Source organism: Streptomyces sp. NPDC041068, from assembly GCF_040647455.1.
In the GTDB taxonomy this organism is placed as follows: Bacteria; Actinomycetota; Actinomycetes; order Streptomycetales; family Streptomycetaceae; genus Streptomyces.
This window is the reverse complement of sequence record NZ_JBEZCG010000004.1, coordinates 115529-230871: the sequence shown is the minus strand read 5'-3', so window position 1 is coordinate 230871 and position 115343 is coordinate 115529. Positions and strand designations below refer to the sequence as shown.

98 protein-coding genes, 2 tRNA genes, 1 pseudogene and 1 riboswitch (1 of these 102 cut by a window edge) are annotated in these 115343 nt (G+C 70.8%); of the genes and pseudogenes, 42 read left to right on the top strand and 59 right to left on the bottom strand.

The window, feature by feature from the left end; genetic code table 11:
- Positions 1–80, bottom strand: the 5' portion of a protein-coding gene (locus tag AB0B50_RS10960; RefSeq protein WP_362328614.1) for a hypothetical protein. Its footprint begins 379 nt before the window's first position; the window shows 80 of its 459 coding nt (coding positions 1–80); the start codon lies at positions 78–80; the stop codon falls past the left edge of the window.
- An 80-nt stretch (positions 81–160) separates the two neighbouring features.
- Here AB0B50_RS10960 and AB0B50_RS10955 point away from each other — a divergent pair, with 80 nt between their 5' ends.
- Together AB0B50_RS10955 and AB0B50_RS10950 are read left to right on the top strand one after the other, a co-directional pair.
- Positions 161–1129 (top strand): diacylglycerol kinase family protein, encoded by a 969-nt coding sequence (locus tag AB0B50_RS10955; protein ID WP_362328612.1) that lies wholly within the window; start codon positions 161–163, stop codon positions 1127–1129.
- Positions 1130–1446: 317 nt separating this feature from the next.
- The gene (locus AB0B50_RS10950) at positions 1447–1704 is read left to right on the top strand and encodes a WhiB family transcriptional regulator (RefSeq protein WP_016639615.1); all 258 of its coding nucleotides are present in this window, start codon (positions 1447–1449) and stop codon (positions 1702–1704) included.
- A 207-nt stretch (positions 1705–1911) separates the two neighbouring features.
- On the opposite strand, the gene AB0B50_RS10945 is transcribed toward AB0B50_RS10950, so the two are convergent.
- Positions 1912–3378: a PAS domain-containing sensor histidine kinase gene (locus tag AB0B50_RS10945; RefSeq protein ID WP_362329162.1), complete on the bottom strand. Its 1467-nt coding sequence runs from the start codon at positions 3376–3378 to the stop codon at positions 1912–1914.
- Positions 3379–3733: 355 nt separating this feature from the next.
- A complete protein-coding gene (locus AB0B50_RS10940; RefSeq protein WP_362328610.1) occupies positions 3734–4351 on the bottom strand; it encodes a TetR/AcrR family transcriptional regulator in 618 nt (205 codons plus the stop codon).
- Between the two features lie 93 nt (positions 4352–4444).
- On the opposite strand from AB0B50_RS10940, the gene AB0B50_RS10935 reads away from it, so the two are divergent.
- A complete protein-coding gene (locus tag AB0B50_RS10935) occupies positions 4445–5227 on the top strand; it encodes an SDR family oxidoreductase (protein WP_362328608.1) in 783 nt (260 codons plus the stop codon).
- Positions 5228–5301: 74 nt separating this feature from the next.
- Here AB0B50_RS10935 and AB0B50_RS10930 read toward each other — a convergent pair whose 3' ends face one another.
- Positions 5302–6411, bottom strand: coding sequence for an SIS domain-containing protein (locus tag AB0B50_RS10930; RefSeq protein WP_362329160.1), 1110 nt, complete (start codon positions 6409–6411; stop codon positions 5302–5304).
- Positions 6412–6750: 339 nt separating this feature from the next.
- Between AB0B50_RS10930 and nagB the strand changes: the two genes are divergently transcribed.
- Positions 6751–7536: a glucosamine-6-phosphate deaminase gene (gene nagB, locus AB0B50_RS10925; RefSeq protein ID WP_362328606.1), complete on the top strand. Its 786-nt coding sequence runs from the start codon at positions 6751–6753 to the stop codon at positions 7534–7536.
- A 117-nt stretch (positions 7537–7653) separates the two neighbouring features.
- On the opposite strand, the gene AB0B50_RS10920 is transcribed toward nagB, so the two are convergent.
- The 4 genes from AB0B50_RS10920 to AB0B50_RS10905 all read right to left on the bottom strand — a co-directional run bounded on the left by AB0B50_RS10920 (position 7654) and on the right by AB0B50_RS10905 (position 12432).
- Positions 7654–9168, bottom strand: coding sequence for a glycoside hydrolase family 3 protein (locus tag AB0B50_RS10920; RefSeq protein WP_362328604.1), 1515 nt, complete (start codon positions 9166–9168; stop codon positions 7654–7656).
- A 6-nt stretch (positions 9169–9174) separates the two neighbouring features.
- Positions 9175–10005: a carbohydrate ABC transporter permease gene (locus AB0B50_RS10915; RefSeq protein ID WP_362328602.1), complete on the bottom strand. Its 831-nt coding sequence runs from the start codon at positions 10003–10005 to the stop codon at positions 9175–9177.
- Positions 10002–10991 (bottom strand): sugar ABC transporter permease, encoded by a 990-nt coding sequence (locus tag AB0B50_RS10910; protein ID WP_362328600.1) that lies wholly within the window; start codon positions 10989–10991, stop codon positions 10002–10004. The genes AB0B50_RS10915 and AB0B50_RS10910 overlap by 4 nt, the downstream gene beginning before the upstream one ends.
- A gap of 169 nt (positions 10992–11160) precedes the next feature.
- On the bottom strand, positions 11161–12432 hold the full coding sequence (locus AB0B50_RS10905) for an extracellular solute-binding protein (RefSeq protein WP_362328598.1): 1272 nt from the start codon (positions 12430–12432) through the stop codon (positions 11161–11163).
- A gap of 286 nt (positions 12433–12718) precedes the next feature.
- Between AB0B50_RS10905 and AB0B50_RS10900 the strand changes: the two genes are divergently transcribed.
- From AB0B50_RS10900 to AB0B50_RS10870, 7 genes are all read left to right on the top strand, one after another.
- Positions 12719–13501, top strand: a complete 783-nt coding sequence (locus tag AB0B50_RS10900) for a GntR family transcriptional regulator (RefSeq protein ID WP_362328596.1) — start codon at positions 12719–12721, stop codon at positions 13499–13501.
- Positions 13502–13603: 102 nt separating this feature from the next.
- A complete protein-coding gene (locus AB0B50_RS10895; RefSeq protein ID WP_362328594.1) occupies positions 13604–15736 on the top strand; it encodes a carbon starvation CstA family protein in 2133 nt (710 codons plus the stop codon).
- A complete protein-coding gene (locus tag AB0B50_RS10890; RefSeq protein ID WP_362328592.1) occupies positions 15733–15930 on the top strand; it encodes a YbdD/YjiX family protein in 198 nt (65 codons plus the stop codon). The genes AB0B50_RS10895 and AB0B50_RS10890 overlap by 4 nt, the downstream gene beginning before the upstream one ends.
- Positions 15931–16040: 110 nt before the next feature.
- Positions 16041–16295 carry a DUF3311 domain-containing protein gene (locus AB0B50_RS10885; protein WP_362328590.1) on the top strand — a complete coding sequence of 85 codons (255 nt, stop codon included), beginning with the start codon at positions 16041–16043 and terminating at the stop codon, positions 16293–16295.
- A complete protein-coding gene (mctP, locus tag AB0B50_RS10880) occupies positions 16292–17920 on the top strand; it encodes a monocarboxylate uptake permease MctP (RefSeq protein WP_362328588.1) in 1629 nt (542 codons plus the stop codon). Before AB0B50_RS10885 ends, mctP begins: the two co-directional genes overlap by 4 nt.
- Before the next feature lie 141 nt (positions 17921–18061).
- Positions 18062–18203: riboswitch (cobalamin riboswitch) on the top strand.
- 129 nt (positions 18204–18332) lie between these two features.
- Positions 18333–20723 (top strand): ribonucleoside-diphosphate reductase subunit alpha, encoded by a 2391-nt coding sequence (locus AB0B50_RS10875; protein WP_362328586.1) that lies wholly within the window; start codon positions 18333–18335, stop codon positions 20721–20723.
- Positions 20723–21778 (top strand): ribonucleotide-diphosphate reductase subunit beta, encoded by a 1056-nt coding sequence (locus AB0B50_RS10870; RefSeq protein ID WP_362328584.1) that lies wholly within the window; start codon positions 20723–20725, stop codon positions 21776–21778. Before AB0B50_RS10875 ends, AB0B50_RS10870 begins: the two co-directional genes overlap by 1 nt.
- Positions 21779–21845: 67 nt before the next feature.
- On the opposite strand, the gene AB0B50_RS10865 is transcribed toward AB0B50_RS10870, so the two are convergent.
- The 10 genes from AB0B50_RS10865 to AB0B50_RS10820 all read right to left on the bottom strand — a co-directional run bounded on the left by AB0B50_RS10865 (position 21846) and on the right by AB0B50_RS10820 (position 32052).
- Positions 21846–23222, bottom strand: coding sequence for a cytochrome P450 (locus AB0B50_RS10865; RefSeq protein WP_362328582.1), 1377 nt, complete (start codon positions 23220–23222; stop codon positions 21846–21848).
- Positions 23219–24349: an epi-isozizaene synthase gene (gene cyc1, locus AB0B50_RS10860; protein WP_362329158.1), complete on the bottom strand. Its 1131-nt coding sequence runs from the start codon at positions 24347–24349 to the stop codon at positions 23219–23221. The genes AB0B50_RS10865 and cyc1 overlap by 4 nt, the downstream gene beginning before the upstream one ends.
- Positions 24350–24645: 296 nt before the next feature.
- Positions 24646–25296: a peptide deformylase gene (gene def, locus AB0B50_RS10855; protein WP_362328580.1), complete on the bottom strand. Its 651-nt coding sequence runs from the start codon at positions 25294–25296 to the stop codon at positions 24646–24648.
- Positions 25297–25359: 63 nt separating this feature from the next.
- The gene (locus AB0B50_RS10850; RefSeq protein WP_362328578.1) at positions 25360–26340 is read right to left on the bottom strand and encodes a hypothetical protein; all 981 of its coding nucleotides are present in this window, start codon (positions 26338–26340) and stop codon (positions 25360–25362) included.
- Between the two features lie 147 nt (positions 26341–26487).
- Complete coding sequence (locus AB0B50_RS10845; protein ID WP_362329156.1) at positions 26488–27723, bottom strand: HD domain-containing protein; 1236 nt, start codon at positions 27721–27723, stop codon at positions 26488–26490.
- A gap of 53 nt (positions 27724–27776) precedes the next feature.
- A complete protein-coding gene (locus AB0B50_RS10840) occupies positions 27777–29120 on the bottom strand; it encodes an HD domain-containing phosphohydrolase (protein ID WP_362328576.1) in 1344 nt (447 codons plus the stop codon).
- Between the two features lie 222 nt (positions 29121–29342).
- Positions 29343–29651, bottom strand: a complete 309-nt coding sequence (gene rsrA / locus AB0B50_RS10835) for a mycothiol system anti-sigma-R factor (protein WP_055700424.1) — start codon at positions 29649–29651, stop codon at positions 29343–29345.
- The gene (locus AB0B50_RS10830; RefSeq protein WP_361167726.1) at positions 29648–30331 is read right to left on the bottom strand and encodes a sigma-70 family RNA polymerase sigma factor; all 684 of its coding nucleotides are present in this window, start codon (positions 30329–30331) and stop codon (positions 29648–29650) included. Before AB0B50_RS10830 ends, rsrA begins: the two co-directional genes overlap by 4 nt.
- Before the next feature lie 231 nt (positions 30332–30562).
- Positions 30563–31198, bottom strand: coding sequence for an alpha/beta family hydrolase (locus tag AB0B50_RS10825; protein ID WP_362328574.1), 636 nt, complete (start codon positions 31196–31198; stop codon positions 30563–30565).
- Between the two features lie 38 nt (positions 31199–31236).
- Positions 31237–32052: an SOS response-associated peptidase gene (locus AB0B50_RS10820; protein WP_362328572.1), complete on the bottom strand. Its 816-nt coding sequence runs from the start codon at positions 32050–32052 to the stop codon at positions 31237–31239.
- A 114-nt stretch (positions 32053–32166) separates the two neighbouring features.
- Here AB0B50_RS10820 and AB0B50_RS10815 point away from each other — a divergent pair, with 114 nt between their 5' ends.
- The 4 genes from AB0B50_RS10815 (at position 32167) to AB0B50_RS10800 (ending at position 35799) form a co-directional block, all read left to right on the top strand.
- The gene (locus AB0B50_RS10815; protein WP_362328570.1) at positions 32167–32889 is read left to right on the top strand and encodes a M50 family metallopeptidase; all 723 of its coding nucleotides are present in this window, start codon (positions 32167–32169) and stop codon (positions 32887–32889) included.
- Between the two features lie 92 nt (positions 32890–32981).
- The gene (aroA, locus tag AB0B50_RS10810; protein ID WP_362328568.1) at positions 32982–34307 is read left to right on the top strand and encodes a 3-phosphoshikimate 1-carboxyvinyltransferase; all 1326 of its coding nucleotides are present in this window, start codon (positions 32982–32984) and stop codon (positions 34305–34307) included.
- A gap of 17 nt (positions 34308–34324) precedes the next feature.
- Complete coding sequence (rsgA, locus tag AB0B50_RS10805; RefSeq protein WP_362328566.1) at positions 34325–35335, top strand: ribosome small subunit-dependent GTPase A; 1011 nt, start codon at positions 34325–34327, stop codon at positions 35333–35335.
- Positions 35336–35475: 140 nt separating this feature from the next.
- A complete protein-coding gene (locus tag AB0B50_RS10800; protein ID WP_055700431.1) occupies positions 35476–35799 on the top strand; it encodes a multidrug efflux SMR transporter in 324 nt (107 codons plus the stop codon).
- A gap of 27 nt (positions 35800–35826) precedes the next feature.
- Here AB0B50_RS10800 and AB0B50_RS10795 read toward each other — a convergent pair.
- Positions 35827–36718: pseudogene (locus AB0B50_RS10795) on the bottom strand (oligopeptide/dipeptide ABC transporter ATP-binding protein); the annotation flags it as partial.
- Between AB0B50_RS10795 and AB0B50_RS10790 the strand changes: the two are divergent.
- A complete protein-coding gene (locus AB0B50_RS10790; protein ID WP_362329206.1) occupies positions 36663–37097 on the top strand; it encodes a hypothetical protein in 435 nt (144 codons plus the stop codon). The pseudogene AB0B50_RS10795 and the gene AB0B50_RS10790 sit on opposite strands and share 56 nt — an antisense overlap.
- Positions 37098–37110: 13 nt before the next feature.
- Here AB0B50_RS10790 and AB0B50_RS10785 read toward each other — a convergent pair whose 3' ends face one another.
- Positions 37111–37716, bottom strand: a complete 606-nt coding sequence (locus AB0B50_RS10785) for a TetR/AcrR family transcriptional regulator (RefSeq protein WP_362328564.1) — start codon at positions 37714–37716, stop codon at positions 37111–37113.
- A gap of 143 nt (positions 37717–37859) precedes the next feature.
- Here AB0B50_RS10785 and hisN point away from each other — a divergent pair, with 143 nt between their 5' ends.
- Together hisN and AB0B50_RS10775 are read left to right on the top strand one after the other, a co-directional pair.
- Entirely contained in the window at positions 37860–38660 is an 801-nt protein-coding gene (gene hisN / locus AB0B50_RS10780; RefSeq protein WP_362328562.1) for a histidinol-phosphatase, read from the top strand.
- A gap of 237 nt (positions 38661–38897) precedes the next feature.
- Complete coding sequence (locus AB0B50_RS10775; RefSeq protein ID WP_362328560.1) at positions 38898–39305, top strand: CBS domain-containing protein; 408 nt, start codon at positions 38898–38900, stop codon at positions 39303–39305.
- 64 nt (positions 39306–39369) lie between these two features.
- On the opposite strand, the gene AB0B50_RS10770 is transcribed toward AB0B50_RS10775, so the two are convergent.
- Entirely contained in the window at positions 39370–40839 is a 1470-nt protein-coding gene (locus AB0B50_RS10770; RefSeq protein WP_362329155.1) for a catalase, read from the bottom strand.
- 127 nt (positions 40840–40966) lie between these two features.
- Between AB0B50_RS10770 and AB0B50_RS10765 the strand changes: the two genes are divergently transcribed.
- The 4 genes from AB0B50_RS10765 (at position 40967) to AB0B50_RS10750 (ending at position 44406) form a co-directional block, all read left to right on the top strand.
- Positions 40967–41383, top strand: coding sequence for a Fur family transcriptional regulator (locus AB0B50_RS10765; RefSeq protein WP_362328558.1), 417 nt, complete (start codon positions 40967–40969; stop codon positions 41381–41383).
- 175 nt (positions 41384–41558) lie between these two features.
- A complete protein-coding gene (locus tag AB0B50_RS10760; RefSeq protein ID WP_362328556.1) occupies positions 41559–42344 on the top strand; it encodes an ABC transporter ATP-binding protein in 786 nt (261 codons plus the stop codon).
- Positions 42341–43213 (top strand): ABC transporter permease, encoded by an 873-nt coding sequence (locus AB0B50_RS10755; protein WP_362328554.1) that lies wholly within the window; start codon positions 42341–42343, stop codon positions 43211–43213. The genes AB0B50_RS10760 and AB0B50_RS10755 overlap by 4 nt, the downstream gene beginning before the upstream one ends.
- 56 nt (positions 43214–43269) lie before the next feature.
- Positions 43270–44406, top strand: coding sequence for an ABC transporter substrate-binding protein (locus AB0B50_RS10750; protein ID WP_362328552.1), 1137 nt, complete (start codon positions 43270–43272; stop codon positions 44404–44406).
- A 49-nt stretch (positions 44407–44455) separates the two neighbouring features.
- On the opposite strand, the gene AB0B50_RS10745 is transcribed toward AB0B50_RS10750, so the two are convergent.
- The 4 genes from AB0B50_RS10745 to AB0B50_RS10730 all read right to left on the bottom strand — a co-directional run bounded on the left by AB0B50_RS10745 (position 44456) and on the right by AB0B50_RS10730 (position 49806).
- Positions 44456–44529: transfer RNA gene (locus AB0B50_RS10745), tRNA-Met, on the bottom strand.
- Positions 44530–44703: 174 nt separating this feature from the next.
- Positions 44704–46527, bottom strand: a complete 1824-nt coding sequence (locus AB0B50_RS10740; protein WP_362328550.1) for a sel1 repeat family protein — start codon at positions 46525–46527, stop codon at positions 44704–44706.
- Between the two features lie 226 nt (positions 46528–46753).
- A tRNA-Met gene (locus AB0B50_RS10735) sits at positions 46754–46827 on the bottom strand.
- A 51-nt stretch (positions 46828–46878) separates the two neighbouring features.
- Positions 46879–49806 (bottom strand): UPF0182 family protein, encoded by a 2928-nt coding sequence (locus tag AB0B50_RS10730; RefSeq protein WP_362329153.1) that lies wholly within the window; start codon positions 49804–49806, stop codon positions 46879–46881.
- Positions 49807–49954: 148 nt separating this feature from the next.
- Here AB0B50_RS10730 and AB0B50_RS10725 point away from each other — a divergent pair, with 148 nt between their 5' ends.
- Positions 49955–50494, top strand: a complete 540-nt coding sequence (locus tag AB0B50_RS10725; RefSeq protein WP_362328548.1) for a PPA1309 family protein — start codon at positions 49955–49957, stop codon at positions 50492–50494.
- A gap of 80 nt (positions 50495–50574) precedes the next feature.
- On the opposite strand, the gene AB0B50_RS10720 is transcribed toward AB0B50_RS10725, so the two are convergent.
- From AB0B50_RS10720 to AB0B50_RS10705, 4 genes are all read right to left on the bottom strand, one after another.
- Positions 50575–51666, bottom strand: coding sequence for a PDZ domain-containing protein (locus AB0B50_RS10720; RefSeq protein ID WP_362328546.1), 1092 nt, complete (start codon positions 51664–51666; stop codon positions 50575–50577).
- Positions 51667–51726: 60 nt separating this feature from the next.
- The gene (locus AB0B50_RS10715; RefSeq protein WP_362328544.1) at positions 51727–51933 is read right to left on the bottom strand and encodes a hypothetical protein; all 207 of its coding nucleotides are present in this window, start codon (positions 51931–51933) and stop codon (positions 51727–51729) included.
- Positions 51934–52073: 140 nt separating this feature from the next.
- Entirely contained in the window at positions 52074–52538 is a 465-nt protein-coding gene (locus tag AB0B50_RS10710) for a molybdenum cofactor biosynthesis protein MoaE (protein WP_362328542.1), read from the bottom strand.
- Between the two features lie 129 nt (positions 52539–52667).
- On the bottom strand, positions 52668–53780 hold the full coding sequence (locus tag AB0B50_RS10705; protein ID WP_362328540.1) for an SDR family oxidoreductase: 1113 nt from the start codon (positions 53778–53780) through the stop codon (positions 52668–52670).
- 188 nt (positions 53781–53968) lie between these two features.
- Here AB0B50_RS10705 and AB0B50_RS10700 point away from each other — a divergent pair, with 188 nt between their 5' ends.
- Positions 53969–55435 carry a zinc-dependent metalloprotease gene (locus AB0B50_RS10700; protein ID WP_362328538.1) on the top strand — a complete coding sequence of 489 codons (1467 nt, stop codon included), beginning with the start codon at positions 53969–53971 and terminating at the stop codon, positions 55433–55435.
- A complete protein-coding gene (locus tag AB0B50_RS10695; RefSeq protein ID WP_362328536.1) occupies positions 55432–55956 on the top strand; it encodes an NUDIX hydrolase in 525 nt (174 codons plus the stop codon). The genes AB0B50_RS10700 and AB0B50_RS10695 overlap by 4 nt, the downstream gene beginning before the upstream one ends.
- Before the next feature lie 110 nt (positions 55957–56066).
- On the opposite strand, the gene AB0B50_RS10690 is transcribed toward AB0B50_RS10695, so the two are convergent.
- From AB0B50_RS10690 to AB0B50_RS10675, 4 genes are all read right to left on the bottom strand, one after another.
- Complete coding sequence (locus AB0B50_RS10690; protein ID WP_362328534.1) at positions 56067–56822, bottom strand: AIM24 family protein; 756 nt, start codon at positions 56820–56822, stop codon at positions 56067–56069.
- Between the two features lie 16 nt (positions 56823–56838).
- Complete coding sequence (locus AB0B50_RS10685) at positions 56839–57519, bottom strand: AIM24 family protein (RefSeq protein ID WP_362328532.1); 681 nt, start codon at positions 57517–57519, stop codon at positions 56839–56841.
- An 11-nt stretch (positions 57520–57530) separates the two neighbouring features.
- Positions 57531–59240 (bottom strand): TerD family protein, encoded by a 1710-nt coding sequence (locus AB0B50_RS10680; RefSeq protein WP_362328530.1) that lies wholly within the window; start codon positions 59238–59240, stop codon positions 57531–57533.
- A 117-nt stretch (positions 59241–59357) separates the two neighbouring features.
- Positions 59358–59981 (bottom strand): M48 family metallopeptidase, encoded by a 624-nt coding sequence (locus AB0B50_RS10675; protein ID WP_362328528.1) that lies wholly within the window; start codon positions 59979–59981, stop codon positions 59358–59360.
- A gap of 202 nt (positions 59982–60183) precedes the next feature.
- Here AB0B50_RS10675 and AB0B50_RS10670 point away from each other — a divergent pair, with 202 nt between their 5' ends.
- Both AB0B50_RS10670 and AB0B50_RS10665 read left to right on the top strand, forming a co-directional pair.
- Entirely contained in the window at positions 60184–61317 is a 1134-nt protein-coding gene (locus tag AB0B50_RS10670; protein WP_362328526.1) for a TOMM precursor leader peptide-binding protein, read from the top strand.
- 41 nt (positions 61318–61358) lie between these two features.
- On the top strand, positions 61359–62738 hold the full coding sequence (locus AB0B50_RS10665) for an AarF/ABC1/UbiB kinase family protein (RefSeq protein ID WP_362328524.1): 1380 nt from the start codon (positions 61359–61361) through the stop codon (positions 62736–62738).
- Between the two features lie 63 nt (positions 62739–62801).
- Here AB0B50_RS10665 and AB0B50_RS10660 read toward each other — a convergent pair whose 3' ends face one another.
- The 5 genes from AB0B50_RS10660 to AB0B50_RS10640 all read right to left on the bottom strand — a co-directional run bounded on the left by AB0B50_RS10660 (position 62802) and on the right by AB0B50_RS10640 (position 66680).
- Positions 62802–62993 carry a hypothetical protein gene (locus AB0B50_RS10660; RefSeq protein WP_362328522.1) on the bottom strand — a complete coding sequence of 64 codons (192 nt, stop codon included), beginning with the start codon at positions 62991–62993 and terminating at the stop codon, positions 62802–62804.
- A gap of 109 nt (positions 62994–63102) precedes the next feature.
- Positions 63103–63426, bottom strand: a complete 324-nt coding sequence (locus AB0B50_RS10655) for a hypothetical protein (RefSeq protein WP_362328520.1) — start codon at positions 63424–63426, stop codon at positions 63103–63105.
- Positions 63423–63791 carry a WhiB family transcriptional regulator gene (locus AB0B50_RS10650; RefSeq protein ID WP_055565619.1) on the bottom strand — a complete coding sequence of 123 codons (369 nt, stop codon included), beginning with the start codon at positions 63789–63791 and terminating at the stop codon, positions 63423–63425. The genes AB0B50_RS10655 and AB0B50_RS10650 overlap by 4 nt, the downstream gene beginning before the upstream one ends.
- 169 nt (positions 63792–63960) lie before the next feature.
- On the bottom strand, positions 63961–64302 hold the full coding sequence (locus AB0B50_RS10645) for a hypothetical protein (protein WP_362328518.1): 342 nt from the start codon (positions 64300–64302) through the stop codon (positions 63961–63963).
- A 164-nt stretch (positions 64303–64466) separates the two neighbouring features.
- Positions 64467–66680 carry an ATP-dependent DNA helicase UvrD2 gene (locus AB0B50_RS10640; protein WP_362328516.1) on the bottom strand — a complete coding sequence of 738 codons (2214 nt, stop codon included), beginning with the start codon at positions 66678–66680 and terminating at the stop codon, positions 64467–64469.
- A 150-nt stretch (positions 66681–66830) separates the two neighbouring features.
- Between AB0B50_RS10640 and AB0B50_RS10635 the strand changes: the two genes are divergently transcribed.
- The gene (locus AB0B50_RS10635) at positions 66831–67073 is read left to right on the top strand and encodes a mycoredoxin (RefSeq protein WP_362328514.1); all 243 of its coding nucleotides are present in this window, start codon (positions 66831–66833) and stop codon (positions 67071–67073) included.
- Between the two features lie 28 nt (positions 67074–67101).
- On the opposite strand, the gene nudC is transcribed toward AB0B50_RS10635, so the two are convergent.
- The 6 genes from nudC to AB0B50_RS10605 form a co-directional block, all read right to left on the bottom strand.
- Entirely contained in the window at positions 67102–68049 is a 948-nt protein-coding gene (gene nudC, locus AB0B50_RS10630; RefSeq protein WP_362328512.1) for an NAD(+) diphosphatase, read from the bottom strand.
- Positions 68050–68127: 78 nt separating this feature from the next.
- A complete protein-coding gene (locus tag AB0B50_RS10625) occupies positions 68128–69531 on the bottom strand; it encodes a dipeptidase (protein WP_362328510.1) in 1404 nt (467 codons plus the stop codon).
- A 10-nt stretch (positions 69532–69541) separates the two neighbouring features.
- Positions 69542–73195 (bottom strand): UvrD-helicase domain-containing protein, encoded by a 3654-nt coding sequence (locus AB0B50_RS10620; RefSeq protein WP_362328508.1) that lies wholly within the window; start codon positions 73193–73195, stop codon positions 69542–69544.
- An 83-nt stretch (positions 73196–73278) separates the two neighbouring features.
- The gene (locus AB0B50_RS10615; protein WP_362328506.1) at positions 73279–73980 is read right to left on the bottom strand and encodes a hypothetical protein; all 702 of its coding nucleotides are present in this window, start codon (positions 73978–73980) and stop codon (positions 73279–73281) included.
- 138 nt (positions 73981–74118) lie between these two features.
- Positions 74119–77658: an ATP-dependent DNA helicase gene (locus AB0B50_RS10610; protein WP_362328504.1), complete on the bottom strand. Its 3540-nt coding sequence runs from the start codon at positions 77656–77658 to the stop codon at positions 74119–74121.
- A gap of 167 nt (positions 77659–77825) precedes the next feature.
- A complete protein-coding gene (locus AB0B50_RS10605) occupies positions 77826–78284 on the bottom strand; it encodes an MGMT family protein (RefSeq protein WP_362328502.1) in 459 nt (152 codons plus the stop codon).
- A 215-nt stretch (positions 78285–78499) separates the two neighbouring features.
- Here AB0B50_RS10605 and AB0B50_RS10600 point away from each other — a divergent pair, with 215 nt between their 5' ends.
- A complete protein-coding gene (locus AB0B50_RS10600) occupies positions 78500–81382 on the top strand; it encodes a lysylphosphatidylglycerol synthase domain-containing protein (RefSeq protein WP_362328500.1) in 2883 nt (960 codons plus the stop codon).
- Positions 81383–81450: 68 nt separating this feature from the next.
- Here the strand turns inward: AB0B50_RS10600 and AB0B50_RS10595 are convergent, their stop codons facing one another.
- Positions 81451–82215 carry a YwiC-like family protein gene (locus AB0B50_RS10595; RefSeq protein WP_362328498.1) on the bottom strand — a complete coding sequence of 255 codons (765 nt, stop codon included), beginning with the start codon at positions 82213–82215 and terminating at the stop codon, positions 81451–81453.
- Positions 82216–82372: 157 nt separating this feature from the next.
- On the opposite strand from AB0B50_RS10595, the gene AB0B50_RS10590 reads away from it, so the two are divergent.
- From AB0B50_RS10590 to AB0B50_RS10555, 8 genes are all read left to right on the top strand, one after another.
- Positions 82373–86053, top strand: coding sequence for a nitrate reductase subunit alpha (locus AB0B50_RS10590; RefSeq protein ID WP_362328496.1), 3681 nt, complete (start codon positions 82373–82375; stop codon positions 86051–86053).
- A complete protein-coding gene (gene narH / locus AB0B50_RS10585) occupies positions 86053–87588 on the top strand; it encodes a nitrate reductase subunit beta (protein WP_362328494.1) in 1536 nt (511 codons plus the stop codon). The genes AB0B50_RS10590 and narH overlap by 1 nt, the downstream gene beginning before the upstream one ends.
- Positions 87585–88223 carry a nitrate reductase molybdenum cofactor assembly chaperone gene (narJ, locus tag AB0B50_RS10580; protein ID WP_362328492.1) on the top strand — a complete coding sequence of 213 codons (639 nt, stop codon included), beginning with the start codon at positions 87585–87587 and terminating at the stop codon, positions 88221–88223. The genes narH and narJ overlap by 4 nt, the downstream gene beginning before the upstream one ends.
- Positions 88223–88945 carry a respiratory nitrate reductase subunit gamma gene (gene narI / locus AB0B50_RS10575; protein ID WP_362328490.1) on the top strand — a complete coding sequence of 241 codons (723 nt, stop codon included), beginning with the start codon at positions 88223–88225 and terminating at the stop codon, positions 88943–88945. Before narJ ends, narI begins: the two co-directional genes overlap by 1 nt.
- Positions 88942–90231, top strand: coding sequence for a TIGR04053 family radical SAM/SPASM domain-containing protein (locus AB0B50_RS10570; RefSeq protein ID WP_362328488.1), 1290 nt, complete (start codon positions 88942–88944; stop codon positions 90229–90231). Before narI ends, AB0B50_RS10570 begins: the two co-directional genes overlap by 4 nt.
- Positions 90228–91646: a protoporphyrinogen oxidase gene (gene hemG, locus AB0B50_RS10565; RefSeq protein WP_362328486.1), complete on the top strand. Its 1419-nt coding sequence runs from the start codon at positions 90228–90230 to the stop codon at positions 91644–91646. Before AB0B50_RS10570 ends, hemG begins: the two co-directional genes overlap by 4 nt.
- A 69-nt stretch (positions 91647–91715) precedes the next feature.
- Positions 91716–93278, top strand: a complete 1563-nt coding sequence (locus AB0B50_RS10560; RefSeq protein WP_362328484.1) for an alpha/beta hydrolase — start codon at positions 91716–91718, stop codon at positions 93276–93278.
- A gap of 173 nt (positions 93279–93451) precedes the next feature.
- The gene (locus AB0B50_RS10555) at positions 93452–94978 is read left to right on the top strand and encodes an alpha/beta hydrolase (RefSeq protein WP_362328482.1); all 1527 of its coding nucleotides are present in this window, start codon (positions 93452–93454) and stop codon (positions 94976–94978) included.
- 45 nt (positions 94979–95023) lie between these two features.
- Here the strand turns inward: AB0B50_RS10555 and moeZ are convergent, their stop codons facing one another.
- From moeZ to AB0B50_RS10490, 13 genes are all read right to left on the bottom strand, one after another.
- Positions 95024–96202, bottom strand: a complete 1179-nt coding sequence (moeZ, locus tag AB0B50_RS10550) for an adenylyltransferase/sulfurtransferase MoeZ (protein WP_362328480.1) — start codon at positions 96200–96202, stop codon at positions 95024–95026.
- A 63-nt stretch (positions 96203–96265) separates the two neighbouring features.
- The gene (locus tag AB0B50_RS10545) at positions 96266–97015 is read right to left on the bottom strand and encodes a spherulation-specific family 4 protein (RefSeq protein ID WP_362328479.1); all 750 of its coding nucleotides are present in this window, start codon (positions 97013–97015) and stop codon (positions 96266–96268) included.
- Positions 97003–97956: an NAD-dependent epimerase/dehydratase family protein gene (locus AB0B50_RS10540; RefSeq protein ID WP_362328477.1), complete on the bottom strand. Its 954-nt coding sequence runs from the start codon at positions 97954–97956 to the stop codon at positions 97003–97005. Before AB0B50_RS10540 ends, AB0B50_RS10545 begins: the two co-directional genes overlap by 13 nt.
- A gap of 151 nt (positions 97957–98107) precedes the next feature.
- The gene (locus AB0B50_RS10535) at positions 98108–99295 is read right to left on the bottom strand and encodes a hypothetical protein (RefSeq protein WP_362328475.1); all 1188 of its coding nucleotides are present in this window, start codon (positions 99293–99295) and stop codon (positions 98108–98110) included.
- Positions 99292–99453, bottom strand: a complete 162-nt coding sequence (locus AB0B50_RS10530) for a hypothetical protein (protein ID WP_362328473.1) — start codon at positions 99451–99453, stop codon at positions 99292–99294. The genes AB0B50_RS10535 and AB0B50_RS10530 overlap by 4 nt, the downstream gene beginning before the upstream one ends.
- Positions 99454–99675: 222 nt before the next feature.
- Positions 99676–101538 carry a glycosyltransferase gene (locus AB0B50_RS10525; RefSeq protein ID WP_362328471.1) on the bottom strand — a complete coding sequence of 621 codons (1863 nt, stop codon included), beginning with the start codon at positions 101536–101538 and terminating at the stop codon, positions 99676–99678.
- A 201-nt stretch (positions 101539–101739) separates the two neighbouring features.
- The gene (locus AB0B50_RS10520; RefSeq protein WP_362328469.1) at positions 101740–103359 is read right to left on the bottom strand and encodes an ABC transporter ATP-binding protein; all 1620 of its coding nucleotides are present in this window, start codon (positions 103357–103359) and stop codon (positions 101740–101742) included.
- A gap of 68 nt (positions 103360–103427) precedes the next feature.
- On the bottom strand, positions 103428–104417 hold the full coding sequence (locus AB0B50_RS10515) for an ABC transporter permease (protein WP_362328467.1): 990 nt from the start codon (positions 104415–104417) through the stop codon (positions 103428–103430).
- Complete coding sequence (locus AB0B50_RS10510; protein WP_362328465.1) at positions 104414–105349, bottom strand: ABC transporter permease; 936 nt, start codon at positions 105347–105349, stop codon at positions 104414–104416. The genes AB0B50_RS10515 and AB0B50_RS10510 overlap by 4 nt, the downstream gene beginning before the upstream one ends.
- Positions 105346–107070: an ABC transporter substrate-binding protein gene (locus tag AB0B50_RS10505; RefSeq protein ID WP_362328463.1), complete on the bottom strand. Its 1725-nt coding sequence runs from the start codon at positions 107068–107070 to the stop codon at positions 105346–105348. Before AB0B50_RS10505 ends, AB0B50_RS10510 begins: the two co-directional genes overlap by 4 nt.
- Positions 107071–107208: 138 nt before the next feature.
- Positions 107209–107301: an Ms4533A family Cys-rich leader peptide gene (locus tag AB0B50_RS10500; protein ID WP_362328461.1), complete on the bottom strand. Its 93-nt coding sequence runs from the start codon at positions 107299–107301 to the stop codon at positions 107209–107211.
- A gap of 79 nt (positions 107302–107380) precedes the next feature.
- Positions 107381–108760, bottom strand: a complete 1380-nt coding sequence (locus AB0B50_RS10495; RefSeq protein ID WP_362328459.1) for a DUF3152 domain-containing protein — start codon at positions 108758–108760, stop codon at positions 107381–107383.
- Between the two features lie 8 nt (positions 108761–108768).
- Positions 108769–109815: an alpha/beta hydrolase gene (locus AB0B50_RS10490; protein ID WP_362328457.1), complete on the bottom strand. Its 1047-nt coding sequence runs from the start codon at positions 109813–109815 to the stop codon at positions 108769–108771.
- 136 nt (positions 109816–109951) lie between these two features.
- Between AB0B50_RS10490 and AB0B50_RS10485 the strand changes: the two genes are divergently transcribed.
- The 4 genes from AB0B50_RS10485 to AB0B50_RS10470 all read left to right on the top strand — a co-directional run bounded on the left by AB0B50_RS10485 (position 109952) and on the right by AB0B50_RS10470 (position 111807).
- Positions 109952–110170, top strand: coding sequence for a hypothetical protein (locus AB0B50_RS10485; RefSeq protein WP_362328455.1), 219 nt, complete (start codon positions 109952–109954; stop codon positions 110168–110170).
- A 186-nt stretch (positions 110171–110356) separates the two neighbouring features.
- Entirely contained in the window at positions 110357–110998 is a 642-nt protein-coding gene (locus AB0B50_RS10480; RefSeq protein WP_362328453.1) for a TetR/AcrR family transcriptional regulator, read from the top strand.
- A 139-nt stretch (positions 110999–111137) separates the two neighbouring features.
- Positions 111138–111365, top strand: a complete 228-nt coding sequence (locus AB0B50_RS10475; protein WP_362328451.1) for a DUF3107 domain-containing protein — start codon at positions 111138–111140, stop codon at positions 111363–111365.
- Positions 111366–111537: 172 nt separating this feature from the next.
- Positions 111538–111807, top strand: coding sequence for a hypothetical protein (locus AB0B50_RS10470; protein ID WP_362328449.1), 270 nt, complete (start codon positions 111538–111540; stop codon positions 111805–111807).
- Positions 111808–111905: 98 nt separating this feature from the next.
- Here the strand turns inward: AB0B50_RS10470 and AB0B50_RS10465 are convergent, their stop codons facing one another.
- Complete coding sequence (locus AB0B50_RS10465; RefSeq protein ID WP_362328447.1) at positions 111906–112643, bottom strand: ferritin-like fold-containing protein; 738 nt, start codon at positions 112641–112643, stop codon at positions 111906–111908.
- Between the two features lie 463 nt (positions 112644–113106).
- On the opposite strand from AB0B50_RS10465, the gene AB0B50_RS10460 reads away from it, so the two are divergent.
- Positions 113107–115343: DEAD/DEAH box helicase (locus AB0B50_RS10460; RefSeq protein ID WP_362328445.1), on the top strand; the 2237-nt coding region annotated here is incomplete at its 3' end.

The following is a 115343-nucleotide window of genomic DNA, read 5'->3' as shown; positions in this document are numbered from 1 at the left end:
GCGGCGGTCAGCCGTCCGGGACGCGGCCCCGTCTCGGGCGTCTCCGGGGCTTCGGGGGTGGATTTCCGCTCAGTGCTCACTCCAGCAGGGTAGCTCTGCGTATGCGCGGCCGGGCACCTCGGTCTAGGCCGGGTAAAGACCGCTAGGTAGTCTGCTGCGCATGCGTGCACTCCTCGTGGTCAACCCGGCGGCAACCACCACCAGTGCGCGTACGCGTGACGTCCTGGTCCACGCACTGGCGAGCGAGATGAAGCTCGAGGCGGTCACCACGGAGTACCGCGGGCACGCCAGGGACCTCGGCCGGCAGGCCGCGGAGAGCAAGGACATCGAGCTGGTCGTGGCCCTCGGCGGCGACGGCACCGTCAACGAAGTCGTCAACGGACTGCTGCACCACGGCCCCGATCCGGACCGACTCCCCCGCCTCGCCGTCGTCCCCGGCGGCTCCACCAATGTCTTCGCGCGCGCCCTCGGCCTGCCGAACGACGCCGTGGAGGCCACCGGCGCCCTGCTCGACGCCCTGCGCGAGGGCAGCGAGCGCACGGTGGGCCTGGGCATCGCGGGCGGCACCCCGGGCACGGAGGACGAGGCCGTGCCGTCGCGCTGGTTCACGTTCTGCGCCGGCCTCGGCTTCGACGGCGGCGTGGTCGGCAGGGTCGAACAGCAGCGGGAGCTCGGGCGGCGCTCGACGCACGCCCTCTATGTGCGCCAAGTGCTCCGTCAGTTCATCGACGAGCCCCACCGCAGGCACGGAATGATCACGCTGGAGCGGCCCGGCGAGGACCCGGTGACCGACCTGGTGATGTCGATAGTCTGCAACACCTCTCCGTACTCCTACCTGGGCAATCGCCCCCTGTACGCGTCCCCGCAGGCCTCCTTCGACACGGGCCTCGACGTGCTGGGCCTGAAGAAGCTCTCCACCGCCGCGGTGGCCAGGTACGGCACCCAGCTCCTGACGTCGACGCCGGAGCGGGGACCGCACGGTAAGCATGCGGTCACGCTCCACGACCTCACTGACTTCACCTTGCAATCGAAGGTGCCCTTGCCCCTCCAGATGGACGGTGACCACCTGGGGCTGCGGACGAGCGTGACGTTCACAGGCGTACGCCGTGCACTGCGTGTGATTGTGTGAGTGGAAGGGCCTAAAGTCCTTTCACTCGAACGTTTAGGCCAGGGTCCACCCCATGGAAGTACGGCTGTGACCCAGCCGACACTGAGGAATCAAAAAAAACTTTCCGGAAGGGGTTGTATCCGCCGCCGAGGTTTGCGAATCTCTACATGGCGATCGGGACGGCCCGCAACATCGGCCCCACAGAGAGCCAGAACCCCTCCTCCACCACAGGTCCACAACCAGGCAACTGGGCGTCGGCCCTTCCCGTGCGGGGGGATTCGTGAAAGCGTTCACATTCACAAGCAACCCGCATGTAATACCAAGGAGAGGTAGCAGCCATGGACTGGCGTCACAACGCCGTTTGCCGCGAGGAAGACCCCGAGCTCTTCTTCCCCATCGGCAACACCGGTCCTGCGCTGCTGCAGATCGAGGAAGCCAAGGCCGTCTGCCGCCGCTGCCCCGTCATGGAGCAGTGCCTGCAGTGGGCGCTCGAGTCCGGCCAGGACTCCGGCGTCTGGGGTGGCCTCAGCGAGGACGAGCGCCGTGCGATGAAGCGCCGCGCCGCTCGCAACCGTGCACGCCAGGCCAGCGCCTGACGCCCACGCCCCAAACGAGCCTGAGCCCGGCGGCGCGTACAGCGAGTACGCAACTCCCGCCCCCGAGCCGCAGCCGCGCAGTACCCCCGATGCGCATCGCAACGTGAGCAGTGAGCCCCGGACCATTCGGTCCGGGGCTCACTGCTTTGTCGTACGGGTCTGTCGTACGGGCCTGTCGTACGGGATTCGCCCGCTTGTTTGCCGGCGCTACTTCTCGCCGCGGACCGGGACGTCGAGGAGGACCTGCGTGCCGCGCTCGGGGGCGCGGACCATGTCGAAGGTGCCGCCCAACTCCCCCTCGACCAGGGTGCGGACGATCTGCAGGCCGAGGTTGCCCGAGCGGTGCGGGTCGAAGTCGTCGGGCAGACCGACGCCGTCGTCCTGGACGGTGATCAGCAAACGGGCGTCCTTGGTGGTGCCGCCACGCACCGCGGAGACCTCGACCGTGCCGGTGTCCCCGTCACGGAAGCCGTGCTCCAGGGCGTTCTGCAGGATCTCCGTGAGCACCATCGACAGCGGGGTGGCGACCTCCGCGTCGAGGATGCCGAAGCGTCCGGTGCGCCGGCCGGTCACCTTGCCGGGCGAGATCTCGGCGACCATCGCGAGGACCCGGTCGGCGATCTCGTCGAACTCCACGCGCTCGTCCAGGTTCTGGGAGAGCGTCTCGTGGACGATGGCGATGGAGCCCACGCGGCGCACGGCCTCCTCAAGCGCCTCGCGGCCCTTGGCGGAGTCGATGCGGCGGGCCTGCAGCCGCAGCAGCGCGGCGACCGTCTGGAGGTTGTTCTTCACCCGGTGATGGATCTCCCGGATGGTCGCGTCCTTGGTGATCAACTCCCGCTCGCGGCGGCGGAGTTCGGTGACGTCGCGCAGCAGTACGAGTGAACCGATGCGGGGGCCCTTGGGCTTGAGCGGGATCGCGCGCAGCTGGATCACGCCGTCGCCGCCCTCGATCTCGAACTCGCGCGGCGCCCAGCCGCTCGCGAGCTTGGCGAGCGCCTCGTCCACCGGGCCCCGGGACGGCGCGAGTTCGGCGGTCGCCGTGCCCAGATGATGGCCCACGAGGTCGGACGCGAGACCGAGACGGTGGTACGCGGACAGGGCGTTCGGCGACGCGTACTGCACGATGCCGTCGGCGTCGAGCCGCAGCAGACCGTCACCCACGCGCGGGGACGCGTCCATGTCGACCTGCTGCCCGGGGAAGGGGAACGATCCGGCGGCGATCATCTGCGCGAGGTCGGACGCCGACTGGAGGTAGGTCAGCTCAAGGCGCGAAGGAGTGCGCACGGTCAGCAGGTTGGTGTTGCGGGCGATGACACCGAGGACACGCCCTTCCCTGCGTACGGGGATGGACTCGACGCGCACCGGAACCTCTTCGCGCCACTCCGGGTCGCCCTCGCGCACGATGCGGCCCTCGTCCAGGGCGGCGTCGAGGAGGGGGCGGCGACCGCGCGGGACGAGGTGGCCGACCATGTCGTCCTGGTAGGAGGTGGGGCCGGTGTTGGGCCGCATCTGCGCCACGGAGACATAGCGGGTGCCGTCGCGCGTGGGGACCCAGAGCACCAGGTCGGCGAAGGAGAGGTCGGAGAGCAGCTGCCACTCCGAGACCAGCAGATGCAGCCACTCGAGGTCGGAGTCACCGAGAGCGGCGTGCTGGCGTACGAGGTCGTTCATGGAGGGCACGTGTGCGAGCGTACCTTTCGCGTCCGGCGGGCCCGCTTCCCGAGTTCTCCGCCGGGCCACCGGCGCCGCCCGTGGGGCTCCGGGGCTTCCCGACGAGCCGCGGCGCCAGGGCGGGACCCTCAACCCGCCCACGGCACCGCAGCCCTTCAGGTGCATCGGCCGCCAGAATGTGCGGTACTGGTCGGCCGATCGGGAGGATCCGACGCGGTCAGGGCAGAGAGCGCCGGGTCCTCGGTCCGCTCTCCTGTGCGGGAAGAGCGGAGGCTTTACCCACGCATTGTGGACTAGACCATTCTCCCATGTCTATGCGTCGGCAGATGTTTGTTGTTGTCACTTTCGCCGATGGTCAGGCGTCGTTCTCCACCCGTCGGCTCGGCGGCCACACCTGCATGGCGAGATCGGCCACCGCCTTCAGATCGTCCCTGGTGGCGCCGTCCCTGGCCTGTTGCGACATCCCCTGAAAGACCGCTCCCGTGTAACGGGCGAGGGCAGTGGGGTCCGTGCTCTCGGGCAGCTCCCCCGCCGCAACGGCCGCGCGGATGCGGTTCTCGACGTCCGCGACATTGGCGTTCCGCCGCTCCCGCAGGGCCTCTTCCACCTCCGGCGTCGTGCAGTTGGTGGCCGCCGAGACGACGAGGCAGCCGCGGGGGCGGGTGGGGTCGGTGAACTCGGTCGCGGCTTCGTGCAGCATCCGCGACACGGCGTCGCGCACCGACGGCCCCTCGTCGAAGGCGCGACCGCTGAAGGCTCCGTGGGTGACTCCATACCGCACGACGACCTCGTCGAAGAGCTTCTTCTTGTCGCCGAAGGCCGCGTACAGGCTGGGGGCGCCGATGCCCATGACGCGTGTGAGGTCGGAGACCGACGTCCCCTCGTACCCGTGCTCCCAGAAGGTTCGGATCGCCTGCTCCAACGCCGTGTCGCGGTCGAAGGAGCGGGGGCGGCCGCGCTGTTTCGTCGCCATGGAGTGAATTGTATAGCGAGCGCTAGCAAATGGGATGGGGATCGGGTACGGTCATTTCTGTAGCGACCACTAGAGAAAGAGGGGGCGCCTGACATGGGTGCATCGGCCGGGAATCAGCAGGGAAAGCTCGCGGGAAAGACCGCGCTGGTCACAGGCGGTAGCCGGGGCATCGGGCGCGGCATCGCCGAGCGGCTCGGGCGGGACGGGGCGCGGGTCGCCGTGCACTACGGCAGCAATGAGGCAGCGGCGAAGGAGACGGTCGCCGCGATCGAGACCGCCGGCGGCTCCGCCTTCGCGATCGGCACGGAGCTGGGCACCGAGGGGGACGCCCAGGCGCTGTGGTCGGCGTTCGACGCACATGCGGACGGCCTGGACATCCTGGTGAACAACGCCGGGGTCGGTACGTCGAGTTCGTTCACCGACACGGACGAGGCGGAGTTCGACCGCCTGTTCTCCGTGAACGTGAAGGCGCCGTACTTCATCACTCAGCTCGGCGCGGCGCGGCTGCGGGACGGCGGCCGGATCATCAACATCTCGTCCGGGCTCTCCCGTGCCGCGGCGATGCCGGAGATCATGGCGTATGCCATGACCAAGGGCGCCCTGGACGTGTTCACGCGGAACCTCTCCAAGGAGCTCGGCCCGCGCGGGATCACGGTCAACTCGGTGGCACCGGGAATCATCGACACCGACAACAACGCGGCCTGGCTGCGGGGCGAGGCGAACAAGGCCGCGTGGGAGAGCTCGGCCAAGCTGTCGGCGCTCGGCAGGGTCGGCGACCCGTCGGACATCGGCGCCGTGGTGTCCTTCCTCGCGTCGGACGACGGCCGGTGGGTGACAGGGGACTGGATAGACGCGACAGGCGGGTCGCTGATGTGACCCTCCGGAGCGACGGGCCCACTCCCCCGCTCCCTGCCCCGCACCACCCCGTCGCCACGTCACGTCGCCCCACCTCAGCGGGTCTCGGTGACCTTGGCGAGGGCCCTGGGGGCGTCCGGGTCCTGGCCGCGGGCGATCGTGACCTCGTAGGCGAGCAGCTGGAGGGGGATGATCTCCAGGATCGGCTGGAGCTCCTCGGCCACTCCGTCCGTGGGCAGGACGAAGCCGGCCGAGGCCTGCTCGACCTGGGCCCTGGGGCCGATGACCACCAGGTCGGCGCCGCGGCCACGCAGCCGGTCGAGGACGGGCTGGAGCGCCTCGCCGCCCCGGCCGTCCGTGACGACCGCGATGACCGGGGAGATGTTGTCGACCATCGCGAGGGGGCCGTGCAGCAGGTCGGCGCCGGAGTAGGCGAGCGCCGGGATGTAGCTGGTCTCCATGAGTTTCAGCGCTGCCTCCTTCGCGGTCGGGTAGCCGTAGCCACGAGAGGTGATCACCATGCGTTCCGCGAAGCGGTAGCGGGCGGCGAGGGTCTTGATCTCGTCCTGGCGGGCGAGGAGCCCTGCCGCGAGGTCGGGCAGCGGGGCGGCGGCCGCGACGGCGGAGTTGCCCGCATCGCCTGTGCCACCTGTGTCGCCCAGCGACTCGACGAAGAGATGGAGGGCGAGCAGCGAGGCCGTGTACGTCTTCGTCGCGGGGAGCGCCTTCTCCGGTCCCGCGAGGACGTCGATGTGGTGCTCGGAGACGGCGGCCAGCGCCGAGTCCGGGTTGTTGGTCACCGCGAGGGTGATCGCGCCGGCCTCGCGGGCGGCCTGGGTGGAGGCCACCAGGTCGGGCGAGCCACCGGACTGGCTCACGGTGACGGCGAGGACGTCCTTGAGGTCGGGCCTGGCGCCGTACGCCGTGATGGTGGACATGGAGGTGAGGCCGCAGGGCAGGCCGAGGCGTACTTCCAGGAGGTACTTGGCGTAGAGCGCGGCGTGGTCGGAGGTGCCGCGGGCGGTGAGGAGGACGAAGCGGGGCGCGCGCTCGGCGACCTTCCGGGCGGTCTCGCGGATCCGTGGAGCGCCCTCGTCGAGGATGCGGCGGAGGACCTCGGGCTGCTCGGCCATCTCGCGGGACATGATCCGGCCCGGCCGCTCGCTCTGCGGGTCCTCGGGGTCCTGCGCGCCCTGCGGAGTCATCGCGGTCATGCCTCCACTCTCCCCGCTCGGGGCGCCGGGCGCCTCTGCGGGCGGGGCGGGCCCTCGGGCCGCGGGGCCCTGCGGGGCGAGGCGAGGCGAGGCGGCTCGATGGGCGGGGAGCGGGCGGAGAGCCGAGCATGGACGGCAGGAACGAACAGCAGGTACGGACGGCAGGTACGGACGGCAGGAACGAACAGCAGGAACGGACGACAGGTACGGACGGCAGGAACGGACGACAGGAACGGGCGGTGGGAATCGACTGTTCTGGCGGCGCAGCTCTGCTAGATTGGTCTATACCACCAGTCCTCTTGAGCCCCTCTCCAGATCGGCAGGCCCAGCGTGGAAGTTGTCATCGTCCCGGACGCCAAGGCAGGCGGCGAGCTCATCGCGGAGGCCATGGCCGCCCTGGTGCGCCGTAAGCCTGACGCCCTGCTCGGTGTCGCCACCGGCTCCACCCCGCTGCCCATCTACGAGGCGCTGGCCGCCAAGGTCTCGGCCGGTGCCGTGGATGCCTCGCGCGCCCGCATCTGCCAGCTCGACGAGTACGTGGGGCTGCCGGTCGGGCACCCCGAGTCGTACCGCTCCGTGGTCCTTCGTGAGGTCGTCGAGCCGCTCGGTCTGAGCGAGGCGTCCTTCATGGGCCCCGACGGCAGCGCGGACGACGTGCAGGCCGCCTGCGAGGCGTACGACAAGGCGCTCGCCGAGGCCGGGGGCGTCGACCTCCAGCTGCTCGGGATCGGGACCGACGGGCACATCGGGTTCAACGAGCCGTGCTCGTCGCTCGCCTCGCGTACGCGGATCAAGACGCTGACGGAGCAGACGCGGGTGGACAACGCGCGCTTCTTCGACGGGGACATCGAGCAGGTGCCGCACCACGTCATCACCCAGGGGATCGGGACGATCCTCGAGGCGCGGCACCTTGTGCTGCTCGCCACCGGTGAGGGCAAGGCGGATGCCGTGGCCGCGACCGTGGAGGGGCCTGTCGCTTCCGTCGTGCCGGCCTCCGCGCTGCAGTTGCATCCGCATGCCACGGTTGTCGTGGACGAGGCGGCGGCCTCGAAGCTGAAGCTTGCGGACTACTTCCGGCACACCTACGTCAACAAGCCGGAGTGGCAGGGACTGTAGGGCAGTTGGGCTGTATGCAAGGCGGAGGGGCGCCCCCTGGTTGGGGGCGCCCCTCCGCCTTGCTGTGCGTCTGTCGCGTGCGGACCGTGGGTGGGCACGGACCACGACCACCGACCACTACCCCGCGACGATGACCTCCGCCGCCGCCTCGCCGCAGACCCTTGCCGCACCGCGGGTCGCGATGTGGAGGGCGCCGACCGGGGCGGACTGCGGGACGCCCATCTCCACCACGACCGTGTTCGGACGGGCCGAGACCAGGGTGTTCAGGGCGTCCGCCATCCACCCGTGGCGGTGGGCGTCGCGGGCCACGGCCACGATGCGCCGCTCCCCCGCCGCCGCGAGGGCCCGCGTGCCCGCGTCGGGGCCGGAGAACGTGCCCGACTCCGTGCCCGGGAAGCGGCGCTCCAGCTCGGCGGTGACGCCCCAGGGAGTCTCGTCGCCGACCGCGATGTTCGGGAGCGGCGAGAGCGTGGCGACGTAGGGAGCCTCGGTGACCGGGGCCGCGTACGTGTCGCCGCGGGTGACCATCAGCGCGCGGCGGGCCGCGACCAGGCCGATCCCGGTGTCGGGCGCGCCCCCCGAACGATCGGCCGCGCCCGAACCCCTCGACGTCACGGCCCAGTTCGCCAGCGACCGCACGCGCTCCGCGGCCTCGGCGAGCCGCTCCTCGGGCAGTTCGCCCGACTTCACCGCCGCGACCAAGGCGTCCCGCAGCCGCAGCACGGTCCCCTCGTCCGAGGGGCCGCCGCCGGTGCAGATCGCGTCGGCGCCCGCGGCGATGGCGAGCACGCAGCCGCGCTCGAAGCCGTACGTACCCGCGATGGCCTGCATGTCCATGCCGTCGGTGACGATCAGGCCCTCGTAGCCGAACTCCTCGCGGAGCAGGCCGGTGAGGATGCGGCGGGAGATCGTCCCCGGGTTGTCCGGGTCCAGGGCCGGGGCCAGGACGTGGGCGCTCATCACGGCGCGCGTGCCGGCCGCGATCGCCGCGCGGAACGGCGCCAGGTCACGGGAGTTGAGCACGTCCCGGTCGACGTCGATGACCGGCACGGAGTGGTGCGAGTCGACCGCGGTGTCGCCGTGCCCCGGGAAGTGCTTGGCCGAGGTGGCGACGCCGGAGGACTGCATGCCCTCGACGTACGCGGCGGTGTGCCGGGCCACCAGGAGGGGGTCCGCGCCGAAGGAACGTACGCCGATGACGGGGTTGTCGGGGTTGGCGTTGACGTCCGCCGACGGCGCCCAGTTGAGGTTGATGCCGCAGGAGGCCAGACGGCGGCCGAGGTCGGCGGCCACGTCACGGGTGAGCGCCGTGTCGTCGACGGCACCGAGCGCGTGGTTGCCCGGGTAGGAGGAACCGGTGCGCACCTCGAGGCGCGTGACGTCGCCGCTCTCCTCGTCGATGGCGATCAGGAGGTCGTCGCGCTCGGCACGCAGCTGCGTGGTGAGGGCGGCGACCTGCTCGGCGGTCCGCACGTTGCGGCCGAACAGGCTGACCGAGGCGAGGCCTTCGCCGATCCGGCGGCGCAGCCAGTCCGGTGCGGTGGTCGTGCCGTCGAAGCCGGGCTGGAGGACGGCCAGGGCGTTGCGGGTGAGCGTGTCGCCTGCGTGCGTGAGTGTCGGCAGTTTCGTCATCGTGTGTTATCCCTTCACTGCGCCGTCGGTCAGGCCGCTGACGGCCCTGCGCTGCAGGAAGACGAAGAGGATCAGGATCGGGATGGCGAAGAGCGAGGCCGCCGCCATCGTGGCGCCCCAGTCGTCGCCGAAGGCGGTCTGGAAGCTGGACAGCCACACCGGCAGGGTCTTGGCGTCCGCCTCCTTGTTGAGCACGAGCACCATCGGGAACTCGTTCCAGGCGGTGATGAAGCCGAAGAGCGAGGTCGACATCAGGCCCGGCGCGAGCAGCGGCAGGATCACCCGGCGGAAGGCCTGCATGCGGGTGCAGCCGTCGACCATGGCGGACTCCTCCAGCTCCCTCGGCACGGCGGCGACGAAGCCGCGCAGCGTGAGGAGGGTGAAGGGCAGGATCATCACCATGTAGAAGAGGGTCAGCGGGATCAGGCTGTTCAGCATGTCCGCGTCGCGCACGATGATGTAGATCGCGATGACCATGACTTCCCACGGCGCCATCTGCGCCAGCATGAAGCCGATGATGAAGCCGCGCCGCCCCTTGAAGCGCATGCGGGCGAGGGCGAACGCCGCGGTCACGCCGATGATGAGCGAGAAGAGCACCGCGAGGACCGTGACGGTGATCGAGTTGCCGACCATGGTCCAGAAGTGGTCCACGCTCATCGCCGTCTTGAAGTGCTCGAGCGTGGCGTCGGTCGGGAACCAGACCGGGTTCTCGCTGATGATGTCGCCGGTCGGCTTGAAGGCCGTCGCGAACATCCAGTACACGGGGAAGACCGACAAGGCGAAGAGAACGACGGCGGTCAGGTTGGGCCAGATGCGGCCGAACAGCGAGCGCTTCACAGCTCGTCCTCCTCTTGCTTGAGCACGATCCGCAGGTAGTACGAGGTGATGGCCAGCAGGATGACGATGGTGAGCATCGCGATCGCGGCGCCCATGCCGAAGTGCTGGTTGCCCATGCCCTCGATGTAGGCGTAGACGGGCAGGATCTCGGTGAGCCGCTCGGGGCCGCCCTCGTTGAGGGTGAAGACCTGTACGAACGCCTTGAAGACCCAGATGATCTCCAGGAACGTCGTGGCGTAGAGGAAGGGCCGCAGGTACGGCATCGTCACCGAGGTGAACTGCTTCCAGGCGCCCGCGCCGTCCAGGGACGCGGCCTCGTACAGCTCCTTGGGGATGGTCGTCGTGGCGGCGTACAGGTTGATCGCCACGAAGGGGATCGACTGCCAGACGATCAGCAGCAGGACCACGAAGAAGGTCGAGTACTGCGAGGCCAGCCAGTCGTGCTCGGCCATCGACTCGAAGCCGATCTTGGCGAGCACCCAGTTGACGACGCCGAAGCGCTGCGCGAACAGCCACTGGTAGACGGTGGTCGACGCGACGACCGGCATCGCCCAGGCGAGGACGAGTCCGATCATGAGGAACGTGCGCATCTTCCGGCCGAGGCGCGCGAGCAGGAGTCCGACCAACGTGCCGAGGATCATGATCAGCACGACGTTGACGGCGGTGAAGGCGACCGAGCGGCCGGTGACCCGCCAGAAGTCCTCGCCGGTGAGGATCTCCTTGTAATTGTCGAATCCGTTCCACTCGGTCAAGTGCAGAATGAACTGCCGCATGTTGAGGTTCTGGAACGACAGGATCCCGTTGTTGACCAACGGCCAGCCGAGCAGCAGCAGGGTGGCGATGATCGCGGGGGCAAGGAGCAGATAGGGCGCCAGGCCGGCGAGACGTTCCCGGGATCTGCGCGGGTCTCCTGGTCGTGGCCCGCCGTCCGGTGTCTGCACCTCCGTCGGGCCGGAGGGCGGCCGTTCGGTCTTCTGCACGGTCATGCTCGCCATCTCTTTCGTGGGCAACGCGAAGCGCTGTGTCCAGCGCCGAAGAACGCTGTGGTCAGCGCGGAGAACGCGGAGAACTCAGCGGAGTACTCGGAGAACTCATGGGTACGCCGGGGGCAGCGGGGTCACGTCACCCGCCACCCCCGGCAAGAGGACGCGTCCTTTACTGCTTCTGCGCCAGGCGCTTGTTGAGCTCGCCCTCGACCTGCTTGGCGGCGGCGTCGGGCGACTTACCGTTGAGCACCGCGGTCATGTAGTTCTTGATCGGGTTCGGCGGGTTCTCCACCGCACCCCACTCCGGGATCAGCGGGGTGATGCCGCCGCCGGGGGTGGCCGGGGACATGGCCTTCGCGGCCGGGTTGTCCGCGAGGAAGGACTCGAGGGACTTCTTGTTCGGGATGACGCCGCCTTCCTTGGCGAACTGACCCTCGAACTTGTCGGACAGCGCGATCTTCAGGAACTCCTTGGCGAGCTCCTGCTTCTTGCTGGTCGCGGCGACGGCGAGGTTGGAGCCGCCGAGGAAGACGCCCTCGGGCTTGTCCGCCGTGGCGCCGGGGATCGTGAAGTAGCCGATGTCCTTCTCGATCTTCTTGTCGGCCTTGATGGCCAGGGCGGCCTCCCACGGCATGGCGATCATCGTGGCGGTCTTGCCCTTGCCGAAGACCTCGCCCTGCTGCGGCGTGGCCTCGTCCTTGTTCTTGGGGGCCTTGGAGAGCTTCTGGAACTCCTGGTACGTCTTCATGGCCTTGGCGACCTTCGGGTCGTCCAGGTTGGAGACGTACTTGTCGCCGTCCTTCTTGACCAGCTCGGCGCCCTCACCGATGGTCAGGCCGACGAAGTGGTACCAGAACTGGCCGGGCATGTAGAGCGGCTCGGCGTCGGTCTTCTGGCCGATCTGCTTGAGGTCCTTGAGGAACTCGTCGCGGGTCTTGGGGGTGTCCTTGATGCCGGCTTCGGCCCAGATCTTCTTGTTGTAGATCACGACGCGGTTGAGGACGAACCACGGGGCGGCGTACTGCTTGCCGTCGACGACCGAGGCCTTGTTCATCGACTCGGTCCAGTCCTTGCCGAGCGTCTCCTTGAGGTCGCCGAGCTCGGCGAGGCCACCGGTCTTGGCGTACGCGGCGGTCTGGGTGTTGCCGATCTCGAAGACGTCCGGGGGGTTCTCCTCGGAGAGGGCGGTGGTCAGCTTCTGCTGGATACCGTTCCACTGCTGGACTTCGAACTTCAGCTTGGCGCCGGTCTTCTTCTCGAAGGCCGCGGTGACATCCTTCTGCCACTTCTCCGGCGTCGAGCCGTCCATCGCCCAGAGCGTCAGCGTCTCGCCCTTGAAGCCGTCGGCTCCGCCCGAGTTCTTGTCGTCGTCGCTGCCACAGGCCGCAACCGAGATCAGCATGCCCGCGACACCGATGGCCGCTATGAGCTTGCGCTTCACGTCACCCTCCTCAAGGGATGCCAGTCAACCCCCCACCCGCAGCGACCGAATGGACCGAGATCTGCCCGTGGGACTGGAACCTGGTCTTTAATGGTGTAGACCAGTACGGGGAGCTTGGCCTAGACCTTTAGGGGTGTCAAGGGTGTATAAGAAGGGCAGTCACGTCCGTTATCGGACCGACACCTGAGCAGGCAGAGTCTGCTCGGCCCGTACCGTGCCACGATGTGAGCCGCGACAGACGGAGGAGCCGGTGACGGCAGCAGCACAGGAGCCGGGAAGGCAAACTATGGGCACCGAAGCGGGTGGCACGGGGACCGATGTGGGCGCGCCTTCGGAGGGCCCGAGCGTCGGCCGCACCGCGCGCGTGCCCAAGTACTACCGCCTGAAGCGGCACTTGCTCGACATGACGGAGACGCTGCCGCCCGGCACCCCCGTCCCCCCGGAGCGCACGCTCGCCGCCGAGTTCGACACCTCCCGCACGACGGTGCGCCAGGCCCTGCAGGAGCTGGTCGTCGAGGGGCGCCTCGAGCGCATCCAGGGCAAGGGCACGTTCGTCGCCAAGCCGAAGGTGTCGCAGGCCCTCCAACTCACCTCGTACACCGAGGACATGAGGGCCCAGGGCCTTGAGCCCACCTCCCAGCTCCTCGACATCGGGTACATCACCGCGGACGACACCCTCGCGGGCCTGCTCGACATCAGCGCGGGCGGCCGGGTGCTCCGCATCGAGCGCCTCCGGCTCGCGAACGGCGAGGCCATGGCGATCGAGACGACCCATTTGTCCGCGAAGCGCTTCCCGGCGCTGCGCCGCTCCCTGGTCAAGTACACCTCGCTCTACACCGCACTCGCCGAGGTGTACGACGTGCATCTCGCCGAGGCCGAGGAGACCATCGAGACCTCGCTCGCGACCCCGCGCGAGGCCGGCCTGCTCGGCACCGACGTCGGCCTGCCGATGCTGCTCCTCTCCCGCCACTCGCTGGACGGGGACGGCCAGCCGGTGGAGTGGGTGCGCTCCGTCTACCGCGGCGACCGGTACAAGTTCGTCGCCCGCCTCAAGCGCCCCACGGACTGAGCCCGACCGGGATCCTCCCCGTACGGCCGGGGGGTCTGGCGCGGATCACCGCGCTGTTCTACGTTCCTCCCGTCATCGCATGATGAGCGGGAGGACGCCCCGGTGCGCAGAGCAACTCCTCGATCCATCGTCATCTGGTCCCTCGTCGCGCTGATCGGCGCCGCGAGCTGGACCGTCCTGGCACTCGCGCGCGACGAGGAGGTGTCGGCCGCCTGGATGGTGGCGGCGGCGCTCGGCTCGTATGCCATCGCGTATCGCTTTTACTCCAAGTTCATCGCGTACAAGGTCCTCAAGGTCGACAAGTCGCGGGCCACTCCGGCGGAGCGGCTCGACAACGGCATCGACTTCCACCCGACCGACCGGCGGGTGCTGCTCGGCCACCACTTCGCGGCCATCGCGGGCGCGGGACCGCTGGTGGGGCCCGTGCTCGCCGCGCAGATGGGATATCTGCCGGGCACCATCTGGATCATCGTCGGCGTGATCTTCGCGGGCGCCGTGCAGGACATGGTCGTCCTGTTCTTCTCGACGCGGCGCGACGGCAGGTCGCTCGGGCAGATGGCGCGCGAGGAGATCGGTCCCTTCGGCGGGGCCGCCGCACTGCTCGCCACCTTCGCCATCATGATCATCCTGCTCGGGGTGCTCGCGCTGGTCATCGTCAACGCGCTCGCCGAGTCGCCGTGGGGCACCTTCTCCATCGCGATGACCATCCCGATCGCCCTCCTCATGGGCTTCTACCTGCGGGTCCTGCGGCCCGGCCGGGTCAGCGAGGTCTCGCTCATCGGCATCGCGCTGCTGCTGCTCGCGCTCGTCTCGGGGCGCTGGGTCGCCGAGTCGTCCCTCGCGGACACCTTCACGCTGGCGCCCTCGACGCTGGTCGTCTGGCTCGTGGCGTACGGCTTCATCGCCTCGATCCTGCCGGTGTGGATGCTGCTCGCGCCGCGCGACTACCTCTCCACGTTCATGAAGATCGGCACCATCGTGCTGCTCGCGCTCGGTGTCGTGATCGCGCTGCCCACGCTGAAGATGGACCCGGTGACCGACTTCGCCTCGCGCGGCGACGGACCCGTCTTCGCGGGCTCCCTCTTCCCCTTCGTCTTCATCACCATCGCCTGCGGGGCGCTGTCCGGCTTCCACGCGCTGATCTCCTCGGGCACAACGCCGAAGATGATCCAGAAGGAGACGCAGGTCCGGATGATCGGCTACGGCTCCATGCTGATGGAGTCGGCCGTCGCGATCATGGCGCTCGTCGCCGCGTCGATCATCGACCCCGGTCTGTACTTCGCGATGAACGCACCCGCGGGTGTCATCGGCGACACCGTCCAGGAGGCGTCGAAGGCCGTCGCGAGCTTCGGATACTCCATCTCCCCCGCCGACTTGGCGCAGGCGGCCAAGAACGTGGAGGAGTCCTCGCTGCTCTCGCGCACCGGCGGCGCGCCCACGCTCGCGGTCGGTGTCTCGGAGATCTTCTCGAAGGTCACCGGCGGCTCGATGCGGGCCTTCTGGTACCACTTCGCGATCATGTTCGAGGCGCTGTTCATCCTGACCGCGCTCGACGCGGGCACGCGCGTGGGCCGCTTCATGCTGCAGGACATGCTCGGGAACGTGTACAAGCCCTTCAGGAAGGTGAGTTGGAAGCCCGGTCTCGTGCTGACCAGTGCCGCCGTCACCGGCCTGTGGGGCTACTTCCTCTGGGTCGGCGTGCACGAGCCGCTCGGCGGGATCAACCAGCTCTTCCCGATCTTCGGCATCGCCAACCAGCTCCTCGCGGCCGTCGCCCTCGCCGTCTGCACGACGCTGCTCGTGAAGTCCGGGCGCCTCAAGTGGGCCTGGATCACCGGGATTCCGCTCGTCTGGGACGCCACGGTGACGCTCACCGCGAGCTGGCAGAAGGTGTTCTCCAGCGATCCGCGCGTCGGCTTCTTCCAGCAGCGTTCGAACTATCAGGACGCCATCGACGAGGGCAAGATCCTGCCGCCCGCCAAGACCATGGACGACATGCACACCGTCGTCACCAACTCCACGGTGGACGGCGTCCTTTCGGCGGCGCTCGCCCTGCTCGTCGTCGTGGTGATCCTGGACGCGGGGCGGATCTGCGTCCGGCACGTCCGCAACCCCGAGGCCTCCCGGCTGAGCGAAGCGCCGTACGTGGAGTCGAAGCTGACGGCGCCCGCCGGGCTCTTCCCGACCAAGGAGGAGAAGCAGGAGGCCCAGAGGAAGCGGGAGCTCACGCCATGACCTGGCTGCTGCGGGGGCTGCGCTGGATGCGGTGGTACGTCCGCGAGCTGACCGACGAGTCGGCGTACGACCGCTACGTGGCACATATTCGCAGGGAGCATCCGGCGGCAACTGTCCCCAGCCGCCGCGTATTTGAACGGATGCGGACGGAACGTGAGGAGTCGGACCCCAGACAGGGGTTCCGCTGCTGCTGAGCAGGCAACTCCTCCTGTCCGTTATCCGGACAGGGGTTCCAAACCGCGAGACTGTGGCTTAGATTTCCCGCACGTTAAGCATGGGATAAGTGAGGGAACGGAGCCGCGATATGTCAGATGCGCCTGAAGTGAACAGACCGGTGGTCACGCCGGTCCGTGTGGTCATCGCAGCCTGCCTTGTCGCACCCTTCGTGGCAATGCTCTGGGTGAGTTCGTACGCGAAGATCGAACCGACCTTCATAGGCATCCCGTTCTTCTACTGGTACCAGATGCTGTGGGTGCTCATCTCGACGGCGCTCACGATGATCGCCTACAAGCTGTGGCAGCGTGACCAGCGCGCCCGCAAGGAAGGCGCGAAGTCATGAACGACGGCGTCAACGGCGTCGCGCTCGGCGTCTTCATCTTCTTCTTCGTCGCGGTCACCGTCATGGGCTTCCTCGCCGCCCGCTGGCGCAAGGCCGAGAACGACCAGAGCCTGGACGAATGGGGCCTGGGCGGACGGTCGTTCGGCACCTGGGTCACCTGGTTCCTGCTCGGCGGCGACCTCTACACCGCGTACACCTTCGTCGCCGTCCCCGCGGCGATCTACGCGGCCGGAGCGGCCGGCTTCTTCGCCGTGCCGTACACGATCCTCGTCTACCCGCTGATCTTCACCTTCCTGCCGCGCCTGTGGTCGGTCTCGCACAAGCACGGCTATGTGACCACCTCCGACTTCGTGCGCGGGCGCTTCGGCTCCAAGGGGCTCTCCCTGGCGGTCGCGGTCACCGGCATCCTCGCCACGATGCCGTACATCGCGCTCCAACTGGTCGGCATCCAGGCCGTCCTGGACGTGATGGGCATCGGCGGCGGCCCCGACACCAACTGGTTCATCAAGGACCTTCCGCTCCTGATCGCGTTCGCGGTGCTCGCCGCGTACACGTACTCGTCGGGTCTGCGCGCGCCCGCCCTGATCGCGTTCGTGAAGGACGGCCTGATCTATCTCGTCATCGCCGTCGCGATCATCTACATCCCGATCGAGCTGGGCGGCTTCGACGACATCTTCGCCAAGGCGGGCGAGGCGTTCGGCGTGGTCAACGAGGACACCGGCAAGCCGCGCGGCGCCCTCGCGCCGCCCGAGGCCGGGCAGTGGACGTACGCGACGCTCGCGCTCGGCTCGGCCCTCGCGCTGTTCATGTACCCGCACTCGATCACCGCGACGCTCTCCTCCAAGAACCGCAACGTGATCCGCCGCAACACCACGATCCTGCCGCTGTACTCGCTGATGCTGGGCCTGCTCGCGCTGCTCGGCTTCATGGCGATCGCGGCCGGGGTCAAGGTCGACAACGGCCAGCTGGCGATCCCGCAGCTCTTCGAGGACATGTTCCCCGACTGGTTCACGGGCGTGGCCTTCGCCGCGATCGGCATCGGCGCGCTCGTGCCCGCCGCCATCATGTCCATCGCGGCCGCGAACCTGTTCACCCGCAACATTTACAAGGACTTCATCAAGCCCGACGCGACGCCCGAGCAGGAGACCAAGATCTCCAAGCTGGTCTCGCTCCTGGTGAAGGTGGGCGCCCTCGTCTTCGTCCTCGGCATGGACAAGACGGTCGCGATCAACTTCCAGCTCCTGGGCGGCATCTGGATCCTGCAGACGATGCCCGCGCTGGTCGGCGGCCTGTTCACCCGGTGGTTCCACCGCTGGGCACTGCTCGCCGGATGGGCGGTCGGCATGGTCTACGGCACACTGGCCGCGTACGGCGTCGCCTCGCCCACGCAGAAGCACTTCGGCGGCTCCTCCGACACCATCCCGGGCATCGGTGAGATCGGCTACATCGGCCTGACCGCGTTCGTCCTGAACGTGATCGTGACGGTGGTCCTGACCTTCGTCCTGAAGGCCCTGAAGGCCCCCGAGGGCGTCGACGAGACCTCTCCCGAGGACTACACCGCGGACGCGGGCGACAAGGGCGTCTCGACCGAGCTGCCCAAGGTCGGAGCGGGCTCCGGCCACTGACCTCGCACCCCGCTCACGGCCGACGAAGGGCCGCCGGAGGATCCGGCGGCCCTTCGTCGTGCGTACGCGAGTTGACGTTTCGGAGCATGCGCCGGGCGGGCGGCCCCTCGCGACCGACACAAGATGTGGGCCTGCTTCAGAAACCCGGCACAAGATGTATGCTCGTGCTCGCTGTCGTCGCAGGGGAATCCGGTGCAAGTCCGGAACTGTCCCGCAACGGTGTATGTGTACGTCTTTGTCGTACCCGCAAGTCCGAGGACCTGCCGACAGTGTGCCCGAGCCGCCCGGCCCGGGCGCCGACCGTCCGGGCCTCGTGGAATGGGCCGGTGGACGCGGTGAGCCGCCCTGCCCGGGTGCGCCCGTGTGTGCCGTTCCCCTCCCCCAGGCCCAGAGCCGAGCGAGGGAGAGCCACGTGACCATCGCGCCTGCCGAACCTGCGTCAGCGAAGACCGCGCCGACCGACGAGGGTACCGACGGGCCAGGGACCGCGCTGCTGCGCACCCTGACCGACCTCACCGCCGACCTCCCCGACGCCGATCCGGGGCGGGTCGCCGCCGCCGCCCTGCGCGGCCGGTCGGCGCGCGCCGACGAGGCCGAGCTGAGGGAGCTCGCCACCGAGGCGGCCGCAGGGCTCATCTCCGAGGACCCCGCGTACTCGAAGCTCGCGGCCCGGCTCCTGTCGATCGGCATCCGCGAGGAGGCGGCGACGCAGGGCGTGCGCTCCTTCACCGACTCCATCGCGGTCGGCCACCGCGAGGGCCTGATCGCCGACCGCACCGCGTCCTTCGTGACCGAGCACGCGGTCCGCCTCGACGCCCTGGTGGACAACGCGCTCGCGGACGGCGCCGACTTCCGCTTCGGCTACTTCGGCCTGCGCACCCTGCACAGCCGCTACCTCCTGCGCCACCCGATCACCCGGCAGGTCATCGAGACCCCGCAGCACTTCATGCTGCGCGTGGCGAGCGGCCTCGCGGAGGACGGCAGCGCCCGCGCCGTGGACGAAGTCGCCGCGCTGTACGGCCTGATGAGCCGCCTGGACTACCTGCCGTCCTCGCCGACGCTGTTCAACTCCGGCACCCGGCACCCGCAGATGTCCTCCTGCTACCTCCTCGACTCCCCGCTGGACGAGCTCGACTCGATCTACGACCGCTACCACCAGGTCGCGCGCCTGTCCAAGCACGCGGGCGGCATCGGACTCTCGTACTCCCGCATCCGCTCCAGAGGTTCGCTGATCCGCGGCACGAACGGGCACTCCAACGGCATCGTGCCGTTCCTGAAGACCCTGGACGCCTCGGTCGCCGCCGTGAACCAGGGCGGGCGCCGCAAGGGCGCCGCCGCGGTCTACCTGGAGACCTGGCACTCCGACATCGAGGAGTTCCTGGAGCTGCGCGACAACACCGGTGAGGACGCGCGCCGCACGCACAACCTCAACCTCGCGCACTGGATCCCCGACGAGTTCATGCGCCGCGTCGCCGCCGACCAGGACTGGTCGCTGTTCTCGCCGGCCGACGTGCCCGAGCTCGTCGACCTGTGGGGCGAGGAGTTCGACGCCGCCTACCGCAGGGCCGAGGCCGCCGGGCTCGCCAAGAAGTCCATGCCGGCCCGTGACCTGTACGGCCGCATGATGCGCACCCTCGCGCAGACCGGCAACGGCTGGATGACCTTCAAGGACGCCGCCAACCGCACCGCCAACCAGACGGCGGAGCCCGGCCACACGGTGCACTCCTCCAACCTCTGCACGGAGATCCTGGAGGTGACGGACGACGGGGAGACGGCCGTCTGCAACCTCGGCTCGGTCAACCTCGGCGCCTTCGTGGTCGACGGGGACATCGACTGGGAGCGGCTCGACGAGACCGTCCGCACCGCGGTGACCTTCCTCGACCGCGTCGTGGACATCAACTTCTACCCGACCGAGCAGGCCGGCCGCTCCAACGCCAAGTGGCGTCCGGTGGGCCTGGGCGCCATGGGTCTGCAGGACGTCTTCTTCCAGCTGAAGCTGCCCTTCGACTCCCCCGAGGCCCGCGCCCTTTCGACGCGCATCGCCGAGCGCATCATGCTCGCCTCGTACGAGGCGTCCGCGGACCTCGCCGAGCGCAACGGCCCGCTGCCCGCCTGGGAGAAGACCCGCACCGCGCGCGGCGTCCTGCACCCCGACCACTACGGCGTCGAGCTGACCTGGCCCGAGCGCTGGGCGGCCCTTCGGGAGCGCATCGCCACCACCGGCATGCGCAACTCCCTGCTCCTCGCCATCGCGCCGACCGCCACCATCGCGTCCATCGCGGGTGTCTACGAGTGCATCGAGCCGCAGGTCTCCAACCTCTTCAAGCGCGAGACGCTGTCCGGCGAGTTCCTCCAGGTCAACTCCTACCTGGTGGAGGAGCTCAAGCGGCTCGGCGTGTGGGACGCGCAGACCCGTGAGGCGCTGCGCGAGTCCAACGGCTCGGTGCAGGGCTTCGGTTGGGTGCCCGAGGAGGTCCGCGCGCTGTACCGCACGGCCTGGGAGATCCCGCAGCGCGGCCTGATCGACATGGCCGCCGCGCGCACGCCGTTCCTCGACCAGGCGCAGTCCCTGAACCTGTTCCTGGAGACGCCGACCATCGGCAAGCTCTCCTCGATGTACGCCTACGCCTGGCAGCAGGGCCTGAAGACCACGTACTACCTGCGCTCGCGCCCGGCGACGCGCATCGCCCGCGCGGCCGGCGGCTCGTCCGCCACCGCCGCCCCCGTCCCCCAGCAGGTGACCGACCCCGACGCCGTCGCCTGCTCCCTGGAAAACCCCGAGTCCTGCGAGGCCTGCCAGTAATGAGCACCACCAGCAACGAAAAGACCGAGGCTTCCGAGAAGACCGCGGCTTCCGAGAAGAACCTGCTCGACCCGGGCTTCGAGCTGACCCTGCGCCCCATGCGGTACCCGGACTTCTACGAGCGCTACCGGGACGCCATCAAGAACACCTGGACCGTCGAGGAGGTCGACCTCCACTCGGACGTCGCCGACCTCGCGAAGCTGTCGCCGGGCGAGCAGCACATGATCGGCCGTCTGGTCGCGTTCTTCGCGACGGGCGACTCGATCGTGGCGAACAACCTCGTCCTCACGCTGTACAAGCACATCAACTCCCCCGAGGCGCGGCTGTACTTGAGCCGTCAGCTCTTCGAGGAGGCCGTGCACGTCCAGTTCTATCTGACGCTGCTCGACACCTACCTGCCCGACCCGGAGGACCGCGCGGCCGCCTTCGCCGCCGTGGAGAACATCCCCTCCATCCGTGAGAAGGCGCAGTTCTGCTTCAAGTGGATGGACCACGTCGAGGAGATCGACCAGCTTCAGACGCAGGCCGACCGCCGTCGCTTCCTGCTGAACCTGATCTGCTTCGCGGCGTGCATCGAGGGCCTGTTCTTCTACGGTGCCTTTGCGTACGTCTACTGGTTCCGCTCGCGCGGTCTGCTGCACGGTCTCGCGACCGGCACCAACTGGGTGTTCCGCGACGAGACGATGCACATGAACTTCGCCTTCGAGGTCGTGGACACCGTCCGCAAGGAGGAGCCCGAGCTCTTCGACGACGCGCTCCAGGTGCAGGTCACGGACATGATCAAGGAGGCCGTCGAGGCGGAGCTCCAGTTCGGCCGTGACCTGTGCGGCGAGGGTCTGCCGGGCATGAACACGGACTCGATGCGCGAGTACCTGCAGTGCGTCGCCGACCAGCGCCTGCAGCGCCTCGGCTTCGCGCCCGTCTACGGCTCGTCGAACCCCTTCTCCTTCATGGAGCTGCAGGGCGTGCAGGAGCTGACCAACTTCTTCGAGCGGCGGCCCTCCGCGTACCAGGTCGCCGTCGAGGGATCGGTCTCCTTCGACGACGAGTTCTAGCCCTGGCGCAGCACTGCCCCGGTGTGCCCGCCCCGTTGAACGGGGGTGGGGCGGGCACACCGTCCGCTCAGCGCGGTTCGGCCCGCAGGACGAGCCGCTTGGGGTGCAGGGTGATGCCGATCCGGGTTCCGGTGTCCGTCTCCCTGATGCGCGCGAGGCGCCATCGGGGGACCACCGTGCCGAGGATCAGGGCGAGTTCTGCCAGGCTGAAGTGGTCGCCCGGGCACTTTCGGTTGCCGACGCTGAACGGCATCATCGCGAACTCGGGTACGTCAGCGGCACGTTCCGGATTCCAGCGGTCCGGGTCGAACTCCAGGTGCCGCTCGAAGGAACGCGGGTCGCGCTGCATCGCGTACACGCTGTAGACGATGTCGGCGCCCGCCGGAATGCGATAGCCGCCCAGATCGGTTTCGGCCACGGACCTGCGCGTGAATATCCAAGCCGCGGGTCGTATACGCATCGCCTCGGTGATGACATTGCGGAGGTGCCGGAGCTCCTTGAGGTCGGCGAATGTGATCGCGCGATCCGGGGCCACGGCATTTACCTCTTCAACCAACCGCCTTTCCTGCTCCGGGTGTTCGGTGAGCAGATGGAACGCCCACGCCAGCGTCGACGCCACATTCTCCGCGCCGGCCACGACGAGGGAAACCACGTGGTCGTGGATCTCCTGGTCGGCTATGGGCTCCCCGGATTCGTCCCTGGCCCGCAGCAATTCCGCGAGCAGGTCGTCCGGTCCTTCCGGGCCGGTCTCGCGGCGCTCCGCGACGATCTCGTCGACCAGCGCGTGCAGATCGGCGAGTGCGCTCTCGAAGCGCCGGTTGGCCGGGGTCGGCACCCGGTACAGCGGGCCGACCGAGAGCACCATCCGGCGGTAGAGCCCCTCGAAGACGGTGTGCAGCGAGTCGGCGATGCGGTCCGCCTTCTCGCCGATCGAGTCGACCTCCAGGAGCGAGCGCGAGACGATCCGCACGGCCGTGCGGAACATCTCCGCGCTGACGTCCACGGTGCTGCCGGGGCGCCAGCGCTCCGCCGTGGCGCGTGCCTCCTGTTCCATCACCTTGGCGTAGTCGGCTATCCGCTCGGGCCTGAACGCGGGCTGCATCATGCGCCGTTGACGCCGGTGCAGCTTGCCGTTGCTGGTCGCGACACCCTTGCCGAGGAGCACTTCGAGGGTGTCCCACAGCGGTCCGCCGACGATGTACTCGGGGCTCTTGAGCATGGCGCCGACGAGCTCCGGGTCGCAGACCACGTACGCCGTTTTGGGCCCCAGCCTGATCCGTACGAGATCCCCATGGTCGCGGAGATCGGCGAGGAACCCGAGCGGGTCCCGCACGAGGTTCCAGGCGTGGCCGAGCAAGGGCACACCGCCGCCGACGACGGGTGGGGTGCGCAGCGGGCCGGGTCCTTGTGCGGCCGACGCGGGTATCGCGGATTCGACGCTCATTCCTCACCTACCAGTTCGTTTTCCGCCAGGACGTCTTCCGATACATACGGGGGAATGGACCTGTCGTCCCAGCTGTCCACCCGATAGCGACCGGATTCATGATGGAACCAGTACACGGAAGAGAACCAATTCCGCATGTTGAAGACGCAGGATTTCACCGCGTCCGACAGTTCCCTGCCCCGCACACTGCCGTCCGCCAATTCCTCGGCGAGCGAAAGCACTTCCGGCTCCGCCTCCAGGAAATCGGTGACGCAGCCAGTGACGCGCCGGTGCACTTCGCACACCGCCTCTTCGAGCCGCATTCCCTCGTGGTGAATGAGGCTGATCCCGAGATTGTGCAGTTCGTCTCCCGCGAGTTCTTTCGGGAGCGAGCACAGGTCGTTGTACCAGGCCGAGAAGTCCTGGGTCGCCAGTGCCGCCCGCCGGTACGCGGGGTCTTTCCTTATGGCGCGCGGCAGTTCGCACCGCGCGGTGGGTTCGAGCAGGTCGATCCACGCCCAGTGCGCGAACGTGAGGCGGCGCAGTTCGATGTACGCCTCGACGGTGGGCACCGTGCCGCAGCGCCGGTTCCTGAACTCCAGGTCGTACGCCTCGATCACCGGGTGGAAGTGCCGGGCGAAGCGGGCGTTCCAGCTGGGGCCCAGGAAGGAGTACAGACGCAGGACACAGTCCGCGAACCCCGCGACCAACGGATCCCTGTGGTGCAGGTACTGCCGGGGGTCGTTGAGGGTGCCGTGCAGGCCTCGGCACAGCCGCCGCCACTGTGCCGCCCTGCCGTGCACCGAGTCCCTGTCGTGCCGGTCGTCCCAGGCGAAGAACCAGCTGCTGAGGTCCGCTATCGCGGTGAGCAACGCGTCCGGGGCGCCAATGTAGTAGCCCGCGACCAGATCGGTGTAGCAGAGGCTGTCCGCGTACCGCTCGACCTTGTCCGGGGGCATGAGCCGCATTTCGCGCAGCCAGGTCCTGGACTTCTCCTGAAGCTTTGGCCAATACGGATGCAGACGGCGAGGAAACGCTGCCTCGATCACCGGAACGGCCAGCGCCGGCGGAACCGATACCACCGGTGTGCGTGGCTGCGTGTGTGGTTGTGTCGGTGAAGTGCTCCCGGAATATGCAGGCACGAACAAACCCCTTTCAGCCGCGTGATGACACACGCCCCTCCCGCCGTGCCGGGCGCGCGCCGTTGCGTATCCCCGCGCTTTCCATTCAGCACCACAACTGACCGTTCAGGGAACAGATTTGCGCCATTCACTACCCCCCAGTGCCGAGAACCTCCCCTTACGTGACTGAATATGGATCACCATCAGCCGGTTCTGCTCGCACACGCGAGCGGCTCACGCCGACGGCCCCTGGTCGGGAAGGAGTTCCCGACCAGGGGCCGCTCGCGTCACGCGGTTCCCACGCCGCTCAGGCGTCGCGTGGGTCAGTCATTCGCCACCACGGGGTAGCGCGGGGTGCCCTCTTCCATCTGGCGCAGTGCGTCCTTGCGCTCCCGCTTGGAGAGGCGGTCGATGTACAGGTAGCCGTACAGGTGGTCCGTCTCGTGCTGCAGGCAGCGCGAGAAGTAGCCCGTTCCGCGCACCTTGATGGGGTTGCCCTTCTCGTCCTGACCGGTCACTTCGGCGTAGTCGGGGCGGGCCAACTCGGCGTAGGCGGTGGGGACGGAGAGGCAGCCCTCGTTCGAGTCGTCGAGGCGGCGGCGCTCGGCGGGCAGGTCCTGCAGCACCGGGTTGCAGACCACGCCGACGTGGCGCACGCCCTCGTCGTCCATGCAGTCGTAGACGAAGACCTTCAGGTCGACGCCGATCTGGTTGGCGGCCAGGCCCACGCCCTGCGCGGTCCGCTGGCTGGCGAACATGTCGTCGACGAGCTTCGCGAGCTCGTCGTCGAAGGCGGTGACGTCCTTGCACTCCTTGTGCAGCACCGGGTTGCCGACGACCGTGATCGGCCGGGACGTGCCGCGCTCGCGGTGCGCCGTCTCCCGCTCCTCGCAGTCCTCCGTGTCGATGACGAAGCCCTCGTCGTCGACGGGGAGTACCCCGCCGGAAGCCTGCTGCTCAGTGTCCTGCGCCATGTCCGCCGTACGCCTTCCTTGGAACCCTCAAGAGTTTGTGCCGGTACAGCCTACGGCGAAGCGTCAGCAGACCTCTTCGAGATCCCGCCAGTCACGGGAGTCCGGGCTGTCCGCGACCCAGCCGTCGAGCAGACCGCGGACCAGTCCCGCCGGCGCCGCGATGCCGCACTCGCGCTCCGGCACCCAGAGCGCTCCGGGGCTGCGGTGGCCGAGCGGGCCCGGGTGGCCCGGCTCGCTGTGGTCGTGCGGGTCGAGGTGCTCGCCGTCGCCCTCGTCGCTGGGCATACGCGACTCGGAGCACATCCGGCAGAGCAGCCGCACGGAGGACGACCAGTCCTCGGCGGCGAAGCCCGCGTCGGCCGCGAGCTGCTCCAGGGCGTCCCGGTCGGCCTCGGTGGCGGCCTCCAGGAGGACCACCCAGGTCGGCACGGGCGAGGGCGCCCAGAGCTCGATCTCGTCGAACACGGGGTACGAGTGCCCGGCCGCCGTCGTCCGCTCGCCGTGCGGGACGCCGTCGTGCAGCACGACCTCACCCCAGCGGCGCCCGGAGGAGGGCAGCGGGATGGACAGGACCTCGATGCGGGCCGGGTCCAGCCGCCGGCCCCACACGACCTCCGCCTCGCCCTCCGGGGAGAGCCGCACGGCGGCGCTGCCGAGCTCCATGCCCGTGGGCTCGCCGGACGCGGCCACACCGCCGGGCACCCGCAGGCCGTACGCCTGCCAGGCGCGGCGGGCCAGCGGCCAGTCCTGCAGGGCGGTCGCCGCGATGCCCACGTTCCACCAGTCGGGGGCGCCGGCCGAGCGGTCCAGGAGCGCCACGGCGCGCAGCCCCGCGGCCCGCGCCTGCTCCCAGTCGTGCCGGAACTTGTGCAGCAGCGCGAGGTTGAACCAGGACTCGGACAGCCAGGGTTCCAGATCCGCCGCGCGCGTGAGCAGTGCCCCCGCGTCCTCGTACCGGCCGTCGCCGATCAGCGTGAACGCGCGGTCGGTCGCCTGCCGCCATGAGGCGGAGGGCCGGTGCCGTCCCTTGCCGAAGATCCTCACGATTCCCGCCTGATTCCCGCCTGCACGTTTTCGGAAAGTTTCTCGGAAGCCATTTGTCGAGAAGGCGCGCCGGGGGTCCGTGCCCCCGTGCACCCTCTTCTTCGCATCCAACCACGTACGGTCGGACGGCCGCTCATTACCCATGGGTTACCCAGCGACGGGCGAGCTATGACCGCCCCTTGCGACCACCCGTGCCAGTGACTCCACGACCTCCGGCTGGTAGTCCGTGCCGGTGGCCAGACGGAGCCTCTCCAGGGCCTTGAGCGGGCCTCCGAGCGCCGCCGAAGGGCCTTCTCCCCGCGCCATCTCGTCGTACGCGTTCGCGGCGCGCACAATACGTGCGGTGAGCGGCTGATCGCGGTACGGGTCGGCTTGACTCTCCACGACGACGGCGACCGCGGAGTCCACCCCGGTCTGCCGTACGACGGCGCCGCCGAGCAGGGCTATCCGGCGCTGTTCCGCCTCGGGCAGCGCCGCGGTGGCGCCCGCGGGGACCGGGTCGACGAGGGAGAGCTGGCCGATGTCGTGCATCAGCGCCGCGTGCTCCAGGACGGTGAGGTCCGGCTCGGAGAGGCCCAGGTCGCGCCCCACGGCCCGGCTCAGGCCCGCCACGCGCAGGGCGTGGCCCTGCGGGGTGTATCCGGCGATCTCGGTGGCCCTGGCCAGCGACGCGATGGTCTGCCGGTAGGTCGCCCGCACCGCCGCGTACCGACCGAAGGAGAGCTGGGTGAGGAGCAGCGGGAGGCTGAACACGGGCAGCGCCCAGAGCCCCGCGACGGCCACGGAGAGCGCCATCACGGCGCCCGTCGCGCACACGGCGGAGCCGATGCCGAGCATGGCCCGCAGCTCGTCGCGCAGCAGCGGCCCGAACGGCCACCGGGTGCGGGCGCGGGCCGTCGCCGCGGCGAGGACGGCGTCGCAGAGGGCGGTCAGGACGAGGACGGTGACGATGACGAGCGCGAAGTAGGGGCCGTGCCCGACCCACTCGCCCAACTTGCCCGAGTTGTACAGGGGTTGGAAGCAGGCCGCCGCGAAGCCGACGGTCAGCACGCGCCGCGCCATGTGGTCCAGGGCGGGCCCGCGGCCGAGCGCCACGTGCGGCACGGCACCGACCAGGGCGGCCGCCACGATCACGGCGATCACCTGCAGGACACCGTGGTGAGTGGCCCGCCCTGCGTTCTCCCCCAGCAGGGCGTAGGCGAGCGCCCCCGCGGCCCCGAGCGGCGCGGGCTCCCGCTCCCGCCCGCTCCCCCACCGTCCGAGCTCCCCGAGCGCGACAAGCACTCCGAAGGCCAGCGCCAGCCGCCCTTCGACGACGCCGTGCCAGAGGGTCCAGGAGAGGGAGATCAGGGCGAGCAGACCGGCGACGCCATGGGTGACCACCGTGGCGCGTACGCCCGTGGACGAGCGGCACGGAAGCGCAGGAACGGAGTCGCTCACCGCGCCGCCGAGCCCCGCGCCGCAGGTGCGGACACCATGGCCCCGGCCCCCACACCCCCCTGCTCCGGCACATCGGACGTAACCCCCGGATGCCACCCCTGCGAAGCAAGGGCCCGCGCCAGCGCCGAGACCATCGCCGGATCGAACTGCGCCCCCGCGCACCGCGACAGCTCCTCCAGCGCCGCGGGCACCGGCCGCGCCCGCCGGTAGGACCGCGTGGACGTCATCGCGTCGAAGGCGTCCGCCACCGCCACCACCCGCGCGCACTCGGGAATCTGCCGCCCCGCGAGCCCGTACGGGTACCCGCTGCCGTCGATCCGCTCGTGGTGGTGCAGGATCGCCGCCCGCGCCTCCCCCAGGAATCCGATGCCGCGCACGATCTCGTGCCCGTACTCGGGGTGCAGTTCGATGACGCGCCGCTCCTCCGGCGTCAAGGGCCCTTCCTTCCTCAACAGCCGTGTCGGCACGCCGAGTTTGCCCACGTCGTGCAGGATCCCGGCGAACCGGAGGACCTCGACCCGCTCGTCGTCCATGCCCAGCTCACGCGCGATCATCACGGACGCGCGGCCGACCCGCTCGCTGTGCCCGCGGGTGTACCTGTCCTTGATGTCGACGGCCTGGACGAGTGCGCGGATGGTGGCCTGGTGGGCGGCGCGCTCGCGGTGGTACTGCGCGAAGAGCCAGCAGGAGACGCCCATCGGGAGCAGCACGAGCAGCGCGGCCGCGGGACCGTACGGACTGGTCCAGAGCACCGCCATCATCAGCCCGGCGAGCCCGTGCACGGCGACGGGCGCGAGGGAGCGCGCGAAGAGGCCCCGCCAGGCGGACCGCACCGGCATACGCTCGGCGGTCGCGAGAACGCCGCCGTCCAGGACGGTGAGTACGCAGGAGAAGGCGAGCACGGCGGCTCCGGCGGGCCCGAGGACGTACGGGAAGTCGGGCGCGGCACAGGCCGCGGGACCACCGAGGACGGCGTACACCCACGCCGACACCCGGGCGGCCAGGGCGAGTTGAGCCGCACGCCAGAGCCTGCGCACCCAGCGGGGGTGCCGGTCGACGCGGGAGAGCAGCGCGCCCGGCACCGCGACGAGGGCGGCGGCCGACGGAGGCAGCAGGAACACCCCGGCGAGCAGCACGGGGAAGAAGGTGCCGAGGCCGCGCGGGGCACGGCGGCCGACGAAGCGGCATCTGGTGATCTGCTCGCACGCGGCGTAGAGCACGGCGAGCAGCGCCACCGCGGGCCACGGGGTGCGCGCCCCGAGCGCGGGCGCGCAACAGACGGCGCCGGCCAGGGCGACGCACAGGATGTAGACGCGGGCCCACGCCGGAAGCGACCGCATGGAGTTTCTCCTCCCCGTTCAGGTCCGGAGACTAGAACGGTGGCCCGGCGGCCAGCGCCCACCCGTCGCGAATTAGCACGTTCGAGTGACGGGAGAGGAGAGCGGGGCGAAAAAGAAGAACAGACCGCTCACACTGCACTGCGGTGACGCGGTCTGCTCTCGTGTCCATCTCGCACTCAACCACCGGGCAGCGCCCGGGAGTTCAGACTTGCTCCGGGCCTTTCAGGCCTCGGAAGCCGTCACGTCCTGCGTGACGTCCTGCTCCGGCACGGCCTGCCCTGAGCGGATGAGGTCGATGCGCCCCATGACCTTGGCCCGCAGGTCGACGGGTACGTCGTCCTGGCCGCAGCAGCGCTTCACCAGCTTCTTGACCGCCTGCTCGAGGCCGTACTTCTCCAGGCACGGAGAGCACTCCTCGAAGTGCGTCTCGAACTTGGTGCAGTCGCTGTCCGGCATCTCGTGGTCCAGGAACTCATAGAGATGGTCCAGGACTTCACTGCAGTCAGTCTCGTGCGGCTCTCCGCAGCTCATGAGCCCGAGCCTTTCGTTCCGTTCGACTCCCCGGCACCCGCCGGGACCAGCCCGCGCTCACGGGCGTAGTCCTCCAGCATGCCGCGCAGCTGGCGTCGGCCCCGGTGCAGTCGGGACATCACCGTACCGATGGGTGTCCCCATAATGTCCGCGATCTCCTTGTACGCAAAGCCCTCTACGTCCGCCAAATAGACGGCGATGCGGAATTCCTCGGGGATCGCCTGCAGCGCCTGCTTCACGTCCGAGTCGGGCAGGTGGTCCAGCGCCTGCGACTCGGCGGAGCGCAGACCGGTGGACATGTGCGACTCGGCGCGCGCCAGCTGCCAGTCCTCGATCTCCTCGGCGGCACTGCGCTGGGGCTCGCGCTGCTTCTTGCGGTACGAGTTGATGAACGTGTTCGTGAGGATGCGGTACAGCCACGCCTTGAGGTTGGTGCCCTCGCGGAACTGGTGGAACGACGCGTACGCCTTCGCGTAGGTCTCCTGCACCAGGTCCTCCGCGTCAGCCGGGTTGCGCGTCATGCGCAGCGCCGCCGAGTACATCTGGTCGAGGAACGTCAGGGCGTCCCGCTCGAAGCGGGCCGTGCGCTCCGCGGCCGTCTCGGACTTCTCCGAATTCTCTCGGGGCTGCTCCGCCTGACCGTGCTCGGTCCCTGCGTCGGTCCCAGTGACCGGACCCACCTCCTCCAACGACGGGGTGAGGCCGAAACCAGCCCCACTCGAATCGGAGGATAGACGACGACCCGTGCCCCGCGCCGCCCGAATAGATGCGGTTTTGGGTGCGCTCAGCACCGTCCACTCCAGGTCAGACGACGTGGAGCGGTTCGGGCAGATGGTCGAACCCATGCGGCGGACTCCCTCTCGTACGAACAGCTGGCGACGGCGTTTGCCATCTGTCCGCCACAACAGAGGTCACCCGCTCAACATTCCCGCCCAGCGCGTGACGGCGTCCGTGATGAGCTTCACGGCCTCGTCCTGCCCGATGTCCGCCCGCTTCGGCACGGCGAACCCGTGGTCCGCGGAGGGGATCTCGACCAGTTCGTATACGCCTTCGGGGAACTCGGCGGGCTTTCCGAAGGGATCGTTGCCGCCCTGCACGACGAGCATCGGGACGCCCGCGCCGAGCAGTTCGGGGGCGCGGGACTTCTCCGGCCTGCCCGGCGGGTGCAGCGGGAAGGAGAGCGCGAGCACGGCCGCGGCGCCCAGCTCGGTCGCGGTGCGGCAGGCGACGCGGGCCCCGGCGCTGCGTCCGCCGGAGATCACCGGGAGGCCCTTCTTCTCCAGGGCCGGCCAGATCCCCCGCCATCCCGTGTCCAGCGTCTTGGGCGCGGGCGCCACCTTCTTGCCCGCGACCCGCCAGGGCTGCTCGACGAGGGCGACGGTCACGCCGTGGGCGGGCAGCGCGGCGGCGATGCCCTGGAGGTCACGGGCCTCGATGCCACCGCCCGCGCCGTGGCTGACGGCGAGGACGAGGCGGGCCTTCTTCGCCGCGTGCCAGGTGATCCTCGCCTCACCGGCGTCGGTCTGGATGATCTCGCTCTTGGTCACGCCAGAAGGGTCTCAGAAGAGGTCTCAGAGGCGGGGAATCAGAAGAGCGTGCCCTCTTCGGGGCCCTCCAGCTCCTTGAGCAGCTCGGGACCGTTGTTGCGTACGTTGCTGACGGCCGTGGACACCGGATACGCCCGCATCAGCCCGTGCGGCGGCGGCTCCAGGAGCGTGCGCAGGTCCTCGACGTCCGTGCGGGACGGGTCGAGCCAGGCGTCCCAGCGGTCCGGCGTCAGCATCAGCGGCATCCGCGGGTGGATGTCGGCGAGGGAGCGCGGACCCTCCTCGGGGCCGACCGCGAGCGGCGCGGTCTCCGCCTCGGTGGTGATCACCGTGCACGTCACCCACCAGGCCAGCGGGTGCTCGTCCGGCAGCGTCTTGTCCCGCCAGAACTCGTAGAGCCCGGCCATGGCGAAGACCGAGCCGTCGGCGGGCGTCACGAAGTAGGGCTGCTTGCGGGGCCGCTTCTTCTTGCCCTCGACCTCCAGCCGGCGCTCGTCGGGCGCGGTCACCCACTCGTAATAGCCGTCGGCGGGCAGGACGCAGCGGCGGGTGGCGAAGGCGCGGCGGTAGGAGGGCTTCTCGTGGACGGTCTCCGCGCGGGCGTTGATCATCCGGGCGCCGCCCTCGGGCGTCTTGGACCAGGAGGGCACGAGGCCCCATTTGAGCGTGCGCAGCTGGCGAACCGGACGCGGGTCCTCGGCGTCTTTCAGTGGACGGTCCAGTACCGCGTAGACCTCTTTCGTGGGCGCCACGTTGAAGTCGGGGGCCAGGGCCTCCTCCGGCTCCCACTTCTCGATCTCGAAGATTCCTGCGAGATCCTCGGGCCTACGACTGGATGCATACCGTCCGCACATACGTGCCAGACTGCCAGGCCCGCCCGTCGCCCGACCACCACCCCTCAACGATGCGCTCCGCGCAGCCAGCCCTGACGACGACCAGAGGAGCCGGTCCCAGCAATGGCCCACGGAATGGAAACCACCGCGAACGCCAGCCTGGCCGACCTCTGGGACCGTGTGTTCGGTACGCAGGCCGCGCCCGAGCAGTGGCTGGTGATCGCGGCCGGTGTCGCCGCCCTCGCCGTCGTCGTCCCGCACGGGATCTGGCGCCTCGCCCGCAACGCCATCACCATCGCGCACGAGGGCGGCCACGGCCTGGTCGCGCTGCTCACCGGGCGCCGCCTCGACGGCATCCGGCTGCACTCCGACACCTCGGGCCTGACCGTCTCGCGCGGCAAGCCCACGGGCCTCGGCATGATCCTGACCGCGGCCGCCGGGTACACCGCGCCGCCGCTGCTCGGCCTCGGCGGCGCGGCCCTGCTCGCGTCCGGGCGCATCACGGCGTTCCTGTGGCTCGCGACCGCGCTGCTCGTGGCGATGCTGGTGATGATCCGCAACGCGTACGGCGCCCTGACCGTGGTCCTGACCGGCGGCACGTTCCTGGTGGTCTCCTGGCTGGCGAGCACCGACGTCCAGGCCGCTTTCGCGTACGCGGTGGTGTGGTTCCTGCTCCTCGGTGGCGTACGTCCCGCCTTCGAGCTGCAGTCCAAGCGCAGGCGCGGGGGCGCGGGCGACTCGGACGCGGACCAGCTGTCGCGGCTCACGCACGTCCCCGCGGGGATGTGGCTCTTCCTCTTCCACGCGGTCTCGCTGTGCTCCCTGATGGGCGGCGGGCGCTGGCTGCTGGACGTGTGAGCGGACGCGGTCTCTACCAGTTCTCTGTTTCGCCTGGGTTTCACCACTTTTGATCAAGATTCCGGGTCACCGGCAGCCACTAAAGTGAAGGCATGACCGAAACCCCGGCGCACACCGCCCTCTGGCCCGCCCCGCACGCAAGCGGAGCCGTCACGTCCACGGTTCACGTCCCCGGTTCGAAATCGGTCACCAACCGCGCGCTGGTCCTGGCCGCACTGGCCGCCGAACCCGGCTGGCTGCGCCGCCCGCTGCGCTCCCGCGACACCCTCCTGATGGCGGGCGCCCTGCGCACGATGGGCGTCGGCATCGAGGAAGGCGTGGGCCCCGACGGCTCCGGCGAGGCCTGGCGTGTGATCCCCTCGGGCCTGCACGGCCCCGCCACGGTCGACGTCGGCAACGCCGGCACGGTCATGCGCTTCCTGCCCCCGGTCGCCGCCCTCGCCGACGGCCCGATCCGCTTCGACGGCGACCCCCGTTCGTACGAGCGCCCCCTGCACGGCGTGATCGACGCCCTGCGCGTGCTCGGCGCCCGCATCGACGACACCTCCGTCGGCAGCCCCGGCGCGCTCCCCCTGACGGTGCACGGCGGCGGCGCCCTGGAGGGCGGCCGGGTCGAGATCGACGCCTCGTCCTCCTCGCAGTTCGTGAGCGCCCTGCTGCTCTCGGGCCCGCGCTACAACCAGGGCGTCGAGGTACGTCACGTGGGCGGCGCCCTGCCGTCCATGCCGCACATCCGGATGACCGTCGACATGCTGCGCTCGGTCGGCGCCCAGGTGGACGAGCCGGAGTCGGGCGGCGAGCCGAACGTGTGGCGGGTCACCCCCGGCGCCCTGCTCGGCCGCGACCTGACCATCGAGCCCGACCTGTCGAACGCCCAGCCGTTCCTCGCCGCCGCCCTGGTCACCGGCGGCACGGTCACGATCCCCGACTGGCCCGCCCGCACCACCCAGCCCGGCGACGCGCTGCGCCAGATCTTCACGGAGATGGGCGGCTCCTGCGAGCTGACCGAGCAGGGCCTGGTGTTCACCGGATCCGGCTCGATCCACGGCATCGACGCCGACCTGAGCGAGGTCGGCGAGCTCACCCCCGGCATCGCGGCGGTCGCGGCCCTCGCGGACTCCCCCTCGACGCTGCGCGGCGTCGCGCACCTGCGCCTGCACGAGACGGACCGGCTGGCCGCGCTGACCAAGGAGATCAACGAACTGGGCGGTGACGTCACCGAGACGGCCGACGGGCTGCACATCCGCCCGCGCCGGCTGCACGGCGGCATCTTCCACACGTACGACGACCACCGCATGGCGACCGCGGGCGCGGTCATCGGCCTGGCGGTGAAGGACGTACAGATCGAGAACGTCGCGACGACGGCGAAGACGCTCCCGGACTTCCCCGACCTCTGGACCGGGATGCTCGGGAACTGACGGGCGGATCGAGAACCATGCGCCGCTACGGCAAGAACCCCGACGAGGACGACATCCGCGTCCGCCCCAACCGCAAGGGCAACCGCCCCCGCACCCACATCAGGCCCAAGCACGAGGACGCGGCCGAGGGCATGGTCCTCACCGTCGACCGGGGCCGCCTGACCGTCCTGGTCGACGACCGGGTCGTGATGGCCATGAAGGCCCGTGAGCTGGGCCGCAAGGCCGCCGTGGTGGGTGACAGGGTCGCGGTCGTCGGGGACCTGTCCGGCAAGAAGGACACCCTCGCCCGCATCGTGCGGATCGAGGAGCGCTCCTCCGTCCTGCGGCGCACCGCCGACGACGACGACCCCTACGAGCGGGTGGTCGTCGCCAACGCCGACCAGCTCGCCATCGTCACGGCCCTCGCCGACCCCGAGCCGCGCCCGCGGCTGATCGACCGGTGCGTCGTGGCGGCGTACGACGGCGGTCTGGAGCCGATCCTCGTCCTGACCAAGTCGGACCTGGCATCGGCCGACAAGCTCCTGGAGACGTACGCCACGCTCGACATCCCCTACGTGGTCACCAGCCGCGAGGAGTTCACCGACGGCGCGGAGCTCGCGCGGGTGCACGAGCTGCTCGACGGCAAGGTGACCGCCTTCGTCGGGCACTCCGGTGTCGGCAAGACCACGCTGGTCAACGCGCTCGTACCGGAGGAGCGGCGGCGCACCACCGGGCACGTCAACGCGGTCACGGGCCGCGGCAGGCACACCACCACCTCCGCCCTCGCGCTCCCTCTGACGGGTGCGGAGGGATGGGTGATCGACACCCCGGGCGTACGGTCGTTCGGGCTCAACCACGTCGACCCGTCGCGCGTCATCCTCGCCTTCCCCGACCTGGAGCCGGGGACGGTGGACTGCCCGCGCGGCTGCAGCCACGACGAGAAGGACTGCGCCCTGGACGCCTGGGTGGCCGACGGGCACGCGGACCCGGCCCGCCTCTATTCGCTGCGCAGGCTGCTCGCGGCACGGGAGCGACGCGACGGCGACTGAACCACCCGGAGGATCAGCCCGGTTGATCTGCCCGTTGTTTGCGCCGTGGCGGCAAAGGTAAATGCATAATCGCACCAAGCCGGATTCAAGCCAGACGAAGCGGTCGCGGATCGTGGACCAGTACGGGAGGCAGGGACAGCATGGCGTGGCTGCTGGTCATCGTGGCGGGCATTCTTGAGACCGGCTTCGCGGTCTGTCTGAAGCTCTCGCACGGCTTCACCCGGCTCTGGCCGACGATCGCGTTCGCCGCCTTCGCGCTCGGCAGCTTCGGTCTGCTCACCCTCGCCCTGAAGAAGCTGGACGTCGGGCCCGCGTACGCCGTCTGGACGGGCATCGGCGCCGCGGGCACCGCGATCTACGGAATGATCTTCCTCGGCGACCTGGTCTCCACGCTCAAGATCGTCTCGATCTCCTTCGTGATCATCGGCGTGATCGGCCTGCAGCTGTCCGGCTCCGCGCACTGAGGCCCGGCCCCGCACACCGACACCGGCTCACACCACCTCCCGCACCTTCGGGGAGTGGCGCGCGGCCGCATGCCCCTCGCCCTCCGCGGCCACCGGCACCTCCGCCTCGCAGCGTGTCCGTTCCACGTCCGTGCCGAGGGCCGGGTAGACGGGGCAACGGGCCCGGAACCGGCAGCCCTCGTGGCGCCGCGTCGGGCTCGGCGGATCGCCCGCCAGCAGAATCCGGGTGCGCGCCCGTTCGCATACGGGGTCGGGCACGGGCACGGCGGAGAGCAGGGCCTGGGTGTACGGATGGCGGGGCTGCTCGAAGACGTCATCGACCGCTCCCTTCTCCACCGTGCGCCCCAGATACATCACGCTCACGCGGTCGGCGATGTGGCGGACCACCGACAGGTCGTGCGAGACGAAGTGGAACGCGAGGCCGAGCTCGGCCTTGAGCCGCCGCAGCAGATTGAGCACCCCGGCCTGCACGGAGACGTCGAGGGCCGACACCGGCTCGTCGAGGACCAGCAGATCGGGCTCGACGGAGAGGGCCCGCGCGATGCCGATGCGCTGGCGCTGACCGCCGGAGAACTCGTGGGGGGAAGCGGGTCGCGTGACCGGGGTCGAGGCCGGCCTGTTCGAGGAGCCCGGGGATCCCGGCGGCGACGTCCCGCTTCGCGGCTCCCTGGGCGCGCAGCGGTTCGGCGACGATGTCGCCCACCGTCATCCGCGGATCGAGGCTCGCGAGCGGGTCATGGAAGACGATCTGCACCGTGCCGCGCAGGGCCTGCCGCTCCGCCTTGCCCAACTCCCCGACGGCGCGCCCGAAGAGCTCGATGTCACCGCCCTGCGGCGCCGCGAGGTTCAGGAGCTCGAAGAGCGTGGTCGACTTGCCCGAGCCCGACTCCCCGACCACCGCGAGGGTCTCGCCGCGCCGGGTCCCGGCCAACGACTACTTCAACAAGTACGTCAACACCGGCAACTTCGACCTCGTGAGCTTCCGCAACGTCGACCAGGTCTACCTCTCGATGGCGTACGGGACCTACCGGCAGCCCAAGGGCAAGAACCTCTTCCAGAACTTCGGCTCGGTCGGCTCACCGAAGATCGACAAGCTGCTCACCGAGGCCGCGCAGACCACGGACCACGCCGAGTCCGTGAAGCTCTGCAACGAGGCCGACAGCGAGATCTGGAAGCTCGGCCACTCGTTCATGCTCTACCAGCGTCCGCAGATCTACGCCGTCCGCGACGGCCGCGCCGACTTCGGCGCCGAGGGCCTGGCGGACCGGGACTACCTGAAGGTGGGCTGGCTCAAGTAGCCGCTCCGGACGCCTACTTCGCGCCCACCCAGCGCCCGATGGCCCCGCGGACCAGCTCCGCGGGGTCGTCGTCGTTCCCGGCGGGCGCGACGACGTACGACAGGGCGAGGCGCACGGCACTCTCGCAGGCGAGGGCGAGCTCGGGGTCCCTGCCCCGCGCCCGGCCGCCGAGCGCGAGCACCGCGCGGTCCCGCACGAGCGCGAGCAGCTCCGCGGACGAGGGCACCCCGGCGTCCGCGCGGCGCTGCGCGGGCACCGGCGAGGTGGACCCCGCTCCCCTGCTCGGCGCGGGCAGCCGCTCGCTCCAGCAGCCGGTGAGCGCGGCCCGCACGAGCGCGTTGCCGCGCGCGGAGCCGACCGTCCACGCGGCCACGGCGGCGAGCCGGTCGGCCGGCTCGCGCTCCTCGGCCAGGGCGCGCTCGACACCGTGCAGATAGCCGTCGGTCTCGCGCCGCAGCAGGGCGCGGGCGAGACCGTCCTTGCTGCCGAATTCGTTGTACAGGGTCTGCCGGGACACCCCGGCCACGGCCGCGACATCGACCATGCGTACGCCGGGCCAGGGGCGCCGGGCGAGCGCCGTGTAGGCCGCGTCCAGTAAGGATTCCCGTGCTGCAGGCATCGTCGCCTCCCCGGGGCCGAAGCGGCTCCGGTGCCAGAGTTGACGCGCTCGGCGGCACTGTCAAGGGGTCCCGCGCGAGCGCGCTCGATGCCTCGCACACGGGTGCTGTGGCCCGGCCACTTCGAGATCGATACTGTTCACTCATGCCCGACTACCACGATGATCTGCGTCTCGCCCATGTCCTCGCGGACGCCGCCGACGCCCAGACCATGGACCGGTTCAAGGCCCTCGACCTGAAGGTCGAGACCAAGCCGGACATGACGCCGGTGAGCGAGGCCGACAAGGCGGCCGAGGAGCTGATCCGCTCCCAGCTGCAGCGCGCAAGGCCGCGCGACGCGATCCTCGGCGAGGAGTACGGCATCGAGGGCACCGGCCCGCGCCGCTGGGTGGTCGACCCGATCGACGGCACCAAGAACTACGTACGCGGTGTCCCGGTCTGGGCCACGCTGATCTCCCTGATGGAGGCGGGCGAGGGCGGCTACCAGCCGGTGGTCGGCGTCGTCTCCGCGCCCGCGCTCGGGCGCCGCTGGTGGGCGGCGAAGGGCGGCGGCGCGTACACCGGGCGCAGCCTCACCTCGGCGAGCCGGCTGCAGGTCTCCAAGGTCTCGCGGCTCGCGGACGCCTCGTTCGCGTACTCCTCCCTCTCGGGCTGGGAGGAGCAGGGCCGTCTCGACGGATTCCTCGACCTCACGCGCTCGGTCTGGCGCACCCGCGGTTACGGCGACTTCTGGCCGTACATGATGGTGGCCGAGGGCTCGGTCGACATCTGCGCGGAGCCGGAGCTCTCGCTCTGGGACATGGCGGCGAACGCGATCGTGGTGACCGAGGCGGGCGGCAGCTTCACCGGCCTCGACGGCAGGCCTGGCCCGCACAGCGGCAACGCGGCGGCGTCGAACGGCCTGCTCCACGACGAGTTGCTCGGCTACCTCAACCAGCGTTACTGAGCCGGCTGCCTCGACCGGCGTTGCCGAGCGCGCACCACACGGCACTCCCGCGGGCGTACGCCACGCACGCGTACGCCCTGAACTGACCGCGCGCGCCCTCTTGTTGGCACCCTGCATGGCTGCGACTCTGAGAGTCCCCCCACTTGTGAACTTGTGAATCCTTTCTCCAGCAGGTAGCGGAGGCAATCCTTCGCCCACCCGGAGACCTCGGTTTCACCAAGGAGGTGGCTCACGCCCATGCTCGTTCGCGACGCCATGAGCACGGTGGTCCTCACCATCGGCCCCGCCCACACACTCCGCCAGGCAGCCCGACTGATGTCCGCCCGCCGTGTCGGCGCGGCCGTCGTCCTGGACCCCGACACCTACGGACTCGGCATCCTCACCGAGCGCGACATTCTCGTCTCACTGGGACTCGGCCAGAACCCCGACCTGGAGACCGCCGGGACCCACACCACCACCGACGTCGTCTTCGCGACCCCCTCGTGGACGCTGGAGGACGCCGCCGACGCCATGTCGCACGGCGGCTTCCGTCACCTGGTCGTCGTGGACGGCAACGAACCGGCCGGGATCGTCTCGGTCCGCGACATCATCCGCTGCTGGGCGCCGGGACGGCGTGCGGCGACCACCGCCACGATGGCGGGCTGACACACGGCGACGGGCCGGCCCGTGAGGGAACCGGCCCGTCGCTCTCAACGACAAGTGGTGCTGGTCAGCCGCGCAGGGCCTGGACCGCGGCCTCCAGCCGCTTGCCGAAGTCACCGTCCGCCTTGCGGAAGTTGTCGATCGCTCGCTCGGCGATGTCGTCACGCGAGACGCCCGCGATGTTGCCCGCGAGGTTCTCGATCAGACGCGTCTTCTCGTCCTCGGACATCAGCCGGTAGAGGTCGCCCGCCTGCACGAAGTCGTTGTCCTCGGCGTGCGAGGGCGTCGCGTGGTTGCCCGTACCGCCGGAGACGGCGGTGGTCACCCAGAGCGGACGGTCCGTCTGGTGCGGGCCGCCGAAGGAGTTGGGCTCGTAGTTCTTCGCGCCCTTGTGGCGGCCGTCGTACAGGAAGCCGTCACGGCCGTGCGAACGCGCCTCGGTGGCGTGCGGGCGGTTCACCGGCAGGTGGTCGGCGTTGATGCCGACGCGGTAGCGGTGGGCGTCGCCGTACGCGAAGAGACGGCCCTGGAGCATCTTGTCCGGGGAGGGGCCGATGCCGGGCACGAAGTGGGCGGGGCTGAAGATCGCCTGCTCCACCTCGGCGAAGATGTTCTCCGGGTTGCGGTTGAGCTCCAGCTTGCCGATCTCGATCGGCGGGTAGTCCGCGTGCGGCCACACCTTGGTGAGGTCGAACGGGTTGAAGCGGTAGTTCGCCGCGTCGGCCGCCGGCATGATCTGCACCTGCACGGTCCAGGTCGGGAAGTCACCGCGCTCGATGGCCTCGCGCAGGTCGCGCTGGTGCGAGTCGGGGTCCTTGCCCGCCAGCACCTCGGCGTCGGCGGCGGTGAGGTTCTTGATGCCCTGGTCGGTCTTGAAGTGGTACTTGACCCAGAAGGCCTCGCCCGCCTCGTTGTTCCACTGGAACGTGTGCGAGCCGAAGCCGTCCATGTGACGGTACGACGCCGGGATGCCGCGGTCACCGAAGAGCCAGGTCACCTGGTGGGTGGCCTCCGGGCTCAGACCCCAGAAGTCCCACACGTTGTCGGCTTCCTGCGAGCCCGTGTACGGGTCGCGCTTCTGCGTGTGGATGAAGTCCGGGAACTTGATGGCGTCCCTGATGAAGAAGACCGGGGTGTTGTTGCCGACGAGGTCGTAGTTCCCCTCCTCCGTGTAGAACTTCAGCGAGAAGCCGCGCGGGTCGCGCACCGCGTCGGCCGCGCCGAGGTTTCCGGCCACGGTGGAGAAGCGAAGGAACGTCTCGGTCTGCTTGCCGACCTCGGAGAGGAACTTCGCGCGGGTCCACTGCGAGACGTCCCGGGTCAGGGTGAAGGTGCCGTACGCACCCGCACCACGCGCGTGCACGATGCGCTCCGGAATGCGCTCGCGGTTGAAGTGCGCGAGCTTCTCCAGCAGCAGCTGGTCCTGGATCAGCATCGGCCCGCCGACGCCCGCCGTCTCGCTGTTCTGGTTGTCGGCGACCGGCGCGCCGGCCTCCGTGGTGAGCGGTCCCTGCGTCACGTGCGCCTCCTGCGTCATTTCCTGCAAGTCCTGTCCCTTGGCGTTTGCCGTACTCGATCCTACGATGGACTTTGTCTAAGTCAAGTAAACATCTAAAGTCACACCCGGTCGGGACTTAGGTCCCTCGCCTGTTAGGCTGGTCTTCATGAGTGACCTGTTGGAACGACTGCGCGGACGCGGCTGGCGCATGACTGCACAGCGCCGCGTGGTGGCCGAGGTCCTCGACGGGGACCACGTCCACCTCACGGCCGACGAAGTGCACGCGCGCGCCGTGGACAAGCTGCCCGAGATCTCCCGGGCGACCGTCTACAACACCCTGGGCGAGCTGGTGACCCTCGGCGAGATCCTCGAAGTCTCGACGGACCGCCGCGCGAAGCGGTACGACCCGAACGCGCACCGCCCCCACCACCACCTGGTCTGCGCCCAGTGCGGCGCGATCCGCGACGTCCACCCCACGGGCAACCCCCTGGCCAGCCTCCCCGACTCGGAACGCTTCGGCTTCACGGTCGAGGGAGTAGAGGTCACCTACAGGGGCATCTGCCCGAACTGCGCTGCGGCGTAAGTCTTTTACGTACGCCCCAGAAGGCCCCGGCACCGCAGGACGCCGGGGCCTTCGGCGCGCCTTGCGGCCTTCGACCGCTCGTTCTCGGCCAGTACGCACCCCTTCCAGAATCTGACGGTGCGTCATATCGTCGGCGGCGCCCAGAGAATCCACCTGCCCTCCGCAAGGAGACCCCGTGGAAGATCCGCACCCCACCCGCCCCAAAATCCAAGCCCACGCGGTGACGAGAACCTTCGGCCGAGGGCCCAGCGCGGTCCACGCCCTGGGCCCCGTGGACCTGGCCGTCGCCCCCGGCGAATTCACCTGCGTCGTCGGCCCCTCCGGCTGCGGAAAATCGACCCTGCTCCGCATAGCCGCAGGCCTTCTCCGCCCCAGCACGGGCGAGCTGCACATCCGCACGGCCACCCCGCGCCCCGCCGCGATGATCTTCCAGGACTACGGCATCTACGACTGGAAGACCGTCCAGGCCAACGTCAGATTCGGCCTGGACATCCAGAAGGCCCCCCGCCGCGAGGCGAACGCCAGAGCCACGGACTGGCTCACCCGCATGGGCCTCGCCGACTTCGCCGACGCCTACCCCGCCGCCCTCTCCGGCGGCATGCGCCAACGCGTCGCCATCGCCCGCGCATTGGCCGTGGAACCCGAGATCCTCCTGATGGACGAGCCCTTCGCGGCCCTCGACGCCCAGCTCCGCACGATCCTGCAGGACGAACTCCTCGCCCTCACCCAGACGACCCGCACCACGACCCTCTTCATCACGCACAGCCTCGAAGAGGCGATCGTCCTCGGCGACCGCGTCCTGGTGATGTCGGCACGGCCCGGCCGCGTCATCGCCGAACGCCGCCCGCCCTTCCCCCGCCCCCGCACCGGAGACGTCCGCGACACCCCCGAATTCACGGCGCTCAAGAGCGAGTTGTGGGACCTGCTGCGCGGCGAGGTCGGCACGGAGGCGGCGGCATGAGCACCGTCACGGACAAGAGCCGACCCTCCGAAGAAGACCTCCTGATCAGAAGCCCCGGCCCCCAGGAGCTCCACCCCACCCGCACCCACCGCAGGCGCCGCGCCCTGGAACTCTCCCTGGCCGTGGGCGTACCGGCCGCCCTGATCCTGCTGTGGCAGCTCGCGGCGGTGAGCGGCTGGATCGACGACCGCGTCTACCCCGCGCCCCAGACCATCATCGAGGACGGCTGGCAGCGCGCGGCGGACGGCGACCTGTGGCCGGACGTCCGGGCCACGCTCAAGCGTGTCCTCGCCGGGTACGCGATCGGCACCGTCGCCGGGTACGCCCTCGGCCTGCTGATGGGCTCACTCTCCGTCGTACGAGCGGCACTTGAGCCCACGCTCGACGCGCTGTACGTCGTCCCGAAGCTGGCACTCCTGCCCGTCTTCCTCAACATGTTCGGCCTCGGCGAAGGCCCGCAGATCGCGCTCGTCGCCGCCACAGTCTTCTTCTTCGTCTGGATATCGACGATGGCGGCGGTCCTCGCCGTCCCGTCCGGGCACCGCGACGCGGGCCGGGTGTTCGGCGCGTCTCCCTGGCAGATGTTCCGCCACGTGCTGCTGCCCGCGTCACTCCCCGCCGTCCTGGTCGGCGCGCGGATCGCGGCCGGAGTCGCGGTCCTGGTGATCGTCGCCTCCGAACAGATCGCGGCGGCGGACGGCCTCGGCCATCTCATCTTCGACTCGCGCGCGCTCTTCCAGAACGACGTGATGTTCGTCGGCATCGTCTGCGTGGCCGTGCTCGGCGTCGTCTTCTCCGAACTGGTGCGGATCGCGGGCCGGTTGCTCACTCCCTGGGCCCCGCGCGACCGCGGCCGAAGCCAGTCATGACATCGACTCCCGTCCGTACGGGGCAATCCGTACGTGGAAGAGTGCTCGGAGGCACCATGCGCACCCGCACCACCGCACTCACGCTGCTCGTGACGGGCTCACTGCTCGCCGCCTCGGGCTGTGCGAAGGAGGACGACGAAACCCCGTCCGCCGCCACGAAGCCCCGCGCCGTCACCTCGGTCCCCGGCTGCGGCAAGGGCAGTTGGACCGATCCCGCCGATCTGTCCCCCGACCGCGAGCCGGCCCGCTGCGCCCCGAACACCCCCGCCCCGAGGCCGCTGCCCGAGAAGCGCCGCCTGACGATCGCGACCGGCACCCTGAGCGCCGAATACGTCGCGCCGCTCCACATGGCGGTGGACAAGGGCGAGTTCGAGAAGGAGGGCCTGGACGTCCAGCTGAAGGTGCTGCCCACCCCCGACGCGCTGCCCCTCCTCGCCAAGGGCGACGTCGACGCCCAGTGGGCGGCCCCCGAGGCCGCCGTGATGAACGGCATCACCAGCGGCTTCGACATCAAGTGGACGGCCGGCAACTTCTCCCCCGACCCCAGGTCCAAGAGCGGCTTGTGGGTGAAGCTGCGCGAGAACGAGACCGCGGCCCGCGTCCCCATGGCCGGCCGCAAACTCGGCACGATGATCGGCAAGGGGTCCGTCATCTCGTACCCCATGAACAAGGCCCTGAAGAAGCACGGCGGCGGCCTCGACGAGATCCAGTTCCAGCAGCTGGGCTCGGCGGACGTCCTCACCGCCCTGCAGAACGGCGGCACCGACTCGGCCTGGCTGCTCGACCCGGTCTGGCGCAAGGTCGACGGCGACGAGCGGTACGCGTTCCTCGGCGGCCAGCCCCAGGCGGAGCCGCTGGGCGGCCTGCTGTTCGGCCCGAACCTCCTCAGGAAGGACCCGGACGCGGGCGTGGCGCTGCTGCGGGCCTACATCAGGACGGTGAACACGTACTTCGCAGGCGACTACAAGGCCGACAAGGCCTTCGCGAGGGATCTCGCCAAGCTCCTCAAGACGGACGAGAAGGTGCTGCTCTCCACCCCGTCCCTCCACATGGACTGGGAGATCCGCGCGGGCACGACGGACCGCCTGCAGGACGCGTACCGCGCGGCGGGCGTCGCGGAGGGCGACAAGGTCCCGGAGAACAAGGCGGTGGACCGCAAGCTGTACGAGGAGGCGGTGGGCCACAAGCCCTGAACGACACCAAGGGCCGGGAAGCTGACGCTTCCCGGCCCTTGGCCTTCAGTAGCGGGGACAGGATTTGAACCTGCGACCTCTGGGTTATGAGCCCAGCGAGCTACCGAGCTGCTCCACCCCGCGTCGGTGAACCCAACACTACGTCAACGCCACGACCAGCGCAAACTCGTTCTGCACGAGCTGTGGGCAATCGTGCCTCTGGGGCGACTCCCGACCCGAATCAGCGGCACCCCGCAAGCGCCGGGCCGCGCACCGTTCCCTGCCCCGCACCAGCTGCCGCCCGCATCCGAAACAGGCCTACGCCGACAGCTCCTGCTGCAAGGCTTCGCGCAGCCTCGCCGCCCGCTCGGCCACCTCCGCGGGCCCCAGCTCCACGGCCCGCGCGGCCCACCGCTGCCCCTGAGTCAACTGCCCCCGCCGCGCATAGAGAAGCGCAAGCCGCAACGCCGCCCGCCCATGCCCCGCATCAGCCGCCCGCGTCCACCAGAGCGCGGCCTCCGGCTCACTCCCCTCCCGCGCGAGCAGCAGCCCGAGATTGAACGCGCCGTTCCGGCTCCCCGCCTCCGCGGCAAGGCGGTACCACCGCGCGGCCTCGACGACGTCACCCCGCCCGGCGGCCAGCATGCCGACCCGCACCTGGGCCCGCCGATGCCCCTGCTCGGCGGCCCGCTCGTACCACTCCTCGCACTCGGTCTTCTCCGCGGCGGGCTCGCCGAGCACCGGCGGCCCCGCCGAGGGCCGCCGTGCGTCGAGCACCGTCCCGAGCCGGTACGCCGCCTCCGCGCTGCCGCCCCCCGCCGCGCACCGCAGATGCCGCTCGGCCTCCTGGTCGTCGCCCTCGCGCAGCCGCGCGGTGCCGACCTGGAGCGCGGCGTCGGTGTGCCCGGCGGCGGCCGCGCGCTCGTACCACCGCAGGGCGGAGGCCTCGTCGTCCCGGCTCGCGTACAGGATCCCGAGGTTGAACGCGGCGTCCACGCTGCCCGCCTCCGCGGCCTTGGAGAACCACGGCTCGGCCCCGGCCGCGTCGCCGCCCTGGAGCAGCAGCACGGCGAGCGCGTTCGCCGCCTCGCGGTGTCCGGCGTACGCGGCACGGCGGTACCACTGGTCGGCCTGCGCGGTGCGGCCCTGCTCGGCGCAGAGCAGTCCGAGGTTGTACGCGCCGTTCACGTCTCCCGCGTCCATCGCCGCGCGGTACCAGCGCTCGGCGGTCTGGGTCTCGCCGCGCTCGGCGTGCAGCGCGCCCAGGGCGTTCGCGGCGTTCCCGTCGCCGTCCTGGGCGGCCTTGAGCCACCACACGGCGGCGCTCTCCTCGTCGCCCGCGTCGCGCAGCAGGAAGCCCAGCGCGCAGGCGGCCCTCGCCTCGCCGTCCTTGGCGGAGTTGAGGTACCAGCGGCCCGCCTCCTTCAGCTCGCCGCGCCGCTCCAGGATCGCGCCGAGGTGCAGCGCGGCCCGCCGGTGCCCGCGCGCGGCCGCCTGGCGGTACCACTGCTCGGCCTCGTCGGCGGCAGAACGCGTCCCGTCGTCCTCGCCGGGCGCGGGGCAGGCCGGGCGCTCGCCGCGCTCCGTGGTGGCCCGCCGGTCGAGCGTGCGCGCCAGGCGGTAGGCGGCCTCGCGGTGCCCCCGCTCGGCGGCGGTACGCATCCAGCGCTCGGCGCCGACGTCACCGCGGTGCTCCAGAAGATCGGCGAGCGCGTACGCCCCCAGGGTGTGGCCCTGCTCGGCGGACTGCCGCAGCCAGTACTCGGCGGCGGGCTCGTCGCCGCGCTCGCGGTGGTGGCGTCCGAGGGCGTGCGCGGCCGCGGCGGAACCGGCGACGGCGGCGACCCGCCACCAGCCGGCCGCCTCGTCCGCGTACCCACGCTGGTGGAGGAGGACGCCCAGGTTGTTGGCCGCGGCGCGGTCGCCCTCTGCGGTCGCCGCGCGCAGCAGCGATTCGGCCCCGTCGAGGTCACCGCGGCGCAGCAGGAGGCTTCCGAGCACACTCATCGCGTCCACGTCGCCGGCCTCGGCGGCCAGCCGGTGGCGCATCTCCTCGGCGGCCGCCCCGGGATCCTCCCGGTCGGCCGGCTGCACAAACCGCCCTGTCTCCAACAGAGTTGCCTTGTCCCCCATAACGTCCATCGTCGCACCACCTGCAACCTGGGTACATCTGGTATACCGCAGCCAGTGAGGTCACTTCAGCGTTTTGTCGACATGCCCACAGAGAGATAAGTGAAACACAGATCCCTCAACTCTCCCCCGACCGCGCACCGTTCGCATCTGTTGGCATAGGACAACCGCACACGACATGAACCATCACGCACGACGAAGGCCCGGATCCGTAAGGATCCGGGCCTTCACCTTGCAGTAGCGGGGACAGGATTTGAACCTGCGACCTCTGGGTTATGAGCCCAGCGAGCTACCGAGCTGCTCCACCCCGCGCCGTTGTGTCCAAACCGTACCACGGCGCGAGGTGGCTGCTTGACCACTCGGTCAGCTGCCCTGGCCCCCTCCCTTGTCGTTGTCGGCGTTCTTGTCGCCGCTCTTGTCACTGCCCTTCTCGGCGGCCTTGTTCGAGGCCTCCTCGGCCCGCTCCAGCGCCTTCTGGAGGCGTTCCTGCGCCTCTCCGTAGGCCTTCCAATCGCCGTCCTTCATGGCCGTCTCGCCGTCCTCGAACGCCTTCTGGGCGTCGTCGAGCGCGGCCTGGACCGTCGGGTCGTTCGTCTTCGGCGGCTTGGTCGGCTCGTCGCCGCCCTGATCCTGGTCCGGCGGCTCGGTGCCGCCGTCGGCCCCGAAGACCTGGTTGAGGCCCTCGCTCAGGGTGTCCGCGAAGGCGGTCTCCGTGCCGTACGACACGGCGACCTTCTTCAGCAGCGGATACGCCGACTTGCGGCCCTGTACGTAGACGGGTTCGACGTAAAGGAAGCCGTCGTCCAGTGGCACGGTCAGCAGATTGCCGTAGAGGACGTCGGAGTCGGCGCCCTTCATGTCCCGGACGAAGTTACCGACCTCCGTCATGGAGTTCAGCTTGTTCTGCACCTGCTCCGGGCCGTCGACGTCGCCGCTCACTCTCAGGAGCTGCATCTTGCCGTAGTTCTCGCTTCTGGCATCGGCGTCGACCGACATGAAGGCCCGTAGGTTGGGCCGCTCACTGGGGGTGAACGTCGTCGTCAGCGAGAACTGCTGCTGCGTCTGGCCCGGCGACTTCATGGACAGGTAGTACGGCGGGACCGCACTGTCGTCCTTCTTCGTCGGGTCGTTCGGCACCTGCCAGGCGTCACTCGCGTTGTAGAACTGGCCGGCGTCCGTGACGTGGTACTTCGTGAGCAGTTCGCGCTGCACCTTGAACATGTCCTGCGGGTAGCGCAGGTGGTCCATCAGCTTCGGCGGGATGTCGCTCTTGTCCTTGACCGTGCCCGGGAACGCCTTCTTCCAGGTCTTCAGGACCGGGTCCTTGTCGTCCCAGGTGTAGAGCTTGACGTCACCGGTGTACGCGTCGACGGTCGCCTTCACCGAGTTGCGGATGTAGTTGACCTGGTTCTGCTGGGCGATCACCGTGCGCTGGCTGTCGGCCTGCGACAGCGAGTCGGCCGTGGTGTCGCCGAGCGTGGTCCGCGAGGCGTACGGATAGCCGTTGGACGTGGTGTAGGCGTCCACCACCCACTGGATGCGGCCGTCGACCACCGTCGGGTAGACGTCGCCGTCGATCGTCAGCCAGGGGGCCACCGCCTCGACGCGCTCCTTGGGGGTGCGGTTGTAGAGGATCCGCGAGCCCTCGCCGATGGCGCCCGAGTACAGGATCTGCGGCTCTCCGAAGGACACCGCGTACGCGGCGCGGTTGATCGGGTTGGAGAGGTTGACCCCGCTGTCGCCCTTGTAGCTGTAGGTCTTCTGACCGCCGCCGGACTCCTCGTAGTCGAGCTCCTTCTGGGGCCCGCCCACGATCGAGTACTGGGTCGTCTTCTCGCCGTAGTAGATCCGCTGCTCGTACTCACCGAGGTCGCCGGAGGTGGGCAGACCGGACTCGGTGAACGCCGGGGCGCCCTTGGAGCCCTTCTTGGTCTCCGTGCCCTTGGCCGCGACCATGCCGTAGCCGTGGGTGTAGGCGAAGTGGTCGTTGATCCAGTTGCGCTTGTCGAGCTTGTTCACGTCGATCTCACGCAGGCCGACGATGGTGTCCTGGCCGTTGTAGCGGTCCACGTCCAGCGTCTTCGGGAACTGGTAGTAACTGCGCTCCTGCTCCAGCTGCTGGAACGTGGGCGAGACGATGTTCGGGTCGTTCAGCCGGTAGTTGGCCGCCGTGTCCGCGTTCTCGCGCTTCTTCTTCGGGTCGTCGTCGACCTTGCCCGCGCCCTTGTACGCCTCGGCCTTCACATCGCTGATGCCGTAGGCGTCGCGCGTGGCCTCGATGTTCTTCTCGATGTACGGCGCTTCCTTGGCCTGCTCGTTCGGCTGGACCTGGAACTTCTGGACGATCGCGGGGTAGAGCCCGCCGATGAGGATCGCCGAGAGCACCATCAGACCGAAGCCGATGACCGGCAGCTGCCAGGTGCGCCGCCACAGCGTCGCGAAGAAGAGGACGGCGCAGATGACGGCGATGCAGAACAGGATCGTCTTCGCCGGCAGGTAGGCGTTCGCGTCGACGTACTTCAGGCCGGTCCAGTTGTCCGTCGCCTTGAAGTCACTGGACTTCACCGCGAGGCCGTACCGGTCGAGCCAGTACGCGATGGCCTTGAGCGACACGAAGACACCGAGCAGCACCGAGAGATGACCGGTGGCCGCGGCGGTCGCACGCGCACCCGGGCTGGTGATGCGCAGCCCGCCGTACAGGTAGTGGGTCAGGGCGGCGGCGACCAGGGAGAGCACCGCGGCCGCGAAGCCGAAGCCGAGCAGGAAGCGGTACCAGGGCAGGTCGAACGCGAAGAACGACACGTCCATGTGGAACTGGGGGTCCTTCTGGCCGAAGGACACGCCGTTGATCCACATCAGCCACGTACGCCACTGTCCCGCCGCGGAGGCGCCCGCGATCAGTCCCACCAGGGCGGTGATCCCGATCAGCAGCCACTTCTTGTACGGGGCGATGCCCATGCGGTACCGGTCGAGGCTCTGCTGCTCCATCGACATGGCGCTCAGCGGCGGACGCAGCCGGTGCGCCAGCCAGATGTTCACGCCGACCGCGGCCGCCATCAGGAGGCCGAAGACGAAGAACAGGCCGATCTTGGTCCACAGGGTGGTCGTGAAGACCGATGAGTAATTGACCGAGCGGTACCACAGCCAGTCCGTCCAGAACCCGGAGAACATGACGAAGGCCATGGCCAGGACGGCCAGCACCCCCAGTGTCATGAGCAGGGTCCGGACGCGCCGGGAGGGTCGGCCCACTCTGATCCGTGGCCCCGTCGGGCCTCCGCCGCGGTCCGGCATCTGGAAAGCCAAGGTGCGCACCTCGAAGTTCGCTGTTGATTCTCTGTTGGTCCGTCAGGCCCCCGAGATCGCGGACCCACACCTATGCAACTTACCTACGCTTTACTCGGTTCCCGTTTCTCGGGACGAACGAGGCAGGATTGTGACCATGTCCAACACTCCCATGGCAGCGAGCCCCCTCACCCGGGCCGTGCTCGAGATCGACGAGTACGCATCCGGCCTCGGCTGGGACCGGCCCGCCCGCCTCTTCGCGCTGGTAGACACGGCGCGACTGCGCACCCAAGAACCCGGCCTCGCCTCCCAGCTCGGCCTCGACGACGGCGTGGAGCACGCCGGCCTCACCCCCATCGAGCAGGAGGAGATCCCCGCGGACAAGCCGCTGGACGAGTTCCTCGGCACCATCGCCTGGCCGGACGCGGTGGCGGGCTGCGCCCTGACGGTGGAGCGCCTGATGCTGCCGCCGTCCGCCGAGACGTCCGTCCCCGAGGGGCTGAGCGACACGCAGCTCGCGAAGTGGGTGGCCAAGCACCCGGACCGCCAGGAGGTCCGCATGACGGTCGCGGTGCTCCGTGACGGTGCGCGCGAGTCGGCGCTGCGGCTGCGCGAGAAGGACTCGCCGACCGAGGTCCTCACCGGCTCGGACCTGGTGCCGGGCCTCGCCGACGCGCTGGCGGCGACGTTCGCGTAGCGGTCCGCCGGGTCCGTTCTTCCTTTCGTACGCGGGTGGGGTCGTCCTCACCCGCGTACGTCCGTCCGTGGGGTCGGCCGTCAGCTCGCCGTGCACTTCGGCAGGTCGTCCGTGTCGCCCTTGCGGATCTTCTCCAGGGACTTCACGGCGTCGTCGATGGTGTTCACCTTCACGAGCGTGAGCCCGTCGGGGACGTCGCTCGACGCGGCCGCGCAGTTGGCCTTCGGCGTGAGGAAGTACTCGGCGCCCTTCTCGCGCGCGCCGACGGTCTTCATCTCGATGCCGCCGATCGGGCCGACCTTGCCGTCGTCGGTGATGGTGCCGGTGCCGGCGATGAACTTGCCGCCGGTGAGGTCCTCCGGGGTCAGCTTGTCGACGATGCCGAGCGCGAACATCAGTCCGGCGCTGGGCCCGCCCACGTCGGCCAGCTTGATGTCGATCGTGAACGGGAAGGTGTGGTCGGTGCCCGCCTCGATACCGACGATCGCGCGGTCCTCGTCCTTCTCCGACGCCTTCGTCCTGATCTTGATGTCCTCGGTGGCGGTCGCCTCCTTGCCCGCCTTCTCGGCGGCGGCCGCCTCCTTGACCGGGACGATCGTGAACGTGACGGTCTCGCCGGGCTTGTGCTCGGTGACGAGCTTGCCGACGTCGGTCATCTCCTTGACGGGCGTGCCGTCGACCTTCTTGATGACGTCGCCCGCGTGCAGCTTGCCCTCTGCCGGGTCGCCCTTGACCACGGTGGCGACGATGACCTGGGACTTCACCGGGAGGTTCAGCTCCCTGAGCGCCGCGACCTTGGCGGCCTCCTGGGACTGGCTGAACTCCTCGGCGTTCTCCTGGGTGGACTGCTGCTCGGTCTTGCCGTCGGGGTAGAGCGTGTCGTGCGGCACCACGATGTTGTCGTGAGCCAGCCAGCCGTAGACGGCCTCCGCGAGGTTCATGTTGTAGTCGGCGCTGGTGACCCTGACCGTCGTCATGTTGAGGTTGCCGGTCGTGGGATAGGTCCTGTGCCCGGAGATCTGCAGCACCGGCTCACCGTCGTGGTCGCCGAGGGTGTTCACCGTGGGACCGGGCGACATCTCCGAGTACGGCACTTTGATGAGTACGCCGGCACAGAGCAGCGCGATCAGCATCAAGGTGGAGGCGAGCATCGTCCCGGTACGGCGTGGCATGGAACGACAGTACGGGACCAGCCTGTGAACGCACCTGTGGGGCCGGTCCGTACGGGGAACTCACGTACCGGAGTGCGACTTCTCCATTGCCTTCTCCACGGTCACGGAGTGGGACTTCTCCATCGCCTCGCGGAACGCGGCGTACCCGTTGAGCTCCGATACGTCGCCCGTCCTGCCCGACTTGCGGTTGCGGGCGGCCCAGCTGCCCCACAGACCCGCCCCGACGGCTGCCAGAAGCGGAATCAGCAACCAGGCAAGTGATGCCATCTCGACCTCCCGACCCCATGAGCCACCGCAACTGACTGATCAGCAGATTAACCATCCGCATGGTCAACGCTCACGGCAGGGGTCGGGTTACGCAACCGGAGCCACACGGGTCAATCGGGCCCCAGTGGCCGCGCCGCGCCTCAACAGGCGCCGACCCACTCCTCCTTGCCGTCCGAGAACCGCTGATGCTTCCAGATCGGCACCTCGTGCTTGAGGTCGTCGATCAGCTTGCGGCAGGCGGCGAAGGCCTCGGCACGGTGCGGGCAGGAGACGGCCACGACCACCGCGAGATCGCCGACGGCGAGGTCCCCGACGCGGTGCACGGCGGCCAGCGCGCGCACGGGGTACTCCGCGACGACCTTCTCGGCCACCCGGCGCATCTCGGCCTCGGCGGTGGGGTGCGTCGAGTACCCGAGCTCGTCGACGTCCGCGCCGCCGTCGTGGTTGCGCACGGTCCCCACGAAGAGCGCCGTGCCCCCGGCCGCGTCGTCGCCGACGGCCCGGAAGACCTCGTCCAAGGAGAGCGGGGTCTCACGGATCGCGAGGAGGCGGATCGGGGCCTGGGCGGCCTGCTCGCCGGGGTGGTCCATCGTGGTACGTGCCATGCGGCCATGGTGCCGCACGGCACGGACATCGCGGAATAGACCTTTCGCCCGGCACGCGCGCGTGGGGCCTTGGAGTTCCCTACAGGGCGGTGCCTGCCAGGAGCCCCTGATCCGCGCTTTCCGGGAGCCTCAGATCCGCCGCCGCGCCTTGCGCGCCCTGCGCACCACGGCCGCCGCGCCGAGCAGCGCGACCGTCGCGCCCGCGGCACCCGCGGCCGTCGCGTCCTTGCGCCCGAGCCTGCGTCCGGCCACGGTCCGCCGCCCCGAGACCTCTTCGAGCAGCTCCGCGAGGACCTCCTCGTTGGTCCACTGCGGCCGCCACCCGGCGTCGTGCAGCCTGCTGACGCTGACCACCCAGGGGTACATCGTGTACGCGAGGTCACCGGCCGGCGACGGGGTGAGACCGATGCGGTGCAGCCGCGCGGCGGCGCCGAGCGCGACCGTCGAGGGCAGCTCCATGCGCCGGATGCCGCTCAGCTCCTCGACCTCCTCCTGCTCCAGCCAGCCGTCGCAGCCGACGGCCAGCTCGCCGTCGACCTTCTCCAGGACGGCGTACTCCAGGGCGCTGCACAGGTCCTCGACGTGGCAGAACTGCCAGGCGGGGCGCGAGCCCGCCACCACGAGGAGGCGCGGCGACTCGAAGTAACGGGTCAGGGCCGTGTCCGTGCCGCCCACCAGGGTCGCGGGCCGCACGACGGTGACGTTGAGGCCGGGGTGCGCGCGGGGCGCGCGGCGGGCGAGCCGCTCGACCTCCAGGAGGTCGCCGACCCCGGTGGCCTCGGCGGTCGCGCGCAGTTCGGCGTCTTCGGAGAGGGGCAGTTCGTTGTCGGACAGCGCTCCGTAGACCATCGCCGAGGTGCACAGCACGACGCGGTGCACGCCCGCGGCGGCCGCGGCGGTCAGGACGGTCTGGGTGCCGCGCACGTTGTACGCGGTGCGGGCGGCACCGTCGGTCTCCAGGTCGAGATCGAGCGCCAGGTGCACCACCACGTCCGCGCCGCGCAGCTTCTCGGCGATGGCCGGGTCCCGCACGTCCAGGATGTGCCACTGGGCCTGGGAGCAGTCGCCCCGGCGCTCGTCGATGGCGATGACCTGCTTGATCTCCTCCGACGCGGCAAGGCGCTCGGTCAGCAGCGCGCCCACGCCTGAGGCGGCGCCGGTGACGGCGACTACGGGCCCACGGACGGGCGCCGGGGTTGAGGGGTTTCGCGCTGCGCGAACCTGTGGATCTGGGGAACTCACCGGGCGTCTCCAGCGGTTGTCTTCAGTACGTACGCGAATGACGCGTACGTACCAGGTGGCATCCATCCTGCCGCAGGCCATGAGTCGGCGAAGCACCGAGGCCCGATCCCGTCACGGTGTCTACGCTGGGTGGTGTTGTAGCGCCGCCGCCGGAACGATACCGGCGGCCTGACGAGCCGAGGAATCCCGTGAGTGACACCCCGTTCGGATTCGGCCTTCCGCCGGAGGAGCCGGAAGACGGCGACGAGGGCAAGAAGAAGGAATCCCCTGGAGAGGGACAGAGTGGGGGACAGGGCGGGCGGGGTGCCGGTGGCCCCGCGAACCCGTTCGGTTTCGGGTTCCCCGGGGCGGGCGGCCCCGGCGGCGGTGACAATCCGTTCGCCGCGATGTTCGGTTCGATGAACCCGAACGACCTGGGTGCGGCCTTCCAGCAGCTCGGCCAGATGCTCTCGTACGAGGGCGGCCCGGTGAACTGGGACATGGCCAAGGACATCGCCCGCCAGACCGTCTCCCAGGGCACGCCTGACGGCGTCAAGGACACCAGCATCGGCCCCGCCGAGCGCTCGGCGGTCGAGGAGGCCGTGCGCCTGGCCGACCTGTGGCTGGACGACGCCACATCGCTGCCCTCCGGGTCCGGCACGGCCGTGGCGTGGAGCCGCGCCGAGTGGGTCGAGGCGACCCTGCCGGTGTGGAAGGAGCTCGTCGACCCGGTCGCCGAGCGCGTCGGCCTGGCCATGGGAGATGTGCTGCCCGAGGAGATGCAGGCCATGGCGGGCCCGCTGATCGGCATGATGCGCTCCATGGGCGGCGCCATGTTCGGCCAGCAGATCGGCCAGGCCGTGGGCGTGCTCGCGGGCGAGGTCGTCGGCTCCACCGACATCGGCCTGCCCCTTGGCCCGTCCGGCAAGGCAGCGCTGCTCCCGGTGAACATCGAGGCCTTCGGCAAGGACCTGGGCATCGACAAGGACGAGGTGCGGCTCTACCTGGCACTGCGCGAGGCCGCCCACCAGCGGCTCTTCGCCCACGTGCCGTGGCTGCGCTCGCACCTGTTCGGCGCCGTCGAGGGGTACGCCCGCGGGATCAAGGTCGACACGGCCAAGCTGGAGGACGTCGTCGGCCAGCTCGACCCGCAGAACCCCGAGCAGCTGCAGGAAGCGCTCCAGCAGGGCATGTTCCAGCCGGAGGACACCCCGGCCCAGAAGGCCGCCCTGGCCCGTCTGGAGACGGCTCTCGCGCTCGTCGAGGGCTGGGTGGACGCGGTGGTGCACGCCGCCGCCAAGCCGCGTCTGTCGTCGGCCGACGCCCTCCGGGAGACGCTGCGCCGCCGCCGTGCGACGGGCGGCCCCGCGGAGCAGACGTTCGCCACCCTCATCGGCCTGGAGCTGCGCCCGCGCCGTCTGCGGGACGCCTCGCGTCTGTGGGCCTCGCTCACGGACGCGCGCGGTGTCGACGGCCGCGACGGCCTGTGGGAGCACCCGGACATGCTGCCGACGGCCTCCGACCTGGACGACCCGGACGGCTTCGTCCACCGCGAGCAGCTGGACTTCTCCGAGCTGGACAAGATGCTCGGCGAGGCGGCCAAGGGCGGCGAGAGCAAGAGCGACGACAAGAGCGACGGCGAGGGCGACAAGGGCACCGAGGACGGCGGCAAGTGAGCCTGCACGACGACGCCGTACTCGTCCTGAAGGGGTACGACGACCAGGCCGAGCTGCGCCAGGCCTACCTGGACCACCTGTCCGAGCACGGCGAGGCCGGCATGTGGAAGCCCTGCACCGCGGGCCATGTGACGGCGAGCGCCCTGGTCGTCGACCCGTCACGCGGGCGTGTGCTGCTGACCCTGCACAAGAAGCTGCGGATGTGGCTCCAGATGGGCGGCCACTGCGAGCCGGGCGACACGACGCTGGCCGCGGCCGCGCTGCGCGAGGCGACGGAGGAGTCCGGCGTGCCGGGCCTGACGCTGCTTCCCGGCGGCCCCGTCCGCCTGGACCGGCACCCGATCCCGGGTCCGTGCACGCAGCACCTCGACGTCCAGTACGCCGCGATCGCCCCGGCAGACGCGGTCGAGGCGATCAGCGACGAATCGCTGGACCTGCGCTGGTTCGCGTACGACGAGGTGGCGGGGGTGGCGGACGAGTCGGTGGTGCGTCTCGTCGAAGCGACGAGGGCGCGCCTTTAGCACCTGGGATCAGGTGCGTCCCTGAAAGGGGCGCGGGGAACTGCGCGACCAGCCACAGCCGGCCCGCAGTTCCCCACGGCCTTTCCTGACCCCGTCACCCGGAGAAGCGCTCAGCTCCAGACATTGCCCTGGTTCTGCCCCCGAGCCCCCTGCTGGCCCACCCCGAACTGAGCCCCGGCGCCCCGCCCGATGACGGCGTTCTGCGGCGGCAGCATCTCGCTGGGCTGGACGAGCGCGTAGCCCTGGCCCATGAAGCTGAGCTCCCAGCCCTCACCGGTGTTGCCGCGGCGCCGCCAGACGCCCGAGGAGTGGGTCTGGGCCTGCATCTGCACGCGCAGGCCGTTGGACCAGGCGACGATCGCGTCGGCGTCCGCGTTGACGTACCGGTCGGGGGTGACCTGGAGCATCAGCGGCTGGCCCGACGTCATCAGGGCGACCTTGCCGCGGCCGTTGATGTTGAGCTGGTACTTGCCGGAGCCGGAGATCCCGTACTGGCTGTCCACGGCGATGACCTGGTGGGTCAGCGACGAGTCCATCGCGAGGACATAGCTGCTGTCCACGGTCAGACCGTCCTGGTCCACATCCACTACGTGGATGTACTGGGCGAGGTTGGCGAAGTAGACCGTGCCCTGGCCGTGGCAGCGCATCAGGTCCAGGCCCTCGCCGGTGTGGGCGCGGGCCCGCTGGTTGCCCTGGCTCTGGTACTCGGCGTCGAACTCGATCAGACCCTGGTAGGCGACCATCGCGCCCTTGCGGGCCAGGACGTCGTCGTGCCCGTCCAGAGCGACCCGCAGCAGCTGCGGGTTCTGGACGGAGTAGCGCTCCTGGGTCTGCTGCTCGGCGTGTGCGAAAAGTGAGCTCTGCATGGTGTGTTGCTCCCCCTCAGCCCCGTGCTCGGAGGCGGTCGGTGCTGTCCTCGCTGGGCTGTACGACGACGATGCCCTCTCCGGAGAAGCCCATTTGGTAGGCCTCGCCGCTGCCGCGCCCGATGAGGGAGCCGGCCTTGAAGCTGCGCTTGCCCTTCACCTTGAGGTTCGGGGACCAGGCGATCAGGGCGTCCGGGTCGACGTACGTCTCGTCGTCGCCACGGCCGCAGTCGACGACGATCGGGGTGCCGCGGGAGGTCAGGGCGACCCACCCCTGGCCGGAGATCTTGATGTTCCACAGGCCCTGGCCCGCGAACTTGGCCATGCCCTTGACGCGCTCGACGCCCCACTGGAGGGACGCGTCGAAGGCGAGCAGGTTGGTGCCGTTCACGGAGAGGGAGTCGCCCGCCAGGTTGATGACGACGACGTCCGCTCCGTAGTCGGCGAGGTAGAGCAGGCCGTCTCCGGAGCACTTCATCAGGGGCGCGCCCTCGCCGGTCATCCACTCGCGCGCGACCTGGCGGACGGCGGGCGGATTCGGCTCGTACTGCACGAACCCTTCGTAAGCGACCATCGAGCCCACGCGCGCGAGGAGGTCGTTGCCGGTCTGCATGGCCACCTTGACCATGTGGTGCCCGTGGTTCTCCATGCGGGCGGCGACGGGTGCGGGGGCAAAGCCCGCGAGTTGCTGATTCATGACGGGCTCCCTCAGACCTCGTACGGCTGGACGACGATGAAGTTTCCGGGCGCACCACGGAACTGGAGGTTCACGCTCTCCCCCGTGGAGCCGGCGTACGCGTTGCTGCGCAGCCGAACCTGGCTGGAAACGATCGCCTGTGCGGCGGCCGACCAGGCGACCACGGCGTGGCAGTCGGCGAACGTCGTCGGCGTGACGGGCAGGACGACGGGCAGACCGTGGGTCTTCACGACGACCGTGCCGGTGCCCTGGAACTGCATGACGAACAGGGCGCCGCCGGGGATGCCGTGGCCCTCGATCCTGCGCACCTCGTGCTGCAGCGTCTCGTCGAAGGCGAGGACGTTCTCCGCGGAGACGCAGATCGCGTCCCCCTGGAGCTCGATGGGGTGCAGGTGGGTGCCCTCCTCGGCGAGGAAGACCTGGCCGCGGCCGGAGCAGCGCATCAGCTGCATCTCCTGGCCGGTGGCGTTGCCCACGATGCGGCCCGCGAAGCCCGCGCCCTTGTAGCTGAACTCGACCTTGCCCTGGTAGAGCACCATGCTGCCCTGGCGGGCGAGGATCGGCTGGTCGGCGACGCCCAGGTCGACGCGGACCAGCTTCTCGTTCTGCTGCGTCCAACGCTGGCCTGTGGGGGCCTCGCGGTACTTCTGGAGGGCCGCGGCCACACCGGCGCCTTGGGGAGCGGCGCCCTGCGGCACGCCTTGCGGCATTCCCTGCGGCGCACCCTGCGGCACGCCTTGCGGAGCCGGGGGCTGGCCGGGGAACTGCCCGCCGGGGGGCTGCTGGCCGTAGCCGGGAGGCATCGGCGCGGCGGGCTGCTGGCCGTATCCCGGAGGCATGGGGGCCTGGGGCTGCTGGCCGTAGCCGGGAGGAAGCGGGGCGGTCTGGCCGGGGGCCTGCTGCTGGCCGGGCACCTGGCCGAACTGCGGCTGGCTGATCGGGGCAGCGATGGTCTGCGCGGCGTGCACCGACGGGTCGGCGGGCGCCGGGGGCGGCGTCGCGCCCTGGGGCGGGGCGAAGCTCTGCGCGGGGGCCGGGGCGGGAGCCTGCGGGGCGGGTGCCGGAGTCGGGGCCGGAGCGGGTGCCTGGGGAGGCGCGGCGGCGGCCGGGGCGCCGAACGCGGGCGGCGCCGAGGCCTGCGCGGGCGGCGCGAAGGACGGCGCGGCCTGCGGCTCCGGAGCGGCGGGCTCCTCCTCGGCGACCTCGCCGCCGAAGTTCCTCAGCAGGGCGTCGAGCCCGCCGTCGAAGCCCTGTCCGATCGCGGCGAACCGCCAGACGTCCTTCAGGTAGAAGTCGCCCAGCATGACGGCGCGTTCCGTGGAGAACTCCGCGCCGTTGAAGGCGTAGCGCGCCACTTCCTCGCCGCCCGCGACGATGCGGATGTACCCGGAGGCGACCTGCGACATCTGGCCGGCCCCGTCGATCGTCGCCGTGAACGACAGGCGCTGGATCTGCTGCGGGATGCGGTCGAGCGTGACGCGGAAGGACTCGGTGTCGCCCGCCTGCGCGCCCAGGAGCTGGATCGACTCCTCGGGCGACTTGGGCTGGTTGAAGAAGATGAAGTACCGGTCGTCCGAGAGCCGTTCGCTCGCGTCCAGGCCGAAGCAGCTGATGTCGAAGGTCAGCCCGGGGGCGGAAATCTGTACACCTACGTACAGATCGGTCCCCGCGGTGAGGTCACTGATCTTGGCCTTGTGGCCGCGTTGGAATTCCCTGGCCATACGTAACGACCGTCCCCCATCCCGAATGTGAATGCGTCGCGTCAGGCTAACCGCAAAGTCCGACAGCGAGCGAAGCCGGTACAGACCCGCTACACAACTGCGGGATCCGGCGGACGTTCACTCCTCGCGCGCGGCGGGGAGATGGGGCAGCCGGTCGGCCGCGACCACCCCTTCGAGATATCCCCTGGCCCGCTCCGTACGGGGGTACGCCTCCAGCAGACGCCAGAAACGGGGCCCGTGGCCGGGGACGAGGAGGTGGGCGAGCTCGTGGCAGAGGACGTAGTCCACGACGTACTCCGGCATGCCCTGCAGCCGGTGCGAAAGACGGATGCTGCCCTCCGCCGGGGTGCAGGAACCCCAGCGGGTGTTCTGGTTCGTGACCCAGCGAACGGAGGCGGGCCTCGCCCGGCCCTCGAAGTACTGCTCGGACAGCTGCCCGGCGCGCTCGGCGAGCTCCGCGTCGCCGAGGAGCCGCTTGCTCTCCTGGGCCGCGAGCTTGTCGAGCATCACGTTGACCCAGCGCTGCTCCTCCGCCTCGGACATGCGGGCGGGGATGAGGACGACGGTGCGGTCGCCCTCCCGGTACGCGGAGACCGTTCTGCGACGGCGGGCGCTCCGTCTGACCTCGACCGCGCTGGCCCGCGCGCCGGACGGCGGTGGACTGGTCGTGCTGCGCTGTGGAGTTCCGGCGCGATGCGCTGAGGTCTCCCCAGCGACGCGAGGAGACGGGTCGGCGGGCACGCCCCGACGTTACCCGCTGGGCATAGGGGAAGTCCCGCCTCCGGGACGGTTCGGCGCTGTTCCGCTCCCCGTGCGCTTGATTAGTACGACGAACGCCCACCGCCTGTGGACAACGCGACGCGGGGGCCGGGAGAGGCGGGCATTCTGGCAGTCGATCGGGGCGGCGGACGGGGCCGCGCCGACCGGCCGACGGGGGACGACCATGCATCCGATCGTGAAGCCCGCGCTGCGGCGCGGCTGGCGGGACCTGAGCACCGTGCAGTTCGGGGTGGCCCCCGCGCATGCCTTGGTGCTTGGTCCGATGGACACGGCGACGAGCAGCTTCCTGACCCTGCTCGACGGCACCCGCGGGCTGCCGCTCCTGCGCGAGGAGGCGCGGCGGATGGGGCTGCCCGAGGGGCACGTGGACAAGCTGATGGACGAGCTCTCGCGGGCCGGCCTGCTCGACGACTCGACGGGCGGCGGGCCCGCGGCCGATTCGCTGCGCGGGCGGAGCGACCTGATGGACCGGCTGCGGGCCGACCTCGCCTCGCTGTCGTTGCTCTCCCCCGAACCGGCCGGTGCGATCGCGAAGGTTGCTGCGCGGCGCGCGATGCGGGTCCGGGTGCAGGGCGCCGGGCGGGTGGGCGCCGTCGTGGCCTCGGTCCTCGCGGGCGCGGGCGTGGGCCGGGTGGACGTGCTGGACGGCGGACATGTGGAGCCGTGGGACGTCGCGCCGGGCGGGCTGCCGGCCGAGTCGATCGGGGAGCGCAGGGACACGACCGCGCGCCGGATCGTGCGACAGTCCGCACCCGGCCGCCCGCCGCGCAAGCCCTCGGAGCCGGAGGACGAAGCGGGTCTTTCCCTCCTGATCATCGCCCCGCGGGACGGCCTGGACGCGTACGCACCCGCCCCGGCCGCGGCCGACGACCTCCTCGCGTCGGGCATCCCTCATCTCTACGCCGGGGTGATCGAAGGGACGGGCGTGGTGGGCCCCTTGGTCCTGCCCGGGACGACCGCGTGCGCGGGCTGCCTCTTCCGTCAGCGCGCGGACCGCGATCCCACCTGGCCGCGGATGCTTGCCCAGTGGCGCTCCGGACACGCACGGCCCGCTCCCGCGTGCGACCTGGCCCTGTCGACCTCGGTCGCCGGGCTGGCCGCGGGGCATGCCCTCGCCTTTCTGGACGGGGCGACCTCGCCCTGCGCGGGGGCTCGTTGGGAGGCGTCCGTCCCCGGATTCGACTGGCGCTCACGCCCGGTTTGGCCGCATCCCTCGTGCCCATGCGGTGCAGGTGCGCCCGTTAAGGGGGATCAGGCCACCACCGCCACGGAGCCACACGCAACAATGGCCGGGTAACCGCCTGACAAGGCGTGGCTGTCTGGGACTTGGAGGGGCGCATGTCTGATCTTCCCCGGAAGGCGGTCACCCGTACCGCCAAACTGGCCGCGCTGCCGCTCGGCTTCGCGGGGCGCGCGACTTGGGGACTCGGCAAGCGGATTGGGGGCAAGTCGGCGGAGATCGTCGGGCGTGAGCTGCAGCAGCGCACGGCGGAGCAACTGTTCAAGGTCCTCGGTGAACTGAAGGGCGGTGCCATGAAGTTCGGGCAGGCGCTGTCCGTCTTCGAGTCGGCGCTGCCGGAGGAGGTCGCGGGTCCCTATCGCGCGGCGCTGACGAAGCTGCAGGAAGCGGCCCCGCCGATGCCGACCAGGACCGTGCACTCGGTGCTCGATGAGCGCCTCGGCGAGGACTGGCGCGATCTTTTCCTGGAGTTCGAGGACAAGCCCGCGGCGGCTGCGTCGATCGGCCAGGTGCACCGGGCCGTCTGGGCGGACGGCCGCGAGGTCGCGGTCAAGGTCCAGTACCCGGGAGCGGGCGAGGCACTGCTGTCCGACCTGAACCAACTCAGCCGGTTCGCCCGCCTCCTGGGGCCACTGATTCCGGGGATGGACATCAAGCCGCTGATAGCGGAGCTCCGCGACCGCGTCTCGGAAGAGCTCGACTACGCCTTGGAGGCACAGGCCCAGCAGGCGCATGCCGAGGAGTTCGCGGACGACCCGGACGTGGTGGTGCCCGAGGTGGTGCACCAGAGCGATCAGGTCCTGGTCACCGAGTGGATCGACGGGACCCCCCTGTCGGAAGTGATCTCGGACGGTACGCAGGAACAGCGCGACCGGGCAGGCCAGCTGCTGGCCCGCTTCCTCTTCTCGGGTCCGGCGCGCACCGGACTGCTGCACGCCGACCCGCACCCCGGCAACTTCCGTCTGCTGCCCGACGAGAAGGACGGCTACCGCCTCGGCGTCCTCGACTTCGGCACGGTGGACCGGCTGCCCGGCGGGCTGCCCCCGACCATCGGGACGGCCCTGCGGATGACGCTGGACGGCGAGGCCGACGCGGTCTACGACATGCTCTGCGAGGAGGGCTTCGTCAAGGAGTCCGTCGATCTCGAGCCGGACGCGGTGCTCGACTATCTGCTGCCGATCATCGAACCCATGCTGGTGGACGAGTTCACGTTCACGCGTGGCTGGATGCGCAGCCAGGCGGCCCGGGTGGCCGATCCCCGCTCCCCCGCCTACCAGTTGGGCAAGCGCCTGAACCTTCCCCCGTCGTATCTGCTGATACACCGTGTGACGCTGAGCACGATCGGAGTGCTGTGCCAGATGGGCGCGACGGTGCGGATGCGGGACGAACTGGAGGCGTGGCTGCCCGGCTTCGTCGAGGAGCCCGAGGTGGAGGAGACCGAGGAGGAGACCGCGGAGGACTCGGCGGCCGAGGCCTGAGAGACGGGAGGCCTGAGAGACCAGGGGCCTGAGCCACGGAGGGGGTCGGCCCTCAGGCGCGGCTCACCACCAGGAGGAGTCGAGGCGTCCTTCGATGGCTCTGAGGTTCTCCCGCGCACAGGCCTCGCAGAAGTAGTGGCGGGTGCCGTTCTCCACGGAGCAGGTCCAGGTCGGTGGCGCGCCTTCGGCGACCGTGCCGCAGCGGGAGCACACGCGATCCTCTGGCTCCGCGGGCCGGGAATTCTGCTGGTCCACCCGGCGACCATATCGCCGCACCGGGAGGATCGGTGGGCACAACGCACCGCGGGGGCCGGTCCGTTCGGACCGGCCCCCGCAAGGATCTTTGGCTCTCGGGCATGTGCCCTTACTGCATGACGGCCATGGCCAGCGCGCGCCGGGCACGCAGCGAAGCGCGCTCCGCGCGGCGCTGCATGCGGCGGGCCGCCATCAGCCGCTCGGCCGGGCGGTGAGCCTCGGCCTCACGCATTCGTTCGTGCATATGCGCACGAGCCATGGCTTCGGGGATGAGTTGCATCTCACGGGTCCTGTTCTGGCGCGAGACGTGCGCGCCGGTGGTGGTGAAGTCTGGGGTCGCGGAGCCTGCGGGCTCGCTGGTGGCTGCCTTCATCGGGGCCTGCTTCTGGGGGTCGTGCGTCAGGGGACGGTCAATGGTTCCGGCGGTGCTCATGCGACGACCGGGTTCTTGCGCGGGCGACCACGCGGCCGCTTGCGGGCAACGACGACACCCTGGACGAACAGCTCGCCGCCCCAGACGCCCCACGGCTCACGCCGCTCCTTGGCGCCGGCGAGGCAGGCCTCCATGAGCGGGCAGGTCCGGCAGAGGGACTTGGCGTACTCGACGTCGGCCGGGGACTCCGCGAAGAAGACCTCCGGGTCGTAGGCACGGCAGGGAACGGGTACGCCGAGGTTCTCGATGGCGTCGTCGAGCGCGGTGAGCGCGGTGAGGGGAGTCAAGGTCGGGTCCTCCGTGGGTGCGGGCGGGGGGAGCGTCTGTGAAGGCGGTACGGACGGGGCGTGCGCTTCGAGTTGCACGGTGGTGTTTTCCTCGTCTGGTCGTGCCGGCCGGGGTCGGCCGGTTGGCGGCTGGTACCGGGTCTTGCTGTCGGCCCCTTCGCTCCGTTCTCCCTGTTCTGGGGAAAACAGAAGGGCCGCGGATCCCGGGTGGGGTTCCGCGGCCCTGAAGGCGCCGGTCTGATCGAGATCAGACTGGATCACTCCAGGGTTCGAGCCCACGGAAGGCCCACATCGTGTGGTGCTGCGTCGTCTGCTTCCGGAATCCGGCACCGGCTGCCGCAAAGGCATAGGCCTGGGCCTGCGCCTCCGCTACTGCTGCCTCCGGTGCCTTGGTCGGTCGCTCATTGCCCCCATTGGCCTCGCGGACGGGAAGACCGGCGAGAGGCAGGGAGACGGACATCGGACGGCTGGCGGGAATGCCGCCGGACAGACCGGTGCCCTGGTTCGAGAAGCCGAGCAGGCAGGAAGCGACGACCGAGCGATCGGTCATTTTGGCGGTGCTGATGAAGCTCTCGTTGATGCTGATCACTGGAATTCGCCTCCTCTCGGCGTCTAGGGGATCGGCCGGAACCGATCCTGCGGACTGTCAAGTACAGCACGGGACCAGGGCTTCTGAGAAGCCGCCGTTCCCGTGCTTAAGAACCTATGGGGATTGCTGGCGCATGCGCAAACTATTTTTTCGACGAGTTTGAATCATTCTTCCTCGGCGCCCCTTACACGCTCCTGACCTGCACAAATAGCGAGGACCTCCGCGCCGAAGCGATGAAACTTACGGACGCCGACCCCGGGGATCCGTGCCAGCTCGCCCTCGTCGTCGGGCACGGCCTCCGCGATGGCGATCAAGGTTTTGTCCGTGAACACGCAGTACGCGGGCTGTCCCAACTGCCTCGCCTGGCCGGATCGCCACTCCCGCAACCGTTCGTAGAGCCCTTCGTCCATGTCGGACGGGCAGTCCTCACAGCGCATGAGCTTCATCTCGCCCGCATCGGTCAGGGTGCGGCCACAGACCCGGCAGCGGGCCGGGGTGCGGTTCTTCCGCTGGCGGCGGCCTGCCGCGCTCCCCACGCCCTCTCCACCGCCGCTGCCGCGCTCGACGCCGCCGGTGCCGCCGCCCGCGGCGCGGGCCGCCGAACCCGCTCCTGAGCCAGGACGAAGGCCGTCCAGGAAGCGGGTGGGCCGACGGCCCGGACGGCCTCCCGGCGAGCGCGAGAGGGCCCAGGAGAGGGAGAGGTGGGCGCGGGCGCGGGTCACGCCCACGTAGAGGAGACGGCGCTCCTCCTCGATCTGCTCGTCCGTCTTGGCGTAGGTGATCGGCATCATGCCCTCGGCAAGGCCGACGAGGAACACGGCATCCCACTCCAGGCCCTTGGCCGCGTGCAGCGAGGCCAGCGTGACGCCTTCGACGGTGGGGGCGTGCTGGGCGTTCGCCCGCTCGTCCAGTTCGGCCACGAGGTCGGCCAGGGTCGCCTCCGGCTTGGCCCGCGCGAAGTCCTCCGCGAGCCGCACCAGGGCGGCCAGGGACTCCCAGCGGTCGCGAACCGCGCCGGAGCCCGCGGGAGGCTCGGTCGTCCAGCCCTTGGTGGAGAGGACGGCCCGGACCTGGGAGGGCAGGTCGACCACGTCGTCGAGCAGGGAGTCGTTGCCCCCGAAGCGTGCCGCGCCGCGCAGGGCCGCGCCCGCCTCGCGCACCTCGGTGCGCTCGAAGAACCGCTCGGCGCCGCGGAGCTGGTAGGGCACTCCGGCGTCGGCGAGTGCCTGTTCGTAGATCTCAGACTGGGAGTTCGTGCGGAAGAGGACCGCGATCTCGCTGGCCGGGACGCCGTCCGCGAGGAGGGCGCGGATGCGGCGGGCGGCGCCTTCCGCCTCGGCCGGCTCGTCCGCGTACTCGGTGTAGACCGGCTCGGCTCCGGGCTCGCGCTGGGAGATCAGCTCGAGGCGGTGGTCGGCGGCACGGCCTCGGGCCTGGGAGAGCAGGCCGTTGGCGAGGTGGACGACCTGGGGGGTCGAGCGGTAGTCACGGACGAGTTTGACGACCGTCGCCCCCGGGTGTCGGGTGCGGAAGTTCAGCAGGTGGTCGGGGGTCGCGCCGGTGAAGGAGTAGATCGTCTGGCTGGCGTCGCCGACGACGCAGAGGCTGTCGCGGTCGCCGAGCCACAGCTCCAGGAGGCGCTGCTGGAGGGGGCTCACGTCCTGGTACTCGTCCACGACGAAGTGCTGGTACTGGGCGCGGACCTGCTCGGCGATGTCGTGCCGGTCCTGGAGGATGCCGACGGCGAGCAGCAGGACGTCCTCGAAGTCGATGACGGCTCGGTCGCGCTTGAGGTCCTCGTACGCGGCGTAGAGCTGGGCGATCTCGGCGGGGTCGCGCGGGACGTCGCGGCCGGACTTGGCGGCGGCCGCCGCATAGTCCGCGGGGACCGTCTGGGTGACCTTGGACCACTCGATCTCGCTGGTCAGGTCCCGCAGCTCATTGCGGTCGAGGCGGATGCGGCAGGCGGCGGCCGCGTCCGCGACGAGCTTGATCTTGCGGTCGACGATGCGGGGCAGGGGCCCGCCGACCGCCTTCGGCCAGAAGAACTGGAGCTGGCGCAGGGCCGCGGAGTGGAAGGTGCGGGCCTGGACGCCGGAGGCGCCGAGCTGGCGCAGCCGGCCGCGCATCTCGCCCGCGGCGCGGTTGGTGAACGTGACGGCGAGGACGCTGGCGGGCTGGAGGATCCCGGCGCGCACCCCATAGGCGATCCGGTGCGTGATCGCCCGTGTCTTGCCCGTGCCGGCACCCGCGAGGACGCACACCGGCCCGTGCAGGGCGGTGGCCACCTCGCGCTGCTCCGGGTCGAGCCCGGCGAGCACCGCGTCGGCAGAGTCCGGGACCTGCGGGAAGAGGGTGGAGTGCGTTGCTGATGTCACCCCGCCATGCTGCCAGGTCGCCGGGGGCTGATGAGTCGGTTGTCCACAGGGAGGCGAAGCCGGTCGTACAAATGCGGGAATGGTGGCCGGGTCGCGTACGTTCGATTCATTGCGATGACGCACCCCGAGCAACGAAGGAGCACAGAGGACATGCCGGGCACTGTGACGATGTACAGCACCACGTGGTGCGGCTACTGCCGCCGCCTCAAGGGCCAGATGGACCGCGAGGGCATCACGTACACCGAGATCAACATCGAGCAGGACCCGGACTCGGCGGCCTTCGTCGAGAAGGCGAACGGCGGAAACCAGACGGTCCCCACCGTTCTCTTCCCGGACGGGTCCACGCTCACGAACCCCTCGCTGGCACAGGTCAAGCAGAAGCTGACCGTCTGAGCGACGAGCCCGCGCGCGAGCGCGGGGCTCAGCCCACGGACCCCGGCTTCGGCAGGGGCTTTCCGTACCAGAGCTCGATCAGCCGGGCCGCAATCGAGATTCCGTAGGGAGGCAGGACCTCTCCGGACTCGAATGCGGCCCGCAGGTCTTCCCGGGAGAACCAGCGGGCCTCCTCGATCTCCTCGCCGTCGACGTTGATCTCCGAAGAGGTGGCGTCGGCCATGAAGCCCAGCATCAGGCTGGAGGGGAACGGCCAGGGCTGGCTCGCGACGTACGAAACCTCGCCGACCGTGACGCCCGCCTCCTCGAAGACCTCGCGCCGCACCGACTGCTCGATGGACTCCCCCGGCTCGACGAAGCCCGCGAGGGTGGAGAAGCGGCCCTCGGGCCAGTGCACCTGGCGGCCGAGGAGGAGACGGTCCTCGCTGTCCCTGACCGCCATGATCACGGCCGGGTCGGTACGCGGGTAGTGCTCGGCGCCGCACGCCTGGCAGCGGCGGATGTGGCCCGCCGCCGCGATGACCGTCCGCTCGCCGCAGCGCGAGCAGAAGCGGTGCAGGCGCTGCCAGTTCTCCAGGGCGACGGCGTGCACCATCAGGCCCGCGTCGCGCGGGGAGAGCAGGAGTCCCGCCTCGCGCAGTCCCGCGGGGCGCGCCGACTGGTCCATGCGGCCCGGCAGGGTGTCCTTCTGGAGCGCGAAGTAGCTGACGCCGTCGTCGTCCCTGCCGAGGAAGTAGCGGTGCTCCTCGGTGAGCGGCGCTTCGAAGGAGGGGGTCATCACCAGTTCGGTGCGGCCCTCGGGCGTCTCGTCGATGAGCACCTGGCCGCCGGAGACCACGAAGACCCGGGTGCTCGGGTGACTCCAGGCGGCGGCGAGCCACGCCTCGTCCATGCGGTGGTGGGCCGCTCGGTCGATGCCGCTCGGCGCGGTCAGCGAGACGGGACGGTCTGCGGTGTGGTCGGTCCAGGTGGTCACAGGTGCTTCCAACTCCCCCGATGGAATGGGTGGTTCAGCAGGGCGTGCGGCAGGACGTGCCCGGCGGCCGGGCGGCTCTCAGTGTGCATCGCGCCAGTTCTCGGCGAGGTCGCCCCACAGGTATGCGGTCGTCTCGACGCCCTTGAGCAGCAGATCGATCTCGACCTTCTCGTTCGGCGCGTGCCAGCCGTCGGACGGGACGGAGATGCCCAGGAAGAGCACGGGCGCGGCGAGGACGTCCTGGAGGTCGGCGGCGGGACCCGAGCCGCCCTCGCGCGTGAAGCGGATCTTCTGCTCGAAGGCGCGGCCCATGGCGCGCGCGACGGACTGCAGCGCCGGGTGGTCGAGCGGCGTCAGGCACGGGCGCGTGGCGGCGCTGAAGGTGACCGTGTGGCGGATCCCGGCCGGGACGCGGTCGGCGGCCCAGGCGCGCACGACCTTCTCGATGTGGTCGGGGTCCTGGCCCGCGACGAGCCGGAAGGACAGCTTCACCATGGCGGACGACGGGATGATCGTCTTGCTGCCCGCTCCCTGGTAGCCGCCGCCGATGCCGTTGACCTCGGCGGTGGGGCGGGCCCAGATGCGCTCCAGGGTGGTGTGCCCCGCCTCGCCGTGGGTGCCGTGCGACTTGGCCGTGCGCAGCCAGCGCTCCTCGTCGAAGGGCAGCTCCGCGAAGAGCTCGCGCTCGCGGTCGGTGAGTTCCGTGATGCCTTCGTAGAAGCCGGGGATCGCCACGCGTGCGTGCTCGTCGTGGAGTCCCGCGACGAGACGGGCGATCTCGGTGGCGGGGTTCGGCACGGCACCGCCGAAGGAGCCGGAGTGGATGTCCTGGTCGGGGCCGTGCAGTTCGATCTCGCACTCGGCGAGGCCGCGCATGCCCGTGCAGACGGTCGGGGTGTCCTCCGACCACATGCCGGTGTCCGAGACGATCACCGCGTCGGCGGCGATGCGGTCCTTGCGGGCCTCGATGAGCGCGCGGAAGTGCGGGGAGCCGGACTCCTCCTCGCCCTCGACGAGCAGCTTCAGGTTCACCGCGGGCGCGGTGCGGCCGGTGGCGGCGAGGTGGGCGCGGACGCCGAGGGTGTGGAAGAAGACCTGGCCCTTGTCGTCGGCCGCTCCGCGCGCGTGGAGGCGGTTTCCCTGGACGACGGGCTCGAAGGGCTCGGTGTGCCAGCCGTCCTCGCGGGCGGCGGGCTGGACGTCGTGGTGGCCGTAGACGAGGACGGTGGGGGCCTGCGGGTCGTCGGAGGGCCACTCGGCGAAGACGGCGGGCGCCCCGGGCGTCTCCCAGACCTCGGTGGTCGGGAAGCCGGTCTCCTTGAGGGCGGCGGCGAGCCAGTCCGCGCTGCGGCGCACGTCCCCGGCGTGGTCGGGCTGGGCCGACACGGACGGGATGCGCAGCCACTCGGCGAGGTCGTCGAGGAAGGCGGCACGGTGGTTCTCGATGTACGTGCGGACGGCGCTGTCCGGTGTCTCGCTCATGGTCACGAGCCTATCCGCCATCCGGGGTGGGCTCGTCCTGCGGTTCGCCTCCCGGCGCACCTGCCGGATCCTCGAGCAGGAGGCGTTCCAGCTCGGCACGGCCGGGGAGATTCCTGGGGCGGGCGGTCTCCCCGCTGCGCACGTAGAGGAAGGCGGCCTTCACCGACTCCGGAGGGACGCCTTGCTGCTCGGCCCAGGCGAGGCGGTAGACGGCAAGCTGCAGGGGGTCCGCGGTGTGGGTGCGGCTGGTCTTCCAGTCGACGATCTCGTACGTCGCGTCGGCGCCGTCGCCTTCCTTGTAGACGGCGTCGATGCGTCCCCTGACGACGCGGCCCGCGAGGACGAACTGGAAGGGGACCTCCACGCGGTAGGGCGAGCGGCGGGCGTACTCGGTGCGTTCGAAGGCTTCCTTGAGGGCCTCCAGGTCGCGCTCGTCGGCGATCTCGGCCTCGTCGGGGCCGCCGCCCGGCAGGTCCTCCGGGGCGAGCATCGGCAGCGGAAGCTCCTCGAAGCGGGACTCGATCCAGGCGTGGAAGCGGGTGCCGCGGCGCGCGGCGGGCTGTGGCGGGCGCGGCATGGGGCGGGCCAGCTCCTGCGCGAAGCCGTCGGGATCGGCGGCCAGGCGCATCAGCTCGGACGCGGTGAGCGACGACGGCACCTGGACGTCCCTGACGGTCTCGCGGGCGCGCAGGAGCTCTCCGGTGAGGGCGTCCAGGTCGCGGTCCCAGGAGGCCAGGGTGCGGGCCTCCTCCGGGGTGAGGCGGGCGGGCGGCTCCTGCGGACGAGGGTCCGGGGTGCGGTCGGCGGGGTGCGGGCGGGCGTCGGGGGCGGGCGCGGGCAGCGGCACGCGCGCGTGGGCACCCTCGCCGGTGGTGTCGGGGTGCGTGGATTCTGCTCCCGGGACGTCCGCGGGGTGCGGGACCGTCGGACGCTCCGTCGCCAGGGAGTCCCAGTCGGCCGGGGCGGGCTCGGGGAAGTCGGCGTCTGGGTAGAGGGCGTCTTCGTCGCTCTCTGCGTACGCGCCCTCTTCGTAGAACCCCTCCTCGTCGTCCGGAGGGGGCGGCCACTCCGGGTCGTCGGCCGGGGGCACGTCGTCGTACGCCGAGGGGTGGGTCTCCTCGTGGGAGCGGGCGGGCTCCGGTGCGCCCTCGCCCGTCAGGCGGTCCAGGTGGGCGAGGACCGTCTGTGCGGCGGCGCGGCGGCGGGCCAGGGATGCGTCGTCCAGCGGGAGCGGCCATGCCTGGTCGGCGGTCGCCTCGTGCAGCGCGGGGTTCTCCTCGTCCTCGGCCGGCTCGTCCGCCCAGGCCTCGATCTCGCCGTACCCCGCGGCGCAGTGGTCGTACAGGGCCTGGAGGAAGTCCGAGGGGCCGCGCGGCTTCTTCTGGGAGGGGCCCCACCAGTGGCCCGACCCCAGGAGCAGGGAGCGGGGGCGGGTGAACGTGACGTACCCGAGGCGGAGTTCCTCGGTGCGCTGATGGTCCTTCATGGCTTCGTGGAAGGCCCTCATGCCCTTGGCGTCCCACGCCTCGACGTCGGGCAGTGTGGCCGCGTCGCCGCGCAGCTCGTGCGGGACGACCTTGGCCTGGGCCGTCCACTTCTCGCGGCCCTGCGCGCTCGGGAAGGTGCCGCTGACCAGACCGGGCACGGCGACGACGTCCCACTCCAGGCCCTTGGACTTGTGGGCGGTGAGCACCTTGACGGTGTTCTCGCCGCCCGGCAGGGCGTTGTCGAGGCCCTTCTCGTACTGGGCGGCGGTGCGCAGGAAGCCGAGGAAGGCGAGCAGAGTGGCGCCGTTGTCGTTCGCGGCGAAGGAGGCGGCGACGTCCAGGAAGTTGGACAGGGTCTCGCGGCGGCGGGCCGCGAGGGCGCCCGGGGACGCGGAGAGCTCGACCTCAAGGCCGGTCACGGCGAGCACGCGGTGCAGCACGTCCATCAGCGGGTCGGACAGCGACCTGCGCAGCTCGCGCAGTTCGGTGGCGAGCCGGGCGAAGCGGACCCTGGCGTCCACGGAGAAGGGCAGCCCGTCGTCCCCTCCGGAGGCGTCGTCCGGGTCGAGGGGCGACTCCAGGAACGTGTCCAGCGCGTCCGCGAGCGATATCACCTCGGCCGGGTCGACCCCCTCGACGGCCGCGGCGAGACGCCGGTCGGGGTCGTCGGGCGCCGTGTGCCCCGGACGTACGAGAAGACGGGCACGACGGCCCAGGAGAGCGAGGTCACGGGCGCCGATGCGCCAGCGCGGGCCGGTCAGCAGCCGCACCAGGGAGGCGTTCGCCCCCGGGTCCTGGAGCACCTCGCAGACGGCGACGAGGTCGGCGACCTCCGGCAGGTGGAGGAGTCCGGAGAGGCCGACGACCTCCACGGGGATGTCGCGGGCGACGAGCGCGGCCTGGATCTCGGCGAAGTCCGTGGCCGTGCGGCACAGGACGGCGATCTCGCCGGGTGCCTTGCCGGTGCGGACGAGGTGGGCGATCGAGTCGCCGAGCCAGTCGATCTCCTCGGCGTGGGTGCGCAGCAGGGCGCAGCGCACCACGCCGTCGCGCTCGGCGCCGGGCGCGGGCCGCAGGGCCTCCACGCCCGCGTGCATGGCGCGCAGGGGCTCCGCGAGGCCATTGGCGAGATCCAGGAGGCGGCCGCCGCTGCGGCGGTTCTCGCTGAGCGCGTGACGGGTGGCGGGGCGGCCGTCGGCGTACGCGAAGTGCTCGGGGAAGTCGTCGAGGTTGGCCACGGAGGCGCCGCGCCAGCCGTAGATGGCCTGGCAGGGGTCGCCGACCGCGGTCACCGGGTGGCCGGTGCCGCCGCCGAACAGGCCGGACAGGAGGATGCGCTGGGCCACCGACGTGTCCTGGTACTCGTCCAGGAGCACGACGCGGAATTCCTCGCGCAGGATCTCGCCGACCTCGGCGCGGGTGCGGGCGAGCGTGGCTGACAGGGCGATCTGGTCGCCGAAGTCGAGGAGGTCGCGGGAGCGCTTGAGCGCGCGGTAGTGGCCCACGAGATCGGCCAGTTCGAGGCGGGCCGCGGCCGTCTCGGGGACCTTGCGCAGATCGGCGTTGCTGAGCTTCGCGCCGTCCAGGGCGCGCAGCAGCTCGGTGTCGTACGCGCGGAGCCTGTCGGGCCGCACCAGGTGCTCGGCGAGCTCGCTGTCGAGGGCGAGGAGGTCGCTGACGAGGTCGGGGAAGGACCGGGTCAGCGCGGGATAGGGTCCCGGCGCCTCGCGCAGCACGCGCGCGGCGAGCTGGAAGCGGGTGGCGTCGGCGAGGAGGCAGGAGGTCGGCTCCAGGCCGATGCGCAGGCCGTGGTCGGTCAGGAGACGGCCCGCGAAGGCGTGGTACGTGGAGATGACCGGCTCGCCCGGAGGGTTGTCCGGGTCGACGGCCTCGGGGTCGGTGACGCCGGCCTTGATCAGCGCCTGGCGCACACGCTCGGCGAGTTCGCCCGCCGCCTTGTTCGTGAACGTCAGGCCGAGGACCTGCTCGGGGGCGACCTGGCCGGTACCGACGAGCCACACCACGCGGGCCGCCATCACCGTCGTCTTGCCCGACCCCGCTCCGGCCACGATCACCTGCGGCGCGGGCGGCGCGGTGATGCAGGCCGTCTGCTCCGGGGTGAACGGGATGCCGAGGAGCTCCTTGAGCTGCTCGGGATCGGTGAGGCGAGGTGACACGTGAGAGAGGCTAGCGGTGGCCACCGACAACCGGGGCGGACCCGGAAGCCGGCGGCCACCGCCGCTTCATGGGGTGCGCGGGGTCAGGAACCGGCGGCGAGCTTCTCCGGGTCGACGACCTCGCTGGCCGGCGGCGCCTTCACGTCAACGGGCTTGCCGTAGTCGCTGAAGGTCACGGTGCCGGGGCCGTCACTGCCCTTGTTCACGACCTTCAGGAAGTACGGCTTGCCCTCCATCGCGACGTAGAAGGTGGTGGTCTCGCCGCCCTTCTTGCGGGTCAGGACGGCCGCCTTCGCGCCGCCGACCTCGGCGTCGTCCTCGCGCTTCAGCTTCTTGAGGTTCTTGTTGCTGAACATGTCGTCCGGGTTGCAGACAGCCTTGCTGCCCTTGTTGGGCCGCTTCACCCAGCGGCCCTTGAGGAGTTCGGCCGTCGCGCCGCCGCCGGAGGCCTCCCAGAACTTGTCGTCGCCCTTCGAGTACGTGAACTTCCCGGAGGACAGGAACTCGGCCTTGCCCTTCTTGGCCGAACCCATCGTGCCCTTGCAGTCACCGGACTCGGCGACGACGAACTCGATGTTGCTCGTCTCGCCGTTCTGCTTCATCTGGCCCTTCATCGTGAAGGAACCGGCGTCCTTGGAGGCCTTGGAAGCCTTCTCCGCGATCTTGTCGGCGCTCATCCCGTCGAAGGGGTCCTTGTCGCCGCTGTCGCTGCTGCAGCCGGTGACGCCGATGACGGCGGCGGCACAGACGACGGCCACTGCCAGGAGCTTCCGGTTGGCTGCCATATACGCGCATCTCCTCAAAAAGGTGCACCACCCGCCGGTGCACAGCATGTCTTTACGGAGACTTTAGATTGCTTCGGAGGGTGCTATGCCACCCGAGTGACAAGACGTGACAATCGACACGGGCGGGGGCGCGAGGGGTCACTCCACGACATGGCGTCCCTCCGGACGCGCGCTGCACGAGGCGCGGAAGGCGCAGTGCGTGCAGTGCTGGCCCGCGGTCGGCGTGAAGCGCTCGTCGAGGACCTTGCCCGCGGCCGTCGCGAGGAGATCGCCGACCCACTCCCCGGAGAGGGGCTCCTGGGCCTGCACCTTGGGCAGGGCGTCGCCGCCGTTCTTCTTGGCGGCCCCCTGACGCAGCTGCACCAGTTCCGCGCCGCCCGGTTCGGGACGTACGCCTCCGAAGAGCTCGTCCGCGGCGCCTTCGCGGACCGCCAGCTGATAGACGGCCAGCTGCGGGTGGCGGGCCACCTCGGCGGCGGTCGGGGACTGCTTGCCGGTCTTGAAGTCGACTACGTAGGCACGGTTTTCCGCATCCTGTTCGACGCGGTCCATGGAGCCTCGTACGCGTACTTCGTAGGGACCCGCTTCCAGCGTCACGTCGAAGCCGTGCTCGCTGGCGACCGGGGTGCGGCTCGCGCGGTCCATCACATGCCACTGGAGGAAGCGTTCGAGCGCCACGCGCGCGTGCTCCTTCTCCTGGGCCGACTTCCAGGGGGCGTCGAAGGCCAGCGCGTCCCACACCGAGTCCAGACGCTCCATGAGGACGGCGAGGTCGGCGGGGGTGCGTCCGGAGGCGACCTCGTCGGCCAGGACGTGCACCACGTTGCCGAACCCCTGGGCGGCCGTCGCGGGGGCGTCGGCCTTCACCTCGCGGCCCAGGAACCACTGCAGGGCGCAGGTGTTGGCGAGTTGGTCGAGGGCGCTTCCGGAGAGCACGACGGGCTTGTCGCGGTCCCTCAGGGGAACCTCGCTCGCCGTCGGCTCGTACATGCCCCACCAGCGGTAGGGGTGCGCGGACGGCACGAGGGGGCGGCCGTCGGTGTCGCTGAGCGCGGCGAGGCGGGCCAGGCGCTGGGCCGCGGCCTCGCGCAGGGTGTCGGAGACGCGCGGATCGACGGTGGTGGCCCGCAGTTCGGCGACGAGCGCGGCGACGGACAGCGGGCGGCGCGGGCGGCCCGTGATGTCCTTGGGCTCGACGCCGAGTTCCGTGAGGAAGCGGGAGGGCTGGTCGCCGTCGTCCGCGGGGGCCTTCACCGCGGTCACGACGAGACGTTCACGCGCGCGCGTGGCGGCGACGTAGAACAAGCGGCGCTCTTCGGAGAGGAGCGCTCCGGGGGTGAGCGGTTCGGCGAGTCCGTCGCGGCCGATACGGTCGGCCTCCAGGAGCGAGCCGCGGCGCCGCAGGTCGGGCCAGAGGCCTTCCTGGACGCCCGCGACCACGACGAGGCGCCACTCCAGGCCCTTGGAGCGGTGCGCCGTCATCAGACGGACGGCGTCGGGGCGTGCCGCCCTGCGCGTGAGCGTGTCCGCGGCGATGTCCTGCGCCTCGGTCTCCTCGAGGAAGTTGAGGGCACCGCGGCCGCCCGTGCGCTCCTCCGCGCGGGCCGCGGTGGCGAACAGGGCGCACACCGCGTCGAGGTCGCGGTCGGCGTTGCGCCCGGCCGCGCCACCGCGCCGCGCGGTGCGTTCCAGGCGCTTGGGCCAGGGCGTGCCGTCCCACAGCTCCCACAGCGCCTCCTCCGCGGTGCCGCCGCCCGCGAGGCGCTCGCGGGCCTTGCGCAGCAGCGCGCCGAGCCGCTGGGCGCCTCGGGCGTACGTGGGGTCGTGGGCAACGAGGCGCTCCGGCTCGGCGAGGGCGCGGGCCAGCAACTCGTCCGAGGGCGGCGGCAGATGGTTGCCCGCCGCGCGCTCCTCCTCGCGCAGGGCACGCCCGAGCCGCCGCAGGTCGGCGGCGTCCATCCCGGCCAGGGGCGAGGTGAGGAGGGTGAGGGCGGTCTCGGTGTCGAGCCAGGCGGGGGCGGTCCTGGGGGTGGTGGAGGCGGTGGGTTCGCCGTGGAGGGTGGGTTCGCCGTGGGGGCCGGGTTCGCCGTGGAGGCCGGGTTCGCCGTGGAGGCCGGGTTCGTCGGCTGTGGCTTCTTCGGGGGCGTCGGCTTCGGAGACAACAGTTTCCGCAGTGCCCCCCTCAGGAGCACCGCGGCCAGAGCCACCGACGCGGGCCGCGGCCTCAGAATCCCCCGTCTCAGGACCACCCGCCTCAGGACCACCCGCCTCCGAAACCACCGCCATCGCCACGACCCGCAGCGCCGTCAGCAACGGCGTCACCGCGGGCTCGTGCCGCAGGGCGATGTCGTCGCCGTCGATCTCCAGGGGGACGCCCGCCGCGCTGAGGCTGCGGCGGACCGCGGGGATCGTACGGGCGCCCGCGCGGACCAGCACCGCCATGTCGCCCCAGGGGACGCCGTCCTCCAGGTGTGCGCGGCGCAGGATGTCCGCGATGTTGTCGAGCTCCGTGCCTGCCGTCGGGTACGTGTACACCTCGACCCGGCCGCCGTCCCTGACCGGCGTCAGCTCGCGGTGGGCCCGCACCTTCTCCGCGGGCAGCCTGGTCAGCGGCATGCGCCGGGTGAGGAGCCGGGTGGCGGCGAGGAGCTGCGCGCCCGACCTGCGGGACGTCGTCAGGACCTCGACCGGCGCCGGGGTGCCGTCCGCGCGCGGGAAGTCGTGCGGGAACTCCAGGATGCCGTTCACGTCGGCGCCCCGGAAGGTGTAGATCGACTGGTCGGGGTCTCCGAAGGCGACAAGAGTCCGCCCTCCGCCCGCGAGCGCGTGCAGCAGCCTCACCTGCGCCGGGTCGGTGTCCTGGTACTCGTCCACGAAGACGGTGTCGTACTGCCCTCCGAGCTCCCGCGCCACCTCGGGGCGGCGGGCGAGCAGCACCGCGCGGTGCACCAGTTCCGCGTAGTCGAGGACTCCTTGGAGGTCGAGTACGTCCAGGTACTCGGCAAGGAAGGCCGCGGCCGCGCCCCAGTCGGGCCGGCCGCTGCGGCGGGCGAAGGCCTTGAGGGCGTCCGGGCCGAGGCCCAGCTCGCGGCTGCGGGCGAGCACCGCGCGCACCTCGTCGGCGAAGCCGCGGGTGGTGAGGCAGGCGCGCAGTTCGTCCGGCCAGCGGACGTGGCCGCGACCCTCCTGCGCGAGGTCGATCTGGCCCGCGAGCAGCTCACGTACCGCCACGTCCTGTTCGGGTCCTGACAGCAGCCGCAGGGGCTCCACGAACAGGTCGGCGTCCTGGTGGGCGCGGACGAGGGCGTAGCAGAAGGAGTGGAAGGTGGTGGCCTGCGGCGCGCGCGCCGCCCCTATGCGCAGCGCCATGCGGTCGCGCAGTTCCACCGCGGCCTTGCGGCTGAAGGTCAGCACGAGGATCCGCGCGGGGTCACCGCCCTGGGCGACACGCGCGGCGACGGCCTCCACAAGGGTGGTGGTCTTGCCCGTGCCGGGACCCGCGAGGACCAGCAGCGGTCCTCCCTTGTGGTCAACCACCGCGCGCTGACCTGCGTCCAAGCGAGGGGGATCCGACAGATCCCGCGGGGTACGCACCAGTCGGTAGGCACCCGGTGTCGCCTGTCGTACCTGGTGGTGCGACGGGTGCCGGAGGTGCCGGGCGGAAGAAGGGGAGCTCACGTGGGTCGCCGGTCCTGGTGGGTCTGCTGGTCGAAACGCGGCTGCGCGGTGGCCGCGGGGTGAGGGGGATGCGTGCTGTCGACGCTACGCCAGTGGGCGTGGAGGACGCGTGGCTTCCCCCGTACGGGCCACCGGTCCCCCGCCGGGCCGCCCGATGGCGGAAGCTGTCAGGTGTGAGCCTCCGGAGCCTGCGGGCGAGCGTCACCCGCGGCGTCGCCTTCCGCGCCGCCGTCAGCCGGTGCGCCACCGACAGCCGGTGCGCCGCCGTCCACCAGTGCGCCGCCGTCCCACCGCGCCCGCCGCATGTCGAGCTTCGGCACATGCCCCTGGGCGGCGCGCGAGGCCTGACGCAGCGGAGTGCCCTCCTCGCGGTAGCGCTCCAGGGCCCGCAGTTCGTGGCCCGGCAGCAGCACGCCGTCCGAGCGCACGACACGCCACCACGGAACCCCTCCTCCGTAGAGGGCCATGACGCGTCCGACCTGCCGCGGGCCGCCCTCCTCCAGCCACTCGGCGACGTCTCCGTACGTCATCACTCGACCCGGGGGGATCAGTTCCGCGACGTCGAGGACCCGTTCCGCGTACTCCGGCAGCGGCTGCGCGGCGGCGTCGGGCGGGACCTGTCCCATGCGGCTCTCCTGTCGGCTCTCCTGTCGGCACTCCTCGCTCATCCGGTCCATCCTGCCGCACCCCACCGACACCGTGACCGGCCTGGCACAGAGGGTGCCTCGGGGCGGGCGGCACGGCGCAAAGTGTCGTTTCGTGACCACTTCGCATCCTTGCGTTGCCCCCTGCTGCCCCCCTCTGCGAGCAGGACATGCCACCATCGTGCGGGCGGTGACTGGTGATACGAGATCAAGAAGAGACGACGGAGAGACAGGGCGTGCATCCCGATGAGAAGGCGGGCACCTCTGCGTCCGAGTCACACCTGGACACCGGTGAGCACGCCCTGAAGACCGAGAAGGCCGGCGAGAAGACCGGCAAGAAGGCCGGCGGGACCGACCGGCGTGGCAAGGCCGACCAGAGCGGCGAAGCCGTCGCGAAGGGCCCCGGCGACCGCGTCGAGGGCGACGCGGCGCACACGGACCGCGTCGAGCGCGACGAACCGCTGCTCGCCGCGCGCGTGCACCGTCCCTCCGATCTCATGCGGCTGCTCGTCGGCATCCTCGCCATCGCCGTGCTCCTCGCCATCGCCGCGTTCGCGCACGGCACGACGTCCGGGCTCGAACAGGACATCGACAAGGGCACGGAGCAGGCGCCGGACCTGCTGATCAAGGTGGCGGGCCTGGTCGCCAGCATCGGGGTCCTGCTCGTCCCCGTGGCGTTCGCGATCGAACGGCTGATCAAGCGGGACGGGCTGCGCATCGCCGACGGCGTCCTGGCCGCCGTCCTCGCGCACGGCGTGACGCTGGCCACCGATCTGTGGGTCGCGAAGGCCGCCCCCGGCTCCATCCAGGACGCGCTCACCAAGCCGAACCCGGCCGACCTGCACGCGTTCACCGATCCGGTGCACGGCTATCTGGCGCCCGTCATCGCGTACATGACCGCCGTCGGCATGTCCCGCAGACCGCGCTGGCGCCTGGTGCTGTTCGTGGTGCTGCTGCTCGACGCGTTCACCATGCTCGTCACCGGCTACACGACGCCGTTCTCGATCATCCTGACGGTGCTCATCGGCTGGGCCGTGGCGTACGGAACGCTCTACGCGGTCGGCTCACCGAACGTGCGGCCCACCGGGCAGACGCTCCTCGTGGGCCTGCGGCACGTCGGCTTCCACCCCGTGAGCGCCTCCCGCGAGGAGTCCCCGGACAGCGAGCACGGCGACCGCGGGCGCCGGTATTTCGTCACCCTGGAGGACGGCCCGCCCCTCGACGTCACGGTCATCGACCGCGAACAGCAGGCGCAGGGCTTCTTCTACCGCGTCTGGCGCAGGCTGACCCTGCGCGGCATCACCCAGCGGCGCAGCCTGCAGTCGCTGCGGCAAGCCCTGGAGCAGGAGGCCCTGCTCGCGTACGCGGCCATCGCGGCCGGGGCGAACGCGCCCAAGCTGATCGCCACCTCCGAGCTCGGCCCCGACGCCGTGATGCTCGTCTACGAACACATGGGCGGCCGCTCCCTGGACTCGCTGCCGGACGAGGCCATCACCGACGAGTTGCTGTGCGAGACCTGGCGGCAGGTACAGGCCCTGCAGTCACGGCGCATCGCGCACCGCAGGCTCGCGGGCGACGCGATTCTGGTGGATCGTTCCGGCACCGTGATCCTCACGGATCTGCGCGGCGGCGAGATCGCCGCGGGCGACCTGGTCCTGCGCATGGACATCGCCCAGCTCCTGACCGCCCTCGGCCTGCGGGTGGGCGCCGAGCGCGCGGTCGCGTCGGCCGTCGAGGTCCTCGGCCCCGACGCGGTGGCCGACTGTCTGCCGCTGCTCCAGCCCATCGCCCTGACCCGCTCCACCCGCGGCACGCTGCGCAAGCTGGCCCGCGAACGCTCCCAGCGCGAGCGCGAGGCGGTCCTGGAGGCCTCCCGCAGGTCCAAGCAGGCCCGCAACGAGGAGGCGTCCGCCGTCGCCGCCTCCGCGCCTCCCGAGGGCGAGCGCGTGGACGTACGCGTCGACTCGCGCGCGGGCAAGCAGGCCCAGAAGCAGGAGAAGCAGGCGGCCAAGCAGGAGCGGCAGGCCGAGAAGCAGGCCATAGACGACGCCCTGGAGCAGGCACGCGAGGAGGACCTGCTCACGCAGATCCGCCACCAGGTGCTGCTCATCCGCCCGACGGCGCCGGTCGAGCCGGCGCAGCTGGAGCGGATCAGGCCGCGCACGCTGATCAGTTTCATCGCCGGTGCCATCGGCGCGTACTTCCTGCTGTCGCAGCTCACACACGTCGAGTTCGGCACGCTCTTCCAAGAGGCCCAGTGGGGCTGGGTGGCCGCGGCCGTGGGGTTCTCCGCGCTGAGCTACTTCGCCGCCGCGATGAGCCTGCTCGGCTTCGTGCCGGAGCGGGTGCCGTTCCTGCGGACGGTGGCGGCGCAGGTCGCCGGGTCGTTCGTGAAGATCGTGGCGCCCGCCGCGGTCGGCGGTGTCGCGCTCAACACACGGTTCCTGCAGCGCTCCGGGGTGCGCTCCGGGCTCGCGGTGGCCAGTGTCGGCGCCTCGCAGCTCTTCGGGCTCGGCTCGCACATCCTGCTGCTGCTCGTCTTCGGCTATCTGACGGGGACGGAGAAGACGCCGTCGTTCACGCCGTCCCGCACGGTCATCGCGGGTCTGCTGTCGGTGGCGGTGCTCGTCCTCGTGGTGACCGCGATCCCGTTCCTGCGGAAATTCGTCGTCACGCGCGTGCGGTCGCTCTTCGCGGGTGTCGTGCCGCGCATGCTGGACGTGCTGCAGCGGCCGCAGAAGCTGCTCACCGGCATCGGCGGCATGCTGCTGCTCACCCTGATGTTCGTGCTCTGTCTGGACGCATCCGTACGGGCCTTCGGCAACGGCCAGCTGTCGTCGCTGAGCCTCGCGAGCGTCGCTGTGGTCTTCCTCGCGGGCAACGCGCTGGGGTCGGCAGCGCCGACACCCGGTGGTGTGGGCGCGGTCGAGGCGACCCTGACCTTCGGTCTGATCGCCGTCGGTGTGCCCAAGGACGTGGCGGCACCCGCGGTGCTGCTCTACCGGCTTCTGACGCTGTGGCTTCCGGTGCTTCCGGGGTGGCTGTTCTTCAACCACCTCACACGGAAGGGGCTGCTCTGAGAAGTGGCCTCTCCGTAGAGGCCGCTTTCCGGTGCGCCGCTCATCGGAAGAGCACGGTGCACCGCTCATCAGAACAGCAGCAGCACGGCCACCAGCAGCAGTGCCGCCCCGACGACCTCCACCGCGCCGACCACCGCCGCCTTCAGGCCCTTGCCCGGCAGCAGCGCCGCCCGCGCGAGGTAGGCCGCGAAGAGGACCGCGAGCCAGGGGCTGAGTGCGTACGCCGCGGGCACGGCGAGCGCGTGGTACGTCACCGACGCCCAGTAGTGGGACCGTGAGTCGCGCTCGCGGATCATCGTCTTCACGTACGGCACGGTGCCCGCGAAGAACAGCAGGCAGGCCAGTGCGGGGCGCCACCCGTCGGCGAGGTCGCCCCCGCCCACCCTCAGGGCGACCAGGAGCATGCCGCAGGCCGGGACCACCGCCGCCAGGCCGTTCACCAGGGCCCGCTCCCTGTTCCGCCACGCGTAGTACGTGTTGACGGCCACGAAGGGAGCGGCGCAGGCGGCGGCGAGCAGGAGCCAGGGGTACGCGAACAGCAGCGGCATCCCGCAGGCCGCGCAGACCGCCGCCGACACCAGGGCGGGGCGCACATGGCGCCGCGGGGCCTTCGGATTGCGGGACAGACGGCGAAGGCGGAGCCACTGCTGGGCGTGGAAGGCGGCGACGTACCCCGCCAACCACGCGACGAACAGCGGCAGATGGGCCCAGCGGGGCCCGGCTCCCGCGCCGCCGAGGAACACGCCGGCCGTGAAGGGCACCGCGAGCATCGCCCACGCGCCGTGCTGGTTCGGCAGCCAGGAGCGCAGCGCGCCCTTCTTCTTCCTGCCCATGCATTCAGCATGGCAGCACAGGGCCCGGAATATTCCGGAAAGAGGTCACCCCCTCACGGGACCTAAGTCCCCGGGGTCCCAACCTCCGCCAGGCTTAGGGTCGTTGCAGGAGCACGTGCCGTGCGCCTTTTCTTCGTGACGGCCGGGAGATGTGACGTTGCAGCAGAGGAAAGACATCGCTGAGACGCTCGTGAAGGCCGGGAGTTTCTTCACCCGGGCCGCCGAGACATCCGAGGACCTGCACCGTGTGCAGCGCATCGGAGGCCGCGATGGAGAGTCCTTCTACCGCGACCGGTGGAGCCACGACAAGGTCATCCATTCCACGCACGGCGTGAATTGCACGGGCTCGTGCCGCTGGAAGGTGTACGTCAAGGACGGCATCATCACGTGGGAGACGCAGGCCACCGACTATCCCTCGGTGGGACCCGAAAGGCCCGAATACGAACCCCGCGGCTGCCCGCGTGGAGCCTCTTTCTCCTGGTACACGTATTCGCCCACGCGCGTCCGTTATCCGCATGTGCGCGGCGCGCTCATCGAGATGTACCGCGAGGCGAAGTCACGGCTGAAGGACCCGGTCCTCGCCTGGGCCGACATCCAGGGCGACCCCGAACGCCGTCGGCGCTACCAGCGGGCGCGGGGCAAGGGCGGCCTGGTGCGGGCCAGTTGGGACGAGGCCGTCGAAATCGTGGCGGCCGCGCACGTGCACACCATCAAAGAGCACGGCCCCGACCGGGTCGCGGGCTTCTCCCCCATTCCCGCGATGTCGATGGCGTCGCACGCGGCGGGCGCGCGTTTCCACTCCCTCATCGGCGCCCCGATGCTCTCCTTCTACGACTGGTACGCGGACCTTCCGGTTGCCTCTCCGCAGGTTTTCGGCGACCAGACCGACGTACCGGAGTCGGGCGACTGGTGGGACGCCGCCTATTTGATGATGTGGGGCTCCAATGTGCCGGTGACACGCACACCGGACGCGCATTGGATGGCCGAGGCGCGTTATCGCGGGCAGAAAGTCGTCACCGTTTCCCCTGATTACGCGGACAACACCAAGTTCGCCGACGAGTGGATGCACCCGCACCCCGGGACGGACGGCGCGCTCGCCCTCGCGATGGGGCACGTCATTCTCCGGGAGTTCTTCGTCGAACGAAAGACGCCGTTCTTCCAGGATTACGTACGCCGCTACACGGATCTGCCTTTCCTGGTCACGCTCACCGAGACCGAAATGGGTCTCGTGCCGCACAAGTTCCTCACCGCGGCCGACCTCGGCGACGAGCGCGCCGAGAGTGAGAACGCGCAGTGGAAGACCGTCCTCATCGACGACGCGACGGGCGAGCCGACGGTCCCCAACGGCACGCTCGGCCACCGCTGGGGCACTTCGGAGAAGCCCGACTGGAACCTCGACCTCGGCGACACCATGCCCCGGCTCACCCTGTACGGCGAGGACACCGCGGAGATCGTCCTGCCGCGCTTCGAGGATTCCTCGCACGAGGGCGACGACAACGGTGTCGTACGCCGAGGAGTGCCCGTCCGGCGCGTCGGCGACCGGCTCGTCACCACCGTCCACGACCTGATGCTCGCCCAGTACGGCGTCCCGCGCGCGGGGCTGCCCGGCGAGTGGCCCACCTCCTACGAAGACGCCTCCCAGCCCGGCACCCCCGCCTGGCAGGAGACCCTGACCTCGGTGCCCGCGGCGCAAGCCACGCGCGTGGCGCGGGAGTTCGCGGAGACGGCCGAGGCCTCCGAGGGACGCTGCATGATCCTCATGGGCGCGGGCACCAACCACTGGTTCCACTCGGAGACCATTTACCGCGCGTTCCTGGCGCTGCTCACGCTCACCGGCTGCCAGGGACGCAACGGCGGCGGATGGGGTCACTACGTGGGCCAGGAGAAGTGCCGCCCGGTGACCGGCTGGGCGACGCTCGCGAGCGCGTCCGACTGGGGGCGCCCGCCCCGGCACATGATCGGCGCGGGCTGGTTCTACCTGCACACCGACCAGTGGCGCTACGACACGCTGCCCGCCGAGTCCCTCGCGTCCCCCTTGGGCGACGGGCGGTTCGAGGGGATGACGGGAGCCGACTGCCTGGCGGCGTCCGCGCGCATGGGCTGGATGCCGTCGTACCCGACCTTCGACCGCAACCCCCTGGACCTCGCGGACGCCGACGATCCTGTCGCGAGCGTTGTCGAGGAGCTCAGGGACGGCACGCTGGGCTTCGCCGGCGAGGACCCCGACGCGCCGCGGAACTGGCCGCGCGTGCTCAACGTATGGCGGGCGAACCTGCTCGGCTCGTCCTCCAAGGGCAACGAGTACTTCCTCAAGCACCTGCTCGGCACGCACTCCAACCTGCCCGACGACGGGCCGCGTTGTGCGCCGCGCGACGTGAAGTGGCACCCCGAGGACGTCGAGGGCAAGCTCGATCTGCTGCTCTGCCTCGACTTCCGGATGACGTCCACGACGCTGCTCTCCGACGTCGTCCTGCCGGCCGCCACCTGGTACGAGAAGCACGACCTGTCGTCCACCGACATGCATCCCTTCCTGCACGCGTTCACGCCCGCCGTGGACCCGCCCTGGCAGGCGCGCACCGATTACGACACGTTCCTCGCCCTCGCGCGGCGGTTCGGCGAGCTCGCGGGCGAGCACCTGGGCGTGCGCCGCGACCTGGTGGCCACCGCGCTCCAGCACGACACCCCCGGCGGCGAGATGGCCCAGCCGGGCGGCGTCGCGCTCGACTGGTCGAAGGGCGAGTGCGAGCCCGTCCCCGGGCGCACGATGTACAACCTCGCGGTCGTGGAGCGCGACTACGGAGCGGTCGGGGAGAAGTTCGCGGCGCTCGGCCCGCTGGTCGACGAGCTCGGGGTCACCACGAAGGCGGTCACGTTCGACGTCGACGAGGAGGTCGCGTACCTGAAGGAGAAGAACGGCACCGTGCGCGGCGGCGGCGTCGCCGACGGCAGGCCGCGCCTGGACACCGCCCAGCGGGCCTGTGAGGCGATCCTGTCGCTCTCCGGGACCTCCAACGGCCGCCTGGCCACCCAGGGCTTCGAGACGCTGGAGAAGCGGGTCGGCACGGAGCTCGCGCATCTGGCGGCCGAGGCCGAGGGCAAGCGGATCACGTTCGCGGACACCCAGGCGCGCCCGGTGCCCGTCATCACCTCTCCGGAGTGGTCGGGCAGCGAGTCCGGAGGGCGCAGGTACACCGCGTTCACCGTCAACACCGAGCATCTGAAGCCCTGGCACACGCTCACCGGGCGCCAGCACTTCTTCCTCGACCACGACTGGATCCACGAGGTCGGCGAGGCACTGCCCGTCTACAAGCCGCCGCTGAACATGCACCGCCTCTACGGAGAGCCCGAGTTGGGTTCCCGAACCGACGGGACGGACGGCAAGGAAGTGACCGTGCGGTTCCTGACCCCGCACAACAAGTGGGCCATCCACTCCCAGTACCAGGACAACCTCTACATGATGACGCTCGGCCGCGGCGGGCAGACCGTGTGGATGTCCCCGCAAGATGCCGACGCCATCGGGGTCGCGGACAACGACTGGATCGAGGCCGTCAACCGCAACGGCGTGATCACGGCCCGCGCGATCGTGTCCCACAAGATGCCGCCCGGCACGGTCTACATGAACCACGCCCAGGAGCGCACGGTCGGCGTGCCGAGGACGGAGAAGACGGGGCGGCGCGGCGGCATCCACAACTCGCTGACCCGGATCATGCTCAAGCCCACGCATCTGGTGGGCGGCTACGCCCAGTTGACCTGGGCCTTCAACTACCTGGGGCCGACCGGCAACCAGCGCGACGAGGTGACGGTCATCCGCCGCCGCAACCAGGAGGTCACCTACTGATGCGCGTGATGACCCAAGTAGCCATGGTCATGAACCTCGACAAGTGCATCGGCTGCCACACCTGTTCGGTCACCTGCAAGCAGGCGTGGACCAACCGCAAGGGCACCGAGTACGTCTGGTTCAACAACGTCGAGACGCTCCCCGGACAGGGCTATCCGCGCCGCTGGGAGGACCAGGAGCGGTGGAAGGGCGGCTGGGAGCGGACCAGGTCCGGACGGCTCCGGCTGAGGGCGGGAGGGCGCCTCAAGCGGCTCGGCCAGATCTTCGCCAATCCCGAACTTCCGGAGCTCACGGACTACTACCAGCCCTGGACGTACGAGTACCGAAACCTCACCGACGCACCCGCGGGCGACGACATGCCCGTCGCCAAGCCCGTCTCGCAGGTAACCGGCGAACCCATCGGCACCATCGAGTGGGGTCCCAACTGGGACGACAACCTCGGCGGCGCCCCGGAGCACGCCCCCAAGGACCCCCTCGTGGAGAAGGTCCGCGACGAGGTCGGCGAGAAGATCCGCTTCGAGTTCGAGCAGAGCTTCATGTTCTACCTGCCGCGGATCTGCGAGCACTGCCTCAACCCCGCGTGCGTCTCGTCGTGCCCCTCCGGAGCGATGTACAAGCGCGAGGAGGACGGCATCGTCCTCGTCGACCAGGACCAGTGCCGCGGCTGGCGGATGTGCGTGACCGGGTGCCCCTACAAGAAGGTCTACTTCAACCACTCCACGGGGAAGGCCGAGAAGTGCACCTTCTGCTTCCCGCGCGTGGAGGCCGGGTTGCCGACCATCTGCTCGGAGACCTGCGTGGGGCGCATGCGCTATCTCGGCGTGATGCTGTACGACGCCGACAAGGTCACCGAGGCCGCCTCCGTGGAGGACGAACACGACCTCTATCCGGCGCAGTTGGAGTGCTTCCTCGACCCCCATGACCCGGCGGTCGCCGCGGCGGCGCGCGCGTCCGGCATCACCGAGGAGTGGCTCGACGCGGCCCGCCGCTCCCCCGTCTTCGACCTGATCCGCACCTACCAGGTGGCTCTGCCGCTCCATCCGGAGTACCGCACGATGCCGATGGTCTGGTACGTGCCGCCGCTGTCCCCGGTCGTCGAGGCGGTCGCCGCCGCGGGCCGCGACGGGGAGGACGCGGGCAACCTCTTCGGAGCGATCGACGCCCTGCGGATACCGGTCGAGTACCTGGCCGAACTGCTCACCGCGGGAGACGTGTTCGCGGTCGACGCGGTGCTGCGCCGGATGGCCGCGATGCGGTCCTACATGCGGGGCATCAACCTCGGCAGGGGACCGGACGAGTCGATCGCTCGGGCCGTGGGCCTCACCGGCGACGAGCTGCAGGACATGTTCCGCCTCCTGGCGATCGCCAAGTACGAGGACAGGTACGTGATTCCGACCGCCGCGCGCGCGGACGCGGACGCCCTCTCCGCGAGCCACCCCCTGGACGCGGACGCCGGAGCCGACGGCTGTCCGGTCGGCTACGCCACGTACGACTCCAAGCCCCTCCTCAACATCGGCAGGAGGAAGAGCGCATGACTCCCGAAGCTGTCGTACGGCTGGTCGCCGGACGGCTCCTGCAGTACCCGGACGAGCGTCTGTACGCGGACCTGGAGAGCCTGCACGAGGCGACCGACCACCCGCTGCTGCGCGAATTCATCGCCCACGCGCGCGTGCAACGCCCTCTGGACCTCGCCGCGCACTACACGGACTGCTTCGACACCCGCAACCGCCGCTGCCTGTACCTGACCTGGTGGTCGGACGGCGACACCCGCAACCGCGGGCTCTCCCTGGTGCGCGTCAAGCAGGTGTACCGCGAGCACGGCCTGGAGTTCGCCTCCGAGGAGCTGCCCGACTTCCTGCCGGTGCTCCTGGAGTTCGCCGCGCGCGAAGAGGCCGCGGGCACCGCCCTGTTGGAGGAGCACCGGGCCGGGCTCGAACTGCTGCGGCTCGCCGTCACCGACGTGGGCACCCCCTACGCGCGCGTGCTCGAAGCGGTCTGCGGGACGCTCCCCGGGCCCTCTCCCCAGACACGGGCCGAGGCGAAGGCGCTCGCCCGCAGCGGGCCGACCCGGGAGAGCGTCGGGCTCGAACCCTTCGGCCCGGGGATCGAACCCTTCGGCACCCGGGTCGAACTCCCCTGGCCCACCGTCCCGGAAAGGACCCCGGCGTAATGGACCTCCTCCTATGGGGCGTCATGCCCTACGTCGCCGCCACCCTCCTGATCGCGGGCCTGGTCTGGCGGGCCAGGTACGACCGGTTCGGCTGGACCACGCACTCCTCGCAGCTGCAGGAGTCGCGTCTGCTGCGCGTCGGGTCGCCGCTCTTCCACTTCGGGATGGCGTTCGTGGTGCTCGGCCACGTCGTGGGACTGCTGATCCCGGACAGCTGGACCGACGCGGTCGGCGTCAGCGACCACACGTACCACCTGATGGCCGTCTCCACGGGCGCCGTCGCGGGCCTCGCGGCGGCCGCAGGCATCGGCATCCTCGTGTACCGGCGCCTGAAGGTGCCCGCCGTCCGCAAGGCCACGCTCCGCAGCGACCACGTGATGTACACGGTGCTGCTCGGCGCGATGCTGCTCGGCCTGGTCGCGACCGTGCTCAACTCCTCCGGAGCGGTCGACTACAACTACCGCGAGGGCATCTCCGTCTGGTTCCGCAGTCTGTTCACGCTCCAGCCCGACTACCACCTGATGGGCGCGGCGCCGCTCGCCTTCAAGCTGCACGTCGTCTTCGGCTTCGCGCTGTTCGCGCTGATCCCGTTCTCGCGGCTCGCGCACGTCGTCAGCGCGCCCTTCAAGTACCTCTTCAGGCCGTACGTGGTCTACCGGCGCAGGGACCCGAAGCAGCTCGCGAACAGGCCGCCGAAGCGGGGCTGGGAGCGGGTGTCGTGAGCCGCGTCGTGCGGCGCCCGAGGTACGACGTCGGCGAGCGCCCCTTCATCGTCATCTGGGAGGCCACGCGCGCGTGCCCGCTGGCCTGTCTGCACTGCAGGGCCGAGGCACAGCCCGAGCGGGCCCTCGGCGAACTGGACGGCGCGGACGCCCGCCGCCTCATGGACCAGATCGCGGCCTTCGGACGGCCGAGTCCCCTCTTCGTGATCACCGGAGGCGATCCCTTCCAGCGCCCCGACCTCACCGACCTCATCGCCTACGGCACCCGGCGCGGGCTGCGCGTCGCCGTCTCCCCCTCGGGAACCCCCACGCTGGACCGGGCGAACCTGACGGCGGTGCGCGACGCGGGCGCCGTCGCCCTCTCGCTGAGCGTCGACGGCTCCACGGCCGAGCGGCACGACGCGTTCCGTGGCGTGCCCGGCGTCTTCGACCGGACCGTCGACGGCTGGCGCACGGCACGCGAGCTCGGCCTGAAGGTGCAGGTCAACACCACCGTCACCCGCCACAGCCTGGAGGACCTCGCGGACATCGCGGCCCTGGTGCGGCGCGAGGGCGCGATGCTCTGGAGCGGCTTCGTGCTCGTGCCGACCGGCCGCGGCGAACAGCTCTCGGCGCTCACACCGGACGAGGTCGAGGACGTCCTGCACTTCCTGTACGACACCGGGGCGGTGCTCGCCACGAAGACCACGGAGGGCCATCACTTCCGCCGCGTCGCCCTGCAGAGGACCCTTCTGGAACGGCACGGCGAACAGCCCGAGTTGGGCCCCCTGTACGAACGGCTGACTGCACGCGCGCGTGCGCTCGGCCTGTGGGACGGGGAGCGGCGCGCGGTGCGCAGGCCGCCCATGGACGTCGGCTCGGGGCGCGGCTTCGTCTTCGTCTCGCACACCGGCGAGGTCCATCCCAGCGGCTTCCTGCCCCTGTCCGCGGGCAATGTGAAGCACCACCCTCTCGTCGACATCTACCGGGGCTCCGCGCTGTTCGCGACGTTGCGCGACCCCTCGCTGCTGAGCGGCGCGTGCGGGCGCTGCGAGTTCAACACCGTGTGCGGGGGCTCCCGTTCGCGCGCGTACGGGGCGACGGGACGGGTGCTCGCCGCCGACCCCTGGTGCGCGTACGAGCCCGGCAGCTTCCCGTACCAGGACGAGCTGCGGAAGTTGCTCACGGAGGCGGCGCCCCGCGCGACCCGTACAGAAACGGTCCCCACAGAAGCGGTCCCTACAGAAGCGGTCCCTACAGAAGCGATCCCCACAGAAGCCGCCTCCACAGAAAGAAGCACGGCATGACGCGTTCAGTGATCGTCGTCGGCGGCGGCATCAGCGGCCTGACCGCCGCCTGGCGGCTGCGCGGCGACGCGGAGGTGACCGTCCTGGAGGGCGCCCCCCGCATCGGCGGCAAGCTGCGCACCGGCACCCTCGCGGGCGTCCCCGTCGACGAGGGCGCCGAGTCGCTGATGGCGCTGCGCCCCGAGGCCGTGCGCCTCGCCCAGGACGTGGGCCTCGGGGACGACCTGTGCGACCCGGCCCCCGCGCCCACCACCCTGTGGTCGAACGGCGCGCTGCGCCCGCTGCCGCCGGGCCACGTCATGGGCATCCCCACCGACCCCGCCGCGCTCGCGGGCACCGGGCTGCTGTCCGAAGAGGGCATGGCCCGGCTGTGCCACGAGGAGACGCTGCCCGTCGAGCCGCGGGCCGAGGACGTGTCCGTGGCCGAGTACCTCGGCGGGCGGCTCGGTCAGGAGGCCGTGGACCGGCTCGTGGAGCCGCTGCTCGGCGGCGTCTACGCGGGCCGCCCCGACCGGCTCTCGCTGCGGGCCGCGCTGCCGCGCATGGCGGCGGTCGCCGAACGGGGCGAGCCGCTCCTCAAGGCGCTGCGGCAGATGCGTACGCCACAGGCGGCACCGCGGGCGAAGACCGCGAAGCCCACCCCTGCCCCCGTCACCGTCCCCGTCCAAGGCCTGCGCGGCGGCACCGGACGCCTCCCCCTCGCCGTCGCCGAGGCGAGCGGCGCCCGCGTACTCACCGGCACGCGCGCGCGTGAGCTGCAGCGCACCCCCGCCGGACGGTGGCGGGTGATCGCAGTGACCGGTGACGGCCCGCTGATCCTGGAGGCGGACGCGGTGGTCCTCGCCGTGCCCGCGTACGAGGCGGCGGAGCTGCTGCGCCCGCACGCTCCGCTCGTCGACGCCGACCTCGGGGCGATCCAGCACGCCAGCACCGCGGTGGTGACCCTGGCGTTCCCCCGTACGAAGACACCTCTTCACAAGGCACTCCCCCAGGGCAACGGCTTCCTGGTGCCCGCCGTCGAAGGGCACACCCTCAAGGCCGCCACGTTCCTCACCAACAAGTGGCACTGGCAGAGCGAGGCCGCGCCCGATCTCTTCCTGCTGCGCACCTCGATCGGCCGGGTCGCAGAGGAGCACCTGCTCGCCGTCCCCGACCGCCATCTGATCCGCACCTCGGTCAACGAACTGCACCACGCCGTGGGCTCCATCGGCGAGCCCGTCGCCGCCCGCGTCACCCGGTGGGAGCGGGGCCTTCCTCAGTACGGCGTCGGCCACCCCGAGCGGGTGACACGCGTGCGTGAGGCCGTCGACAAGCTGCCGGGGATCGCGCTGTGCGGTGCGGCGTACGAAGGTGTGGGCGTCGCCGCGTGCGTGGCGACGGGGACGGCCGCGGCCCGCCGGATCAGCGAGGGCTGAGGCCGGCCCGGCTCACCCACACGGCCCGCGCCCCGAGCGCGCCGTCAGGACCCCCCGCAGGATGGGCACATGCCCAAAAAGTCCCAGTCGCGCGCCACGGCCACGGCCGCGGCCGCCACCGCCGTCCTGCTCGCCTCCTCCCTCGCCGCGTGCGGCGGCAGCGACACCAAGGACACCGAAGACGCGGACCTGACGGCCCAGAAGCTGTCGTGGGAGGACTGTCCGGCGCCGTCCGCCGCCGAAGGAGGCGGTGACGCCCCCTCCCCGCTGCCCGGCGGCGCCGAGTGGCAGTGCGCCACCATGAAGGCGCCCCTGGACTGGTCGAAGCCCAAGGGCGACACGATCGACATCGCGCTCATCAAGGCGGCCGCGAGCGGTGACAAGGACAAGCGCATCGGCTCCCTCGTCTTCAACTTCGGCGGCCCCGGCGGCTCGGGCATCACCACGCTGCCCGCCTTCGGAGAGGACTACGCCAAGCTGCGCACCCGCTACGACCTGGTGAGCTTCGACCCGCGGGGCGTCGGCCGCAGCGCGGGCATCAAGTGCGAGGACGACGAACAGCTGGACGAGTACTTCCAGCAGGACTCCACGCCCGACGACGACGCCGAGAAGACGAAGCTCGTCGACAACGTGAAGGCCTTCAACGGCGCCTGCGAGAAGAACTCCGGCAAGACGCTGCCGCACGTCCGCACCACCGACGCGGCCCGCGACATGGACCTGATGCGCCAGGTCCTCGGCGACGACAAGCTGCACTACTTCGGCATCTCCTACGGCACCGAACTCGGCGGCGTCTACGCACACTTGTTCCCCAAGAAGGTGGGCCGGGCCGTCTTCGACGCGGTCGTCGACCCCACGCAGACCGCCGAACAGGGCTCCCTGGGCCAGGCCAAGGGCTTCCAGCGCGCGCTCGACAACTTCGCGAAGGACTGCACGTCCAAGGTGGAGGACTGCCCGGTCGGCGACTCGGAGCGGGACGTCAAGGACAGGATCGCGAAGCTGCTCAAGGACCTCGACGAGAAGCCGATCACCGGCCTCCCGCCCCGGAAGTTGACCCAGACCGCCGCCACCAACGGCATCGCGCAGTCCCTGTACTCCAAGGACTTCTGGCCGTACCTCACCCAGGGCCTCGAAGAGGCCTACGACGGCGACGGCAAGATCCTGATGCTGCTCTCCGACTCGATGAACGGGCGCAACGAGGACGGCGAGTACAGCAACATCCAGGCCGCCAACGTCTCCATCAACTGCGCGGACGACAAGGCGCGTTACACCACGCGCTACGTCGAGGAGAAGCTCCCCGAGTTCCGCGAGGTGTCGCCGCTGTTCGGCGACTATCTGGCGTGGGGCATGGTCGGCTGCACCGACTGGGCCGTCGAGGGCCAGGCCGACCACCCCGACGTCGGCGCCGATGGCGCGCCGCCGATCCTCGTCATCGGCAACACCGGCGACCCGGCCACGCCGTACGAGGGCGCGCGCAAGATGGCGCAGGCGCTCGGCAAGGGCGTCGGCGTCGAGCTGACGTACAAGGGCGAGGGGCACGGGGCGTACGACAGCAAGGACAAGTGCGTGCGGCGGAACGTCGACGACTACCTGCTGGAGGGGACGGTCCCGAAGGCGGGGACGGTCTGCGGCTGATCACGCCGCACGGGCCCACGGCCGACCACGCCGCACCGGCCCACGGCCGACCACGCCGCACGGGCCCGCGGCCGAGCACACCAAACCCGTCCGACCCGCCAAACCCGCCCAAGTCGCTGTCAGTGGTCCCGCCTACTATGGCCTGACTGTCTTCCAAGGGGGGAAGCGTCTCCATGCAGCGTTTCGTACGGTCCGCGGCCATGGCCGCCGCGGGAGTTCTGGTGGCGGGCCTCGCCGCAGGCTGCGGCGGCTCGTCCGACGACGGCGGGGAGGACGGCAAGGGCGGCAAGGACGGCGCCGGCAAGGGCCTCGCCTCCCAGAAGCTGGACTGGGGCCGCTGCAAGGCGTCCGAGGGGTCTCCCGCGCCGGGCGCCGACTGGCAGTGCTCGACGCTGAAGGTCCCGCTGGACCACACGAAGCCGGACGGCGAGACGATCGGCGTCGCCCTGATCCGCGCCAAGAGCACCGGCAAGGGCGACCGCATCGGCTCCCTCGTCTTCAACTTCGGCGGCCCCGGCGGCTCGGGCGTCTCCGGGCTCCCCTCCTTCGCCGACTCGTACGACAAGCTCCGCGAGCGGTACGACCTGGTGAGCTTCGACCCGCGCGGCGTCGCGGGCAGCGAGGGCGTGCGCTGCCGTGACGACAAGGCGACGCAGGCCGCCGAGCAGAAGGTCGACCTCACCCCGGACACCCCGGCCGAGGAGAAGGCGTACTTCGAGGACGCCGCGGACTTCGGCGCGGGCTGCGCGAAGGGCTCGAAGAAGCTCATCGGGCACATCTCGACGGTGGACGCCGCCCGCGACCTGGACCTCCTTCGCCAAGTCCTCGGCGACGACAAGCTGCACTACTTCGGCGTCTCGTACGGCACCGAACTCGGCGGCACGTACGCCCACTTGTTCCCGGGGCGCGTCGGCCGCCTCATGTTCGACGCGGTCGTCGACCCGAGCGCGGACTCGATCGGCCACGCGGAGAACCAGGCGCGGGGCTTCCAGCGCGCCCTCGACAACTACTTCAAGTCCCGCGGCCAGGACCCGGAGGAGGGCTCCGCGAAGGTTGCGAAGCTGCTGAAGCGCCTGGACGCCGAGCCGATGCGCGCCTCGGGCGAGAGGAAGCTGACCGAGTCCCTCGCGAGCACGGGCATCCTGGTCACGCTCTACAGCAAGCAGACCTGGCCGGTCCTCACCCGCGCCCTTGAGGACGCCGAGAAGGGCGACGGATCGTCGCTGCTCCAGCTCGCCGACGCCTACAACGAACGCGACCCCTCCGGGCGCTACAGCACACAGAGCCACTCGCAGCGGGCCATCTCCTGCCTGGACTCCAAGGGGCGGTCGACCCCGGAGGAGGCGAAGAAGCGCCTGGACCGGTTCCGTGAGATCTCGCCGGTCTTCGGCGGGTTCCTGGGCTGGGACACGGCCGGCTGGTGCCACGACTGGCCGGTGGCCGGGCAGCACGACTCCCCCGAGGTGAGCGCGCCGGGCGCCGCCCCGATCCTCGTCGTGGGCAACACGGGCGACCCCGCGACGCCGTACGAGGGCGCCCGCAGGATGGCGGACGAGCTCGGCAAGGACGTCGGCGTCCACGTGACCTGGAAGGGCGAGGGCCACGGGGCGTACGGCAACGGCAGCGCGTGCATCGACGGCACGATCGACGACTACCTGCTGAACGGCAAGGTGCCGAAGGACGGCAAGGTCTGCTCATGAGAAAAGGCCCCGCTCACCAAAGGTGAGCGGGGCCTTTTCAGCAGGTCAGTACACCGGCTTGTCGGGCTCGATCTGGTTCACCCAGCCGATCACGCCGCCGCCCACGTGCACCGCGTCGGCGAACCCCGCGGACTTCAGCACCGCGAGGACCTCCGCACTGCGGACGCCCGTCTTGCAGTGCAGGACGATCTTCTTGTCCTGCGGGAGGTCCTGGAGGGCGTTGCCCATGAGGAACTCGTTCTTCGGGATCAGCTTGGCGCCGGGGATCGAGACGATCTCGTACTCGTTGATCTCGCGGACGTCGATGATCTCGATGTTCTCGCCGTCGTCGATCCACTCCTTGAGCTGCTTGGGAGTGATCGTCGAACCGGCCGCCGCCTCCTGGGCCTCCTCGGAGACGACGCCGCAGAAGGCCTCGTAATCGATGAGCTCGGTGACGGTGGGGTTCTCGCCGCAGACCGCGCAGTCGGGGTCCTTGCGGACCTTGACCTGGCGGTACTGCATCTCCAGGGCGTCGTAGATCATCAGGCGGCCGACCAGCGGCTCACCCGTGCCCGTGAGGACCTTGATCGCCTCGGTGACCTGGATGGAGCCGATCGACGCGCACAGCACGCCGAGCACGCCGCCCTCGGCGCAGGACGGGACCATGCCGGGCGGCGGGGGCTCCGGGTAGAGGCAGCGGTAGCACGGGCCGTGCTCGCTCCAGAAGACGGAGGCCTGGCCGTCGAAGCGGTAGATCGAGCCCCAGACGTACGGCTTGTTGAGGAGCACGCACGCGTCGTTGACCAGGTAGCGGGTCGCGAAGTTGTCCGTGCCGTCGACGATCAGGTCGTACTGGCTGAAGATGTCCATCACGTTGTCGGCCTCGAGCCGCTCTTCGTGCAGGATCACGTTCACGTACGGGTTGATGCCGAGGACCGAGTCCTTCGCGGACTCCGCCTTGGAGCGGCCGATGTCCGCCTGGCTGTGGATGATCTGGCGCTGCAGGTTGGACTCGTCGACCTCGTCGAACTCGACGATGCCGAGGGTGCCGACACCGGCCGCGGCCAGGTACATCAGCGCCGGTGACCCGAGGCCGCCGGCGCCCACACAGAGCACCTTGGCGTTCTTCAGCCGCTTCTGCCCGTCCATCCCGACATCCGGGATGATCAGGTGGCGGGAGTACCTGCGGACCTCGTCGACGGTGAGCTCAGATGCGGGCTCGACCAGGGGTGGCAGCGACACGGGGACTCCGTTGGTCGGTTCCTACGTACGGTTGTTCTTTCCGTAACACTGCCACGCCCTTCTTCATTCCGAGACACCTGTTCCGATACGCGAGACGATTTCGTCCCAGTAACCGGGCATGGACTCCCAGGGGTCGCCGTGGCCGCCCCCGTCCACGCGGTCCGTGAAGTAGATCGTGGAGGCCCCCTGCCAGCGCGCGATGCGCAGCGCCTCCTCCAGATGCCCGCGCGGCATGCCGTGCACGAAGTGGCAGAAGCGCTCGGGCGGATAGTCGGCGGTCCACTCGGCCACCTGCGACCAGCGGTAGTCGCTCCAGGGGCCCGCGAAGGTCACCAACTGGTCGCCCGTTTCGGCATATCCGGGGTACGGATGGGTGCCGTGCCCGAGCACGATGTGCGCGTCGTCGATCAGGGCGCGCAAGGTCGTGACGGTCCTGCGCACCTCCGGGAGCGAGGCGCGCTCCGTCGGGCAGCGGTCAAGGGAGAAGCCGTCGACCTGGTACCAGTCGAGGTAGCGGTGCGCGTCCGAGACCAGCTCGCCGAAGGAGCGCGCGCCGTACGTCATGTCGAGGTGACCCAGCACACGGACGCCCGCGTTGCGGAGGCGGCCCGCCGCTTCGAGGCAGTGCGGGTCGGGCCGTTCACCCGGGCCGTTCGCGACATTCAGGACAACCCACTTCAAAGGGGTGCCGGGGCGGGTGAGTTCGGACCATTCGGCGGGGGCGACGAGCGGGTGGGCGAAGCCCGGAATGCCGAAGCCGATGCGTACGTCGGTGCTCGCGGCGCCCCTGGCGGTCCTGGTCAGATGCGGCATGCGGCCTCCATCCAGATATCGGCCAATGACTCTTCGAGGTTGATCCGGGGCCGCCAGCCGAGTCGGTCGCGGGCGGTGCGCACGTCGGCCTGCTGCCAGCTGCCGCAGCCGTCCGGGTAGGGGTACGCGGCCGGGGCCCCGTGGTCTGATTCGGAGCGGGGGTGGCCGATGGATGGCCGCACGGGCACCTGGTCCAGTTCGTGCAGCGCGCCGCCGTACCCCGCGACGCGGGCCAGGACCGCGGCCGCGTCCCGCAGCCGCACGGCACGGCCCGCGCCGATGTTCACGATGCCCTGGGCCGCCGAGAGCGAGGCGGCGTGCACGGCGCGCGCCACATCGCGTACGTCGACGAAGTCCCGTTGCACGCCGAGTCCCCCGAGCTTGAGTTCGCCGTCGCCGGCCTGCATCGCGCGCCGCATGGCCTCGGCGAGCCGGCCGAGCGGCGATCCCGCGGGCGTGCCGGGGCCCGCGGGCGAGAAGACCCGCAGCACCACGGCGTCGAGCCCGGAGCCGAGCACCAGCTCGGTGGCGGCCAGCTTGCTGACGCCGTAGGGCCCGCCGGGCCGCGGCACGGCGTCCTCGGCCGTCGAGGAGCCCGGCTGGCTCGGCCCGTACTCGGCGCCGCAGCCCAGCTGCACGAGCCGCGCTCCGCAGCCGCTGCGGCGCAGGGCCTCGCAGATGGTGGCGACGGCGACGGTGTTGTGCCGGGTCAGCTCGCGGGCGCCGCCCCGCGTGGCGCCCGCGCAGTTGATGACGACGCCCGGGTGCACGGCGTCGAGGAAGCGGGTGAGCGCGCCGGGGCTGCCGCTGGCGAGGTCGAACCGCACGTCCGAGTCGTCGCCGCGGCCGAGCGCGGTGAGCTGCACCGCCGGGTCGGCGAGCAGCCGGTCGGCCACGAACCGGCCGAGGTATCCGTTGGCTCCGATCAGCAGCACCCTCATCGGGCGCCTCCCGGGGTGGCCGCTCGGAGGCGGAGTCGGCTGCGGGTGGTCATCTGGTGTTCTCCTTAGAGGTATTGCCGTGGGTCACGGGGTAAGGCCCGCGGTGTCGGCCCCGCGGGAGAGTGGTCTTGCCGGTCTGCGGACCCGCGGCTCACGGCGACTCGCCGGGTCCCGCGTGGGCCGAGGCCAGGGTCAGGGTCCTGGCCGCGTGGACCAGGAGGGTGAGCGCCGCGGCGCCGCACGCGGCGGCCGGTACGGCGCCGGGGCCCCAGGCCTCGACGGCCGCGGCGACGGGCGCGGCCACCGCGTCGCAGCCGGGCAGGCGGCCCACGAACACGAGCGCGAGGGCGGCCAGTTCGGCCGCGCCCGCGGCGCCGAGGAGCAGCGCCGGGGACCGGGTGAAGCCGTACACGCCGAGGAGCCGCGCGAGCAGCAGCAGCGCGCCGAGCGCACCGGCTCCGACGAGCGCGGAGGCACCGCCGGATCCGCCGCCCCAGCCGCCGCCCGAGGCTCCGAGCAGCGCGTCCGACACCGCGAGCAGGGGCGCCAGTACCGCGAGGAAGAGCACGACCACGCCGAGCAGCAACGGCCTTACAGAGGAGGCGAATTCGTCGAGGCCACGGCTGGCGCCGAGCCGTCCCCTGGCCCGTACGGCGAAGAGGCGGGCGCACCAGGTCGCGGGCGCGACGGCGAGGGCGAGCGCGAGGACGGCGGCGACGGCCGGTTCCCAGAGGCCGCCTGGCCCGTCGGCGCCGCCCGCGACGGCGCCCTTCAACAGGCCGTCGCCGAGCAGGGCGTACGCGAGGAGCCAGCAGACCCACGCGCGCGTGGCCGACGTCGGGTGGGTGGGGGCGCGCAGCGGGCCGTACCGCAGGGCGATCCGCAGGGCCACGGCCACGGCGAGTGCGCCGCCGAGCGCGACCGCGACGCGCGTGCTTCCGGTGCCGAGGGCGAGCCCGGCCACGGCTGCCGCGCACACGAGTCCGGGCAGCAGCGAGAACAGGGCCCATCCGGCGGGCACTTCGGGCAGATCTTGTCCGCGTACGTCACTGGGTCGACCGAAGGCCGTGGTCCCTATGTCGTCGTCGCCGCGAGGCACGCGCGCGTACATCTCCTCGGCCAGGGCGAACACGTCCCGGTGCCGGAAGCGGGCGGCCGTCCGGTCGGTCACGCCGTGCGCTTCGAGGCCCGCCGCGATCTCCAACGGGTCGACGGCGCGCTCGCAGAGTTCGCGGTGGCGGTGCATCAGGGCCTTGACGGGGTCGGCGGCCCCGCGCCGGGCGGCCTTGCCCCGGTCGGTCCGGGCACGGGCCAGCCGCGCGCTGACGCCACGACTCAACCGCCCTGGAACGCCTTGAACTTGGCCGTAACCTTCTTGGCCTTGGCCTTCTTGCCCTTCTTGCCCTTGGCCCTCTTGCCCTTGGCCTTCTTGGCCTTGACCTTCGCCCTCCCCGAGCCAATTCCACCCGCTGTCCCCGTCGCCCTCGCCCCCGGCATCCCGCGGGCCCGGCAGATCAGACCCCGGCAGATCAGGCACCGACAGGTCAGACCCCGGCAGATCGGGCACCGTCAGATCAGACACCGGCGTCAGCGCCGCCTCCATCAGGAGTTCCTCCGAACGGGAGTCCCAGCCGGTGGCCCCCTCCGGAGCTCGCGGCGCGTCCACGGCACCCACCGTGCCCACGGCGCCCACAGTCCCCACCGCACCCTGCTGTCGTCTCATACCGCCGCCCCCTTCAACTCGTCCTGCTCATCGCTCTCTTGAGGCACCGCCCAGCTGGGCACCCCGGGGACCGCCCCGCCGCCTTCCGCCGCGCCGGACGCGGGTCCCACCGCGACCGCCCACCGCCCCGGCACATACGCCTCCGCGGGATTCGCGAACGGCACCGGCTCGCCCGACTCGTCCACCGCATCCCTCCGCACCGGACAGTGCGAGACGATCTCCAGGTAAATGCCCCTAAATGCCTCGACGTTCTGCTCGACGGTGAAGAGTTCGAGGGCCCGCGCCCGCGCCGCCGCCCCCAGCCGCTCGCACCGCTCCGGATCGCGCAGCAGCGCCACGCACGCCTCCGCGAGCGCCCGCGGATTGCGCGGCGGCACCACGAGTCCCGTGCCGCCGATGACCTCCACCACCGCGCCGACGTCCGTCGAGACGGTCGCCCGGCCGCAGAACATCGCCTCGACCAGGCTGATCGGAAAGCCCTCGACGACACTGGAGAGCACCACCACACCGCAGGACGCGTACGCATCCGCGAGTTCCGGCACCTCGGGCCCGCCGATCTCCTCGAAGGAGACGGGGTTGTCGCCGACGGCGTGGACGCCCTCCGCCTCGTCGGGGAAGAGCTGCGCGGCCAGCGCCCTGCAGTGCGCGAGATACGCCGCGGCCTCGGGCCCTTCGGCGGGCGCCCCGACGATCCGCAGCCGTGCCTTCGGCGCCTCCTTGCGGATCTCCGCGAAGGCGTGGAGAAGCGAGATCAGGTCCTTGGCGGGCTCGATGCGGCCGACCCACAGCAGCGTGTCGGGGTCGGCGGCGAAGGCGTCGTAACCCCCCTCGCCGATCTCCGAGAATCGTCCCGACTCCATGCCGGGGTAGACCGTGCGCAGCTTGGCCCGGTCGGCGCCGCACCGCTCCTGCCAGCGCCTGGCGTGGGTGTTGCCGGGGGTGATGACCGTCGCCTTGTCGTACACCTCGGCGGCGAGGAGGCCGTGGAAGGAGGCGAGCAGCGCACGCGCCGGCGCACTCAGGTCCATGTCGCCCGCGGCGAGGTAGTGCGCCCGCAGCTGCACGCCGTACTCGGTCACGAGCAGCGGGACCCCGGCGAAGTACTTGGCGAGCAGTCCGGGCAGCGCCGCGGGGCCACCGGCGGTGGCGTGGCAGAGGTCGACCGCGCCGAGCGCGTCCTCCGCGTACCAGTCGAGGGAGAGCGGCCGCAGCGCCCGCTCCATGTGGCCCGCGACGGCGAGCAGATCGGGCACGCGCGCGCCGCGGGCGGCCCGCAGCGCGCCGGGCGCACGGCAGGCGCGCTCCAGTGCGCGGACGGGGAACTCGGAGCGCAGCGCGCCCACAAGGCCGCCCTCGTCGCGGGCGAGTTCGGCGAGGCCGTACAGCGCGCCGCCGAACCGGGACAGCGCGCTGCCGAAACGGTCCGCCACAGCGCCGCGAGCCGCCTGCGCACCGGCCGCCGAGCCGCCGGAACCCGCACCCGAACCGGAACCCGCACCTGAACCCGCACCCGCACCGGAACCCGGGACTGAACCGAAGGCGTCACCGCCCCGGCACACCACGTCCGCCAGCTCCCCGAAGCACTCCGCGAACCGCCGCCGCGCCCGCCGCCCGCGCCCGCCTCGGGGCCCGGCGCCGCAGAGCGCATCGTCGTCGACGGTCCACAGCGGAGCCGTGCGCACCCGGGTCACCTGGGGCGGCAGTTCGACCCAGCCCCGCGCCTCCTGCCGCGCGCTGCGGCTGAGGGCGTAGACGTCGAACTCGTGCTGCCCGAGCCCGCGCACGAGCCGGTCGCACCAGAGCCGGGCCTCACCGCTCACATACGGATAGCCACCCTCCGTAAGCAGTCCGACGCGCACGAGCGCACCCCCGATCTCCCGTTTGGGGAGCCGCCGTTGGACCGGCGGCTCGCAGCGGGACGAACGTAAGCGGTCATGCCGGTGGCGCGATGGACGGTTGTCCATCGCGCCACCAAAAGGGGTGAACGGTCGTAACTTTCCCGCGCCGGTAGCGTTCCGTCGCGCTATAGCGCCCCAGAAGCCCCATTTGGCTACGGAGGGTCAGGCTGCGGCCAGCTCCTTGCGGGCCGCCCGCCGCCGCGCCGCCGCCTCCGGATCGAGCGCGGGCACGGCCGCGAGCAGCCGCCGCGTGTACGGATCGCGCGGTGATCCATAGACCTCGTCGACGGTTCCGTACTCGACGACCCGCCCCTTCCGCATCACCGCGACCCGGTCGCTGACCTGCCGCACCACCGCGAGGTCGTGCGCGACGAAGACCAGCGCGAGCCCCAGCTCCCGCTGCAACTCGGCGAGCAGCGCGGTCACCTGGGCCTGGGTCGTCACGTCGAGCGCCGACACCGGTTCGTCGCACACGATGAGCCGCGGATCGGCGGCGAGCGCCCGCGCGATGCCGACGCGCTGCCGCTGACCGCCGCTGAACTCGTGCGGATAGCGGTCGTAGTGCGCCGGTTCGAGTCCGACGCGCTCCAGGAGCTCGCGGACGCGCTCGCGTACGAAGGTGTCGCTCTCGCCCCGCGCGCGCAGCGGGTCGGCGATGGACTCGCCGACGGAGCGCCGCGGGTTGAGGGAGGCGACGGGGTCCTGGAACACCATCTGCACCCCGGGCACCACGCGCCCGCCGGGCTTCTCCGCACCCCCGTGACGGAGTTGCCCTGCGGTCGGCGCCAACAGGCCCACGAGCATGCGCCCGAGCGTGGTCTTTCCGCTGCCGCTCTCGCCCACGACGCCGAGGGTCTCCCCGCGGCGGACGGTGAGCGAGACGTCGTCGACGGCGGTGACCGCGCGCTTGCCGCGGCCGAACTCCCGCCGCAGCCCGACGGCTTCGAGCACGACCTCGGCCTCGACCCCGCCGTCGCTCTCCCCCGCGCGGGAGGCGTCCCGCGGCGCGTCCACCCGCGGCACGGCCTTCAACAGCTCCTGCGTGTAGGCCTGCCGGGGCGCCACCAGCACCTCCTGGACCGCCCCGCGCTCCACCGCGCGACCGCCCCGCATGACCAGGACCTCGTCGACGCTCTCCGCGGCGACGCCCACGTCGTGCGTGACCAGGAGCAACCCCATGCCGGACTCGTCCCGCAGCGTGTGCAGCAGGTCGAGGATCTGGGCCTGGACGGTGACGTCGAGCGCGGTGGTCGGCTCGTCGGCGACCAGCAGCGCGGGCTCACAGGCCAACGCCATGGCGATGAGCGTGCGTTGACGCATGCCGCCGCTGAACTCGTGCGGGCGCGAGCGGGCGCGGCGCGCGGCGTCGGGGATGCCGACCCGGTCGAGCACCTCCACGGCACGCGCGCGTGCCGCCCGCCGCGACGCCCCCGTGTGCACGCGGTACACCTCGGCGATCTGGTCGCCCACCGCGTAGTAGGGGTCGAGGGAGGACAGCGGGTCCTGGAAGACCATCGCCGCCTTCCCGCCGCGCAGCCGCCGCAGTTCGGCGTCGGACGCCTCTTGTACGTCGATGCCGTCGACCAGGACCGACCCGCCGACGCGCGCGCCCGTGCCCCGGTGGAGCCCGAGCAGCGCGGAGGCCACGGTCGACTTGCCGGACCCCGACTCGCCGACGAGGGCGAGCGCGCCGCCCGCCTCCAGCGTGAAGGAGAGCCCGTCGACGGCGCGGACGCCGGAGCCGAACTCCACGCTCAGGTCGGCGACTTGGACAAGACTCACACCACTCACACCACTCACACCGTTCACACCACTCACACCGTTCACACCACTCAGATCACTCACGTCACTCACGTAAGGACCACCCGTCGGTCGGCCACCGCGTACAGCACGTCCGCGACGGCATTGGCGAGCACCACGAAGAAGCCGGTGACCAGGACCATCCCGACGACCACCGGCAGGTCGACGACCTTGACCGCGTGCACGAGCTCGCGCCCGATGCCGGGAAGACCGAACAGCGTCTCGCTGAGCACCGCGCCCCCGAACATCGACCCGAAGTCATTGGCGGTCAGCGCGATGACGGGCGCGACGGCGCCCCGCAGCGCGTGCTTCCCGATGATCGACCGCTCCCCCACGCCGTACGCGCGGAAGGTCCGCACATGGTCGTCGGCAAGCGTTTCCAGCATCGAGGAGCGGGTCAGGCGCGCGTACTTGGCGGCCTCGATCAGCGCGAGCGAGAGCCAGGGCAGGAGCAGGTTCCACGCCCACTGCGTCGGATCGTCCGCGAAGTCGACGTACTGCGGGAAGGGCAGCCACTGAAGCTGTCCGCAGACCACGATCATCAGCAGCAGACCGATCACGAAGACCGGCGTGGCGGTGCCCACGAGCGTGACGGCGGTGAGCACGCGCTCGCTGAGCCTGCCGCGCCGCCAGGCGGAGAGCACGCCGGTGCCGACGCCGAGGATCAGCCACATGACCATCGCGCCGAGCGCCAGCGACGCCGTGACCGGCAGCTTCGCCACGATCAGCGCGGTGACCTGCTGGTCGCTCTGGTAGGAGATCCCGAGGCAGGGCGCGGCGCAGTGCTCGGTGCCCGTGCCGGTCGAGTAGTCCTGGCCGACGACGATGCCCTGCAGGAAGTCCCAGTACCGGACGTAGAGCGGGTCGTCGAGCCGCAACTGCTCGGCGACCTGCTGGACTTGGGCGGGCGAGCAGCGCGGACCGCAGGTGATCTGGGCGACGTTGCCCGGCGCCGCGTAGAACACCACGTAAATGATCACGGAGATGGCGAGGAGCGTGACGACGGCACCGACGGCACGCCGCAGGAGGAATCCGGTCATGCGCGGGCCTCCCGCTTCCGCCCCGTCCCGATCCGCAGCCGCGACGCGGCCCGCGGATCGAGCGCCGTACGCACGCCGTCGCCGAGGACGGTGAGCGCGAACACGGTCACGAACAGCGCGCCCGCGGGCAACAGCAGGTACTGCGGCGCCGCCTGGTACCAGACGTCAGCGGCGGTGAGCATCTGTCCCCACGAGGCGGTCGGCGGCTTCACGCCCACGCCGAGGAAGGACAGCGCGGCCTCGACCGTGATGTTCACGGGCACGAGCAGCGCGGCGTACGTGATGACGGGCGCGGCGAGCGCGGGCAGCAGCTCGCGCCGGGCGATCCGCAGGGTGCTCCAGCCGCTGAGCCGCGCGGCGGCGACGTAGTCGAGCTCCTTGAGCGTGACCGTCTGGGCACGCACGATCTTGGCCACGTTGCCCCAGGCGACGAGCCCGATGACCAGGGCGACGAGCACCGGCCGCGGGAACCCGGCGGGCACGACCGCCATCAGCGCGAGCGCGAGGACCACCAGCGGCAGGGCCACGATGACATCGGTGGCGCGGCTGAGCGCCTGGTCCACCCAGCGGTTGCCGAGCCCGGCCGCGATGCCGACCGCGACACCGATGAACACCTGCACGACGGTCGCGGCGAGCGCGACGCCGAGCGAGACCCGCGCCCCGTACACGAGGCGCGCGAAGAGGTCGCGCCCGGTCTGCGGCTCGACGCCGAGCCAGTGCTCGCCGCTGATCCCGCCGAAGGAGCCGATCGGCACACCGCCGCGCGCCGAGTCGATGAGATCCGGGTGGTACGTGGTGGGGTCCTGCCCCTCGACGGCGGTGAGCAGCGGCGCCCCCAGCGCCACGAGGACGAGCAGCGCGACGACGCCCGCCGCGACGAGGGCGGCGCGCTGCTCGCGCAGCCGCCCCCAGAAGACCGAGCCGAACGTCACGACGACTTCACCGCGACCTGCGAGACGTCGAGGACACCGGTCCAGTCGCTGATGACGACGTTCTTGACGTCCTTGCCGTACAGGCGCTTGTAGACGGGGTGGAAGAGCGGCACGGTCAGCGCCTTCTCGCCGATCTTCTTGTCGAGGGCGCCCCAGCGCTCGGCGGCGGCCTTGAGGTCGGTCAGCTTGTTGATCTCGTCGATCTCGTCGTTGACGGACTTGTCGTTCAGGAAGCCGGAGTTGAAGTTGGCGCCGCCCTTCACGATCTGCCGCCCGTCGAAGATCGGGGCGAGGAAGGGGCCGCCGGAGGGCCAGTCGGCGCCCCAGTGGCCGAGGAAGAGGCCGGGCTCGTCCTTGGCGCTGTGCACCTTGTCCGAGTAGTCGTTCTCCTCCAGGCCCTGGAGCTTGACGGTGATGCCGGCCTTCTTGAGCGCGTCCTGGACGGCGGTCGCGATCTCGGGGCTGGTCTCGAAGTCCTTGGCGTTGGAGTGCGTGAGCGTGATGGTGAGCCCGTCCTTGTGACCGGCCTCCTTCAGCAGCTCCTTGGCCTTCTGCGGGTTGCCGGAGGTGCCCGCGGGGAAGTGGTCGTACTTCGTGTGGCCGAAGGACTTCTGGTTGGGCAGGAAGGTGGTGGCGGGCTCGGCGAGCGCGGAGCCGCCGGCGGCGTTGATCACCGAGGAGCGGTCCACGGCGTACGAGATGGCCTGCCGCACCTTCGGGTCGTCGAAGGGCTTCACCTTCGGGTTGAAGGCGAGGTAATTGGTGTACCCGAAGTGCCCGGTGCCGACGTGCGAGGCCAGCTCCTTGTCGCCGGTGACCTTGGCGAGTTCGGCGGGGCCGAGGTTGGTGTCGGTGGTGACGGCGGCGGCGTCCGCGCCCTGGCCCGCGGAGAGCCGCTGGTTGATGACGGACGAGTCGAGCCCGGAGCGCACGTCGATGGAGTCCGGGTAGGCCTTGCGCTCCGGGTCGTTCTCGGCGGACCAGTGCGGGTTGCGCTCCAGGCGCAGCCGCTCGCCGTCGTTCTCGTTCTTGACAACCTTGTACGGGCCCGAGGAGACCGGGTGCTCCTCGTACTTGGTGCCCTTGTCCTTGGCCTTCGGCACGGGCGCGAACGACGTCTGTGTGGCCACGTAGTCGAAATCGCCCACGGGCTTGTTCAGATGGAAGACGATCGTCCGTTCGTCCGGCGTCTCGACCGACTTCAGGCCGCCCTTGCTCTTGTACGGCCCTTCGTAGTCGGCGCCCCCGATCAGCCAGTCCCTCAAGAAGGGTGCGCCACCGGACAGTTCGGCCGCGAAGGACCGCTCGATGCCGTACTTGATGTCGGCGGTCGTGATCGGCGAGCCGTCCTCGTACTTGAGCCCCTTCTTCAGGGTGTACGTCCACACGGTGGCGTTCTTGCTCGGCTTGCCCAGACCCGCGGCGAGGTCGGGGACGACCTCCGTGCCCTTGGCGCCGTCCTCGCGGTTGCGGGTGGTCAGCGTACGGAAGACCAGGCTCGGCACGTTGCCGCCGCCGGAGGTGTAGAGCCGCGCCGGGTCGAAGTCGGTCTGCGGGTCGCGGTTGAGGACGGTGAGCGTGCCGCCCTTGGCCGGCTTGCCGCCGTCACCGCTCCTGGCGTCGTTGTCCTTCGGGCCCGCGCAGGCGGCGGCGCCCGAGGCCAGGACCAGGCTGACGGATGCCGCTGCCACGCGGCGGGCTATGACGGACGATCGACGCATCGGAAAGGGACCTCTCGGGGGTTGGGTGAAAAAGGGAGCGACAGGGCTCACCCCGGGAAAGGCGTGGGAGAAAACGGCATGAGGATGCGGAAAGCAGCCAGGAGCCTGAGAAAAGCGACGCACTCGCCGGGGCGGGCGTCAGCAACAGTGGATGTCGGCCACGCAGAGCGCGGTCACGCCGAACAGCGCCAGCTCAATGGCGGCGCTCGTAGGGGCGTGACGGTTCGACATGCGGAGAAATATGAACGAACTTCCGACGGATGTCAAAGCGGCGTCCACGGCGTCCGTCGGCCGCCGCCCCACCTCGTGCTCAACTCTTGGGGAAGACCCAGGGGTTGGCCTTGCACTTGATCCCGTCGTGATCAAGGAACTTGGTCTGCTGCTGCATGACGGGCGCGAGGTCCCCGTCCTTCTGGCAGTCCGTGTGGTTGAAGCCGAGCCGGTGCCCGACCTCATGGTTGATCAACATCTGGCGGTACGGGTGGATGGCGTTGCCGAACTCCTTCTTGACGGCATCGCCGTAGGTCTTCGCGCCCTGTGCCCACCGATAGGCATTGATCATCACGCGTTCCGTCGCCGCGGAATCGCAACTGACGTTGTCCTGGGTCGTGTCGAGACCGGATTTCGCACACCATGTCGCGGTCGTTCCCGGACTCGCGAGCGTAATGACGAAATCGGGGTGGCCGGAGGATATCCGCTCGAAAGTCCGGGCTCCTCCGTGGGCCCAACTCCGGTCGTCGTTCAGGGTCTTCTGCACGGCCTGGGCGAAGAGCCCGCCGTCCAGGCCGAGCCCCTTCTCCACGTCGACGCGATAGCGGAACTTCCGCCCCTTGCCGGGCGCCTTGTCGAATCCGGATATCGCCTCGAAGTCGCCGGACGCCTTGAGTTTCGCGTCCAGCGGGAATCTTTTGCCCATCTGGTGCTCGTACGTCACCGCGGCCGGCTCGGGATCGTCGGCGGGCGTCGGGCGGCGGTCCGATCGCGAGGCGGGGTCGTCGGTGTCGCGCGCGCCGCCACCGGGGGCGGCCTTGGCCCCGGTGTCCGAGCCCTGCGGCCCGTCGGCGACCTGTCCGGCCACGACGACCGCGAGCACGGTGGTCACCGCGGCGGCCGCGATACCGGTGAAGGCGCGGCCCTTGCCGCCCTTCTTGCCGCCGCCGTCACCGTCGCCGTCCACCGGGGGCCCGTCGCCGCCGTCGAAGAAGTCACCGCTCCTGGCGTCGAGTTCGAGCTCGGCGGCGTCGTCCCAGTCGGTGACGGAAGCGTACGGGTCGCCGGGGCGGGCCTGCGGCTGCGCCTCGTCGGGGAAGGCCGCCATGTAGTCCTTGCGGGGACCGGGAACGCGGGCCCCGGGGGCGCCGGGCCCCACCCCGACACGAGGACCGCCGCCGGTACCGGTGACATCACCCCAGCCACCGCCGGGCTCCCGCTGCTCGGGGTGCCCGCCGCGGACGTGAGGCACCCCGTGGGGCGGAGTCGGGGGACGCGGCACGCCGTGCGCGGGGGTGCCGTGCGCGGGGGTGCCATGCGCAGGAGTCCCATGCGCAGGAGTCCCGTCCGCCTCAGGGGCGCGCCTGCGGCGCCCCGTGCCGGGACCGGGCTGAGGGCCCACGCCATGCGAAAGCGGTATGCCCGAGGTGCTGGTGTTGTCAGTCGTGTCTGCCGGACCGCGGCGGCTGTGACGTCCCACGCCCCGCCTCAGCTCCCCGAACCCGCGCGCGAGGCACTCTCTTCGGAGGCGCCCTCCTTGGAGGCCCCCTCCTCGGAAGCACTCACCCTGGAGCCGCTCAACTCACCCGTGTCGACGAGCAGTTCACGAAATGCGGTGGCCACGGTCTCCGGATACTCCATCATCGCCACATGCCCCGCATCGGGCAGCGTAAGGAGCCGCGATTCACGGAACGCGGCGGCCGCCTTGCGCGCCATGCGGTACGAGACGAGCAGATCGCGCCCGCCGTAGACGAGCAGGGTCGGCGCGAGCACCCGCTCGGCCTGCCGCCACAGACCGTGCTGGCCGCCCAGCGTGTACGCGTTCACGATGCCGCGCGCCGAGCGGGCCATCGCGTCCCAGAAATAAGGGAGTTGGAGCCTGCGCTCCATCTCCCGCACCGCGGCGCTGAATCCTTCCGGCGTCACCCTGCCCGGGTCGCCGTAACAGAGCCCCATGACGCCGCGCACCCGCTGCTCGGCCGTCCACTCCTTGGTCAGACGAGTGAAGAGACCGGCGACGCCCGGCACCGCGAGCAGCCCGGTCGGCATCGCCGTGCGCTGCACCCGCAGCTCGGGCAGCGCGGGCGAGACCAGCGTCAACGTACGCACGAGGTCGGGGCGGACCGCCGCGACGCGTGTGGTGACGGCGCCGCCCAGCGAGTTCCCGAAGAGGTGGACGGGGCCGCGGGCGCGGGCGTCGAGGTAACGGATGACCGCGCGGGCGTGCCCGGTGACGGAGTAGTCGCCGTCGTCCGGTGGCGGGGAGTCCCCGAAGCCGGGCAGGTCGACGGCCTCGCAGTCGACGACGCCCGCCAGGAGCGGCATCAGCGCAGACCAGTTCTGCGAGGACCCGCCGAGCCCGTGCACGAACAGCGCGGGGGCGAGGCCGGCCCGCGTCGAGGGCCGGGACCGCACGTTCAACGTGAGTCCTGGCAGGCCGACCGAGTCGAGCCGTTCCCCCTCCGCGACCGCCACGGCACCCGGCTTGGGCGCGGCAGCGGTGGCCAGCAGGTTCGGCAGCTCGGTCGAAGACATGCGGCAATGTTACGAGACGATCACGCGGTAGTTCACGTGTTCGCCGTCACAGATGGCCCCGGGACCGCGTAGCGCCTCGTCCGGGTGTCTCCTACGCTCGAAGTTGCTCACGAACCGCAAGGGAAGAGAGCCACACATGACCGTCGACCCGACCGATCCCGACACCTTCGAGATGGAAGAGCCCGCGACCGAGACCGACGTCGAGTCTCCGGAGGCGGACTCCGCGGAGCAGCACACCGACCTCACCCCCAGCCGGGACGACTCCCTGAAGGACGCCGACCGGGGCGCCGCCGACGAAGGCGACCTCGCCGAGCAGGCCCGCGTCGTCAGCATCGACGAGGACGACTACCGCTGAGGGGCGGCGAGAAAGCGGGGCCCCGACCTGGGCCTGACGGTATTTGCCCTGCTACGCACCGCAGCGGAGCCCTTCTGCGGCGGTCCAGTCCGTGAAATTCTGCGCTCGCACCGCGCACATCACTGTTACCGAAAAGTACGATGGCGACGCGGCGCACACCGCACATCGGACGATTTGGGAGGCGGCGTGACAGCCATCGAGCAGACAGAGGCGGCACGCCCGCGGGGCACACGCCTGCCGCGCCGTGCCCGCCGGAACCAGCTCCTCGGAGCGGCCCAGGAAGTGTTCGTCGCGCAGGGGTACCACGCCGCGGCGATGGACGACATCGCCGAGCGCGCCGGCGTCAGCAAGCCCGTGCTGTACCAGCACTTCCCGGGCAAGCTGGACCTCTACCTGGCCTTGCTCGACCAGCACTGCGAGTCACTGCTGCAGTCGGTCCGTACGGCACTGGCGTCCACCTCCGACAACAAGCTCCGCGTCGCCGCGACGATGGACGCCTACTTCGCGTACGTCGAGGACGAGGGCGGCGCCTTCCGCCTGGTCTTCGAGTCCGACCTGACGAACGAGCCCGCGGTCCGCGAGCGCGTGGAGCGCGTCACGCTCCAGTGCGCGGAGGCGATCTGCGAGGTCATCGCCGAGGACACCGGCCTGCCCAAGGACGAGGCGATGCTCCTCGCCGTCGGCCTCGGCGGGTACTCGCAGGTCGTCGCCCGGTACTGGCTCTCCAGCGGCAGCACGGTCCCGCGGGAGAAGGCGGTGCAGCTCCTCACGTCGCTCGCCTGGCGCGGCATCGCGGGCTTCCCGCTGCACGGCACGGAAGGCCACTGAGCCCTCGCGCTTTTGTTCCCGTCCGGTGTTCGCTACCGGCGTGCACGGCCGCGGCCTTTCCCGTCCCCTCACCGGGCTAATGTGTGCTGGGTACGGCGCGGACGGCCGCGCACAGACTGACCGTCGGAGGGACAAAGCCGTGGAGGTCAAGATCGGCGTGCAGCACGCGCCCCGCGAGATCGTGCTGGAGAGCGGCCAGAGCGCCGAGGAAGTCGAGCGCGCCGTGTCCGAGGCCCTGTCCGGCAAGGCACCGCTGCTGAGCCTGGTCGACGACCACGGCCGCAAGGTCCTGGTTCCGGCCGAGCGCCTCGCGTATGTGGAGCTGGGCGAGCCGACCGCGCGCAAGGTGGGCTTCAGCGCCCTGTAGGGCACTTGGTGGATCTTGTCGGAACGGCCCGGTGGTTCTCAACCACCGGGCCGTTCCTGTGTGTTGTACGAGGTGCGGCCGCGGTCGGCCGATCATGGAGGGTTGCGTTCCGACCGCCCGGGGTAGACCGGCTACGACCGATTTGCACCTGGCCGCGAGGGAGGGCACCACCGTGATTCTGGAAGCACTCGGCGCCACACTGCTCGGCCTCGCACTGGCATGGGCCGCCGCACACCGTCTGGGCCACCGCCTGCCCGCCCGCAGCCTGGTCCTGTCGACGGGGCCCGCGGGCGCCCTGATCGGCGCCTTCATCACCCACATGACCCTGGGCCCGGGCCACACCCCGGCCACCCTCGCAGGAGCGGTAGCGGTCTCGGCGGCGCTCCTGTCCCTCCTGATCCGCCCGACCCGCGGCAGACTGCGCCACTCGGCGACGGCGTAGGAGCCGCCCCGCAGAGAAGCGCCCCGTCAGGGGCGCGGGGAACTGCGCGACAAGCCCAGGACAACCCGCACCCGACAGAGCACCGTCACAAAATCCGCTTACGCCGCCAGGCCAAGCGCAGCCATCCGCTTCGTGTGCGCCTCGGTGATCCGCGAGAACATCCGCCCGACCTCCGCGAGGTCGAACCCGTCGGCCACGCCCCCGACCAGCATGGTCGACAACGCGTCCCGGTCGGCGACCACCCGCTGCGACTGCGAAAGCGCCTCGCCCATCAGCCGCCGGGCCCACAGCGCGAGCCGCCCGCCCACACGCGGGTCCGCCTCGATCGCGGCCCGCACCTTCTCCACGGCGAAGCTGGCGTGCCCCGTGTCGTCGAGGACGCCGAGCACGAGCTCGCGCGTATCGGCGTCGAGCCTGGCCGCGACCTCCCGGTAGAAGTCACTGGCGATCGAGTCGCCCACGTACGCCTTGACCAGGCCCTCCAGCCAGTCGGACGGCGCGGTCTGGCGGTGGAAGCCGTCCAGCGCGGCGACGAACGGCTCCATGGCCTCGGTCGGGTCCGCCCCGATCGCCGAGAGCCGGTCCCGCAGCTGCTCGAAGTGGTGGAACTCCGCCGACGCCATCTTCGCCAGCTCCGCCTTGTCACCGAGCGTCGGCGCCAGCTTCGCGTCCTCCGCGAGCCGCTCGAACGCCGCGAGCTCCCCGTAGGCGAGCGCCCCGAGAAGGTCAACGACCGCGGCGCGGTAGTGGGGCTCGGCGGAAGCTTTCGCCCAGTCCTGGGCGGCGACTCCGGTGGGCTCGGGGGCGGATTCAGCGGCAGTGTCAGGCGTCTCCATGAAGCGCACAATAGCCCGCCTGCCGTAAGGCGTAAGTCCCTGGTCAGTCACTGTGACGACGACCATGTGACGAATTCGCCGGACACGCATGCGAGATTCCGGGGTACAGTGGTAATGCGCCCGCCGAATATTCGACGGGCCGTACGAATGAGGATGCCCGGTCGGTGGCCCGATCGGCTCCGACCCGACAGCCCTCCAGGCGGTGCGCACAGGTGCGCACGGCATGAGGAGGGAACCTCAGCGGTACGAGCGCTCGAGCGCCGGCAGTGGTCCCGCGCCCCCGGCCCGCCCCACAAGCGGCCGGCGGTACCGGCACGGTCACGACCCCCAGCGTTCGCCTCGCACCGCGTCTCACAGAAGAGGCACTGCCCTGACTACGACTTTCCGAGAGCTCGGAATCCTTTCCGAGACGGCCGAGGCCCTTGAGGCCGTCGGCATCATCAACCCCTTCCCCATCCAGGAGATGACGCTCCCCGTCGCCCTTTCCGGCACGGACGTCATCGGCCAGGCCAAGACCGGCACCGGCAAGACCCTCGGCTTCGGACTCCCGATCCTCGAGCGCGTCACCGTCCCCGCCGATGTCGAGGCGGGCCGCGCGCAGCCCGAGCAGCTGACCGAGGCGCCGCAGGCCCTCGTCGTCGTTCCCACGCGCGAGCTCTGCCAGCAGGTGACGAACGACCTCCTGACCGCCGGCAAGGCGCGCAACGTCCGCGTCCTCGCCATATACGGCGGCCGTGCCTACGAACCCCAGGTCGAGGCCCTCAAGAAGGGCGTCGACGTGGTCGTCGGCACCCCGGGCCGGCTGCTCGACCTCGCGGGCCAGCGCAAGCTCGACCTCAAGCACGTCAAGTGCCTGGTCCTCGACGAGGCCGACGAGATGCTCGACCTGGGCTTCCTGCCCGACGTCGAACGGATCATCAACATGCTTCCGGCGAAGCGCCAGACGATGCTGTTCTCGGCGACCATGCCGGGCGCGGTCATCGGCCTCGCGCGTCGCTACATGTCGCAGCCGACGCACATCCGCGCCACCGCGCCGGACGACGAGGGCCAGACCGTCGCGAACACGAAGCAGTTCGTGTACCGCGCCCACAGCATGGACAAGCCCGAGATGGTCTCGCGCATCCTGCAGGCCGAGGGCCGCGGACTCGCGATGATCTTCTGCCGTACGAAGCGGACGGCCGCCGACATCGCGGAGCAGCTGGAGCGCCGTGGCTTCGCCTCGGGCGCCGTGCACGGCGACCTCGGCCAGGGCGCCCGCGAGCAGGCGCTGCGCGCGTTCCGCAACGGCAAGGTGGACGTGCTGGTCTGCACGGACGTCGCCGCGCGAGGCATCGACGTCGGTGGCGTCACGCACGTCATCAACTACCAGTCCCCCGAGGACGAGAAGACGTACCTGCACCGCATCGGCCGTACCGGCCGCGCGGGCGCGTCCGGTACGGCGATCACGCTGGTCGACTGGGACGACATCCCGCGCTGGCAGCTGATCAACAAGGCGCTCGACCTGGGCTTCAACGACCCGGTCGAGACGTACTCCAGCTCGCCGCACCTCTTCGAGGACCTGGACATCCCGGCGGGCACCAAGGGTGTCCTGCCGCGCGCCGAGCGGACCCGTGCGGGTCTGGGCGCGGAGGAGATCGAGGACCTCGGCGAGACCGGTGGCCGCGGCCGCGGTGGCCGTTCCGGCGGACGCGGGCAGGACCGCGACCGCTCGGGCCGCGCGGGTTCCGCGCCCGCCGAGCGCGAGCGCCCCGCGCGCACCCCGCGCCGTCGCCGTCGTACGCGTGCCGGCAGCCCGCTGGACGCCACCGCGACGAACGCCGTCGCCCCGACCGAGGCCGCCGCTCCGGTGGCTCCGGAGGCCGAGGCCACCACCGCTTCGGAGCCGCGCACCCCGCGCCGTCGCCGTCGCACCCGTGGCGGAGCGGCGTCGGAGGCCCTGGCCACGGCCGAAGGCACGGTCGTCGAGACCGAGGCTCCCGCGCCTGCCGCCGCTCCGGCCGCCGCTGCCGAGGCCGAGGCCCCGGCGGAGAAGCCGAAGCGCCGCACCCGTACCCGCAAGACCGCCGAGAAGGTGGCCGAGGCCGCCGCTCCCGAGGTCACCGCGGTGGCGGAGACCGAGGCCGAGGCCCCGGCCGCCAAGCCGCGCCGCCGCACCCGCAAGGCCGCGGAAGCCGCCGTCGCCACGGCGGAGGGCACCCCGGAGCCGGTCGAGGCCCCCGAGAAGCCGAAGCGCCGTACGCGCAAGGCGGCCGAGACGGTGGCCGAGGCGGCCGTCCCGGAGGCCGACGCGGACGCGGAGAAGCCCAAGCGCCGTACGCGCAAGACGGCGGCGAAGGCCGTCGCCCCGGAGGCCGAGGCCCCGGCCGAGACGGAGAAGCCCAAGCGCCGCACCCGCAAGGCCGTGGCCGACGCCGCGGTCGCGGAGGCCGAGACGGAGAAGCCGAAGCGCCGTACGCGCAAGACGGCGGAGACGGTGGCCGAGGCGGCGGTCCCTGACGCGACGGAGGCGGAGAAGCCCAAGCGCCGCACCCGCAAGACCGCGGCGAAGGCCGTCGAGACGGTCGCCCCGGAGGCCGAGGCCGAGAAGCCGAAGCGCCGTACCCGCAAGACGGCGGAGACGGTGGCCGAGGCGGCGGTCCCTGACGCGACGGAGGCGGAGAAGCCCAAGCGCCGCACCCGCAAGACCGCGGCGAAGGCCGT

Coding starts and splice junctions, on each gene's coding strand:
- AB0B50_RS10955 (WP_362328612.1), top strand. CDS start 161: ATGCGTGCACTCCTCGTGGTCAACCCGGCGGCAACCACCACCAGTGCG.
- AB0B50_RS10950 (WP_016639615.1), top strand. CDS start 1,447: ATGGACTGGCGTCACAACGCCGTTTGCCGCGAGGAAGACCCCGAGCTC.
- AB0B50_RS10945 (WP_362329162.1), bottom strand. CDS start 3,378: ATGAACGACCTCGTACGCCAGCACGCCGCTCTCGGTGACTCCGACCTC.
- AB0B50_RS10940 (WP_362328610.1), bottom strand. CDS start 4,351: ATGGCGACGAAACAGCGCGGCCGCCCCCGCTCCTTCGACCGCGACACG.
- AB0B50_RS10935 (WP_362328608.1), top strand. CDS start 4,445: ATGGGTGCATCGGCCGGGAATCAGCAGGGAAAGCTCGCGGGAAAGACC.
- AB0B50_RS10930 (WP_362329160.1), bottom strand. CDS start 6,411: ATGACTCCGCAGGGCGCGCAGGACCCCGAGGACCCGCAGAGCGAGCGG.
- AB0B50_RS10920 (WP_362328604.1), bottom strand. CDS start 9,168: ATGACGAAACTGCCGACACTCACGCACGCAGGCGACACGCTCACCCGC.
- AB0B50_RS10910 (WP_362328600.1), bottom strand. CDS start 10,991: ATGACCGTGCAGAAGACCGAACGGCCGCCCTCCGGCCCGACGGAGGTG.
- AB0B50_RS10900 (WP_362328596.1), top strand. CDS start 12,719: ATGGGCACCGAAGCGGGTGGCACGGGGACCGATGTGGGCGCGCCTTCG.
- AB0B50_RS10890 (WP_362328592.1), top strand. CDS start 15,733: ATGACCTGGCTGCTGCGGGGGCTGCGCTGGATGCGGTGGTACGTCCGC.
- AB0B50_RS10885 (WP_362328590.1), top strand. CDS start 16,041: ATGTCAGATGCGCCTGAAGTGAACAGACCGGTGGTCACGCCGGTCCGT.
- mctP (WP_362328588.1), top strand. CDS start 16,292: ATGAACGACGGCGTCAACGGCGTCGCGCTCGGCGTCTTCATCTTCTTC.
- AB0B50_RS10870 (WP_362328584.1), top strand. CDS start 20,723: ATGAGCACCACCAGCAACGAAAAGACCGAGGCTTCCGAGAAGACCGCG.
- AB0B50_RS10865 (WP_362328582.1), bottom strand. CDS start 23,222: ATGAGCGTCGAATCCGCGATACCCGCGTCGGCCGCACAAGGACCCGGC.
- def (WP_362328580.1), bottom strand. CDS start 25,296: ATGGCGCAGGACACTGAGCAGCAGGCTTCCGGCGGGGTACTCCCCGTC.
- AB0B50_RS10840 (WP_362328576.1), bottom strand. CDS start 29,120: ATGCGGTCGCTTCCGGCGTGGGCCCGCGTCTACATCCTGTGCGTCGCC.
- rsrA (WP_055700424.1), bottom strand. CDS start 29,651: ATGAGCTGCGGAGAGCCGCACGAGACTGACTGCAGTGAAGTCCTGGAC.
- AB0B50_RS10820 (WP_362328572.1), bottom strand. CDS start 32,052: ATGTGCGGACGGTATGCATCCAGTCGTAGGCCCGAGGATCTCGCAGGA.
- AB0B50_RS10815 (WP_362328570.1), top strand. CDS start 32,167: ATGGAAACCACCGCGAACGCCAGCCTGGCCGACCTCTGGGACCGTGTG.
- aroA (WP_362328568.1), top strand. CDS start 32,982: ATGACCGAAACCCCGGCGCACACCGCCCTCTGGCCCGCCCCGCACGCA.
- rsgA (WP_362328566.1), top strand. CDS start 34,325: ATGCGCCGCTACGGCAAGAACCCCGACGAGGACGACATCCGCGTCCGC.
- AB0B50_RS10800 (WP_055700431.1), top strand. CDS start 35,476: ATGGCGTGGCTGCTGGTCATCGTGGCGGGCATTCTTGAGACCGGCTTC.
- AB0B50_RS10785 (WP_362328564.1), bottom strand. CDS start 37,716: ATGCCTGCAGCACGGGAATCCTTACTGGACGCGGCCTACACGGCGCTC.
- hisN (WP_362328562.1), top strand. CDS start 37,860: ATGCCCGACTACCACGATGATCTGCGTCTCGCCCATGTCCTCGCGGAC.
- AB0B50_RS10775 (WP_362328560.1), top strand. CDS start 38,898: ATGCTCGTTCGCGACGCCATGAGCACGGTGGTCCTCACCATCGGCCCC.
- AB0B50_RS10770 (WP_362329155.1), bottom strand. CDS start 40,839: ATGACGCAGGAGGCGCACGTGACGCAGGGACCGCTCACCACGGAGGCC.
- AB0B50_RS10765 (WP_362328558.1), top strand. CDS start 40,967: ATGAGTGACCTGTTGGAACGACTGCGCGGACGCGGCTGGCGCATGACT.
- AB0B50_RS10755 (WP_362328554.1), top strand. CDS start 42,341: ATGAGCACCGTCACGGACAAGAGCCGACCCTCCGAAGAAGACCTCCTG.
- AB0B50_RS10750 (WP_362328552.1), top strand. CDS start 43,270: ATGCGCACCCGCACCACCGCACTCACGCTGCTCGTGACGGGCTCACTG.
- AB0B50_RS10740 (WP_362328550.1), bottom strand. CDS start 46,527: ATGGACGTTATGGGGGACAAGGCAACTCTGTTGGAGACAGGGCGGTTT.
- AB0B50_RS10730 (WP_362329153.1), bottom strand. CDS start 49,806: ATGCCGGACCGCGGCGGAGGCCCGACGGGGCCACGGATCAGAGTGGGC.
- AB0B50_RS10725 (WP_362328548.1), top strand. CDS start 49,955: ATGTCCAACACTCCCATGGCAGCGAGCCCCCTCACCCGGGCCGTGCTC.
- AB0B50_RS10720 (WP_362328546.1), bottom strand. CDS start 51,666: ATGCCACGCCGTACCGGGACGATGCTCGCCTCCACCTTGATGCTGATC.
- AB0B50_RS10715 (WP_362328544.1), bottom strand. CDS start 51,933: ATGGCATCACTTGCCTGGTTGCTGATTCCGCTTCTGGCAGCCGTCGGG.
- AB0B50_RS10710 (WP_362328542.1), bottom strand. CDS start 52,538: ATGGCACGTACCACGATGGACCACCCCGGCGAGCAGGCCGCCCAGGCC.
- AB0B50_RS10690 (WP_362328534.1), bottom strand. CDS start 56,822: ATGCAGAGCTCACTTTTCGCACACGCCGAGCAGCAGACCCAGGAGCGC.
- AB0B50_RS10685 (WP_362328532.1), bottom strand. CDS start 57,519: ATGAATCAGCAACTCGCGGGCTTTGCCCCCGCACCCGTCGCCGCCCGC.
- AB0B50_RS10680 (WP_362328530.1), bottom strand. CDS start 59,240: ATGGCCAGGGAATTCCAACGCGGCCACAAGGCCAAGATCAGTGACCTC.
- AB0B50_RS10670 (WP_362328526.1), top strand. CDS start 60,184: ATGCATCCGATCGTGAAGCCCGCGCTGCGGCGCGGCTGGCGGGACCTG.
- AB0B50_RS10665 (WP_362328524.1), top strand. CDS start 61,359: ATGTCTGATCTTCCCCGGAAGGCGGTCACCCGTACCGCCAAACTGGCC.
- AB0B50_RS10655 (WP_362328520.1), bottom strand. CDS start 63,426: ATGAGCACCGCCGGAACCATTGACCGTCCCCTGACGCACGACCCCCAG.
- AB0B50_RS10635 (WP_362328514.1), top strand. CDS start 66,831: ATGCCGGGCACTGTGACGATGTACAGCACCACGTGGTGCGGCTACTGC.
- AB0B50_RS10625 (WP_362328510.1), bottom strand. CDS start 69,531: ATGAGCGAGACACCGGACAGCGCCGTCCGCACGTACATCGAGAACCAC.
- AB0B50_RS10615 (WP_362328506.1), bottom strand. CDS start 73,980: ATGGCAGCCAACCGGAAGCTCCTGGCAGTGGCCGTCGTCTGTGCCGCC.
- AB0B50_RS10605 (WP_362328502.1), bottom strand. CDS start 78,284: ATGGGACAGGTCCCGCCCGACGCCGCCGCGCAGCCGCTGCCGGAGTAC.
- AB0B50_RS10595 (WP_362328498.1), bottom strand. CDS start 82,215: ATGGGCAGGAAGAAGAAGGGCGCGCTGCGCTCCTGGCTGCCGAACCAG.
- narH (WP_362328494.1), top strand. CDS start 86,053: ATGCGCGTGATGACCCAAGTAGCCATGGTCATGAACCTCGACAAGTGC.
- narJ (WP_362328492.1), top strand. CDS start 87,585: ATGACTCCCGAAGCTGTCGTACGGCTGGTCGCCGGACGGCTCCTGCAG.
- narI (WP_362328490.1), top strand. CDS start 88,223: ATGGACCTCCTCCTATGGGGCGTCATGCCCTACGTCGCCGCCACCCTC.
- hemG (WP_362328486.1), top strand. CDS start 90,228: ATGACGCGTTCAGTGATCGTCGTCGGCGGCGGCATCAGCGGCCTGACC.
- AB0B50_RS10560 (WP_362328484.1), top strand. CDS start 91,716: ATGCCCAAAAAGTCCCAGTCGCGCGCCACGGCCACGGCCGCGGCCGCC.
- AB0B50_RS10555 (WP_362328482.1), top strand. CDS start 93,452: ATGCAGCGTTTCGTACGGTCCGCGGCCATGGCCGCCGCGGGAGTTCTG.
- AB0B50_RS10545 (WP_362328479.1), bottom strand. CDS start 97,015: ATGCCGCATCTGACCAGGACCGCCAGGGGCGCCGCGAGCACCGACGTA.
- AB0B50_RS10540 (WP_362328477.1), bottom strand. CDS start 97,956: ATGAGGGTGCTGCTGATCGGAGCCAACGGATACCTCGGCCGGTTCGTG.
- AB0B50_RS10530 (WP_362328473.1), bottom strand. CDS start 99,453: ATGCCGGGGGCGAGGGCGACGGGGACAGCGGGTGGAATTGGCTCGGGG.
- AB0B50_RS10515 (WP_362328467.1), bottom strand. CDS start 104,417: ATGACCGGATTCCTCCTGCGGCGTGCCGTCGGTGCCGTCGTCACGCTC.
- AB0B50_RS10505 (WP_362328463.1), bottom strand. CDS start 107,070: ATGCGTCGATCGTCCGTCATAGCCCGCCGCGTGGCAGCGGCATCCGTC.
- AB0B50_RS10500 (WP_362328461.1), bottom strand. CDS start 107,301: ATGTCGAACCGTCACGCCCCTACGAGCGCCGCCATTGAGCTGGCGCTG.
- AB0B50_RS10490 (WP_362328457.1), bottom strand. CDS start 109,815: ATGTCTTCGACCGAGCTGCCGAACCTGCTGGCCACCGCTGCCGCGCCC.
- AB0B50_RS10485 (WP_362328455.1), top strand. CDS start 109,952: ATGACCGTCGACCCGACCGATCCCGACACCTTCGAGATGGAAGAGCCC.
- AB0B50_RS10465 (WP_362328447.1), bottom strand. CDS start 112,643: ATGGAGACGCCTGACACTGCCGCTGAATCCGCCCCCGAGCCCACCGGA.